At 65.8% G+C, this 95,760-nt stretch carries 90 protein-coding genes and 2 pseudogenes (1 of these 92 cut by a window edge); 35 read left to right on the top strand and 57 right to left on the bottom strand.

Features of this window, described 5'->3' with window-relative positions:
* Positions 1-88: 88 nt before the first annotated feature.
* Positions 89-601 (bottom strand): GNAT family N-acetyltransferase, encoded by a 513-nt coding sequence (locus ACQR0W_RS07125; protein ID WP_315717304.1) that lies wholly within the window; start codon positions 599-601, stop codon positions 89-91.
* A gap of 250 nt (positions 602-851) precedes the next feature.
* Between ACQR0W_RS07125 and ACQR0W_RS07120 the strand changes: the two genes are divergently transcribed.
* The 4 genes from ACQR0W_RS07120 to qhpR all read left to right on the top strand — a co-directional run bounded on the left by ACQR0W_RS07120 (position 852) and on the right by qhpR (position 5,641).
* Entirely contained in the window at positions 852-2,252 is a 1,401-nt protein-coding gene (locus tag ACQR0W_RS07120; RefSeq protein ID WP_316171618.1) for an ethanolamine ammonia-lyase subunit EutB, read from the top strand.
* Positions 2,249-3,031 (top strand): ethanolamine ammonia-lyase subunit EutC, encoded by a 783-nt coding sequence (gene eutC, locus ACQR0W_RS07115; RefSeq protein ID WP_316171617.1) that lies wholly within the window; start codon positions 2,249-2,251, stop codon positions 3,029-3,031. The genes ACQR0W_RS07120 and eutC overlap by 4 nt, the downstream gene beginning before the upstream one ends.
* The gene (gene eat, locus ACQR0W_RS07110) at positions 3,024-4,430 is read left to right on the top strand and encodes an ethanolamine permease (RefSeq protein WP_316171616.1); all 1,407 of its coding nucleotides are present in this window, start codon (positions 3,024-3,026) and stop codon (positions 4,428-4,430) included. Before eutC ends, eat begins: the two co-directional genes overlap by 8 nt.
* 149 nt (positions 4,431-4,579) lie before the next feature.
* Entirely contained in the window at positions 4,580-5,641 is a 1,062-nt protein-coding gene (gene qhpR / locus ACQR0W_RS07105) for an AraC-like transcriptional regulator QhpR (RefSeq protein ID WP_315717308.1), read from the top strand.
* A 16-nt stretch (positions 5,642-5,657) separates the two neighbouring features.
* Here qhpR and ACQR0W_RS07100 read toward each other — a convergent pair whose 3' ends face one another.
* From ACQR0W_RS07100 to ACQR0W_RS07090, 3 genes are all read right to left on the bottom strand, one after another.
* The gene (locus ACQR0W_RS07100) at positions 5,658-6,830 is read right to left on the bottom strand and encodes a M20 aminoacylase family protein (protein WP_315826995.1); all 1,173 of its coding nucleotides are present in this window, start codon (positions 6,828-6,830) and stop codon (positions 5,658-5,660) included.
* A 78-nt stretch (positions 6,831-6,908) separates the two neighbouring features.
* On the bottom strand, positions 6,909-7,841 hold the full coding sequence (locus ACQR0W_RS07095) for a glycosyltransferase family 2 protein (protein WP_315717311.1): 933 nt from the start codon (positions 7,839-7,841) through the stop codon (positions 6,909-6,911).
* A gap of 49 nt (positions 7,842-7,890) precedes the next feature.
* Positions 7,891-8,412 carry an NUDIX domain-containing protein gene (locus ACQR0W_RS07090; RefSeq protein WP_315717312.1) on the bottom strand — a complete coding sequence of 174 codons (522 nt, stop codon included), beginning with the start codon at positions 8,410-8,412 and terminating at the stop codon, positions 7,891-7,893.
* Between the two features lie 127 nt (positions 8,413-8,539).
* Here ACQR0W_RS07090 and ACQR0W_RS07085 point away from each other — a divergent pair, with 127 nt between their 5' ends.
* Positions 8,540-9,424 (top strand): metallophosphoesterase family protein, encoded by an 885-nt coding sequence (locus tag ACQR0W_RS07085; RefSeq protein WP_316171615.1) that lies wholly within the window; start codon positions 8,540-8,542, stop codon positions 9,422-9,424.
* Positions 9,425-9,439: 15 nt separating this feature from the next.
* Here the strand turns inward: ACQR0W_RS07085 and ACQR0W_RS07080 are convergent, their stop codons facing one another.
* Together ACQR0W_RS07080 and ACQR0W_RS07075 are read right to left on the bottom strand one after the other, a co-directional pair.
* Positions 9,440-9,988, bottom strand: a complete 549-nt coding sequence (locus ACQR0W_RS07080; protein WP_316171614.1) for a hypothetical protein — start codon at positions 9,986-9,988, stop codon at positions 9,440-9,442.
* Between the two features lie 233 nt (positions 9,989-10,221).
* Positions 10,222-10,428, bottom strand: coding sequence for a DUF4170 domain-containing protein (locus tag ACQR0W_RS07075; RefSeq protein WP_315717315.1), 207 nt, complete (start codon positions 10,426-10,428; stop codon positions 10,222-10,224).
* Positions 10,429-10,622: 194 nt separating this feature from the next.
* On the opposite strand from ACQR0W_RS07075, the gene ACQR0W_RS07070 reads away from it, so the two are divergent.
* Positions 10,623-12,068: a helix-turn-helix domain-containing protein gene (locus ACQR0W_RS07070; protein ID WP_316171613.1), complete on the top strand. Its 1,446-nt coding sequence runs from the start codon at positions 10,623-10,625 to the stop codon at positions 12,066-12,068.
* Positions 12,069-12,989: 921 nt separating this feature from the next.
* Here ACQR0W_RS07070 and arsA read toward each other — a convergent pair.
* On the bottom strand, positions 12,990-14,759 hold the full coding sequence (arsA, locus tag ACQR0W_RS07065) for an arsenical pump-driving ATPase (protein WP_315717317.1): 1,770 nt from the start codon (positions 14,757-14,759) through the stop codon (positions 12,990-12,992).
* A gap of 588 nt (positions 14,760-15,347) precedes the next feature.
* Here arsA and ACQR0W_RS07060 point away from each other — a divergent pair.
* Both ACQR0W_RS07060 and mdoH read left to right on the top strand, forming a co-directional pair.
* A complete protein-coding gene (locus ACQR0W_RS07060; RefSeq protein ID WP_316167427.1) occupies positions 15,348-16,853 on the top strand; it encodes a glucan biosynthesis protein G in 1,506 nt (501 codons plus the stop codon).
* Positions 16,841-18,970 carry a glucans biosynthesis glucosyltransferase MdoH gene (gene mdoH / locus ACQR0W_RS07055; RefSeq protein WP_315717319.1) on the top strand — a complete coding sequence of 710 codons (2,130 nt, stop codon included), beginning with the start codon at positions 16,841-16,843 and terminating at the stop codon, positions 18,968-18,970. Before ACQR0W_RS07060 ends, mdoH begins: the two co-directional genes overlap by 13 nt.
* Positions 18,971-18,988: 18 nt before the next feature.
* Here mdoH and ACQR0W_RS07050 read toward each other — a convergent pair whose 3' ends face one another.
* A complete protein-coding gene (locus ACQR0W_RS07050) occupies positions 18,989-20,287 on the bottom strand; it encodes a TadE/TadG family type IV pilus assembly protein (protein ID WP_315717320.1) in 1,299 nt (432 codons plus the stop codon).
* A 335-nt stretch (positions 20,288-20,622) separates the two neighbouring features.
* On the opposite strand from ACQR0W_RS07050, the gene ACQR0W_RS07045 reads away from it, so the two are divergent.
* The 3 genes from ACQR0W_RS07045 (at position 20,623) to ACQR0W_RS07035 (ending at position 22,869) form a co-directional block, all read left to right on the top strand.
* Positions 20,623-21,030: a hypothetical protein gene (locus ACQR0W_RS07045; protein WP_315717321.1), complete on the top strand. Its 408-nt coding sequence runs from the start codon at positions 20,623-20,625 to the stop codon at positions 21,028-21,030.
* Between the two features lie 110 nt (positions 21,031-21,140).
* Positions 21,141-22,316 carry a zinc-dependent alcohol dehydrogenase gene (locus ACQR0W_RS07040; RefSeq protein WP_316167422.1) on the top strand — a complete coding sequence of 392 codons (1,176 nt, stop codon included), beginning with the start codon at positions 21,141-21,143 and terminating at the stop codon, positions 22,314-22,316.
* A 13-nt stretch (positions 22,317-22,329) separates the two neighbouring features.
* On the top strand, positions 22,330-22,869 hold the full coding sequence (locus tag ACQR0W_RS07035) for a hypothetical protein (RefSeq protein ID WP_315826999.1): 540 nt from the start codon (positions 22,330-22,332) through the stop codon (positions 22,867-22,869).
* Positions 22,870-22,894: 25 nt separating this feature from the next.
* Here ACQR0W_RS07035 and ACQR0W_RS07030 read toward each other — a convergent pair whose 3' ends face one another.
* A complete protein-coding gene (locus ACQR0W_RS07030; protein ID WP_316171612.1) occupies positions 22,895-23,725 on the bottom strand; it encodes a hypothetical protein in 831 nt (276 codons plus the stop codon).
* A 367-nt stretch (positions 23,726-24,092) separates the two neighbouring features.
* Here ACQR0W_RS07030 and pgm point away from each other — a divergent pair, with 367 nt between their 5' ends.
* The 4 genes from pgm to ACQR0W_RS07010 all read left to right on the top strand — a co-directional run bounded on the left by pgm (position 24,093) and on the right by ACQR0W_RS07010 (position 29,400).
* Entirely contained in the window at positions 24,093-25,733 is a 1,641-nt protein-coding gene (gene pgm / locus ACQR0W_RS07025; RefSeq protein WP_316171611.1) for a phosphoglucomutase (alpha-D-glucose-1,6-bisphosphate-dependent), read from the top strand.
* A 232-nt stretch (positions 25,734-25,965) separates the two neighbouring features.
* Positions 25,966-27,201 carry a lytic murein transglycosylase gene (locus tag ACQR0W_RS07020; RefSeq protein ID WP_315827133.1) on the top strand — a complete coding sequence of 412 codons (1,236 nt, stop codon included), beginning with the start codon at positions 25,966-25,968 and terminating at the stop codon, positions 27,199-27,201.
* Between the two features lie 438 nt (positions 27,202-27,639).
* Positions 27,640-28,143, top strand: a complete 504-nt coding sequence (locus ACQR0W_RS07015) for a DUF1993 domain-containing protein (protein ID WP_315717326.1) — start codon at positions 27,640-27,642, stop codon at positions 28,141-28,143.
* A gap of 159 nt (positions 28,144-28,302) precedes the next feature.
* Positions 28,303-29,400 (top strand): alkene reductase, encoded by a 1,098-nt coding sequence (locus tag ACQR0W_RS07010; RefSeq protein WP_315717327.1) that lies wholly within the window; start codon positions 28,303-28,305, stop codon positions 29,398-29,400.
* Between the two features lie 177 nt (positions 29,401-29,577).
* On the opposite strand, the gene ACQR0W_RS07005 is transcribed toward ACQR0W_RS07010, so the two are convergent.
* Positions 29,578-29,994, bottom strand: a complete 417-nt coding sequence (locus tag ACQR0W_RS07005) for a hypothetical protein (protein ID WP_316171622.1) — start codon at positions 29,992-29,994, stop codon at positions 29,578-29,580.
* 10 nt (positions 29,995-30,004) lie between these two features.
* Between ACQR0W_RS07005 and ACQR0W_RS07000 the strand changes: the two genes are divergently transcribed.
* A complete protein-coding gene (locus ACQR0W_RS07000) occupies positions 30,005-30,211 on the top strand; it encodes a hypothetical protein (protein ID WP_434888668.1) in 207 nt (68 codons plus the stop codon).
* A gap of 299 nt (positions 30,212-30,510) precedes the next feature.
* On the opposite strand, the gene ACQR0W_RS06995 is transcribed toward ACQR0W_RS07000, so the two are convergent.
* Positions 30,511-32,904, bottom strand: coding sequence for a TonB-dependent receptor (locus ACQR0W_RS06995; RefSeq protein WP_316171610.1), 2,394 nt, complete (start codon positions 32,902-32,904; stop codon positions 30,511-30,513).
* Positions 32,905-33,216: 312 nt separating this feature from the next.
* Between ACQR0W_RS06995 and ACQR0W_RS06990 the strand changes: the two genes are divergently transcribed.
* On the top strand, positions 33,217-33,852 hold the full coding sequence (locus ACQR0W_RS06990) for a response regulator transcription factor (RefSeq protein WP_316171609.1): 636 nt from the start codon (positions 33,217-33,219) through the stop codon (positions 33,850-33,852).
* A gap of 127 nt (positions 33,853-33,979) precedes the next feature.
* On the opposite strand, the gene ACQR0W_RS06985 is transcribed toward ACQR0W_RS06990, so the two are convergent.
* Entirely contained in the window at positions 33,980-34,336 is a 357-nt protein-coding gene (locus ACQR0W_RS06985) for an EF-hand domain-containing protein (protein ID WP_316171621.1), read from the bottom strand.
* Positions 34,337-35,293: 957 nt separating this feature from the next.
* Here ACQR0W_RS06985 and ACQR0W_RS06980 point away from each other — a divergent pair.
* Together ACQR0W_RS06980 and ACQR0W_RS06975 are read left to right on the top strand one after the other, a co-directional pair.
* Complete coding sequence (locus ACQR0W_RS06980) at positions 35,294-36,136, top strand: hypothetical protein (protein WP_315717330.1); 843 nt, start codon at positions 35,294-35,296, stop codon at positions 36,134-36,136.
* Positions 36,137-36,185: 49 nt separating this feature from the next.
* A complete protein-coding gene (locus ACQR0W_RS06975; RefSeq protein WP_316167413.1) occupies positions 36,186-36,527 on the top strand; it encodes a hypothetical protein in 342 nt (113 codons plus the stop codon).
* 43 nt (positions 36,528-36,570) lie between these two features.
* Here ACQR0W_RS06975 and ACQR0W_RS06970 read toward each other — a convergent pair whose 3' ends face one another.
* The 3 genes from ACQR0W_RS06970 to exbB are packed head-to-tail and all read right to left on the bottom strand — an operon-like array spanning position 36,571 to position 38,717.
* Positions 36,571-37,515 carry a TonB family protein gene (locus ACQR0W_RS06970; protein ID WP_434840624.1) on the bottom strand — a complete coding sequence of 315 codons (945 nt, stop codon included), beginning with the start codon at positions 37,513-37,515 and terminating at the stop codon, positions 36,571-36,573.
* The gene (gene exbD, locus ACQR0W_RS06965) at positions 37,512-37,937 is read right to left on the bottom strand and encodes a TonB system transport protein ExbD (protein ID WP_434840623.1); all 426 of its coding nucleotides are present in this window, start codon (positions 37,935-37,937) and stop codon (positions 37,512-37,514) included. The genes ACQR0W_RS06970 and exbD overlap by 4 nt, the downstream gene beginning before the upstream one ends.
* Before the next feature lie 3 nt (positions 37,938-37,940).
* Positions 37,941-38,717, bottom strand: a complete 777-nt coding sequence (exbB, locus tag ACQR0W_RS06960) for a tonB-system energizer ExbB (RefSeq protein WP_434840622.1) — start codon at positions 38,715-38,717, stop codon at positions 37,941-37,943.
* 358 nt (positions 38,718-39,075) lie between these two features.
* On the opposite strand from exbB, the gene ACQR0W_RS06955 reads away from it, so the two are divergent.
* Positions 39,076-39,885 carry a tetratricopeptide repeat protein gene (locus tag ACQR0W_RS06955; RefSeq protein ID WP_434840621.1) on the top strand — a complete coding sequence of 270 codons (810 nt, stop codon included), beginning with the start codon at positions 39,076-39,078 and terminating at the stop codon, positions 39,883-39,885.
* Here the strand turns inward: ACQR0W_RS06955 and ACQR0W_RS06950 are convergent.
* The 17 genes from ACQR0W_RS06950 to ACQR0W_RS06870 form a co-directional block, all read right to left on the bottom strand.
* Complete coding sequence (locus tag ACQR0W_RS06950) at positions 39,874-40,584, bottom strand: hypothetical protein (RefSeq protein ID WP_434840620.1); 711 nt, start codon at positions 40,582-40,584, stop codon at positions 39,874-39,876. The genes ACQR0W_RS06955 and ACQR0W_RS06950 overlap by 12 nt on opposite strands.
* A 344-nt stretch (positions 40,585-40,928) precedes the next feature.
* Positions 40,929-42,725 carry an ABC transporter substrate-binding protein gene (locus tag ACQR0W_RS06945; RefSeq protein WP_434840619.1) on the bottom strand — a complete coding sequence of 599 codons (1,797 nt, stop codon included), beginning with the start codon at positions 42,723-42,725 and terminating at the stop codon, positions 40,929-40,931.
* A 69-nt stretch (positions 42,726-42,794) separates the two neighbouring features.
* Positions 42,795-43,124 carry a DUF2160 domain-containing protein gene (locus ACQR0W_RS06940; protein ID WP_315717336.1) on the bottom strand — a complete coding sequence of 110 codons (330 nt, stop codon included), beginning with the start codon at positions 43,122-43,124 and terminating at the stop codon, positions 42,795-42,797.
* A gap of 187 nt (positions 43,125-43,311) precedes the next feature.
* Positions 43,312-44,118, bottom strand: coding sequence for a carbohydrate ABC transporter permease (locus ACQR0W_RS06935; RefSeq protein WP_315717337.1), 807 nt, complete (start codon positions 44,116-44,118; stop codon positions 43,312-43,314).
* Positions 44,118-45,020, bottom strand: coding sequence for a carbohydrate ABC transporter permease (locus ACQR0W_RS06930; protein ID WP_315717338.1), 903 nt, complete (start codon positions 45,018-45,020; stop codon positions 44,118-44,120). Before ACQR0W_RS06930 ends, ACQR0W_RS06935 begins: the two co-directional genes overlap by 1 nt.
* Positions 45,021-45,023: 3 nt before the next feature.
* Positions 45,024-46,106: an ABC transporter ATP-binding protein gene (locus ACQR0W_RS06925; RefSeq protein WP_434840618.1), complete on the bottom strand. Its 1,083-nt coding sequence runs from the start codon at positions 46,104-46,106 to the stop codon at positions 45,024-45,026.
* 12 nt (positions 46,107-46,118) lie between these two features.
* Positions 46,119-47,201 (bottom strand): ABC transporter ATP-binding protein, encoded by a 1,083-nt coding sequence (locus tag ACQR0W_RS06920; protein WP_315717340.1) that lies wholly within the window; start codon positions 47,199-47,201, stop codon positions 46,119-46,121.
* The gene (gene glpD, locus ACQR0W_RS06915) at positions 47,198-48,751 is read right to left on the bottom strand and encodes a glycerol-3-phosphate dehydrogenase (protein ID WP_316187209.1); all 1,554 of its coding nucleotides are present in this window, start codon (positions 48,749-48,751) and stop codon (positions 47,198-47,200) included. Before glpD ends, ACQR0W_RS06920 begins: the two co-directional genes overlap by 4 nt.
* 153 nt (positions 48,752-48,904) lie before the next feature.
* Positions 48,905-49,738 carry a DeoR/GlpR family DNA-binding transcription regulator gene (locus ACQR0W_RS06910; protein WP_315717342.1) on the bottom strand — a complete coding sequence of 278 codons (834 nt, stop codon included), beginning with the start codon at positions 49,736-49,738 and terminating at the stop codon, positions 48,905-48,907.
* A 144-nt stretch (positions 49,739-49,882) separates the two neighbouring features.
* Entirely contained in the window at positions 49,883-50,074 is a 192-nt protein-coding gene (locus tag ACQR0W_RS06905) for a hypothetical protein (RefSeq protein ID WP_315717343.1), read from the bottom strand.
* 159 nt (positions 50,075-50,233) lie between these two features.
* On the bottom strand, positions 50,234-50,476 hold the full coding sequence (locus ACQR0W_RS06900) for a hypothetical protein (protein ID WP_315717344.1): 243 nt from the start codon (positions 50,474-50,476) through the stop codon (positions 50,234-50,236).
* A gap of 403 nt (positions 50,477-50,879) precedes the next feature.
* Positions 50,880-51,308 carry an acyl-CoA thioesterase gene (locus tag ACQR0W_RS06895; protein WP_315717345.1) on the bottom strand — a complete coding sequence of 143 codons (429 nt, stop codon included), beginning with the start codon at positions 51,306-51,308 and terminating at the stop codon, positions 50,880-50,882.
* Positions 51,309-51,354: 46 nt separating this feature from the next.
* Positions 51,355-51,978, bottom strand: coding sequence for a flavin reductase family protein (locus tag ACQR0W_RS06890; protein ID WP_315717346.1), 624 nt, complete (start codon positions 51,976-51,978; stop codon positions 51,355-51,357).
* A 65-nt stretch (positions 51,979-52,043) separates the two neighbouring features.
* Positions 52,044-52,655 (bottom strand): TetR/AcrR family transcriptional regulator, encoded by a 612-nt coding sequence (locus ACQR0W_RS06885; protein WP_315717347.1) that lies wholly within the window; start codon positions 52,653-52,655, stop codon positions 52,044-52,046.
* A gap of 21 nt (positions 52,656-52,676) precedes the next feature.
* Positions 52,677-55,817 carry an efflux RND transporter permease subunit gene (locus tag ACQR0W_RS06880; protein ID WP_315717348.1) on the bottom strand — a complete coding sequence of 1,047 codons (3,141 nt, stop codon included), beginning with the start codon at positions 55,815-55,817 and terminating at the stop codon, positions 52,677-52,679.
* A gap of 266 nt (positions 55,818-56,083) precedes the next feature.
* Positions 56,084-57,190: an efflux RND transporter periplasmic adaptor subunit gene (locus ACQR0W_RS06875; RefSeq protein ID WP_316171602.1), complete on the bottom strand. Its 1,107-nt coding sequence runs from the start codon at positions 57,188-57,190 to the stop codon at positions 56,084-56,086.
* Between the two features lie 227 nt (positions 57,191-57,417).
* Positions 57,418-58,749: an MFS transporter gene (locus ACQR0W_RS06870; protein ID WP_316171601.1), complete on the bottom strand. Its 1,332-nt coding sequence runs from the start codon at positions 58,747-58,749 to the stop codon at positions 57,418-57,420.
* Positions 58,750-58,877: 128 nt separating this feature from the next.
* Between ACQR0W_RS06870 and ACQR0W_RS06865 the strand changes: the two genes are divergently transcribed.
* Positions 58,878-59,312 carry a DUF2809 domain-containing protein gene (locus tag ACQR0W_RS06865; RefSeq protein ID WP_316171600.1) on the top strand — a complete coding sequence of 145 codons (435 nt, stop codon included), beginning with the start codon at positions 58,878-58,880 and terminating at the stop codon, positions 59,310-59,312.
* Between the two features lie 36 nt (positions 59,313-59,348).
* Here ACQR0W_RS06865 and ACQR0W_RS06860 read toward each other — a convergent pair whose 3' ends face one another.
* The 4 genes from ACQR0W_RS06860 to ACQR0W_RS06845 all read right to left on the bottom strand — a co-directional run bounded on the left by ACQR0W_RS06860 (position 59,349) and on the right by ACQR0W_RS06845 (position 62,520).
* Positions 59,349-60,311, bottom strand: coding sequence for an alpha/beta fold hydrolase (locus tag ACQR0W_RS06860; protein WP_316171599.1), 963 nt, complete (start codon positions 60,309-60,311; stop codon positions 59,349-59,351).
* 48 nt (positions 60,312-60,359) lie between these two features.
* Complete coding sequence (locus tag ACQR0W_RS06855; protein ID WP_315827013.1) at positions 60,360-60,917, bottom strand: TetR/AcrR family transcriptional regulator; 558 nt, start codon at positions 60,915-60,917, stop codon at positions 60,360-60,362.
* A gap of 125 nt (positions 60,918-61,042) precedes the next feature.
* On the bottom strand, positions 61,043-62,215 hold the full coding sequence (locus tag ACQR0W_RS06850) for a winged helix-turn-helix domain-containing protein (RefSeq protein WP_316171598.1): 1,173 nt from the start codon (positions 62,213-62,215) through the stop codon (positions 61,043-61,045).
* A gap of 74 nt (positions 62,216-62,289) precedes the next feature.
* The gene (locus tag ACQR0W_RS06845) at positions 62,290-62,520 is read right to left on the bottom strand and encodes a hypothetical protein (RefSeq protein ID WP_315717355.1); all 231 of its coding nucleotides are present in this window, start codon (positions 62,518-62,520) and stop codon (positions 62,290-62,292) included.
* Between the two features lie 388 nt (positions 62,521-62,908).
* Here ACQR0W_RS06845 and ACQR0W_RS06840 point away from each other — a divergent pair, with 388 nt between their 5' ends.
* The gene (locus ACQR0W_RS06840; protein WP_315827014.1) at positions 62,909-63,559 is read left to right on the top strand and encodes an OmpA family protein; all 651 of its coding nucleotides are present in this window, start codon (positions 62,909-62,911) and stop codon (positions 63,557-63,559) included.
* 66 nt (positions 63,560-63,625) lie between these two features.
* On the opposite strand, the gene ACQR0W_RS06835 is transcribed toward ACQR0W_RS06840, so the two are convergent.
* Positions 63,626-64,954 carry a phospholipid carrier-dependent glycosyltransferase gene (locus ACQR0W_RS06835; protein ID WP_315827015.1) on the bottom strand — a complete coding sequence of 443 codons (1,329 nt, stop codon included), beginning with the start codon at positions 64,952-64,954 and terminating at the stop codon, positions 63,626-63,628.
* 139 nt (positions 64,955-65,093) lie between these two features.
* Here ACQR0W_RS06835 and ACQR0W_RS06830 point away from each other — a divergent pair, with 139 nt between their 5' ends.
* From ACQR0W_RS06830 to ACQR0W_RS06815, 4 genes and pseudogenes are all read left to right on the top strand, one after another.
* On the top strand, positions 65,094-65,795 hold the full coding sequence (locus tag ACQR0W_RS06830; RefSeq protein WP_315717360.1) for a FecR family protein: 702 nt from the start codon (positions 65,094-65,096) through the stop codon (positions 65,793-65,795).
* Entirely contained in the window at positions 65,792-66,958 is a 1,167-nt protein-coding gene (locus ACQR0W_RS06825; protein ID WP_316187210.1) for a hypothetical protein, read from the top strand. Before ACQR0W_RS06830 ends, ACQR0W_RS06825 begins: the two co-directional genes overlap by 4 nt.
* A 467-nt stretch (positions 66,959-67,425) precedes the next feature.
* Positions 67,426-68,655 (top strand): TadE/TadG family type IV pilus assembly protein, encoded by a 1,230-nt coding sequence (locus ACQR0W_RS06820; protein ID WP_315717362.1) that lies wholly within the window; start codon positions 67,426-67,428, stop codon positions 68,653-68,655.
* Between the two features lie 334 nt (positions 68,656-68,989).
* Positions 68,990-69,091 (top strand): annotated as a pseudogene (locus ACQR0W_RS06815) (GTP-binding protein); the annotation flags it as partial.
* Positions 69,092-69,264: 173 nt separating this feature from the next.
* On the opposite strand, the gene ACQR0W_RS06810 reads toward ACQR0W_RS06815, so the two are convergent.
* Positions 69,265-69,783: a cupin domain-containing protein gene (locus ACQR0W_RS06810; protein WP_315717363.1), complete on the bottom strand. Its 519-nt coding sequence runs from the start codon at positions 69,781-69,783 to the stop codon at positions 69,265-69,267.
* Between the two features lie 148 nt (positions 69,784-69,931).
* Between ACQR0W_RS06810 and ACQR0W_RS06805 the strand changes: the two genes are divergently transcribed.
* Complete coding sequence (locus ACQR0W_RS06805) at positions 69,932-70,147, top strand: CsbD family protein (RefSeq protein WP_315717364.1); 216 nt, start codon at positions 69,932-69,934, stop codon at positions 70,145-70,147.
* Between the two features lie 263 nt (positions 70,148-70,410).
* Here ACQR0W_RS06805 and ACQR0W_RS06800 read toward each other — a convergent pair whose 3' ends face one another.
* Together ACQR0W_RS06800 and ggt are read right to left on the bottom strand one after the other, a co-directional pair.
* The gene (locus ACQR0W_RS06800; protein WP_315738722.1) at positions 70,411-70,848 is read right to left on the bottom strand and encodes an FKBP-type peptidyl-prolyl cis-trans isomerase; all 438 of its coding nucleotides are present in this window, start codon (positions 70,846-70,848) and stop codon (positions 70,411-70,413) included.
* A gap of 909 nt (positions 70,849-71,757) precedes the next feature.
* Positions 71,758-73,344 (bottom strand): gamma-glutamyltransferase, encoded by a 1,587-nt coding sequence (gene ggt / locus ACQR0W_RS06795; RefSeq protein ID WP_316187211.1) that lies wholly within the window; start codon positions 73,342-73,344, stop codon positions 71,758-71,760.
* A 132-nt stretch (positions 73,345-73,476) separates the two neighbouring features.
* Between ggt and ACQR0W_RS06790 the strand changes: the two are divergent.
* Both ACQR0W_RS06790 and ACQR0W_RS06785 read left to right on the top strand, forming a co-directional pair.
* Positions 73,477-74,257: pseudogene (locus tag ACQR0W_RS06790) on the top strand (rhodanese-related sulfurtransferase).
* Entirely contained in the window at positions 74,244-74,471 is a 228-nt protein-coding gene (locus tag ACQR0W_RS06785) for a SlyX family protein (RefSeq protein WP_315718252.1), read from the top strand. The pseudogene ACQR0W_RS06790 and the gene ACQR0W_RS06785 overlap by 14 nt, the downstream one beginning before the upstream one ends.
* A gap of 13 nt (positions 74,472-74,484) precedes the next feature.
* Here the strand turns inward: ACQR0W_RS06785 and ACQR0W_RS06780 are convergent, their stop codons facing one another.
* Positions 74,485-76,395 (bottom strand): diguanylate cyclase, encoded by a 1,911-nt coding sequence (locus ACQR0W_RS06780; protein WP_315718251.1) that lies wholly within the window; start codon positions 76,393-76,395, stop codon positions 74,485-74,487.
* Positions 76,396-76,565: 170 nt separating this feature from the next.
* The gene (locus tag ACQR0W_RS06775; protein ID WP_316187212.1) at positions 76,566-76,802 is read right to left on the bottom strand and encodes a hypothetical protein; all 237 of its coding nucleotides are present in this window, start codon (positions 76,800-76,802) and stop codon (positions 76,566-76,568) included.
* 197 nt (positions 76,803-76,999) lie between these two features.
* Here ACQR0W_RS06775 and hemE point away from each other — a divergent pair, with 197 nt between their 5' ends.
* Positions 77,000-78,031 carry a uroporphyrinogen decarboxylase gene (gene hemE, locus ACQR0W_RS06770; RefSeq protein WP_409998625.1) on the top strand — a complete coding sequence of 344 codons (1,032 nt, stop codon included), beginning with the start codon at positions 77,000-77,002 and terminating at the stop codon, positions 78,029-78,031.
* Positions 78,032-78,035: 4 nt separating this feature from the next.
* On the opposite strand, the gene hemC is transcribed toward hemE, so the two are convergent.
* From hemC to ACQR0W_RS06755, 3 genes are all read right to left on the bottom strand, one after another.
* A complete protein-coding gene (hemC, locus tag ACQR0W_RS06765; protein WP_315718248.1) occupies positions 78,036-79,013 on the bottom strand; it encodes a hydroxymethylbilane synthase in 978 nt (325 codons plus the stop codon).
* A gap of 15 nt (positions 79,014-79,028) precedes the next feature.
* Positions 79,029-80,654 carry a GMC family oxidoreductase gene (locus tag ACQR0W_RS06760; protein ID WP_316171590.1) on the bottom strand — a complete coding sequence of 542 codons (1,626 nt, stop codon included), beginning with the start codon at positions 80,652-80,654 and terminating at the stop codon, positions 79,029-79,031.
* Between the two features lie 97 nt (positions 80,655-80,751).
* The gene (locus ACQR0W_RS06755; RefSeq protein WP_316171589.1) at positions 80,752-81,930 is read right to left on the bottom strand and encodes an acetate/propionate family kinase; all 1,179 of its coding nucleotides are present in this window, start codon (positions 81,928-81,930) and stop codon (positions 80,752-80,754) included.
* Between the two features lie 172 nt (positions 81,931-82,102).
* Here ACQR0W_RS06755 and ACQR0W_RS06750 point away from each other — a divergent pair, with 172 nt between their 5' ends.
* A complete protein-coding gene (locus ACQR0W_RS06750; RefSeq protein WP_315750450.1) occupies positions 82,103-83,137 on the top strand; it encodes a cobalamin-independent methionine synthase II family protein in 1,035 nt (344 codons plus the stop codon).
* Positions 83,138-83,276: 139 nt separating this feature from the next.
* Positions 83,277-83,924 (top strand): hypothetical protein, encoded by a 648-nt coding sequence (locus ACQR0W_RS06745; protein ID WP_315750352.1) that lies wholly within the window; start codon positions 83,277-83,279, stop codon positions 83,922-83,924.
* A gap of 12 nt (positions 83,925-83,936) precedes the next feature.
* On the opposite strand, the gene ACQR0W_RS06740 is transcribed toward ACQR0W_RS06745, so the two are convergent.
* The 4 genes from ACQR0W_RS06740 to ACQR0W_RS06725 form a co-directional block, all read right to left on the bottom strand.
* Positions 83,937-84,917: a PDR/VanB family oxidoreductase gene (locus ACQR0W_RS06740; protein ID WP_315718243.1), complete on the bottom strand. Its 981-nt coding sequence runs from the start codon at positions 84,915-84,917 to the stop codon at positions 83,937-83,939.
* Between the two features lie 10 nt (positions 84,918-84,927).
* Positions 84,928-85,683 (bottom strand): GntR family transcriptional regulator, encoded by a 756-nt coding sequence (locus ACQR0W_RS06735; protein WP_315718241.1) that lies wholly within the window; start codon positions 85,681-85,683, stop codon positions 84,928-84,930.
* Between the two features lie 6 nt (positions 85,684-85,689).
* Positions 85,690-86,733 (bottom strand): aromatic ring-hydroxylating dioxygenase subunit alpha, encoded by a 1,044-nt coding sequence (locus ACQR0W_RS06730; RefSeq protein WP_315750350.1) that lies wholly within the window; start codon positions 86,731-86,733, stop codon positions 85,690-85,692.
* Between the two features lie 306 nt (positions 86,734-87,039).
* Positions 87,040-87,648, bottom strand: coding sequence for a nuclear transport factor 2 family protein (locus ACQR0W_RS06725; RefSeq protein WP_315750349.1), 609 nt, complete (start codon positions 87,646-87,648; stop codon positions 87,040-87,042).
* Positions 87,649-88,621: 973 nt separating this feature from the next.
* Here ACQR0W_RS06725 and ACQR0W_RS06720 point away from each other — a divergent pair.
* Positions 88,622-89,191, top strand: a complete 570-nt coding sequence (locus ACQR0W_RS06720; RefSeq protein WP_434888667.1) for a hypothetical protein — start codon at positions 88,622-88,624, stop codon at positions 89,189-89,191.
* A 112-nt stretch (positions 89,192-89,303) separates the two neighbouring features.
* On the opposite strand, the gene ACQR0W_RS06715 is transcribed toward ACQR0W_RS06720, so the two are convergent.
* The 8 genes from ACQR0W_RS06715 to ACQR0W_RS06680 all read right to left on the bottom strand — a co-directional run bounded on the left by ACQR0W_RS06715 (position 89,304) and on the right by ACQR0W_RS06680 (position 94,215).
* Positions 89,304-89,972, bottom strand: coding sequence for a DUF1109 domain-containing protein (locus ACQR0W_RS06715; protein ID WP_315718237.1), 669 nt, complete (start codon positions 89,970-89,972; stop codon positions 89,304-89,306).
* Positions 89,969-90,601, bottom strand: coding sequence for a sigma-70 family RNA polymerase sigma factor (locus ACQR0W_RS06710; protein WP_316171587.1), 633 nt, complete (start codon positions 90,599-90,601; stop codon positions 89,969-89,971). The genes ACQR0W_RS06715 and ACQR0W_RS06710 overlap by 4 nt, the downstream gene beginning before the upstream one ends.
* The gene (locus ACQR0W_RS06705; protein ID WP_409977990.1) at positions 90,591-91,097 is read right to left on the bottom strand and encodes a DoxX family protein; all 507 of its coding nucleotides are present in this window, start codon (positions 91,095-91,097) and stop codon (positions 90,591-90,593) included. Before ACQR0W_RS06705 ends, ACQR0W_RS06710 begins: the two co-directional genes overlap by 11 nt.
* Positions 91,094-91,885: an HvfC/BufC N-terminal domain-containing protein gene (locus tag ACQR0W_RS06700; protein ID WP_315718235.1), complete on the bottom strand. Its 792-nt coding sequence runs from the start codon at positions 91,883-91,885 to the stop codon at positions 91,094-91,096. Before ACQR0W_RS06700 ends, ACQR0W_RS06705 begins: the two co-directional genes overlap by 4 nt.
* On the bottom strand, positions 91,866-92,753 hold the full coding sequence (gene bufB, locus ACQR0W_RS06695) for an MNIO family bufferin maturase (protein WP_316171586.1): 888 nt from the start codon (positions 92,751-92,753) through the stop codon (positions 91,866-91,868). Before bufB ends, ACQR0W_RS06700 begins: the two co-directional genes overlap by 20 nt.
* Before the next feature lie 55 nt (positions 92,754-92,808).
* Complete coding sequence (locus ACQR0W_RS06690; protein WP_315718233.1) at positions 92,809-93,156, bottom strand: BufA1 family periplasmic bufferin-type metallophore; 348 nt, start codon at positions 93,154-93,156, stop codon at positions 92,809-92,811.
* 127 nt (positions 93,157-93,283) lie between these two features.
* Complete coding sequence (locus ACQR0W_RS06685) at positions 93,284-93,880, bottom strand: TlpA disulfide reductase family protein (protein WP_315718232.1); 597 nt, start codon at positions 93,878-93,880, stop codon at positions 93,284-93,286.
* Entirely contained in the window at positions 93,877-94,215 is a 339-nt protein-coding gene (locus tag ACQR0W_RS06680) for a hypothetical protein (protein WP_315769939.1), read from the bottom strand. The genes ACQR0W_RS06685 and ACQR0W_RS06680 overlap by 4 nt, the downstream gene beginning before the upstream one ends.
* A gap of 525 nt (positions 94,216-94,740) precedes the next feature.
* Here ACQR0W_RS06680 and ACQR0W_RS06675 point away from each other — a divergent pair.
* Positions 94,741-95,694 (top strand): ABC transporter ATP-binding protein, encoded by a 954-nt coding sequence (locus tag ACQR0W_RS06675; protein ID WP_315718229.1) that lies wholly within the window; start codon positions 94,741-94,743, stop codon positions 95,692-95,694.
* Positions 95,687-95,760 carry the start of a Gldg family protein gene (locus ACQR0W_RS06670; protein ID WP_316171584.1) on the top strand. Its footprint extends 2,851 nt past the window's final position, so the window shows 74 of its 2,925 coding nt (coding positions 1-74); its start codon is at positions 95,687-95,689; the stop codon falls past the right edge of the window. Before ACQR0W_RS06675 ends, ACQR0W_RS06670 begins: the two co-directional genes overlap by 8 nt.

The following is a 95,760-nucleotide window of genomic DNA, read 5'->3' as shown; positions in this document are numbered from 1 at the left end:
ACCCCAAAACTGTCAACTATGTCCCCGAACAGGTGTAAGCTATGTCTCCGGGCTGAACACTGCGCTCGCAATGACGGAGAGACCGAGATTACTTCGCGTAATCCCAATCGGGCCGGATCGCACCCTCGACGCCCTCGAACGCGCCCTCGATCAGTTCGTTCACCAGCAGCCGGTTGTAATCCACCGGTCCCGGCATGATCGCCCTGCCCTTCGGCACCGGCTTGAAGCCGACGCGCGCGTAGTAGGCCGCGTCACCCACCAGCAGTATCAAGCGGTGGCCCTGCGCCCGCGCGTCCACGACCGAGCGCTCCATCAGCATGCGGCCGATGCCGTGCTTGCGGAACGGCGGCTCGACCGTCAGCGGCCCGAGCATCAGCGCCTTGGTGTCGCCGACGCAGATCGGCAGTTGCCGCACCGAGCCGACCAGCAAAGTGCCGATATGGGCGGTGAACGACAGCGCGAGCAGATGATCGACATGCTCGCGCAAGCGGTAGGCGCTCAGCACGAAGCGGCCGGGGCCGAAGGTGCGCTCATGCAGCCGCTCGATCGCCTGCGCGTCGCCCGGCTTTTCGGCGGAGATCGTAATGGACAGGTCACTCATGTGGGGTGGCGAGATAGCATTCTGGAGCGGCGCGGTCCATGGCGGGCCGTCCACGTGTTGACAGCATTCGCCCGCCCCCGGGGGTCACCGATGCCAGTTTTCTGAGCATTCGCGCGGCGTGACCGAAGATTGTGCTAAGATGTCAAGTTTCCGGAGCCGCCCTCGCTTAACCTGCCCCGGCTCATGAGCGTTGTGGTCGCCATCGCGGCCGCTTGGACCGCTCTGACGCAGCACGAGCGGCAGGTCGAAGATGACGGGTGCGTTCCGGTCGCGCCATCGCGGCGAAACTCATGTGTTCGACGATCTCAAGACGCTGCTGGCCTGCGCCTCGCCGCGCCGCTCTGGCGATGAGCTGGCTGGCATAGCAGCCGACAGCGCCGCGCGGCGGGTGGCGGCGCGGATGGCGCTCGCCGACGTGCCGCTGCGGCGTTTCCTCGACGAGCCGCTGATTCCCTACGAGAGCGACGAGGTCACGCGCCTCATCCTCGACAGCCACGATGCCGCCGCATTCGCGCCCGTCGCGTCGCTGACCGTCGGAGAATTGCGCGAATGGCTGATGTCCTGGGAGGCGGATGCCAACCGGCTGGCCGCCCTCGCGCCGGGCCTGACGCCGGAGATGGTGGCCGCGGTCTCCAAGCTCTGCGGCAATGGCGATCTCGTCGCCGTCGCCGCCAAATGCCGGGTCGTGACCCGCTTCCGCTCCACCATCGGCCTGGAGGGGCGGCTGTCGTCGCGGCTGCAGCCGAATGATCCGACCGACGATCCCCAGGCGATCGCCGCAGGCACGCTCGATGGCCTGCTGTTCGGCATGGGCGATGCGGTGATCGGCATCAATCCCGCGACCGACAATGTCGAGGCCTGCATCCGCCTGCTCACGATGCTCGATGATCTCAGGCTCAAATTCGAGGTGCCGACGCAGTCCTGCGTGCTGAGCCACGTCACGACCTCGATCCGGGCGATCGAGAAAGGCGCGCCGCTCGATCTCGTCTTCCAGTCGATCGCCGGCACCGAGGCTGCCAATGCCGGCTTCGGTGTGACCCTGAAGCTGCTCGCCGAGGCGCAGGACGCAGCCTTGTCGCTGAAGCGCGGCACGGTCGGCAACAACGTGATGTATTTCGAGACCGGCCAGGGCGCGGCGCTGTCGGCCGACGCCCATCACGGCCTCGATCAGCAGACCGTCGAGGCCCGCGCCTATGCCGTCGCGCGCGTGTTTTCACCGCTGCTGGTCAACACCGTGGTCGGCTTCATCGGTCCCGAATATCTCTACGACGCGAAGGAGATCATCCGCGCCGGGCTGGAGGATCATTTCTGCGCCAAGCTGCTCGGCGTGCCCATGGGCTGCGATGTCTGCTACACCAACCACGCCGAGGCCGATCAGGACGACATGGACGATCTGGCGCTGCTGCTCGCGGCGGCCAACGTCAACTTCCTGATCGCCGTGCCGGGCGCCGACGACATCATGCTCAACTATCAGAGCCTGTCGCATCACGACGTGATGCGGCTGCGGCATCTGCTCGGCCGCCGCCCGGCGCCGGAGTTCGAGGCCTGGCTGGCGCGGATGGGCCTGCTCGACCAAAGCGGCCGCGTGCCGCCATTGCCGGGCAGCTCGCCTTCCGTAGTCCGGCTGATCGGCCAGGGAGCGCGGGCATGAGGGACGATCCGTTCGACCTGCTGCGCGGGATGACGCGCGCCCGTGTCGCACTCGGCCGCTCCGGCGACGGGCTTCCGACGGCCGCGAAGCTGGAATTCCAGATGGCGCATGCGCTCGCGCGCGATGCCGTATGGGGCAAGGTCGATTTCGACGGCATCGCCGACGCGCTCGCGCCGCGCGAGGTGATCAAGGTCGCGAGTGCAGCGCCGGACCGCGCCAGCTATCTGCGCCGGCCCGACCTCGGGCGCCGCCTCGCCGCGGAGGAAGCCGCCAGGCTGACATCCGGTCCGTACGATCTCGTCTTCATCATTGCCGACGGGCTGTCGGCGGATGCCGTCGAAAACCATGCCGCCGCTGTCGTGATCGCCACCGAGGCGCGTCTGACGGGCCTGTCCATCGGCCCGATCGTGCTGGCTTCGCAGGCGCGTGTGGCGCTGGGTGACGATGTCGGCGCCGCGATGCGCGCACGGCTGGTCGCGGTCCTGATCGGCGAGCGTCCGGGTCTGTCGGCCGCGGACTCCCTCGGAGTGTATCTGACGCTGCACCCGGCCCCGGGCCTGCGCGACAGCGCCCGCAACTGCATTTCCAACATTCACGACCACGGGCTCTCGGCCGAGCGCGCCGCCGACAAGCTGGCCTGGCTGGTGCGCGAGGCGCTGCGGATCGGCGTCACCGGCATCGGCCTCAAGGAGGCGGCGCCGGATGCCGCGATCGAGACGACCACATCGTCATCCCAAATCACCCATCACAAGCAGACAGGAGCGACTGGACATGAGTGACGAGGCCAAACCGACCCTTTCGAAGAGCCTGACCGGACTCCATCTGTGGGGCATCGCGGTCGGGCTGGTGATCTCCGGCGAATATTTCGGCTGGAGCTATGGCTGGGACAAGGCCGGCACGCTCGGCTTCCTCGTCACCACGATCTTCATCGCGGTGATGTATACGACCTTCATCTTCTCCTTCACCGAGCTCACCACCGCGATCCCGCATGCCGGAGGTCCTTTCGCCTATTCCTACCGTGCCTTCGGCCCGCTCGGCGGCTTCGTCGCCGGCTTCGCGACGCTGATCGAGTTCGTGTTCGCTCCGCCTGCCATCGCGCTCGCCATCGGCGCCTATCTCAACGTCCAGTTTCCGGCGCTGTCGCCCAAGACCGCCGCGCTCGGCGCCTATCTGGTGTTCATGGCCCTCAACATCGCCGGCGTATCGATCGCCGCGACGTTCGAGCTGTTCGTCACGGTCCTGGCGATTGCCGAGCTCCTGGTGTTCATGGGCGTCGTGTCGCCCGGTTTCTCCTTCGCCAACTTCGCCGCCAACGGCTGGGCCGGTGAGAATTCGTTCTCGCTGACGAGCATCGGCGGCATCGTCGCGGCGATCCCCTTCGCAATCTGGTTCTTCCTGGCGATCGAAGGTGCGGCCATGGCCGCGGAAGAAACCAAGAATCCGACCAAGACGATTCCGCTCGCCTACATCGCCGGGATTCTGACGCTCGTCGTGCTCGCCTTCGGCACCATGATCATGGCCGGCGGCGTCGGCGACTGGTCGAAGCTCGCCAACATCAACGATCCGCTGCCGCAGGCGATGAAGATCGTGGTCGGCGAAAACTCCGGCTGGCTGCACATGCTGGTGTGGATCGGCCTGTTCGGACTGATCGCCTCGTTCCACGGCATCATCATGGGCTACTCGCGGCAGATCTTCGCGCTGTCGCGCGCCGGCTTCCTGCCGGCCAAGCTCGCCGCGCTGCACCCGACCTGCCGCACGCCGCATTGGGCGATCTTGGCCGGCGGCGTGATCGGCATCGCCGCGATCTACTCCGACGAGCTCATCCAGTTCGCCGGGCAGACGCTGACGGCGAACATCGTCACCATGAGCGTGTTCGGCGCGCTCGTGATGTACATCATGAGCATGGCCGCGCTGTTCCGCCTGCGCGCCACCGAGCCCAATCTCATCAGGCCGTTCAAGGCGCCGCTCTATCCCGTGCTTCCGGCCGTGGCGCTGGTGTGTGCGACGCTCTCGCTGCTCACGATGATTTGGTTCAACCTGCAGGTGTTCGCGGCCTTCGTGGTGCTGTTCGCCGCCGGTCTGCTGCTCTATCGTCTGACGGCCGGCAAGCGCGGCAACGCGGCGAGTGACAACCTGCTCGACATCGCCTTGACCGAGGCCCGCGCCATGGCCGACTGATCCGCGAGGACTCGCGAGATCCAGGATCGAACCAAGCCCTCCGCGTCCCTGCGCGGGGGGCTCTATCGATAGCCCGCTTCGGCAGGCACGTGACTTGCATAACTACGAGGTGTCAACCGACGGCGTACGTCCTCAAAGGCGAGGATTTCATGGCACAGCCTCCCGCAGCCGAACACCAGCATCCGCGCGACCGCAGCCGGAACATTCTGGCCGCTGCTGCGACCGGTGTCGCCGATTTCATCGCCCTGACGGGAGGCCGCCCCGAAGCGGTGTTCGAACGGGTGGGCATCGATGCCGAATGCCTCGGCCAGACCCGCCGCGCGCTCGACCTCGCCGACTACGTCGCGATGATGGAAGATGCCGCGCAGGAGACCGGCAACGACAATTTCGGACTGTGGTTCGGCCAGCGCTACCAGCCGCAGATGCTCGGCCTGATCGGCGAGATCGCACTCGCGGCGCCGACGCTGGGCTCTGCGATCGAGCATCTTGCGCTGTGGTTTCCCTGGCATCAGCAGGCGACCGAAACCCGTCTCACGCGCCATGACGGTTTGCTCCGGCTGGAATATCGCATTCTCGACGGCTCGATCGTCGATCGCCGGCAGGACGCCGAATTGACCATGGGCATGTTCGCGAACGTCTTCCGCGCCTGCCTGCCATCGGGCTGGGCGCCCGACATGGTGCTGTTCGAACATGCCCGGCCGGCTGCCTGGCGCGATCATGAGGCAGCCTTCGATGCCGACGTCGGCTGGTCACAAGGCACGAATGCGCTGGTGTTTCGCGACCGCGGCCTGGACCGCGCCATGCCCCAGGCCAATCTGTCTCGCCTGCAGCGGCTGACGACAGATCTTGCCGGTGTCGCCGGCTCCTGCGGCACGCCCGCGTTCCTCGATCTGGTCCGTGGCGAAATCCGGCGGCGGTTGTCGGCCGGCGCGCTTCATCTCGAGGAGGTCGCCGAGGCGCTGTCGACCACGTCGTGGACGTTGCAGCGCCGGCTTGCCGAGTTCGGCGCCACCTTCTCCGACCTCGTCGAGGTGACGCGGCTCGACCTCGCCCGCCACTATCTGCGCCAAGCGCATCTGCCGCTCGGCGACGTCGCCTTCCTGCTCGGCTATTCCGAGGCGTCCGCATTCTCCCGTGCGTTCTCGCGCTGGAGCGGCTGCAGCCCGCGGCAGTGGCGCCAACGGTCATTGCAGGCGACCGCTCGCAGCTAGCGCCACGCCGCCGGCATCAATCGGCCGGCATCGTCTTCTCGACCAGCCGCACCCAATAGGACGCGCCGTGGCCGAGAATGTTGTCGTTGAAGCGATAGGCCGGGTGGTGGCAATCCTTGCCGTCGCCCATGCCGAGGAAGACGAAGGCGCCGGGACGGGCCTGCAGCATGAAGGCGAAATCCTCGGCCCCCATCAGCGGCGGCGCATTGTCGACCACCCGCTCCGCGCCGACAACGTCGCGAGCGACGTCAGCGGCGACGCCGGTCTCGCGCGCATGGTTCATCGTGATCGGGTAGAGCCGCGTGTATTTCGTCGTCGCCTCACCGCCATAGGTGCGGGCGATGCCGTCGGCGACCTCGGCAATGCGGCGCTCCACCAGGTCCTGCACCTCGGGATCGAGCGTGCGCACGGTGCCCTTCAATTCGACGGTCTCCGGAATGACGTTCATCGCCTTGCCGGCCTCGACGACGCAGATCGAGATGACCGCCGACTTGATCGGATCGACGTTGCGCGACACGATCGACTGCAGCGCCGTGATGATGTGCGCGGCGATCAGCACGCTGTCGACCGCCTTGTGAACGCCGGCGCCGGCATGACCGCCCTTGCCGCGGACGGTGATCTCGAGCTGGTCCGATGACGCCAGCATCGGACCCGGCCGCAGCGCGAACACGCCTTCGGGCACGCCCGGCGCATTGTGCAGACCGTAGATCTCCTGGATGCCCCAGCGGGTCATCAATCCATCGTCCACCATCGCCTTGCCGCCGGCGCCGCCCTCCTCGGCGGGCTGGAAGATCACGATCGCGGTGCCGTCGAAATTGCGCGTGTCGGCGAGATGCTTGGCGGCACCCAGCAGCATCGCGGTATGGCCGTCATGGCCGCAGGCATGCATCAGGCCCGGCGTCTTCGACGCATAGGGCACGCCCGAGGCTTCCTCGATCGGCAGCGCGTCCATGTCGGCGCGCAGGCCGATGGTGCGACCTGAACTGGTCCGACGGCCGCGGATGACACCGACCACGCCGGTGCGCCCGATGCCCGTCACCACCTCGTCACAACCGAATTCGCGCAAGCGCTCGGCGACGATGCCGGCGGTGCGGTGCACCTCGTACATCAACTCCGGATGTTCATGGAAATCATGGCGCCAGGCGGCCATGTCGTCGGCGAGCGCGGCGATGCTGTTGAGGATGGGCATGGAGGCGGTGTTCTCGTTCAGGACGTTGACGCCCGAACCATGACCGGAACGGCGGACGGACACAAGCTTCCGCCTGCATCAGCCCTCGATCGGGGCGTGTGACAGGTAGGCCAGCAGCTTCATCTCGCGGCGGCCGCGGGTGACGGTGTCGAGCACCAGGCCCGACGAGGCCGACAGCAGCGCCATGATCATCAGGCCCATCGACAACACGGCGGTCGGCAGCCTCGGCACCAGTCCAGTCTCGATATAGGTGACGAAGATGGGAATCGCGAAGCCGATCGAGACCAGCGCGAGGAAGATGCCGATCGCGCTGAAGAAGCGCAGCGGCTTTTCCGAACGATAGAGCTTCAGGATCGTGCCGAGGATGCGGAAGCCGTCGCGCCAGGTGTTGAGCTTGGAGACGGACCCTTCGGGCCGCGCGTAGTATGGCGTCGCGAGCTCGGCGACCGGCAGCGCCAGCTCCAGCGCATGCACGGTCAGCTCGGTCTCGATCTCGAAGCCGTCGGAGAGCACCGGGAAGGATTTGACGAAACGGCGCGAGAATACGCGGTAGCCGGACAGGATGTCCTTGAAGGCCTGGCCGAACACCTCGGCGAGGAAGCTCGTCAGCATCCAGTTGCCGGTGCGATGGCCCATGCGGTAGGCGGCCTGCTCCTGGTCGACGCGCAGACCCACCACCATGTCGAGCCGCTCGCTCACGAGACGCGCAACCATGCCGGGCGCGCTCGGCGCGTCATAGGTCGCGTCACCATCGACCAGCACGTAGATGTCAGCATCGACATCGGCGAACATGCGCCGGACGACGTGACCCTTGCCCTGCCGCCGCTCAGAGCGCACCTCGGCGCCGGCCGCGCGCGCGACCTCGATGGTGCGGTCCTTGGAATTGTTGTCGTAGACGTAGACGGTGGCCGTCGGCAGCGCCTGCTTGAAATCGCGGACCACGGTGGCGACCGCGGCCTCCTCATTGTAGCAGGGCACCAGCACGGCGATCCGCATCGAAGGTGATATCATCGACCCCTCTCCCACGGGACGGGAGACTGCCCTCATTCGGTGCAGAAATTCATAATGATCCGGCGGCAACGTGCTGTTCCGGCCGCCAGGTGGGAATGATCTTAACGCCGTCTAGCACCTCGCGCAGGCGGGACAGCGTGCCGAGCGTGGTTCCCTCCGGCAGCGCGTCGCGGGCGAAGAAGCCGGTCTCCACGATCTCGAGGTTCGGCTCCGGCGGCCGGTCCTGCGTGAACCTTTTGATAACGAAGACGGCGACGTGGTCGCGCGGCGAGACGTGGCCGTTGAGGAAGATGCCGTGCAGCTCTGGCTCGCCTTCCAGCGCGATCCGGCCCTCCTCGAACAGCTCCCGCGTCAGCGCCTCGATGAACGTCTCGCCGACCTCGACGCCGCCGCCCGGCAGGTGCCAACCCGAGACATAGCCGTGCCGGACCAGGAACACGCGGTTCTCGGCATCCAGCACCACGCCGCGGACGCCGAGCGTCATGCCGCGGGCGAAGCGCCAATAGAGGTGGAAGCCGCGCCGGAGCGCGGGCTCGAGCCGGATCCGCAGCCGGCTCAGATATGTCGTCATCGCTGTCGTCGTCCTGGTTGTTCTTGCGCTCGCTGGCAGGGCTTGTCATGAGAGCCGGGCACCACGAGGGATAGCACGAGATGACATCTGGGCGCGCTTGCATCCGCCATCGGCACCGAGGGGCATAATGGCTGCCTTCACGCTCGCCCATCTGTCCGACCCGCATCTCGCGCCACAGCACAAGCCGCGCCTGTCGGAGCTCGCCGGCAAGCGCGCGCTCGGCTATCTCAACTGGACGCGCAATCGCTACAAGTACCATCGCCGCGACATCCTCGATCTGCTGATCTCCGACCTGCACACGCAGATGCCGGACCAGATCGCCGTCACCGGCGATCTGGTCAATTTCGCGCTGGAATCCGAATTCCCCATCGCCCAGGCCTGGCTGCGGACCGTGGGGCCGCCGGACAGGGTCACCGCGATTCCCGGCAATCACGACGCCTATGTGCGCTCCACGCGGCTGCGCTTCGCCGAGAGCTTTGCCGACTATTTCGGCGGCGATGCCGAGGGACCGGCCACGTTTCCGTCGCTGCGCCGGCGCGGGCCGCTCGCGCTGATCAGCCTGTCCTCTGCCGTGCCTTCGGCGCCGTTCATGGCGACGGGACGGCTCGGCAGCGCACAGCTCGCTGCGCTGGAGCAGATGCTCGAATCGCTGGCGCACGAGCAGCTGTTCCGCGTGCTGCTGGTGCATCATCCGCTGCGCTCGACCCACCGGATGAAGCGGCTGACCGACGCGAAGAAGCTGATCGCGCTGCTCGCGCGCCACGGCGTCGAGCTGATCCTGCACGGCCACGACCACGTGCATTCGACGCTCTGGATCGACGGCCCGGAGCGCAAGATCCCGGTCGTCGGCGTGCCCTCGGCCTCCTCGATCGCGCATGGCCACTATCCGGCCGCGGCCTACAACATGTTTGCCATCAGCAGCGACGGCAATCACTGGCGCTGCGACATGACCGTGCGCGCGGTCAACGAGGCGCTGCGCGTGCGCGAGATCCGCGAGGTCCGCCTGCTTTGAGTCGCGGCCAGGCCGTCAGATCTGCTGCAGGCTCGCATAGAATGCGACCCCGAACAGCGACAGCGCGCCGAGCACGAAGCCGAGCACGAACGGCCAGATCCCACCACGCCGCCGCGGCGCCTCGGCGATCGTCCTCGCCTGAGCCCGCGCGACGCTGAAGGCGCGCTCGCGCTCGACCATGCGGCGGGCGACGTAGTCGGTGACGGCCTTCACGATTGCGCCGATGTCGTGCGACTCGGCGAGCACGATGCGGCCGTTGCGGGTGTCCTGCACAAAGCGGTACTGCCGCTTGTCGCGTCCCATCACGACATGGGCGACGACGTCGATCCACAGCCGCGGCGTCTCACCCTGGCTGATGCCGCGATCGAACAGATCGAGCTGACTCGGGATCTCCGCGAACAGCGGGTCGAGCGCATCGTTGAGGATCTCCAGCCGCGCCACCTCGGCGTCGCGCAGGTCGACCACCACGCCTGTTCGGTCTGCGGCCTCGATCCGGGCCTGGCGCAGCGCTTCGCGCAGGCGCACGGGGCGGGAGTCTGTGCTGCTATCGGCGGCCTCGGACATCGCTCACGCTTTCACGGTTCGGCCCTGGTTTCGCCAGGTTCCCACCGTGTTAACCTAGCAGTAACCCAGTATTCTGCAATCCCCTTTCATCTTCAATGGGTTATAAGCACGCCGTCGTAACCACGAAACGGACGTGGGCGGCCCCCGCCGATGTGACCCGGCTGAGACCGCCCCGTCCTTGGGCTCTTCCTTGAGCTTATTCAGATACCCGGCAATGCATTCCTTATCGGCGGTCAGGCCGCCGGAGCGCGCTGCGGCTCCTCGACGATCGAGAAGCGGACGCCAGCCTTGTGGCGGTTCTCCTCGGACACCTCGCGCCAGCAGTCCTCGGCTTCCTTGCGCGACTTGAACGGACCCTTCACCTGGGCCGAGCCTTCCACCAGCTTGTGGAAATTCATCGAGCCGAACTCGCCGCCGATCACCCAGAAATTGCTGCTCATGAGACTCTCCTTGAACCGTCACAACTTTGACAGTGCATTGCGAATTGCGTGACAGGAGATAAACGCGAATCCGGCTGTTTCGTATAGAGCCCTTGTTTTCGAATGGTGATGTCATGTAACATCATCACTTGTCATAAATGTCATTTTGTAAAATTTGTCACAATCCAGGGCTGGCTACCCCCAAGGAGATCAAGATGCCCGGCGAATCCGGAAAGAAGCTGTTCGTCGGCCCGCGCTTCCGGCGCATCCGCCAGCAATTGGGGCTGTCGCAGACCCAGCTCGCCGAGGGCCTCGGCATCTCGCCGAGCTATGTCAACCTGATCGAGCGCAACCAGCGCCCGGTCTCTGCCCAGATCCTGCTGCGGCTGGCCGAAACCTACGACCTCGACCTGCGCGACCTCGCCAGCGCCGACGAGGACCGCTTCTTCGCCGAGCTCAACGAGATCTTCTCCGATCCGCTTTTCCGCCAGATCGAGCTGCCCAAGCAGGAGCTGCGCGATCTCGCCGAGCTCTGCCCCGGCGTCACCCACGCGCTGCAGCGGCTGTACGCGGCCTACACCGAGGCGCGCCGCGGCGAGACGCTGGTGGCGGCGCAGATGGCCGACCGCAACGAGGGCGCCCGTTTCGAGGCCAACCCGATCGAGCGGGTGCGCGACCTGATCGAAGCCAACCGCAACTATTTCGCCGAGCTCGAGCAGCAGGCCGAAAGCCTGCGCGACGCGCTCGACGTGCCGGCCGAAGGGCTCTATGCGGCGCTCGCCGCCCGTCTGCGCGAAAAGCATTCGGTGCAGACGCGGGTCATGCCGGTCGACGTCATGCGCGAGACCTTGCGCCGTTACGACCGCCATCGCCGCCAGCTCCTGATCTCCGAACTGGTCGACGGGCCCGGACGCACCTTCCAGCTCGCGGTGCAGCTCGGCATGGCCGAATGCGCAGCCCAGTTCGAGCTCATCATCGGCCGCGCCGGCGCCATCGACGACACCGCGCGCCGGCTCTACCGCATGACGCTCGCGAGCTACTTCGCCGCCGCCGTCATGATGCCCTATGCGCCGTTCCTCACTGCTGCGGAGGCGCTGAGCTACGACATCAACGTGCTGGCGCAGCGCTTCAGCACCGGCTTCGAACAGGTCTGCCACCGCCTCACGACCCTGTCGCGCCCGAACGCCCGCGGCATCCCGTTCTTCATGCTGCGCGTCGACAATGCCGGCAACGTCTCCAAGCGCTTCTCGTCGGGTACCTTCCCGTTCTCCAAGTTCGGCGGCACCTGCCCGCTGTGGAACGTGCATTCGACCTTCGACACACCCGACCGCCTCCTTAAGCAGATCATCGAGCTACCCGATGGTTCTCGCTATTTCTCGATCGCCCAGATGGTCCGCCGCCCGGTCGCGCCGCATCCGCTGCCGCAGCCACGCTTCGCCATTGGCCTCGGCTGCGAGATCAGGCATGCGTCGCGCCTCGTCTACGCCGCCGGCATGGATCTGGAGAAAGCCGAGGGCACTCCGATCGGCGTCAACTGCCGGCTCTGCGAACGCGAAAACTGCGCCCAGCGCGCCGAGCCGCCGATCACGCGGACGCTGATCCTGGATGAGACGACGCGGCGCGTCAGCTCGTTCGCGTTCAGCAATGCAAGGGAGCTGTAGAGCCAACGCTCTCCTCCGCGTCATTCCGGGGCTTGCGCGAGCCGCGCCCCGGAATGACACCGAGTTTGCAGCTCCTCTCTCTGCGTCATTGCGAGCGAAGCGAAGCAATCCAGAGTCGCGCGCTGAGCCCTGGATTGCTTCGGCGCAAGGGCGCCTCGCAATGACGTGGAGAGACATAAGATCACCTTCTCGCGGCGCATCGGCGCCCGAGCTTTGCTGTTCGTTTGCCCCCTTGAATACAGAGGGCGCAGGGAAGACCGGGAGCTCGCCGCCCCCATGGCCCCCGTGCGAAAGAAATGCACGGGGCAGGAACCACAGGTTCGGCTGGGACATCCCGGCCTTCCCTGCGCGATGGCTTTACGGCTTACTCCGTGCTCTCCCCAGGGACCGGCTGTCTTGCCCCTGTCATCAGCGCCATCGTCGGCGCGAACTTGATCTCAGCACCGGGAGATCAGGACCACACGGCTTGATCGTGCGCATCAAACCGTTCGTCGGCACGATCGCTCGCGCTGCGGTTCGATACGCCCATCGCATCCCGCACCCCACGTTCGTGACGACCGCGATACGCCCCTCAGATCGAGGCGGGACGAGCGGAGTGAACATCAAATTCTGAAAAATGGAAACAGGAATATTTTTGCCGATGGGACTGGACACGAGTGATCCAGCTGAACTGGCTGACGAAATCAGTCCATCGGCGCACATGGAATTGACAGCTCGACAGGCCATGAGAGGAGAGCGCGCGCCGCAAATCCAACAAAACTGAGCGGCCGATTTGCCCGACGGGCGGGCGGGGATTTTCGCCGTCGCTGCGTCGCAACGACCGCAACAAACTCGGCCCCTGATCTCGCCATATCCTGCGATCGGGCAATGAAGACGTGATCCCGATAGGGGGAGACCAGATCGCGATCGAGCTGAACGTGATCAAGAACTCGGCATCGATAACGTCTCCAGCTCCTCGATGCCGATGGGAGGCTTGCTTCGCCACGCCATGATGAAAGCGCGCTTGGCCAAGCCGTCCTGAACACGAGCGATCTGCATCCGCTCTCTGGCAATCCGCGCCCGCAGCAGGGGATCGCGAGTTCCGGAGGCGGCGAGGCATTTGTTGATCACCCAACCGAACGGCTCGATGCCGGCGCGCCGCAGGTCCTCCTGGAGAGCGGCGGCCTCCGAAACGGGCGTCGTTTCCGGCAGGGTCACCAGGATGATCTGCGTGTAGGTGGAATCCTGCAACCGCATCAGCGGCGTGATCACCCGGCCGGCACCGCCCGGCTCCAATTGGCTCGTCAACTGGCGATGATAGGCCCCGGTCGCATCGAGTAGGAGCAGGGTATGACCGGTCGGCGCCGTATCGAGCACCACAAAGGCGCTCCGAGCCTCCGCAACCACGTGCGAGAAGGCATGGAAAACGGCGACTTCCTCCGTGCAGGGCGAAGCCAGGTCCTCAAGCAGGAGCGCCTTGCCCTGCTCATCCAGGTCGCGGCCGCGGCTCGCTAGTATTTTCGCGACATAGCGCTCCGTCTCGCGCCGAGGATCGATCCGGTCCACCGTCAGCCCTGGGCTCGCGGCGTCAACGACATCCGTGACGTGGGCCGCTGGATCGGTCGTGCTGAGGTGGACGGCATGCCCGCGCCTCGCGAGGCCGACAGCGATGGCAGCCGCAATCGTCGTCTTCCCGACGCCGCCCTTACCCATGACCATGATGAGGCCGCGATTGCGGTGAGCGATGTCATCGACCAGACGGTCGAGTCCCTGCACGTCAACCGGCACTCCAACTTGTTCGCCAGTCGACGTCTCAAGCCGTGGACCGGACGACGACAACACTGCCCTGAGCGCCGCGAGACCCACAATGTCGAACCCAACCAGTGGGATTTCGTCCCGCGGCAGCTTACGCAGCGAGTCCGGCATCGAGGCGAGAGCCTCATCCTGATCCCGCTCGAGTGAACTTGCGACCGCGTCAGTAGGGTCAGTGGCGTGAAAGCGTCCGTTCACGGCGAGCGTCTGATTGGTGAGATTGAGCCCATCAAGTTCGCTCGACGTTCGCGCCGCCTCCCGGATTGCGCTCCGGTCGGCGCGGGTCACCAGGACCACGGTCGTCCGCCTCGGATCGCTCAGCGCCTGGAGCGCTTGTCGAAAACGATCCTCCTGCATCTTCAAACCGGAATGCGGGCCGAGGCAGGAGGCGCCGCGGCTGTTGTCCTTCAGAAAACCGGTCCAAGCCTTCGGCAGGCTCAGGAGCCGCAGGGTGTGGCCGGTCGGGGCCGTATCGAAGATGATATGGTCGTAACCCGCTCTGTCTCCGTCGAGCAATCCGACGAACTCGTCGAATGCGGCAATCTCGGTGGTGCATGCGCCGGAAAGCTGCTCGCGTATGGTCGATCTCTCCTGATCGGTCACCGTGGGCTCGAGCTGTTCAAGCACGCGAGCTCGGTAGCTCTCGGCTGCGGTCTCAGGGTCGATATTCATCGCGAAGAGCCCTGCCGCGTTCGGCACCGGCACTGGACTGTCAGTTAGTTCAACTTCCAACATCTCGTCGAGGTTCGACGCAGGATCGGTGCTGACCAGAAGGACACGCAACCCACGGTCCGCGAGACTGATGGCGGTCGCACAAGCGAGCGACGTCTTGCCCACACCGCCCTTGCCAGTGAAAAAGAGAAATGGCGTCGGAGCGTTCAGCGCACGCAATCGAAGCATTCAAATCCCTTCCAAGTGATTGTGTGCGACATTGCCGACCCGGGAGCCAATACGATTTTTGTCGCCGACGTTCGTTCGATCCTGTGCATAACCCTGGAATGCCCGACTGACTTTGACGTCCTTTCGGGTGACCAGTCATCCTCCCCGCCTGGATCGGCTGCTGCAGACCAATCGACTGGTAGAGCCTCGGCCGGATTCCTTAATTGCGATAAGTCAACAATCGTGCCGCGGAGCGCAACAGTCGTCGGCATTGCGGCAGCTGCTGTCTGCGATTCCACGACGTGGAAGACCGGCGGCCCGGCCCCGGATGCAGCCCCAAGCCTTCCAGCGTAAGCCACGAGAAGCGAAATTGCCGTGGCTGGCGAGCAGGTCGAATGTTCACGTCTCGGCTCCAAGTTTGTCGCGCAGGTCCGTCGCTCACGTTGCGTTCAGAACGGCGCGCCCATGATCTGCACGCGCCGGCGGGATCGCCGGTGGCGCGTTCAGCAGGACGGGACTCCAAAGCAGCCCCCTCTCGTTGACTTCCGATGGAACCCGACGCCTTCAGAAATGTTGCTCCGCAGTTCCATGCAGCAAAGCGAGAATAAGTTGAATCGCCGTCAGTTCATTCAATCAGCGGCTGCGATCCCGGTCGCCGCATCCTTGACGCGGAGCGCATCAGCCGCGCCGCCTGCGGCGCAGCCGTTCAATGCGGCCTATGTGCGCGACCTCGCGCGCAATCTCGCCGCCAAGCCCTACGCTGCGCCGGATGACAAGCTGCCGGACGCGCTGGCGAAGCTGAACTACGACGCCTACCGCTCGATTCGGTTCTTGCCGGACCATGCGCTGTGGCGCAGTGAGAACCTGCCGTTCCAGGCGCAGTTCTTCCATCGCGGCTCGATCTACAAGGACCGGGTCGAGATCTATGAGGTTGCGGACGGCAAAGCCAGCCCCGTGGCCTATCGACCCGAGGACTTTGCATTCGGTCAGCAAGTCCCGGCCTTCCCGGCGGCCGATCTCGGCTTTGCCGGCTTCCGCGTCCACGCGCCGATGAACCGGCCGGACTACTACGACGAGGTCTGTGTGTTCCTCGGCGCGAGCTATTTTCGCGCCGTCGCCAAGGGCGAGATTTACGGACTGTCGGCGCGCGGGCTCTCGATCGACACCGGCGAGGCCAAGGGCGAGGAGTTTCCGGTGTTCAAGGCGTTCTGGCTGGAGAAGCCGACGCAAGGCGCCACCGCAATGGTGGTGCATGCGCTGCTCGACAGCAAGAGCGCGACGGGCTCCTACCGGTTCACGATCCGCCCTGGCGAGACCACCGTATTCGACGTCGAGGCATCGCTGTATCCGCGCGTCGAGATCGCTCACGCCGGACTGGCGCCGATGACCAGCATGTTCTTCTTCGGACCCAACGACCGCAACGACGTCGACGATTTCCGCCCCGCCGTGCACGATTCCGACGGGCTTGCGATGTTCAACGGCAAGGGCGAGCAGTTGTGGCGCCCCCTCAGCAATCCGCGCGACCTGCAGGTCAGCGTGTTCAACGACCTCAATCCGCGCGGCTTCGGCCTGATGCAGCGGGAACGGACATACACCGCCTATCAGGATCTCGAATCGCATTTCGAACGGCGGCCGAGCCTGTGGATCGAGCCGATCGGCGACTGGGGTGACGGCGCGGTGGTGCTGTTCGAGATCCCCACCAACCAGGAAATCCACGACAACATCGCCGCCTTCTGGCGGCCGAAGACGCCGCTCGCGGCCAAGGGCGAGCACAACATGACCTATCGCCTGCACTGGGGGCCCGATGTGCCGAAGCCGAATACGCTGGCGCGCTTCACGCGCACTGGCGTGGCCACCCGCGGCGAAGGCCGGCTGTTCGTTCTCGAGCTCCAAGGCGACGCCTTGAAGAGCCTCGATCCGAACATCGTCAAGGGCGTGGTCAGCGCGGCGAAATCCGAGGTGACGAACATCGTCGCGCAGCCGAACCCGGAGACGCAAGGTTGGCGGCTCAGCTTCCAATGCGCGGTCGGCGATGCGCCGGTCGAGCTCAGGGCCGAACTGGTTGCCAACGACAAGCCCGTATCCGAAACCTGGGTCTATCGATGGACGCCATGACCGCAGCGCAGCCGCGTCCGACCTATGAGGCTAGCGACGCGAGCTTTCTCCCGGCCGAGGCGCCGCTCGCGATGGTGCCGTCGCCACTCAATCATGCCGCGCCCGGCCGACGTGCCATCACGAGCGGCGGCCGCATCGCATTCCGGCGCGCTCTCATCTTCGCCGGCACCGCGGCGCTGACGCTGGCGGGCTGCTACAAGATGTACGAGGTCGTCGAGGTCGGTGGCGTGACCGTGCTGGAAGGCATGGTACTCGTGCTGTTCTCGATCCTGCTCGCGTGGATCGCCTTTGCCTTCGTTTGTGCGCTGGCCGGCTTCTGCGCCCTGCTGGGGCGGCGGCGCGATACGATCGCGATCGACATCGACGGTCCCCTGCCCTCTTTGTCCGGCCGCACAGCCATGCTGCTGCCGACCTACAATGAGGATCCGGACGCGGTGATGGTGCGGCTGCGCGCCATGATCGAATCGGTCGCCGGGACGGGACAGGCCGAGCGCTTCGACTGGTTTCTGCTCAGCGACACCACCGATCCCGACATCTGGATCGGCGAAGAGGCTGCGTTCGTCGATCTGCGCCAATCCTGCGGCACAGATCGGGTGTTCTACCGCCACCGGGCCGACAATGTCGCCCGCAAGTCCGGCAACATCGCCGACTGGGTGCAGCGCTTCGGCGCGGCCTACGACTATATGATCATTCTTGATGCCGACAGCCTGATGAGCGGCGCGACCGTGGTCCGGCTGGCCCATGCCATGGAGAACGCGCCGCAGGCGGCGCTGATCCAGACCCTGCCCGTGATCGTCAACGGCACCAGCCTGTTCGCGCGGCTGCAGCAGTTCGCGAGCCGGCTGTACGGCCCGATGATCGCGGCCGGCAATGCGTGGTGGTACGGCGCGGAAGGCAATTACTGGGGCCACAATGCGATCATCCGGGTCGCGGCCTTCGCGCAAGACGCGGCGCTGCCCGAGCTCCCCGGGCGCAAGCCGTTCGGCGGACATATCCTGAGCCACGATTTCATCGAGGCCGCCCTGATGCGCCGCGCCGGCTGGGGAATCTACATGACGGTCGATCTCGACGGCAGCTTCGAGGAGGTGCCGCCGTCGCTGATCGATCACGCCGCGCGCGACCGGCGCTGGTGCCAGGGCAATCTGCAGCATCTCGCCGTGCTGCCGGCGCGCGGCCTGCACTGGGTGTCGCGGCTGCATCTGCTGATCGGCATCGGCGCCTATGTCACCGCGCCGTTGTGGTTTGCCTTTCTCGTGCTCGGCATCCTCATCTCGCTGCAGGCCAACTTCGTCAGGCCCGAATATTTCCCCAAGGGCTTTGCGCTGTTTCCGACCTGGCCGGCTCAGGACCCGGTGCTCGCCGCCCAGGTCTTCGCGGCGACGCTCGGCCTGCTCATGGTGCCGAAGCTGCTCGCCTGCCTCGTCACGTTGTTCACGCCGACGCGACGCCGAGGCTTTGGCGGCGGGTTGCGCCTCTGCGTCGCCGTGCTGGCGGAAACGCTGCTCGCGGCCCTGATCGCGCCTTCGATGATGATCTTCCAGTCGATCGCCGTGATCGAAATCCTGATGGGGCGCGACGCCGGCTGGCAGGTGCAGCGCCGCAGCGACGGCGGCGTGAGCCGGCAGGAGATCCTTCGCAAATTCGCGCTGCCGACGGTATGCGGCCTGGTCATGGCGGCGAGCGCCTATGCCGTCTCCGTCCCCCTGCTGGCCTGGATGTCGCCGGTCATCGCCGGCCTCGTGCTGTCGATTCCGATCGGTCTGCTCACGGGCGGCCGCAGCACCGGCGCGCGCCTGTTCACGACGCCCGAGGATCGCGCTCCGCCGCCGGTGCTGGTCCGCGCCAAGCAGCTTGCGGAGAATCTGCGGCCGGATCGCCGGGCGGCGCTGGTCGAACTGCGCCAGAACGCCGGTCTCTGCCGCCAGCACGTTGCGTCCCTGCCGCCGCCTCGGCGTCGCGAGCCGGGCGACATCGACGTCGACCTCGCCACCGCCAAAGCGCGGATCGCGGGGGCCGGCTCGTTCACGCAGGCGATCCGCTTCCTGTCGCGCCGTGAGATCCTGGCCGTGCTCAGGGATGGCGCGACGCTGGAGCAGCTCGTCGCACTTCCCGCATGAGCGCCTGGACGACCTGCCCTATTTGGTCAGATGCGCCGATGCGATCGCCTGCTGGAACAGCGCGGTAAGCGCTGCGCCGATGCTGCCGCTCGAATCGACCTCGTAGTAGTAGCCCGGGCTGGCGCACGATTTCATGATGCCGCTGATCGAATCCCGCCATGGCGCGATATAGGTCGTGTACCAGCTGTTGTTGGTGATCGCGAGATAGGTGGTGTAGAGCACGGCGATCTTGATGCCACGAGCCTTCAACGCATCGCAGGTCGTCGTGTTCAGCGGTTCCTGGCAGCGGCCGCCCGAGAGAACTGTCTTGCTGCAGGTGGTCGGATAGGAATAGTCGGCGACGCCGTCGGAGACGAAGAACAGCCATTTCTGCGGGCTGGTCGACGAGCCATCGCCCTGGGTCGGGATGACGCCGTTCATCGCGGACATCGCACCGTCGAAATCGCTGCACATGTCGTTGTTGTAGCCGCTGTAGGGGATCGTCATCAGGTCGAGCGAACCGACCGACGATTTCACCGAGGACATGCTCGAGGACAGGCTGGCGATGGTCGTCAGGCCGAGCGAGCCGCAGTCGCTGCCCAGGCTGTACACCGCCATGCGGTACTGGTTGCTGACGACCTGGCTGGCGGTCGCCGTGTCCGTGAGCGACTGCGTCGCGCTCCGGACGACGTCGATGCGCATCGTCACGCCCTTCTTCTTGGCGATGGAATAATAGCTGTTGGTCTGCAGCGTCTTCTTCGAGCTGGACGTATAGGTGTCGTGGCAGGCGAAGGCGCACTTGTCGGACGTCGCATTCTGCAGCGTCGTCATGTCGGCCGTGGTCGCGCCGAGACCCTGCGACGGCGAGTTGTCGAGCAGAACGTAAAAGTCCATGTAGGTCGGGAACGAGGCCGAAGCCGACGACGAGGCCGAGACCGTCATGGTCGGGTAGCCGAACATGTGCATGAAGGCCGTCTTGACCACCACGGTGGCGCTGCCGGTCACGGTCCGCGCGGTGACGCTATCGCTGATATCGATGTTCAGCGAGTCCGCCGCCAGATTGTGCGCCGACATCTGGCCGTTGAACATGTTGGTCGCCGCCGTCTTGGCGTCCGACGCGGCGCCGCGCATGGCGGTGTAGCCGGTCGCGGCCAGCATCGCGGCGTCCATCGAAGCCGACAGCTTCGCCTTGGCGCGCACGGCCATCGAATAGTCGATCGCCGAGCCGACGAAGGCGAGGATCGGGAGCAAAGCAAGCGCGAAGATGATCGCGATGTTGCCGCTCTGGTCGCGACGGAACCGCGACAGTAGCCTGAGGTATCTATTTCCGGCCAGCACGGCCACACTCCAACGAACACGGTGATGTTGCCGGGAATGTTGCGGATCAAGCGTTGCATTGGAATTGATGGAATTGCCGAGAATTCGTTACGTTGCGTTTCCGATTGTCGTAAGCGGTGTCGATGCACCGCTCGAAGCGTCATGACCGCCATGCGGAGGGTTTTCGTGGGCCGGCACGACACCGAATGACGGACGGGTCTCGTCCGCCCGCCGCCCCGATCTGCGCGGCACCCCTCCTCTGGTACCCCGATTGCAAAGCGGCGGCACCGATTGCATAGTCCGCGCGGTTTGCAGCGCCGGGGCGCGCTGATTCTCTGGGGGAGTTGGGGACGACGATGGCGGATGCCGATCTTGATGCCGTGATCCGGCAACTGGCCAAGCAGCAGAACAAGGCCATTCTGGCAGCGGCGAAGAAGCGCAAGGACCGCTTCAACGGCATGGCCGTCAAGGCCAAGGACAAGGACGCCAAGGAGCGCTTCAAGCTGCTCGCCCGCGAGGCGGTCGAGCAGGCCAATGCCGCTGCCCGACGGCTCCTGATCTCCGCCGACAACGTCGCCGACAGCTACGCCCGCGCGATGCGCCAGGCCGCCGCCGCGGAGCTGCCCAGGAAGCCGGAGACCAAGCAGCCGGAGAAGAAGGCCGACGGTGCGGCGGCCAAGCCGCAAGGCGGCAAACAGGCTGGCAAGGCTGCCAGGAGGGATCCTGCGAGGCCCGCGCCGAAGAAGGCCGCCCGGAAGGCCTGAGCCGGCCATCGAGCGCGGGACGCCGCGCCACTCCGGAAAATTCCGCGCTCGATAGCAACCATAGCCGCGCCCTTCGACTTGCCTCCGCAACATTCTGTCCGGAGGACCGTATGAAGGCGCTGGTTTGGCATGGCAAAGAGGACATTCGCTGCGACACCGTCAGCGATCCCGAGATCGAGCATGACAGGGATGCCATCATCAAGGTGACGAGCTGCGCGATCTGCGGCTCCGACCTGCATCTGTTCCACAACTACATCCCGGCGATGATGCCCGGCGATATCATGGGCCACGAGACCATGGGCGAGGTCGTCGAGGTCGGTTCCGGCGTCAACGGCAAGCTCAAGAAGGGCGACCGCATCGTCGTTCCCTTCACCATCATCTGCGGCGAATGCGAGCAGTGCCGGCGCGGCAATTTCTCGGTTTGTGAGACCACCAACCGCAACAAGCATCTTGCCGAGAAGGTGTTCGGACACACCACCGCGGGCCTGTTCGGCTACACGCATCTCACCGGCGGCTATCCGGGAGGCCAGGCCGAATACCTGCGCGTGCCGTTCGCCGACGCCACGCACATCAAGGTTCCCGACGGCATGACGGACGAGCAGGCGCTGTTTCTCAGCGACATCTTCCCGACCGGATGGCAGGCGGCCGCGCAATGCGACATCGAACCGGACGATACGGTCGCTGTGTGGGGCTGCGGCCCGGTGGGACAGATGGCGATCCGCAGCGCCATCCTGCTCGGCGCCTCCCAGGTGATTGCGATCGACCGCATTCCGGAGCGGCTGGCGATGGCCGAGGCCGGCGGCGCCATCCCCATCAATTTCGACAAGGAGAGCGTGGTCGGGCGGCTGAACGAGCTGACCGACAACAAGGGCCCGGAGAAGTGCATCGATTGCGTCGGCTTCGAGAGCCACGTCACCCTTGCGCAGCCCGACAGCGTGATCGATCGCGCCAAGCAGATGTTCATGCTCGAGAACGACCGGCCGCACGTGTTGCGCGAGATCATCTATGTCTGCCGTCCCGGCGGCATCGTCTCGATCCCCGGCGTCTACAGCGGGCTGTCCGACATGGTGCCAATGGGCGCGCTGATGAACAAGGGCCTGACGATCCGCACCGGCCAGACCCACGTCAACCGCTGGACGGACGACCTCGTGCAGCGCATCGAGGATGGCCAGATCGACCCGTCCTTCGTCATCACCCACACCGTGCCGCTCGCGCAGGGACCTGAGATGTACCGCGCCTTCCGCGACAAGCAGGACAGCTGCGTCAAGGTCGTGCTGAAGCCATAAGGGATCGCATCGCATGTTTCATTTCTCGAATCTCGTGAGATCCAAGGGCGACCCCAAGATCATCTCGACCGGCCCCAGCTCGCTGACGCCGGCCGATCGTCTGGCCCGCGGGCTCGGCTGGTTCAGCATCGTGCTCGGCACGCTGGAGCTGCTGGCGCCGCACCGCGTCACGCATGCGCTCGGCATGGAGGGCCGCGAGGGACTGGTGCGGGCCTATGGCGTGCGCGAGCTGTTCGCCGGCGTGCTCACGCTGTCAGTGGAGAAGCGGGCCGGTCTGCTGAGTCGCGTCGCCGGCGACGGGCTGGACATGCTGACGCTGGCCGGTGAGCTCAGGCCGAGCAATCCGCGCGCGGGCAGCGTGCTGGCGGCGCTGGTCATGGTCGGAGGCATCACGGCGCTGGACTACATGTGCGCCCAGGACGTCAAGAGGCAGCACGATCCGCGACGCGGCCGCAAGCGCCTCTATAGCGACCGCAGCGGCTTTCCCAGGGGAATCGCGGCCGTGAAGGGCGCGGCGCTGCCGCGGCCGTCGCGCAGCGCCGCCGCGACCTAGCCGGCCTGTGACAAGCGTCCTGAAGCTACGGCTTCAGGACGACAGAGAACAGGCGAAAGCCCGCGACCTTCGGAAACGCCTCCGCGGCCTCCGGCGAGACCAGGGCCACCACGGCCGCGCTCACCTCGCCATTGTTCAACCGGGTGATCGCGGTGGCCTGCCCTTCCAGCAGCAGCACCTCCGTCGCACCGGCCGCATTCATGGCCGCGGTGATCTTCGCGTTGGACTTGGCGTAGCGCTCGTCGATCGCGATCACCTTGCCGCTGAGATCGCCCAATCCGCGCACGGTGGGACGCGCCAGCAGCACCGCGACGAGATGACTGTCGGCGGGCCCCTCTGGGACACGCAGCGCGGTCATCCGCTCGGCCAGCTCGGCCGCCACCGTCACAGCAGCCACCATGACGTCGCTCTGGACCTTGGCCGGATTCGGCATATCCGTCGTGACGGAGGGGGTCTTGATCACCGGCGCGGGCGCGCCGTCAGCCGGCGCGACCGGATCGGGCCGCGGCGTGCGCACCGGTGCCGCGAGCGGCTTTTCGATCGGTTTGTCAATCGCCTTTTCAATCGGCTTTTCAATCGTCTTGGCGGTGACGATTGGCGACTTGACCCGGCGCTTTGCGGCGCGGGCGTGCTTGTGCTGCAGAGCCGCGCGGCGCGCGACCGCGGCTGCAGGCTTGTGGATCGTGTCGGCAGGCTCCAATGATTGCGGCGACTGGTCGGCGACGGGACCGTCCACGCAGGGCCTTCCGCTCAGATCGACGCAAGGCGAGGCCACCTGCGGCGTCACCTGGTGGCTGCAGCCGGCCAGGGCCAAGGTTGAAACGACGGCCAACGCGCCGAGACAAAGCGCTCTCACTTTTCCGCTCCTGACGACTCTCCCGCGCACGAGACGCGCCTCTGCTCCGGCCTGCTATTTCAACGGCCATCCGTTAAACTCAGGCTTAAGCGCCGGTCCCGGCACGCGGACTCAGTGAGGCGTGGTTAATGTCGCGCGCACAAGGCGGCGACATTGGCCGGCCTCGACCGCGAGAACCCGGCATTCCCTCAGCGGATATCAAATAGGCTTCACGCCGCCGCGGGGGGCGTGCACGAATTCCGTTGATCGGATCACCGCGCGCCGCCATGTTGCGGCAGGTTCGTCGCGACGCCCCGCGTTCCCTGCGCCCGCCGCGGCGGAACGAAGCGCCGCCGCAGATGTTTCTCGAACTTGCGAAGGATGCTCCATGGCCAAGACAGACCCCGCAGCCGGCAGGCCGATCGCCAATGCCGCGCTCGCCAACATTCCGCGGCTGATCACGGCCTATTATGCGCTGAAGCCCGACCCGCACGAGCCGACCCAGCGCGTCGCTTTCGGCACGTCGGGGCATCGCGGCTCGTCGTTGAAGACCGGCTTCAACGAGAACCACATTCTCGCCACCAGCCAGGCGCTCTGCGACTACCGCCGCCAGCAGGGCCTCGACGGCCCCCTCTTCGTCGGCATCGACACCCACGCGCTGGCCGAGCCGGCGCTTGCCAGCGCGCTCGAAGTGTTCGGCGCCAATGGCGTCGAGGTGATGGTCGACAAGGACGGCGGCTACACACCGACGCCGGTGATCTCGCACGCCATCATCTCCTACAACAAGGGCCGCACGGCGCATCTCGCCGACGGCGTCGTCATCACGCCGTCGCACAATCCGCCGGAGGATGGCGGCTACAAATACAATCCGTTGCATGGCGGCCCCGCCGACACCGACGCGACGGCCGAGATCGAGCGGCAGGCCAATGTGTATCTGGCCAACGACCTCGATGGCGTATCGCGCATCAGCTACAGCCAGGCCAAGCAGCGCGGCTCGTTGCACGCTTACGACTACATCACGCCCTACGTCGCCGATCTCGCCAACACCGTCGATCTCGACGCCGTCAAGGCGGCCGGGATCAAGATCGGCATCGATCCGCTCGGTGGCGCGGCGATCGCCTACTGGGCGCCGATCATCGAGCGCTACGGTCTCAACGCTGAAATCGTCAACGACGTCGTCGATCCCACCTTCCGCTTCATGACCGCGGACTGGGACGGCAAGATCCGCATGGACTGCTCCTCGCCCTACGCGATGGCGAGCCTGATCGGCATGCGCGAGCGCTTCGACGTCGCGTTTGCCAACGACACCGACGCCGACCGCCATGGCATCGTCACCCGCTCGGGCGGGCTGATGAATCCCAACCACTATCTAGCGACGGCGATCTCCTACCTGTTCGCTCACCGGCCCGGTTGGCGAAGCGATGCCGCGATCGGCAAGACCATCGTGTCGAGCTCGATGATCGACCGCGTCGCGCGCAAGCTCGGCCGCAAGCTCGTCGAAACCCCCGTCGGCTTCAAATGGTTCGTCGAGGGCCTCGGCTCCGGCAGTTTCGGCTTCGCCGGCGAGGAGAGCGCAGGCGCCTCGTTCCTGAAGCGCGACGGCACGGTGTGGACCACCGACAAGGACGGCCTGATCCTCGGGCTGCTCGCGGCCGAGATCATGGCCAGGCGCGGCCGTGACCCGAGCGAGCTCTACAAGGAGCTGACGGCCGAGCTCGGCGCGCCGGTCTATGAGCGCATCGACGTGCCGGCGAGCCCGCCGGCAAAGGCGGCGCTGAAGGCGCTGACGCCGGAAATGCTGAACCTGAAGGAGCTCGCCGGCGATCCCGTTCGCATGGTGCATACGAAGGCTCCGGGCAACGGCCAGTCGTTCGGCGGCATCAAGGTCGAGACCGACTACGGCTGGTTCGCGGCGCGACCCTCCGGCACCGAGGACGTCAACAAGCTCTATGCCGAGAGTTTTCGCGACGCCGAGCATCTCAAGCGGATCCAGAGCGAGGCCCAGGCGGCGCTGGCGAAGGTGGGATGAAAGGGCGAGTAGCGAATAGGGCGTAGCGAATAGGGTTCTTGCCGTTTCCCATTCGCCATTCGCTGTTCGCCCCTGCCCCCTTCCCTCCCGCCCCCCGCATCGGATATCGATGGCTGGACAACGACCTGACAGCCATCGGTGAGACCGGATGCGAAGCTCTTCGACTGCCTTGCGCGTCACCTTCAGCGCGCTCGCAACCTCGTTCATGCTGGTTGTCAGCGCCGCGGCGCAAATGGCGCCGGAGGCGGCCGCACCACGTCCGAAGCCGGCGCCATCGATGCGCGCCGCGGCCTGCCATAACGGCCAGAGCTTCGACCGGTTTCTCGCCGAGCTGAAGCAACGCGCCATTGCCGAAGGCGTGTCGCAGCGCGCGATCGCGGCCGCCTCGCCGTACCTCACCTACAACCAGGGCATCGTCAATCGCGACCGCGGCCAGCGCGTGTTCGGTCAACTGTTCACCGAGTTCGCCGGCCGGATGGCCGCGCCCTACCGGATGCAGAACGGCCAGCAGCACATCCGGATGCATGCGGCAGCGTTCGCGCGCGCTGAGAAGGAGTATGGCGTGCCCCCGGCGGTCATCGCCGCGTTCTGGGGCCTGGAGAGCGATTTCGGCGCCAACATGGGCAATTTGCCGGTGCTGCCGTCGCTGGTGTCGCTGGCCTATGATTGCCGCCGCAGCGAGCGCTTCCAGAATGAGACCATCGCCGCGCTGAAGGTCATCGACCGCGGCGATCTCGCGCCGGAGGAGATGATCGGTTCCTGGGCCGGCGAGCTCGGTCAGACGCAGTTCCTGCCGACCCACTACGTCACCTATGCCGTCGACTATGACGGCGATGGCCGCCGCGACCTCTTGCGCAGCGCGCCCGACGTGATCGGCTCGACCGCGAACTACATCGCGACCGGACTGAAATGGCGCCGCGGCGAGCCGTGGTTGGAGGAGATCCGCGTGCCCCAGGCGTTTCCGTGGGAGCAGGCCGATCTCACCGTCAAGGCGCCGCGCAGCAAATGGGCCGGCCTCGGCGTGACCTATGCCGACGGCCGGCCGCTGCCGAACGATGCGCTCGAAGCCTCGGTGCTGCTGCCGATGGGCCGCAACGGCCCGGCGTTCCTGGCCTATGCCAATTTCGCCGCCTACACCGAGTGGAACAATTCGCTGATCTATTCGACCACCGCGGCCTATCTCGCCACCCGCATCGCCGGCGCGGCGCCGATGCGCAAAGCCAGCGGCCCGGTCGCGCAACTGCCGTTCAACGAGATCAAGGAGCTGCAGCAACTCCTGGTAAAGGCCGGCTTCGACGTCGGCAAGGTCGATGGCGTGCTGGGGCAGCAGAGCCGCATCGCGGTCAAAACGATGCAGGTGCGGCTCGGGCTGCCGGCCGATTCCTGGCCGACGGCGGAACTGCTCGTACGCATGCGCGGCACGCCGCGGGCGCAGGCGGCGCCGGCTTCAGCGACAGCGACACGGTAGGTGAGCCGACATCATCGCGCGGCGCTCCTCGTCTCTCAATTGCAGATGACTTATTGTCCGACTTCATGCGACCGTGTCGTCCGCTCTTCGCTATTCCAATTTATCACCTCGGAATTGGACGGCCAGATGATCGCTCAGGACAAAAGCGCGAGCAGACGGGCAATTGAAGCCCGATTTGGCTTGTAGCGCCGATCTTCATCCTGCCCCTGTTCGGCCACCCAGGCTCGTCGTTCTCCACGACCTCGATCCGGCATTTCGGCCACGGCTTGGGGAAATCCTCCAGGGGACGCGTCCACAATCGCCGTGACCTCAGCGTGAACGACTGGAATGCACGGCAACCGCAAAAACCAGAAAGATGCAGTTGCATTCTCTTGGACGCCGCCCCATCTGCGAGGGCGCGCGCCTTCGTCGCGACGTCTCCTGCCAAAAGAGAGCATCATGTCCTTTTACGATTCGACCGTGCCGGCCTACCTCCAGATCCTCGGCAGCCTGTCCGGCCTGCTCAGCAAGGCCGAGGCCCATTGCGAAGCCAAAAAGATCGCCCCCGAGGTGCTGCTCGGCGCACGGCTGTACCCGGACATGCTGCCGCTCTCCAAACAGATCCAGCTCGCCTGCGACTTCGCCGCCAAGGGCTGCGCGCGGCTTTCCCATAGCGAGGTCCCGAGCACACCCGACACCGAGACGACGTTCGCCGAGCTTCGCCAGCGGCTTGCCAGAACCATCGATTACCTGAAGACGTTCCAGCCGGCGCAGTTCGAAGGGGCCGATAGCCGCGACGTCACCTTTCCAAGCGGGCCCAACACCACGCTGACCCTGAAGGGGCAGGACTTCGTCAACCGCGTCTCGTTTCCGAACTTCTATTTCCACGCCGCGATCGCCCACGGCATCCTCCGCCACAACGGCGTCGAAATCGGCAAGCGGGACTTCCTGGGCGTCGCCTGATCCCTTTCGTCTATTGCAACAGGCTATCCAACGGATGGCCTGTTGCGGCCGCTCCATCGCGCGGCACGTCTGCGCCGGACGGATACCTCGCGGCATTGCGCTGTTCGCGGCAATGCACAACTCACCATGACCCCCCTCCCCTCTCCTGGAAAGATCCCGATGAGTGCATCCAAACTGTTCGCGCCATATCAGCTCGGTCCGGTCACCCTCGCCAATCGCGTCGTGATGGCGCCGTTGACCCGCAACCGCGCGGTGGACGGCCTCGCGCCGGGTCCGCTGACGGCCGAATATTACAGCCAGCGCGCCTCCGCCGGCCTCCTGATCTCCGAGGCCAGCCAGGTCTCGCAGCAGGGCCAGGGCTACCAGGACACGCCTGGCATCTATTCCAAGGAGCAGATCGCCGGCTGGCGCAAGGTGACCGACGCGGTGCATGCCAAGGGCGGGCGCATCTTCATCCAGCTCTGGCATGTCGGCCGTATCTCCCATGTCTCGCTGCAGCCGAATGGCGGTGCGCCGGTCGCGCCCTCGGCGATCGCGGCCAAGACCAAGACCTTCGTCGGCGGCGCGTTCACCGACGTCTCGACGCCACGTGCGCTCGAGCTCGCGGAAATTCCCGGCATCGTCGCGGCGTTCAAGCAGGCCGCGCTGAATGCGATCGAGGCCGGCTTCGACGGCGTCGAGATCCATGGCGCCAACGGCTATCTGCTCGACCAGTTCGCCAAGGACGGCGCCAACAAGCGCACCGACGCCTATGGCGGGTCGATCGAGAACCGCGCAAAGCTGATGCTCGAGGTTGCCAAGGCCGTGTCGGAGGCGATCGGCGCCGACAGGACCGGCATTCGGTTATCTCCGGTGACGCCGGCCAACGACATCTCGGATTCCAATCCGCAGGCGCTGTTCGACTACATCGTCGACCAGCTCGCGGCGCTGAATCTGGTCTACATCCACGTGATCGAGGGGGCGACCGGCGGCCCGCGCGACGTTGCGCCGTTCGACTACGCGTCGCTGCGCAAGCGCTTCAAGGGCACCTACATCGCCAACAACGGCTATGACCTCGCGCTCGCGAACAAACAGCTCGATGCCAACGCGGCCGACCTGATCGCCTTCGGCCGGCCGTTCATCGCCAACCCGGATCTGGTCGAGCGGCTCAAGGTCAGCGCGCCGCTCAACGAGCTCGACCGCGCCACCCTCTATGGCGGCGGCGAGAAGGGCTACACCGACTATCCGACGCTGAAAGCGGCGCAAGCGGCGGAGTAGTCGCCATCATCACGTAGGGTTGGCAAAGCAGCCGCTCGCAGGGCGGCCGCGTGCCCACCATGCCTCCGCGAGAGCGGAGGGAGCGGTGGGCACGGCGCACGAGAGGCCGCGCCTGTCGCAACATCTCGCTTCGCGCCTTTGCCCACCCTGCGCTTCTGCGATCCGGCACATCCCCACCTACATCATGCTGCCGGGCAGGAAGCACCGCACATCGATGCGCAGGCCCGTATTCAGCTCGCGATAATACACGGGCCATACCATCGTCCGGCCGGCGCGATTGGGCTCGGTCACCACGGCCTCTTCCGGAACGACCCACCATTGGCCTTCAATGCGAACACGGTAGCGGCCATCCTTCGTGTCCCAATCCGTGTCCGAGAGCGCGGTGCCATCCGCATCCGAGCAGCACGGCCCCTTGCCCGAACGCAAACTCTCGAACCAGCCCTTGAGCGGAGAATTGGCGTAACGCCCATCGAGATCGCGCGCCGCCGCATCGCCAAGCAGCAGAGAATGCGTCCCCAGACTGCCAGCGAGAAGCACGACAGAGATTGTCGCTCGTATCCAAGGAGGCACGTGGGGCCGGTGAACGGCATCCATCGATGACGTGATGATCGATACAAGGCTTGAAGATCTACGGCTCATGTGCGCCACCTCGCTGCTCGATACGATGCGCAATAGCTGGTCGGGTTCTGTGGCGGAAGTTCGTAGTTGGCGGAAACCGGTAGCAACTAATCGCGATGCTTCGCAAATTCCACAGGCGCGCAGCGATCTCGTTCACGAGGTCAGCGGGATAATTGCCCAAAATCCATCGTGAGCAGACTCATCGACGATTCATACCGGCTGCGTAGGGTGGGCAAAGCAGCCGCACGCAGGGCGGTCACGTGCCCGCCGTGCATCCGCGCAAGCGGAAGGAATGGTGGGCACGGCGCGCGGTGGAGTTGAGCTCGCGGCATGCAGTATCGCACGCGCGCCTTTGCCCACCCTACGGCAGCGGAGGCACGTCACGCTTTTAGTCAAGCAAGAAAAAGGCCGGGATTTCTCCCGGCCTTCCTGCCACGGTGGGGGCTGCCGTGGCGCGGCGCGGATGCGCCTATGGTCGTCAGGATGCGAAGCTCAGAACTTCGCCCGGATGCCGGCATAGGCCGCGAGCGGCATCCCCGGAACCATGCTGCGCGGATCGTTAAGCGCGAACGCGGTTCCGCCACCGGCGGTGTTGAAGCCGGCGGGGTCGAACACGGTACCTGCCGAGTAATAGCGCTGATTGAACAGGTTCTGGATCAGGCCGAACACCTCGACGTTCTTGGTCACCTGATAAGATGTGTTGACGTTCACGACCCAGTAGGCCGGGACCTTCGGGTAGACGTTGGTCTCGTCGTGCAGCAGGTACTGGCTGCCGACATAGTTGACGCTCGCCCCGACCTTCCAGGCGTCGGTCACGGCATATTCTGCGCCGAGCTTCAGGCGGTGCGCCGGAATGCCGGGAATGTGGTTGCCGGAGACGACGCCGACCGGCACCCGCAGGAACGGATCGTTGACGTCGAAGGCGCTGCGGAAGGTGGCGTCGATGAAGGTGTAGTTGGCGTAGGCGGTCCACCGGTTCCAGGCCAGGTCGACCTTGGCCTCGACACCCTGGCGCAGCGTGGTGCCGGCGTTCTTGAAATAGCCGCGCACCGGGTTGGCCGGGTCGACGACTTGGATGATGTCGTCGGAATTCTCGGTACGAAACAGGCTGAGGCCCCAGCGCAGCCGCCAGCCATCATCGACCGCCACCGATTTGATCGGGGCCTTGCGGTAGGCCGGCAGGTCGGCGGCGTAGGCCGAGCGGCCGCCGGAAATCTCGCCGCGCAGGCCGCCTTCGACGGTGCGGGACACCACCTGCTTGAGCGGCGGATCGGCGATCAGGAAGTTGTCGATCAGGCAGGGATTGGCCGGATCGGAGCAGCCGAGCTCGAGCGGCGTCGGCGCGCGGTTGGCTTCTGAATAGCCCGCGTAGGCGGTCATGTCAGGCGTGATCTTGTAGGTCAGGCCGACCACCGGGTTGAAGCGCTGGAAATTGTTGTTGCTGTTCAGCAGCGGCGCGAAGCCGGTCTGGTCGCGCAGGTTGATCTGCGCCCAGTTGAAACGGCCGCCGGCCGTCAGCGCCAGCTGCGAGGTGATGTCGAAGGTGTTGGTCGCATAGATGCCGAGATAGGTGTTCTTGGCATTCAGATTGACGGGAGCAAGGCCCGCGTTGGGCTGGTCGATGTAGACGCCGAGGCCGGTGACGAACAGGTTGTTGTCGATGGTGCCGAGCTCGGATGTGGCCTGGAAGTTGGTATTGCCGTGATCGACGCTGGCGCCGACGACGAAATGGTTGTCATGGCCGAAGAGCTGCGTCGTTGAGGTCGCCTGCAGCGAGCCGCCATAGCTGTCGGTCTTGACGGTATTGCGGTCGATCTGACCGAGCGCCGCATCGCCCGCCAGCGTATTGGCGGTCGGACCGTTGCGGTTCATCTGGAACTCGGTGCCGGCGGCATCGCTGAGACAGAATTCTCCGGGGAACGCGCCCGCGGGGTCGCAGGCCGCAACCTCGGTGCTATTGCCATCGACGCGCGCGGATTTGTAGTTGCGGTAATAGCCGTTGGCCTGGATCGACAGCGTGTCGGTCGGCGTCCACTTTGCGCTGGCCTGCACCATCTGCATCTGCAGATGCAGCGACTGCGGCCAGGTATAGACGCTGGACCAGCGCTGGTTCAGCATCTCGATCGGTGTCGCGGCGACCGAGCCGAGCTTGTTGTCGGCACCGGTGAAGGAGAGATGGAATTCGGTATTGTCGCCGCGCGCGCCGAAATCGGCATACATGCGCCGGATCTGCGAGGCCGACGAGTAGTCGCGCCAGCCGCGGTCATAGGCGCCTTCCGCCGCGATATAGGCCGAGTAGGTGCCGTTGTTCCAGCCGTATTGAGCGCCCGACTGGATCCGGCCGAACGAGCCGCCGAACAACTGCGCTTCCCCGCCCTGGTAGTTGAAGCCGTTCTTCATCTCGATCGACAGCGCACCGCCGGTGGCGTTGAGGCCGAACAGCGGATTGTTCGGCATCAGGGTCATGCGTGCGATCGCCATTTCCGGGATCAGGTCCCAGTTCACGACGTCGCCGAAGGCCTCATTGATGCGGGTGCCGTTCTGGTAGACGGCGATGCCCTGCGGCGTCCCGAGCACCGGCGAGGCAGTCTGACCGCGATAATTCAAGTCGCGCTGGAACGCGTTCCCGGTCTGGTCGCTGAGGGAGACCCCGGGCACCGATTGCAGGATGCTGTCGAGCAGCGTCGGCGCGCGGCTGTGGTCGAGCTCCCGCGCCCCGATGGTTTCGACATTGGAAGGAATCTTGTCCTTCGCGATCTCGCTGCCCTGAACGGGCGAGACGCCGACCACCTCGATGGTCTGCAGGGTTTGCTGCGCGAACGCAGCCGCAGGCAGCAACGCACAGGTCGCGAGAAGCGCGCTCTTCAGCGCCGACAGTCTGGCCAAGACGTCCCCCAGTTTCTTGTCGACCGGTTCCGGCAACAGCCCACGCCCCTGAGCCTTCACCCGCGCCAGAACTGGCCGATTTACCCGTCTACGAACGTTAACATTCGTAAACAGCCCTCCAGTTCGTCGCAACGGGCAATATTCTTCGGCCCCTAGGGACAATCTTCCCGGATCCGGAAAGTGGCGATCGATTCGCCGAGCTATCTCCCAGCCTCGGCCGTACTGTTGCACCCGATCCTGGTTTGCAAGGGAACTCACATGGTAGAGAAAGCATCGGCGCCGTCGGCGCCCTAAGGGCAAGACCTTCATCGGATGTATCGCGTTCTGCTCGTCGATGACCACCCGGTCGTGATCACGGCCTGCCGCTGGCTGCTGAACGAAGCCGGGATCCGCGCGCTGTCCGAGGCACACGATGCCGACAGCGGGTACCAGGCCTATGTCCGTGACCGGCCGGATGTCGCGATCGTCGATCTGCGCCTGCCCGGGCAGGAGCTCGGCGGCATCAGTCTGATCGAACGCATGCGGTCGCATGATCCCCGTGCCCGGATCCTGGTCTTCAGCATGCATGCCGATCCGCGCATCGTCCGCTCGGCGATCGACGCCGGCGCCAGCGGCTATCTGCTGAAGGACGCGCCGCCGCACGAGCTGCCCAAGGCGTTGGAGCAGGTTCGAGCCGGCGGCACCTATCTCGATCCGCAGCTCGCCACCCGCATCGCCCTGCTCCGCGCCGACCCGGACGGCATGGCGGCCCCTGCGCTGACCCCGCGCGAGCGCCAGGCCCTTGCGCTGCTGGCCGAGGCGAAATCCTATCAGGCGATCGCCGACCATCTCGGCATCAGCTACAAGACCGTCATCAACCTGACCTACCGGCTGCGTCAGAAGCTCGGGGCCCGCAGCCTGCCCGACCTGGTTCGTCTCGCAGTGGAAATGTCCCGCCCAAGCATCTGAGGGCCAATCGCCTTCCTGCCGGCGCGCCACGAGCATCTGCCTGAAACACGAAGGGCCTGCGACGGTCTCCCGTCACAGGCCCTCGGGCTCATGTCTATGTCGCGTCGGTCCAGTGCGGACCGATGTCTCACTTCAGCAGCTTGGCCACCGACTTCAGCTCTTTCGAATCGAGCGTGCCGTCACCGTCCGGATCGGCCGCCTTGAAGCGGCCTTCCACCAGCGCGAGATACTCGTCCTTGGTCAGCGTGCCGTCATTGTCGGGATCAGCGGCCTTGAGATCCTTGGCCGAAACGCGGCCGCGCAGCTCCTTGGCGTCGAGCGTGCCGTCGTGGTCGCGATCGAGACGATCGAACAGCGCGCCGGCGGCGGTGCGGACCTCGTTCATGTCGGCGGTGCCGTCCTTGTCGGGGTCGATCGAGATCAGCAGCTTGGAACGGGCCGGTGCACTGACAGCGATCGTCGACGTGCCGACGATCGCGGCGATGCCGACGGCAGCGGCGGTCATCATCAGTTTCCAATTCATCGAATTGATCCTTTGTCTCCGCCGTCCGAGGGGCGGCGATGAAGGGCACGAAAACAACGTATGCGAGCGTCGGCGGTTTCACCGGCAACGCGCCACACATCGCTTTGACCTATGGGAGGCCTTGTCATTTCGCAAGTGCAAGAACGCGACGCCCGGGAAATTCCCGCAAGAGCGTCGGGACTAGAACCTCGGTCCGTGCAGAAAATATCTCCCCGGACGGTCACGACGCGGACCGCTATCGTGGTCGAAGACACCTCCTCCTGCCTCGGCGCGGGCATTGGCGACGTGGCGTCCGCGCTTGGCGACATGCCTTGCGGTTCTGGCACCGCTCCCCGATGACGCCTGTCGGACTTGCCCAACCTGATCTCTCTTGCCGGCCTGGGTTTGATTCCACCAGGCTTCCAGCTGATCCCGCAGCGGCTCCTCCGCGAAGGCGCGTCCATCCGGCAGCAGCGTGGACAGAAGCAGTGTGAGCGCCAGTCCAAGCCGCATCGGCCGAGCGGACAAGCGGCGACGATGACCGGGTGTGTGAAGCACGGGCGTGTCCATTCTCTGGCTGATCCGGCGATCAGCAATGCATGCTGCAACACATGTTTTCCTCGCTCTATGACCTCAATGTGTTAGCAGCACGCCACATTCATCACCGCGTTGAGATTCACTCGCGAAATGGCCGCCATATTGTCCCGGTCAAAATGTCCCGTTCGACTTGCCAAAACATCCCTATTCCTCATCGAAACAGCAAGGGCCGGAGCAATTGCGGCATTCGACGACTGATCGTTTCCCGATCGCGTCATCTTTCAGCCGACAGGCCCGCATGTTTTCGCCCAGCCGACTCGTTAGCTCATTAGTTGAAGGGAGCGCGGGGACATGCAGCCGAACGGCATCGCCAGGAGTACAAAAAGACGATCGCGATTGTACATGGCTGCCGGTGCTCTCGTGCTCGCGCCGTTCGGTGCAGCGGCCGAGGAGATCCAGGGCAATGACCCCGCCTCGCCCGGACATTTTCAGGTCGAACAGCGCTTCGGCTATCTGACAACCTTCAATCCGCAACAGAACGGCGGACGCCGCGTGCCGCAGCGTGCGGTCACCGGCGAGACCGAGATCGGCTACTCGCCAACCGAATGGTACGAGATCGCGTTGACCTCGCCCTACGCCTTTGCCCGCACCAATGTGCCGATGGCGCTGGGCAACGTGATGGACAATGGCGTGCCCGGCTATTCATTCCAGTCCGGCGGCGTCACCATTCGCCAGACCTTCATCCAGGGCGACCGGCTCGAGCGCACCGTCTTCCTCGGCCTGGTGTCACGCACCATCCTGGCGCCGCAGGGCGGCCTGACACCGGACCTGTGGGTCGCCAACAAGGCCGGCGCCGGCCAGCCCGGCGCGCCGCGTTTCGTGCAGGAGGCCACGCCGCGGGTGGCGCAGATGTTCACGCCGATCATCGGCGTCAACCTGCCCAACGACTATCAGCTCATCTTCAACGCCAACATGACCTTCGGCATCGACGGCGCCGGCTCGGCCTTCGAGCCCTCGGTGCGCTTCGTCAAGCGCCTCAGCGATCGCTGGACCGTCGGTATCGAGCATTTCTCCAATCTCGGACCGTTCGGCTACATCCTGCCCTGGAATCAGCAGATGCAGACGCTCTACGCCGTCGCCGACACCCGCTTCAAGGGCTTCGAATTCAGCTTCGGCGTCGGCTACGGCCTGACCAACGCCTCGCGCGGCCTTGCCGTCAAGACCAGCATCGGCAAGGATTTCTGACCCCGCGCGCCCTCATCCCATGACCAATCATAAGAAAAGGACACTCGTCATGCGTCGCCTCGTCACCGCCTGCGCGCTTCTCATGCTGGCCGGCTCCGCCGCGTTCGCCGAGGACGGCCCGCGCTTCCTCAACCGCACCGGCCAGACGATCGTGAAGATGTACCTGGCGGCCGCCGGCACCAAAACCTGGGGCGCCGACCAGTGCAAGAACGACGACGAGGGCGAGGTCGACCACAATGAGCGCATGACGCTGGTCGGCGTGAAGTCCGGCCGCTACGACATCAAGCTGTCCGAAAAGGGCGGCCGCACCTGCGTCGCCAAGAACATCGAACTCAAGGAAGGCGCGCAGTTCGTCGTGCGCGATACGGATCTGACCGAGTGCAGCAAATAAGTGGCACGCGGCGGCCCCGATATCGCCCTGGATGGCGCCGCGCTCAGCGCGGCCTCAGATGGAGGGGGACCGTGCGCGAGACCTGCGCCTGAGCCATCGCCGGCGGAAAGCGCGGGAACGGCGCGGCGCGTTCGATGATGCCCATCGCCGCGCGGTCCAGCGCCGGCGAGCCCGAGCTTCCAGCGAGCCGCCGCGACAGCAGCCGGCCGTTACGATCGATCACGACGTTCAGCATGACGGTGCCGCTCGCGCCATTGCCGTCGGAGGGATAGGCCGCGGCGCGGCGGATCTGCGCCACCACCTCGGCGTTCCAACTGGCCTGGCCCTCGCGCGCCCCGACGCTGTCCTCGCCGGGATTGGGCGCCGACGCGACACGTGAAGGCCGGGCCGCCGGCGCCGCAGCCGGCTTCGGCGGTGCGGGCTTCCTCTCGGCCCTCTCCTTCGTTTCCTTCTTCTCCACCGGCTTGCGCTCGACACGCTCGGGCACGGGAACGGGCTTCGGCTCCGGCGGTTTCGCCTCGATCGGTTTCGGTGGTGGCGGCGGCGGCAAAACGACATCGTCTGCACGCGGCGGCTCGGGCGCGAGGGCGACCTGTGGCGCGGGCTCCGGCGAGCGAACGACATCCGGCACCGGCTCCGGCTGCGCCATGACCTGCGGCTCCGGCTCGGAGGGAGCCGGGACAGGCTCGGCGACGGCCTCGCGCGCGACCGGGTCGTCCTTCACCGGCTCATCCTTTGGCGGCTCCACCGGCGGCGGCTCGGACGCCGGCGCATCCTGCGCCGTCGGCGCCGGCTGGCTCACCACCGCCGGGGTGAACACGACGTCGAAGGCCGGCGCCTGGGCACGCCCCTGCGGCGCGGGACGCAGCAGCAGATAGCCGACGGCGAGCCCGACATGCAGCCCGCCCACCACCAGCGCGGCGATGGTCCACAGCGTCCGCTCCCGGCGCTGCTCGTGTTCGAACGGATCGAGCGTCAGAACGCTCACTGCGCGCCCCGGTCTTCCAGGGCAACGAGCGCGACCTTGGTGTAGCCGGCGCGGCGCAACGTGTTCATCAGCGCCATCACCTCGCCATAGGGCAGCGTCTGATCGGCGCGCAGCAGCACGCGCTGCTCGTGATCGGACTTGGTGGCGGCATCGAGCGAAGCGGCGATGTCGGACTGGGCGACGCTCTGGTCGCCGACGGCGAGCGAGCGGTCGGCCTTGAAGGTCACGAAGACCGGCGTCTCCGCGCGCGGCTGTGGCTCCGCCGATATCGCCGGCAGGTTGACCGGGATGTCGACGGTGGCGAGCGGCGCCGCCACCATGAAGATGATCAGCAGCACCAGCATGACATCGATGAACGGCGTCACGTTGATGTCGTGCGTCTCCTCGAACTCGTCGGTGCGCCGGGCAAGCTTGACGGCCATGGCTCACTCCGCCGGATTGGCGATCGACAGCAGCGGCGCGTCGACCGCGCGGATGGCGCTGCGCCGCACCTCTGTGGGCCCCGCGTGCTGACGATCGAGATCACGGCTGAGCAGCCGCATCACCGCGACCGACGCATCGGCGAAGACGGCGCGATAGCCGCCGGTGGCGCGCGCGAACAGGTTGTAGATCACGACCGCGGGAATCGCGGCTGCGAGGCCGAACGCGGTGGCGAGCAGCGCCTCGGCAATGCCCGGCGCGACCACCGCGAGGTTGGTGGTGTGGGCATGCGAGATGCCGATGAAGCTGTTCATGATGCCCCAGACCGTGCCGAACAGGCCGACGAACGGCCCGACGGCGCCGACGGTGGCGAGAATGCCGATGCCGCGGCCGATCCGCGCCACCGCCGCGGCCTCGATCCGCTCGAACTGCCAGGAGACGCGCTCCTTGATGCCATCGGCGGGGAGGCCACGCGACTTGTCAATTTCGTCATCGGCGACGGCCAGCAGCCGTCCGACCACACCGTCGTCGGCGGAAATGCGTCCCGTCGCATCCGACAGCGCGCGCGCGGCCAGCGCGATGCCGAGCGCGCTGCGCGAGGTGCGCAGTGCCGCGCGGAGCTGGATCGTCTTCACCACCAGAACGGTCCAGGTTGCGACTGAAGCCAGCGCCAGCCCGATCATCACCGACTTCACGACGATGTCGGCCTGCATGAACATGGTCCAGGGCGACAACGCCTCCGGCAGCGTGCTCGCGATATTGGCGATGTGCGCCTGATCCATGGCCGTACTCCCTCGGTGGCCCGAACGTTTGGTGATCGCGATGCCGGCGCCGTCTCGTATCGCGGACCTCACGTTCGGGACGAACGCGCGTGGCCAGCTTCGAGGGTATCGGATCGTGTCGAGGCCTTGTTGTTTCGCGTCCTTGGGGCAAAGTCGCGGCGAAGACGGCGACGATCCCGGTCAAGAATAGAGTGCCGCCTGTCGTCATCGGCTTCAAGGTACTTGGCACATGGAATATGTCCCGTACGCACCGGGAAAACATCCCGAGGCGAACGGGAGCAGCCTCATCTCAGGCGCAGCAGGCTGCATTCGGCACACGCCAATTCCCTCGCGTCGGGGAACGCGATAACGTCGTCACATGACATCCAAAGCCGAGGACATCGTGCGGCGTGCCGCGGCCAGCTTCAATGCCGGCCGCATCGATGAGGCGCGTCGGCTGTGCGAGCGGGAGCTTGCGCACACGCCCGGCGAGCCGATGCTCAGCCACCTGCTGGCTGCTGTGCTGCTTTCGCGCCAAGAGATCGCCGCGGCCCGCCTCCACATCGCGGCGAGCCTGGCGAGGCGCCCCGACAACGCCGCCGCGCAACTGCTCGCCGCGCGCATTTCCCGCGCCGACGGGGACTACGCTGCGGCCCTCGATCATGTCGATCGTGCGCTGGCGTTGGCGCCGCAGCGCGAAGCCTTCGTGGAGAAGGCGCGCATCCTCGACCAGTCCGGCCACCGCGCCCAGGCCCGCAGTGCCTGGCAGGCGATCCTCAAAGTCGTGCCAGATCACGGCGAAGCGGCCGCGCGGCTGGGCCGGCTCGCGTTCGAGGACGGCGATCTCGCTGGCGCCGCGGCCTATCTGGAGCAGGCGACGTCGGGCGACGCCCCCGCTTCCACCTGGTTCGATCTCGGCCTGGTCCGCCAGGATCAGCGCGATCACAGCGGCGCGGCGGCGGCCTACAGGAAGGCACTGACGCTCAAGCCCGATCACGCCGAGGCCGCGCTCAATCTGGGCATCGCGTTGCAGGAAAGCGGCGAACCGGACGCGGCGATGCAGTTCTATGCAGCGGCCTACCGGCTGCGGCCGCAGATGTTCGGCGCGATCGCGATGGCGCTGACCTCCGCCGCGCATGGAAGACTGTGGCTCGACGAAACCGCGTTGCGGCTCGCCCTAACGCGTTAGCCGGCCGCGCCGGGCGCGAAACCGCTTGCGATAGACGTTCGGCGCAGCCAGCACCTCCGCAACCGTCTTCGAATACGCAGCTCCGCGATCCGCGAACGGCTCGAACACGAGATCCAGCGTCTCGCGCGGCACCGGAAAACACTGCGCAACCGGAGTGCCCTTCGGCACCACCCCGCAAAAGTCGGGCGCGATCCAGAGGGCTGGAAAGTTGATGCCGCCATCGTGGAAGCGATCGGCATCGATGAGACCGGTCAAGGTCCGGAACGGCAGATCGTCGCGATTGACCGGATGAGTCGCGAACAACGACCAGCCCTCGGGACATTCGATGGTCCAGAAGCTGTTGAACTTGATCGCCGCCTGCCGGTCGTGCGCGAACGGGGCGCCTTCGAATTGCGCGGCGACATGAAAGCTGAGTGGTGCGCGGGGATGCCCTGCGGTCGCGGGATCCGGAACGTCCCAATCCCATGAGAACGTTCCACGGGTGACCGTGACGTCGCAAGGCAGCAGGATCATCACGCCATGGGCCATCGCATCGACGAATGGCGGACACTGCTTGACGGTCCGAATGTCGCGGCCATGCAGATCGGAATGGGCCGACGCCGGCATCCGGCGCAGCCAGTCGGGCAATGTCGTGCGCGCGGGCACCGGCCGCGGCAGATGCGGCTCCAACGCAGGATCGCAGCGGAATGTCATGCGCATGGAGTCTCCTCCGTGACGGCAAGCGAGATGATCATTGTAGCCGTCATTGCGAGCGAAGGCGACTTGTGCGCCACAACCCGGAGGGCGACGGCGGGAGCAAGCCAGAATCAGCCTCATGACTCTGGACTGCTTCGCCGCGTTGCTCCTCGCAACGACGACAATGAAGCGCAAGAATGCAAAAGGCCGGGATCGCTCCCGGCCTTCGCAATCATTCCGTCGTCTGCCTCGCCGTCATGCCCCGCGCAGGCGGGCATCCAGTAGACGCCGGCGGTCATGCCAAAGCCGAAACGCCGCGGCCTGCTGGATCGCCCGGTCGAGCCGGGCGATAACAGCCGAGCGTCGGCTCACTTCGCCTCGGCGCGCTTCGGCGGGCTGGCCGGCCACGACTTGATCAGCGTGTCGTAGTCGACGGTCTCGCCCTTCGGCTTCTCGTTGGCGAGCTTGCGCTGCGGCGCGATATGGCCCTCCTTCTCGGACTTGGCGAACCAGTACTCCGCGGTCTCCTTCTTGTTCAGCTTCGGACCGCAATCGCCCTGGACCTTGGACTTCTCCAGACGCTCGAGGACGGAGTCCTGAGCGGCCGCGAGCGCGTCCATCGCCTGCTGCGGGGTCTTCGCACCGGACGACGCATCGCCGATGTTCTGCCACCACAGCTGCGCCAGCTTCGGATAGTCGGGCACGTTGTTGCCAGTCGGGGTCCACTGCACGCGGGCAGGCGAGCGGTAGAACTCGATCAGGCCGCCGAGCTTCGGCGCGCGCTCCGTGAACGACTTGTCCCAGATGTCGGATTCACGGATGAAGGTCAGTCCGACATGGCTCTTCTTCAGCGACACCGTCTTGGAGACGATGAACTGCAGATAGAGCCAGGCCGCCTTGCGGCGATCGACCGGGGTCGACTTCAGCAGCGTCGCCGAGCCCACGTCCTGGTAGCCGAGCTTCATGCCCTCCTTCCAGTACGAGCCGTGCGGCGACGGGGCCATGCGCCACTTCGGCGTGCCGTCCGCATTCATCACCGCCAGGCCGGGCTTGACCATGTCGGCGGTGAAGGCGGTGTACCAGAAGATCTGCTGGGCGATGTTGCCCTGCGACGGCACCGGACCGGATTCGGAGAAGGTCATGCCCTGAGCCTGAGGCGGAGCATACTTCTTCATCCAGTCGAGATACTTGACGATCGAATAGACCGCCGCCGGGCCGTTGACGTCGCCGCCGCGCTCGACGGACGAGCCGACCGGGCGGCAGCCCTCCATGCGGATGCCCCATTCGTCGACCGGAAGGCCGTTCGGGAGGCCCTTGTCGCCGTTGCCGGCCATCGACAGCCAGGCGTCGGTGAAGCGCCAGCCGAGCGAGGGATCCTTCTTGCCATAGTCCATGTGGCCATAGACCCTGACGCCGTTGATCTCCTTGACGTCGTTGGTGAAGAACTCGGCGATATCCTCATAGGCCGACCAGTTCACGGGCACGCCGAGCTCATAGCCGTACTTGGCCTTGAACTTCGCCTTGTACTCGGGGTTCGTGAACCAGTCGTACCGGAACCAATAGAGGTTGGCGAACTGCTGGTCGGGCAGCTGATACAGATGGCCGTTCGGCGCGGTCGTGAAGGACTTGCCGATGAAGTCATTGACGTCGAGATAGGGATCGGTGACGTCCTTCGCGTCCTTCGCCATCCAGTCGGTGAGGTCGACCGCCTGGCCGTAGCGGAAGTGGGTGCCGATGAAATCGGAGTCGTTGATCCAGCCGTCATAGACGTTCTTGCCGGACTGCATCTGGGTCTGGATCTTCTCGACGACATCACCTTCCTGGATGATGTCGTGCTTGATCTTGATGCCGGTGATCTCCTCGAACGCCTTCGCCAGCGTCTTCGACTCGTATTCATGCGTCGTCAGCGTCTCCGAGACGACGTTGATCTCCATGCCCTTGAAGGGTTCAGCGGCCTTCATGAACCACTGCATCTCCTTCATCTGATCGTCCTTGGAGAGCGTCGACGGCTGGAATTCGCTGTCGATCCACTTCTTCGCGGCGGCCTCGTCGGCCTGTGCCGGAACGGACAGTGTCATGGTTGCTGCGAACAGCGCCACGGCGCTGGTCATCGCGAGATAGCTGGCCTTGGTGACGTGATGCTTCCTAGGTTTCAAGTGTCGCATGCTTTCCTCCTTGAGCGACAGACGTATCCAGGTCCGGGTTGCCCCCGGATCTGCCCCTTTTCACCTGCGTCAGACGGTGCGGAAGATCGCAACGGCTGATGCAAGCGAAATTGCGGTCGCGAGCCACAGGCTCGAAACCTCAAACCCTTCCTCGCCGATCGGCAAGGTCGCAATCGTGTCGGTGCCGACCAGACCGATCCATACGAGATGAATGACGGCGGCCGAGATCAGCGAGATGAACAGCCGGTCGCCGCGCGTGGTCGGGATGCGCAGTACGCCGACCCGCTCGGCCTCCGGGTAGCGCGCGGCGAGCACGATCATGACGCCGAGCGTGCATGCGAGCGCAGCAAAGAAGATCGCGGTCGGCAAGGTCCATGCCATCCATGCGATGCTGTTCATGGCTATCGGCTCCAGGCGGTAATGGGCCCCCTCCCCCGCTTGCGGGGGAGGGTTGGGGTGGGGGCGCCGCGCGTCGGAGCGCCCGAGAGGAGAGATGCCCCCACCCGTATCGCATCTGACGATGCGATACGGCCTCCCCCGCAAGCGGGGGAGGCGGAACGGAGGCCGTGGCAACAAGCGTGCGTCATCACACCCGTCCCAGCGCGAAGCCGCGCGCGATGTAGTTGCGGACGAACCAGATGACGAGCGCGCCGGGGATGATCGTGAGCACGCCGGCAGCCGCGAGCAGGCCCCAATCCATGCCGGACGCCGAGACGGTGCGCGTCATCACCGCCGAGATCGGCTTGGCGTCGACGGAGGTCAGCGTGCGCGCAAGCAGCAGTTCGACCCAGGAGAACATGAAGCAGAAGAAGGCGGCGACGCCGATGCCGCTCGCGATCAGCGGCACCAGGATCTTCACGAAGAAGCGCGGAAACGAGTAGCCGTCAAGGAACGCCGTCTCGTCGATCTCGCGCGGCACCGACGACACGAAGCCTTCGAGGATCCAGACCGCGAGCGGGATATTGAAGATGCAATGCGCCAGCGCCACCGCCCAGGGCGTATCGAACAGGCCGATCGCCGAATACAGATTGAAGAACGGCAGCGCGTAGACCGCAGCCGGCGCCATGCGGTTCGACAGCAGCCAGAAGAACAGGTGCTTGTCGCCGAGGAAGCGGTACCGCGAGAATGCATAGGCGGCCGGCAGCGCCACGAGGATCGAGATCACCGTGTTGATGATCACGTATTTCAGCGAGTTGATGTAGCCGGAATACCAGCTCTCGTCGGTGAAGATGCGCATGTAGTTGGCCAGCGTCGGCTGATGCGGCCACAAGTTCATCGTGGTGACGATCTCGTTGTTGGTCTTGAAGCTCATGTTGACGAGCCAATAGATCGGCAACAGCAGGAAGACCAGGAATAGCGAGATGATGATCCGACGGCCCGGAATGGTGTTCATCACGCGCCCCCTTTCACCGGCCGCCGCTCGGCGCCGGCATTGGTCATGATGGTGTAGAACACCCAGCAGACGATCAGGATGATCAGATTGTAGACCAGCGACAGGGCAGCCGCCTTGCCGAGATCGAACTGGCCGAGCGCGATCTTGACGAGCTCGATCGAGATGAAGGTCGTCGAATTGCCCGGCCCGCCGCCTGTGACGACGAACGGCTCGGTGTAGATCATGAAGCTGTCCATGAAGCGCAGCAGCACGGCGATCAGCAGCACGCGATGCATCTTGGGCAGCTGGATCGCGGTGAACACCGCCCAGCGCGAGGCGCCGTCGATCTGCGCAGCCTGATAATAGGCGTCGGGGATCGACTTCAGGCCGGCATAGCACAGCAGCGCTACCAGGCTGGTCCAGTGCCAGACGTCCATCAAGATGACCGTGAACCAGGCGTCGGCGTCGTTGGAGACGTAATTGTAGTCCAGGCCGATGGCGTTGAGCGTGTAGCCGAGCAGGCCGATGTCGGAGCGGCCGAAGATCTGCCAGATCGTGCCGACCACGTTCCACGGAATCAGAAGCGGCAGCGCCAGCACGACGAGGCAGAACGCCACGGTCCATCCGCCCCGCGGCATCGACAGCGCCACGACGATTCCGAGCGGAACCTCGATGGCCAGGATCGCGAGCGAGAAGATCAGGTTACGCCCGAGCGAGGCGAGGAAGCGGCCGCCGAGATCGGTCGAGGGATCGAGCAGCTCCTTGAACCAGCCGACGCCATTCCAGAAGAACTGGTTGTTGCCGAACGTGTCCTGCATCGAATAGTTCACCACCGTCATCAGCGGCAGGACAGCGGAGAACGCCACCAGCAGGAACACCGGCAGCACCAGGAACCAGGCCTTGTTGTTGATGGTCTTGTCCATCACTCAGGCTCCCTCGACGAGACGGCTGTCGGCATAGACGTGGACATAGGCTGGATCGAACTTCAGCCCGATCGCCGAGCCCTGCGGCGAGAAGCCCGCCGGCAGGCGCGCGGCGAACTTGACGTCGCCGACGCGGACGCGCGCGAACCGGATGCGGCCGAGATCGTCGACGCGCTCGATATTGGCGTCGAGCAGGCCCGGTCCGGGCTGAGCGACATCGACGAATTCCGGGCGGACGCCGATCTCGATCTTGGCGCCGGCCGGCAGCGCGTCGTAGCTGCGCGACAGCGTCAGGGTGTGGCCGTCGATGCGGGCCTCGCGGCCCTTCACCTCGGCGGAGAGGATGTTCATGCCGGGCGAGCCGATGAAGTAGCCGACGAAGGTGTGCGCGGGCTTGTCGAACAATTCCGCCGGCGTGCCGCTCTGCACCACGCGGCCGTCGTGCATGACGACGACGGTGTCGGCGAAGGTCAGCGCCTCGGTCTGGTCGTGGGTGACGTAGATCATCGTCAGGTCGAGCTCGCGATGCAGCGCCTTCAGCTTCGAGCGGAGCTGCCATTTCAGCTCGGGATCGATCACGGTCAGCGGCTCGTCGAACAACACGGCGGCGACGTCGGAGCGCACCAGGCCGCGGCCGAGCGAGATCTTCTGCTTGGCGTCGGCGGTGAGCCGTGTTGCCTTGCGATGGAGGTCCGGCGTCAGGTCCAAGAGCCGCGCGATCTCGGCGACGCGCTTGTCGATCTCCGCTTTCGGCACGCCGCGGTTCTTGAGCGGAAAGGCGAGGTTCTCGCCGACCGTCATCGTGTCGTAGATCACCGGAAACTGGAACACCTGCGCGATGTTGCGCTCGCGGGTCGAGGCTTTGGTGATGTCGGTGCCGTCGAACAGGATCTTGCCGTGCGAGGGCGTCAGAATGCCGGAGATCAGGTTGAGCAGCGTGGTCTTGCCGCAGCCGGACGGGCCGAGCAGCGCATAGGCGCCGCCCTGGCGCCAGGTCATCGTCACCGGCTTCAGCGCGTAGCTCTCGATATCGCCGCGGTTGCCGTTGTAGGCGTGGGCGAGATCGACGAGGTCAATGCGGGCCATGCGGCATCTCCCTCAGATCGCCGGCGCGGCGACCAGGCGGTCGCCGGCGTCGAACACGAACACATTGGACGGATCGAGCACCGCGTCGAGGATCTCGCCGGGCTCGTATTCATGGACGCCGTGCAGCACGGAGACCCAGTTCATGCCGTCGCGCGTCAGATGCACGAAGCTCTCCGATCCCGTGATCTCGGTGACCGAGACGATCGCAGGAAAGGCATGGCGGCCGTGGCTGCCGTCGCCTTTGCCAAGCCCGAGCTGATGCGGGCGGAAGCCGACGCGGTAGGCGCCATCGGGCAGATCAGCATAGAGGCCTACCGCCGGCGCCTTGACCCCGCCGGCGTACTCCACGCTCTCGCCGCGCTTCTGGATCTCGACCGTATTCATCGGCGGGTCCGAGAACACCTGGCCGACACGCAAGGTGTCGGGTCGGCGATACACGGCCGCGGTATCGCCGGCCTGCAGCGCCTGCCCTTCCCACATGCAGATGGTGCGGCCGCCGAGCAGCAGCGCCTCCGACGGCTCGGTGGTGGCGTAGACGAAGATTGCGCCGGATGCCTCGAAGATGCGCGGCAGCTCGGTGCGCAGCTCCTCGCGCAGCTTGTAGTCGAGATTGGCGAGCGGCTCGTCCAGCAGCACGAGGTCCGCGCCCTTCACCAGGGCGCGCGCGATCGCGGTGCGCTGCTGCTGGCCGCCGGAGAGCTGCAGCGGCGTACGCTTCAGATAGGGCTCGAGCCGGAGCAGCCGGGCGGCTTCCGCCACGCGCTTCTCGATCTCCTGGCGCGACTTGCCTTGCACGCGCAGCGGCGAAGCGATGTTCTCATAGACCGAGAGCGAGGGATAGTTGATGAACTGCTGATAGACCATCGCGACCGAGCGCTGCCGCACGTCGGCGCCGGTGACGTCCTTGCCGTCGACCAGCACCCGCCCCGTGGTCGGCCGGTCGAGGCCGGCGAGCAGCCGCATGATCGAGGTCTTGCCGGACAGCGTCGGCCCGAGCAGCACGCTCAGCGTACCGCGCTGCAACGTCAGCGAGACGTCGCGAATGGTGGTCACGCCGTCGACAATTCGGGAGACGTGATCGAGCGTCACGCTCATGCGCGCCCTCCCGCCTCACGCGCCGGCACGGCGGAGCGCTCGCGATTGGCTGTGATCCACGCATCGAGCGCGGCGATCTCAGCCGCCGACATCCGCAACCCCAGCTTCGATCGCCGCCACACGATGTCCTCGGCCGTCAACGCCCACTCGTTCGTCATCAGGTACCTGACTTCACGCTCCGTCAAGGTGCCACCGAAATCCTGGCCGAGATCGGCCAAAGATGTCGCACCGGCGAGCATGGCCGCAGCCCGCGTGCCATAGGCATGAGCGATCCGCTTCGCATGTGCATCCGACAGGAACGGATAGGTCTTGCGGAGATCCGCAATCAACGGCGCAACGGCCGAAACCTTCATGTCGCCGCCGGGCAGCGACGCCTTGCCGGTCCATCCCTCCTCCGCCTTGCCCCCTTTCACATAGGGCGCGAGACGCTCCAGCGCCTCTTCCGACAGGCGCCGGTAGGTGGTGATCTTGCCGCCATAGATCGACAGCAGCGGCAAGCCGCCGGGCGTATCGAGCTCGAACACGTAGTCGCGGGTCGCCGCCTTGGCCTCGCTGGCGCCGTCGTCATAGAGTGGCCGCACGCCGGAATAGCTCCACACAACGTCGGCCGGCGTCACCGGCTTGGCGAGATATTCCCCGAGCGCGGCGCAGAGATAGGCGATCTCCTCGTCGGTCGCCTTCACCTTGGCCGGATCACCCTGATAGTCGCGATCGGTGGTGCCGATCAGCGTGAAATCCTGCTGATAGGGAATGGCGAAGATGATACGGCCGTCGGCGTTCTGGAAGATGTAGGCGCGATCGTGATCGTAGAGCTTGCGCACCACGATGTGCGAGCCCTGCACCAGCCGCACCTTGGCCTTGGCATTGACGCCGGCGCCGGTCGCCAGCACCTGCTCGACCCAGGGACCGGCGGCATTGACCAGCGCGCGCGCCTTGATGGTCTCGCGCTCGCCGGTCTGCGTGTTATCGGTCGTGACCAGCCAATGGCTGCCATCCTGACGGATCTCGGTCGCACGGGCGCGGGTGCGGATGACGGCGCCGCGATCGGCAGCATCCCGCGCGGTCAGCACGACCAGACGCGCATCGTCGACGAAGCAGTCGGAATATTCGAAGCCCTTGCTGTAGCGCCCGGGGATCAAGGGGCGGCCGACCTCGTCGCTGCGCAGGTTCACCGACCGCGTCGGCGGCAGCAGCTTGCGGCCGCCGAGATGGTCATAGAGGAACAGGCCGAGGCGCAGCAGCCAGGCCGGGCGCAGCCCCGAATGATGCGGCAGCACGAAGCGCAGCGGACGGATGATGTGGGGCGCGATCTGCCACAGGACTTCGCGCTCGATCAGCGCCTCGCGGACCAGCCGGAACTCGTAATATTCGAGATAGCGCAGGCCGCCATGCACGAGCTTGGTCGACCAGGACGAGGTTCCGCTCGCCAGATCATTCATTTCACAAAGGAAAACGGAATTTCCGCGTCCGGCGGCATCGCGCGCGATGCCGCAACCGTTCACGCCGCCTCCGATAATGGCGAGGTCGTAGATCCGCTCCAACAGACGCATCCCCCGGCAATCGCCTTGACTGCGGCGATTTCACTTTCGGTTTCGAGTTAAACACAAACGAAAGTGAAAGCAAATCGAAATTCGCATGTTGGGCCGCGGTTGGGCAAAACCTGCCCAAACCGGGATCAAGGAGCCTGCGAGAGTGGCGGAAAGTCAGGCGCGGCGGAGCACGGCGGACCCCGCCGTTTCGGTTGCCTCTACGGCGTCGTCGGCCTCGTCGGCGGACATCGCCGAGACCACCTCGATGCCGCGGCTATGGCAGAGGCTGGCCAGTCCGTCCGGCAGCGGCCGGTCGGTGACGAAGGTCTGGATCTGGCTGAGATGGGCGATGCGCACCGGCGCGCTGCGGTGGAGCTTGGTGGAATCGGCCACCAGCATCACGCTGCGGGCATTGGCGATGATCGCCTGCGCCACCTGGACCTCGCGATAGTCGAAGTCGAGCAGCGCGCCTTCCTCGTCGATCGCGGATGCGCCGATGATCGCATAGTCGACCTTGAACTGGCCGATCAGCTGCGTCGCGGTCGATCCGATCACGCCGCCGTCTGAGCGCCGCACCGTGCCGCCGGCCACGATCACCTCGATGCGCGGATGCGGATAGAGCAGCATCGCGACGTTGAGATTGTTGGTGATGACGAGCAGGTCCTGGTGCGACGACAGCGCGCTCGCCACCTCCTCCGTCGTGGTGCCGATATTGATGAACAGCGAGGAGCCGTTCGGAATCCGCGCGGCTGCGACCGCACCGATCGCCTTCTTCTCCTCGGCAGCGACGAAGCGCCGCGCCTCGTAGGCGAGATTCTCGACCCCGGAGGCGATGATGGCCCCGCCATGGATGCGCGTCAGCGCGCGCTGCTCGCACAGATCGTTGAGGTCCTTGCGGATGGTCTGGGCCGAGACTTCGAAGCGGCGCGCGAGATCCTCCACCATGACGCGGCCGGAGGCGCGCGCGATGTTGAGGATGTCGGTCTGGCGTTGAGAGAGGACGGCCATGGCAAGCTTTCGGGGACAAGCTGCACCATGGTGATGCTGATCGAGTCAAGCGTCAATCGGCAAGCACTGGGCGCATCGCAGCAATCGCCTGAAACGTCGCGCGCGGTCTGGTCCGGCCGACGTCCACCGCGTGCGCCCGTCTGCTCAGGCGGCTGCGCTCAGCTCGCCGGTCACGAGCCGAATCGCGGCGCGTTCGGCTTCGCGGGCATTGCGAAACACCTGGCCCTCGAGGGCATTGAAGCGATGGGACGCCGCGAAGAAGCGGAAGCCGCCGCGATCACGGACGACGATCCCCGCCGCCTGGGAGCTGACCTCGATGATGTAGGTGTCGGACATTGCGCAATCCCGTCGTTCATTCCGGGGCGTATAACCGAGCTCCATGACGAATGTTCCGTGCAGGGAGCCACCGGCCATTCCGATGTGAATGCCAACAGGAAATTGTGTGGATGTTATGTTGGCTGCGCTGCACGCACTCACGCCGTGACCCATGTCGAATCAGTGCGGATCATCCGGCACGAGCGTCACCTTGCGCAGCGACGCATCGGCTCCGCCGAGACGGTGTTGATGCTGACCGAGCAACTGATAGATCGTACGCAGATCCCTCAACACCTCGACGTGATGTTCACGAAACGCGCTGAGCTGATTCTCGTAGACGCAAATCCTGCGCTCGGCGTGGAGAAGCCGCTGCTGCAGCTTCTTCAGGACCTGCAAGGTCAGTTTCTCGTCAACGTCCGACATGGACTTCCTCCCACCCTGTTCGCGCAACACGCCCCCGCCGTTTCCTCTGTGCCGGCAATTTTTTCCGGCTGGCATTTTTTGCCTTGTGGATCGAAAACGAACTGCCGTCAGCGCTGCTCGTCCGAATGTGTCACTCGAAGCACGCAATACGGCAGAGACGCGGCAACGCGCAGCCAAGCAACCAGAACTTGCAATTATCGTAAAGACGCTCGCCCTGTGGACAAGGCGCATCTCGCGCGAGAGTGATCGCGGCAGACGCCGAGCGCGCATGCTCGGCCTTCGCGTCTCCGTCCCGCCCGACCCAAACAAACGCGTATCGCCGGATCGCGGTTCCTTATGCCGAGCGAGCGACATATGCGGCGGATTAACAGAGGTTACTTGCGCCGACAGACCGCGAATGTGATCAGGCTGTGACGGAGCCGTCGCGCCGGATCGGCTGCGGCCGGCCATCGTCGTCGATCGACACGTAGGTGAAGTTGCCGTCGGTGACGAGGATCGGCTGCTCCTCCTTCCGGCGCAGCACCCAGGCTTCGAGACGCACCGTCATCGAGGTGCGGCCGACGCGGACGAGATGCGCATAGACCGAAACGAGATCGCCGACATACACCGCCTTGCGGAAGTTCATCGCCTCGATCGCGACCGTCACCGTGCGCGACTTCGCGACCTTGGCGGCGTACACGCCGCCGCCGACGTCCATCTGGCTGAGCAGCCAGCCGCCGAAGATGTCGCCATTGGCATTGGTGTCGGCCGGCATCGCCAGGGTGCGTATGCAGAGATCGCCGCGGGGCTCGGTCGGCGCGGACAGCGCGGCATGGACGGTCGCTTCGGTCACGTCGGGTGGTCTCCAATTGCAGCAGCGTTCAAGAGGCGCAAGTCCGTCAGTCCGGCCTCGCCATTTCGAACATCGCCTCCTGCATGATCTCGAAATAGTCGCCGCGACGCCCGGCACGGACGATCGGATGCGCCAGCGCCGTCTGGTAGACGCCATCCTTGATCAGCGTCTTGTCGATATGCACGCCGACCACCTCGCCGAGCGTCAGCCAGGCCTGCGCCTTGGCACCGTCGGCGCCCTGCAGCTGGATGATCTGCGTCACCTTGCACTCGAACGCGACAGGGCTTTCGCCGACGCGCGGCACGTTGACGAACTTGCAAGCTACCGGCGTCACGCCCGCAAGCTTGAACTCGTCGACCTCGCGCGCGACATGCGCGGCGGTCGCATTCATCTGCGTCGCCAGGCCGCGCGTCACCAGGTTCCAGACGAACTCGCCGGTGTCCTGGATGTTGGCGACCGAGTCCTTCCACTGCGTCGAGGAGAAGCCGATGATCGGCGGCGTGTAGTTGAAGGCGTTGAAAAAGCTGTACGGCGCAAGGTTGACGTGACCGTCCGGATCACGCGACGAGATCCAGCCGATCGGACGCGGCGCGACGATGGCGTTGAAGGGATCGTGGCGCAGGCCGTGGCCGTTCTTCGGTTCGTAGAAATGCAGATCCCGTTCGGTCACGCCGTCGTCCCTTCCGTCATTGCGGGGAGCGCAAGCGACGAAGCTTCGCTCGAATGACGGCGAACTTAGCTTGCAGCGCGCCTGGAACCAAGGCCTGACAGCACGAAATCGATCATCTCGTCGATCGTCGGGCCCGGCTTGGTCGCGCATTGCGCGATCATCTGCGGATGGAAGAAGCGCATCATCGCGGTCGTCGCACATTTTGCCGCCAGCGGCAGATCGGTGACCGCGAATTCGCCGGACGCCGCGCCCTGCCCGATCACCCGGCCGATGATCTCGGTGATCAGCAGCATGTGCGCCTCGCAGACGTCCCAGCTCTCCTCCATCGCCACCGCGACCATCTCGTGCAGCTTGCTGTCGCCGACATAGCGCTCGGTGTTCATGCGATGGATCGTGCCGAGCAGCTCGCGCAGCCGCGGCGCCGCCGGGCCGGGCCGCTCCGCGATCATGATGGCGGCCGCCTCGACCTGGGCCATCAGCGTGTGGGCGACCCCCCGGTGGATCGCCTTCTTGGAGTCGAAGAACCGGTAGACATTCGCCGGGCTCATACGGAGCTCCTTGGCGATGTCGGCGACGGTCGTCTTCTGGTAGCCGATCTGTCGAAACAGGCGCTCAGCAACGACGAGAATGCGCTCGTGCGTATCGGATTCGATATGGTCGGAAACCAGGGTCATCATGCCTGCGATCTTGTTGGTCCTTCATTCGGCGGCCTCGGCCAGAGGAAGCGCGGGCCTCGGCACGTCAGTGTGCTGCGCTGCGGAATGATCCGCGTCTTTCGCTCCACGCTCGTCGAGACTCTTGCGGAACCATAGGGCATACAATCCAGGCAAGTACAGCAGCGTCAGGAAGGTTGCAACGAACAACCCGCCCATGATGGTGATCGCCATCGGGCCCCAGAACGCCGAGCGCGACAGCGGGATCATGGCGAGGATCGCGGCGAGCGCGGTCAGCACCACGGGGCGGGCACGGCGCACCGTGGCCTCGATGATCGCCTCCTTGCGGGTCAGGCCATGGGCAACGTCGGTCTCGATCTGATCGACCAGGATCACCGCGTTGCGCATGATCATGCCGGCGAGCGCGATCAGGCCGAGCAGCGCCACGAAGCCGAACGGCGCGTTGGCGACATTGAGCCCGAGCGAGGCGCCGACGATGCCGAGCGGCGCGGTCAGAAACACCAGGATCAGCCGTGAGAAGCTCTGCAGCTGGATCATCAGCAGGGTCAGCATCACGATGACCATCAGCGGAAACAGCACGAAGATCGAGGCATTGCCCTTGGCGGATTCCTCGAACGCGCCGCCTGCCTCGATCCGGTAGGCGGGCGCGAGGTGGTTGCGGATATCCTGCAGCTTCGGCGAGATCTGGTTGGTGACATCCGGCGCCTGGACGCCATCCGCCACGTCGGCGCGCACCGTGATCGCCATGTCGCGGTTGCGACGCCACAGGATCGGCTCCTCGTGGGAATACTCGATCTTGGCGATCTGCTGCAGCGGCACGGCCACGCCGTTCTTCGAGGTGATGGTGAGGTCGCCGACATGGGCGAGATCCAGCCGTTCGGACGGCGCGGCACGCGCGACGACGCCGACCTTCTCGATGCCGTCGCGGATGGTCGTGACCTGCACGCCGGAGATCAGCATCGCCAGCGACTGCGACACGTCCTGCGGGGTCAGGCCGAGCGCGCGGGCACGATCCTGGTCGACGACCAGCTTGAGGTAGGGCGACTGCTCGTTCCAGTCGAGCTGCGGATCCCTGACATTCGGATTCTGGCGCATGACGTCGCGCACCTGATGGGCGATCTCGCGCACCTTCGCCGCATCCGGGCCAATGACGCGGAACTGGACGGGGAAGCCGACCGGCGGACCGAAATTGAAGCGATCGACGCGGACGCGCGCTTCGTTCAGCTCGCCATTCGCAGCCGCGGTCTCGATCTTGGCCTTGATGCGCTCGCGCGCGGCCACGTCCTTGGCGACGATCACGATCTCGGCGAAGGCCTCGTTCGGAAGTTGCGGGTTGAGGCCGAGCCAGAACCGCGGCGAGCCCTGCCCGACATAGGCGGTGTAGGTCTCGATGTCCTTGTCGTCCTTGAGCAGCTTCTCTGCTGATTTGGCAGCCTTCTCGGTGACACCGAATGCGGTGCCCTCCGGCAGCCGCAACTGCAGGAACAGCTCGGGGCGTTCCGACAGCGGGAAGAACTGCTGCTGGACGTGGCCGAAGGCCACGATCGATGCCGCGAACACGCCGACCGTCGCAGCGACTGTGGTGATGCGGTGATCGACGCACCAGCGGATCACGCGGCGCAGGCCGCGATACATGCGCGTATCGTAGATCGCGTGCTCATCATGGTCGTGATGAACCTTGATGTCGGGCAGCAGCTTGACGCCGATATAGGGCGTGAAGATCACCGCGACGAACCACGACGCGACCAGCGCGATGGCGACGATCCAGAAGATGCTGCCGGCATATTCGCCGACCGCCGAATTGGCAAAGCCGATCGGCAGGAAGCCGGCGGCCGTGACCAGGGTGCCGGTCAGCATCGGGAATGCGGTGGATTCCCAGGCAAACGACGCGGCGCGCATCCGGTCCCAGCCCTGCTCCATCTTCACCACCATCATCTCGACCGCGATGATGGCATCGTCGACCAGCAGGCCGAGCGCGATGATGAGGGCGCCGAGCGAGATGCGGTGCAGGTTGAGCCCCATGATGTTCATGACGATGAAGACGAGTCCGAGCACCAGCGGCACCGACAGCGCCACCACGATGCCGGTGCGCCATCCCAGCGCCAGGAACGACACGAACAGCACGATCACCAGCGCCTCGACGAACGAGTGCACGAACTCGCTGACGGCGTGCTCGACCACCTTGGGCTGGTCTGCGATCTGCTCGATCTCGATGCCCTGCGGCACGGCCTTCATGAAATCGTCGGCGGCGGCGTGCACCTCCTTGCCGAGCTCCAGGATGTTGGCCTCCTTGGCCGTGACCACGCCGATGCCGAGCGCGGGCTTGCCCTCCTGCCGCACCTTGAAGCTCGGCGGATCGACGTAGCCGTGGGTGACGGTCGCGATGTCGCCGAGCCGGAACACGCGTCCGTTGCTTTCGACCGGCGTCTCCGCCACCGCCTTGGCGCCGTCGAGCGCGCCGGTGACGCGCAGCGGCACGCGCTGCGACGAGGTCTCGACCGTGCCGGCCGGGGTCACATTGTTCTGCTTGGCCAACGAATCGAACAGGGCCTGCGGTGTGATGCCGAGCGTGGCGAGCTTGGCATGGCTGAACTCGACATAGATGCGCTCGTCCTGGGTGCCGTAGAGATTGACCTTGGTGACGCCGGTGACCTTGAGCAGGCGCTGGCGCAGGCCTTCGGCGGTCTTCTTCAATTGCGCATAATCGGCGCCGTCGCCGGTCATCATGAACAGGATGGAATCGACGTCGGAGAACTCGTCATTGACGAACGGCCCGACGATGCCCGACGGCAGCGACGACTGCACGTCGTCGAGCTTCTTGCGGATCAGGTAGAACAGATGCGGCACCTCTGCCGGCGGCGTCGAATCGCGGAAGGTCACCTGCATCGCGGTGAAGGCCGGCTTCGAATAGGTCTGCACCTTCTCGAAGTAAGGCAGCTCCTGCAGCTTCTTCTCGATGGGGTCGGCGACCTGGCTCTGCATCTCGGCCGCCGTCGCGCCCGGCCACATCACCGAGACGTTGACGACCTTGACGGTGAAGAACGGATCTTCGGCACGGCCGAGCTTCTGATAGGAGAAGAAGCCGGCGACGCCGAGCGCGATGATCAGGAACAGCACCAGCGGCGGATGATTGACCGCCCAGGCCGACAGGTTGAACCGCTTCATGGGTGCTCTCCGATGATCCGATATCGCTATTCCAGGCCATTCTCAGTGATCGTCATTGCGAGCGAAGCGACTTGTCCGCCATAGCCCGAAGGGCGACGGTGGAAGCAATCCAGGAATCCTTCCGTGGAAACAGTCTGGATTGCTTCGTCGCTTCGCTCCTCGCAATGACAACCATTACTTTCGTCATTCCGGGGCGATGCGAAGCATCGAACCCGGAATCTCGAGGTTCCGGGTTCGCACTGCGTGCGCCCGGAACGACAGGAGAACTAGAACGTCAGCGCTGACACGACCCGCACCTTCTGGGCGGGATCGATCTTCTGCACGCCGAGCGCCACGACCTTGTCGCCCTCGTCGACGCCTGACGTGACGAGCACATCCTTGCTGTCATAGGCCTTCACCTTCACCGGCTTCAGCGTCACCTCGCCCTTGTCGTTGACGACATAGAGCGACGGATCGCGGCCCTCGCTGAACAGCGCCGACAGCGGCAGCCGCGCGACGCGCGTGGTGGCGGGATCGGCGAGCGTCAAGGTCGCGGTCATACCGAGCGAGACGGCTTCGCCGGCGTCCGGCAGCGAGAACTTGGCGAGATAGGTGCGCGTCGCGGAATCGGCGGTGGGCGCGATCTCGCGCAGCTTCGCCGCATATTTCTTGTCGGCTTCCGACCACAGCGTGACGTAGGCGCTACCGGTCTTGGCGCGTTCGAGCAGGGTCTCCGGGATCGCGACCACCGCCTCCTTCTCTGCGAAACGCGCGACACGGATCGCCGCCTGGCCGGCGGCAACGACCACGCCTGGCTCGATCATGCTCGCGGTGACGACGCCGCGCGCGTCCGCAACCAGCGTCGCATAGGACAGCGAGTTGCGTGTCAGCTCGACCGAGCGCTCGGCGCGATTGAGCCGCGCCCTCGCCTCGTCGGCCGAGGCCCTGGCCTGGTCCATCTGCGCATCCGTGGTCCAGCCCTTGGCCCGCAGCTCCTTGGCTCGGGTCTCGGCGGCGGACGCCTGCGCAAGCACGCCGGTGGCGGCGCGGAATTCGGCTTCGGCCTGCTCGGCCTGGAGCTTCAGGTCGACCTCGTCGAGCGTGGCGAGCGGCTGGCCGACATCGACGGTCTGGCCGACCTCGACCAGGCGCTTGGCGACCTTGCCGGCGACGCGGAAGCCGATATCGGCCTCGATGCGCGGCCTGATGGTGCCGACGAAGCTGCGTTCAGGCGTCTCGGCCTCGTAATGCACGGGCGCGACCAGGACCGGACGGACCGGTTCGGCCTTCTGGGCGACGGTTTCATTGCACCCGGCCAGGGCGACGGCCATGGTGGCCAGCGCAAGACCAGTCAACAGCTTGGAATAGCTCGCGAAAATCAGGCGGATCAACATGGGGCACCCTCGCTGCAGTTGCGAGGGAGTGTCGAATGTTGAGTGACGATTGTCAATATTCGTCAGTGATCATGACTTCGTGAACATCTGGACATGTTGCCGCAGGTGCTCATTGGCGCGGCAGGCGGGCTCGGAACTCCGCTGTGCGCTCACCCGGCCACCGATTCCGGGGCCGTCCGCCGCCGCGGTCGAGCCCGGCCCCGCAATCAGGGCATGCACCGTGCGCTTCACTCCGCGGGCGCCTGCCCGGCGAATTCGACCTTGCTCTCATGGCCGCCGAAGAACGCGAGCAGCCCGGCGATCAGCGGCAGCACCGACAGCGCGAGCAGGCCGTGGGTGGTGGAGCCGGTCGTGTCCTTGATCCAGCCGACCAGATAGGGGCCGCCGAAGCCGGCGAGATTGCCGATCGAGTTGATCAGCGCGATGGCGCCGGCCGCGGCCGTGCCCGACAGCCACGCCGTGGGCAAGGTCCAGAACACGCCGAAGACGCAGAACACGCCGATCGCGGCGACCGTCAGCGCGACCATGGTGAGCGTGGGATCGCCGATCACGCTCGAGGCGGCCAGCGCGACAGCGATCAGGATCAGCGGCGCGCCGACATGGATCACGCGCTCGCGCGTCGCATCGGAATGCCGCGCCCACAGGATCATCGCGACGGTGCCGAACGCATAGGGGATCGCGGTGACGAAGCCGGTCTGCACATTGGTCAGTCCGAACGCCTTGACGATCTGCGGCAGCCAGAACTGCATGCCGTAGAGCGCGCCGACGAAGCCGAAATAGATCAGGCTGAGCACGATCACCTTGGGCGACGACAGCGCCTCACCGAGCGTCATGTGTCCGGCGGCCTGCTTCGCCGCCGTTTCGGCCTCGAGCCTTGCCGCGAGCCAGGCCTTCTGCTCCGCCGACAGCCAGGTCGCGTGCTCCGGCCGGTCGGTCAAATAGAACCAGGTGACGACGCCGAGGATGATGGACGGAATTCCCTCGATGATGAACAGCCACTGCCAGCCCTGGAGCCCCATCAGGCCGTGCATGCCGAGCAGCAGGCCGGAGACGGGCGCGCCGATCACGGTCGAAATCGGCACGGCAACCGCGAAGGCGGCGAGGAAGCGCGCGCGATACTGCGCGGGATACCAGTAAGTGAGATAGAGGATGATGCCGGGAAAGAATCCGGCCTCGGCGACGCCGAGCAGGAAGCGCAGCGTGTAGAAGCTCCAGGGGCCCGAGACCACGGCCATCAGCGCCGAGATGATCCCCCAGGTCACCATGATGCGCGCGATCCAGCGGCTGGCGCCGAACCTCTCCAGCGCCAGATTGCTCGGCACCTCGAAGATGAAATAGCCGATGAAGAAGATGCCCGCGCCCCAGGCGAACACCAGCGGCGAGAATTTCAGCTCCGCATTCATGGTCAGCGCGGCGAAGCCGAGATTGACGCGATCCAGATAGGAGAAGAAATAGGCCAGCACCAGAAAGGGAATCAGCCGCCAGGAGATGGCGCGGATGGTCGCGGCCTCGATGTCGGAGCGGCCAGGTGCGGCCGGAGTGGTGGCGGACGGACTCATCGATCTCCTCCCGGGAGCTTTCTGGACATTGATAGTTGAAGGCGGTGTTGAGCATCGGTCGTGGCAAGTCAATCGGAAAACCTGACATCCCACAGCCCGTCGGCGCATCGCGGGGGCGCGGCACGCGCATGACGCCCTCGTCGCCCGAGATGCTCACCCGCGCTGACAGGCACCGCCGCGCAGCACGTGCGCTCGCGACGGCGCTGATCGCGATCGCGCTCGGGCTCGGCCTGCGCTTCCATGGTCTCGGCCTCGGCCTTCCCGCCTTCATCGTCAAGTATGGCGGCTCGGTGCTCTGGGCGACGACGGTCTATCTGCTGCTCGTCGCACTGCTCCCGCTGATGTCGTGGCGGCTGATCGGCGGGCTCGCGATCGCAATCGCCGCCATCGTCGAAGCCTCCAGGCTGATCCACACGCCTTGGCTCGACAGCTTCCGCTTGACCTTGGCCGGCGCGCTGCTGCTCGGACGGATCTTCTCGCTGTGGAACATCGCGGCCTATGTCGTCGGCGTCGTCATCGGCATCTGGATCGACCGAAGCGCGATGCGGCCTGCTGCGACATAAGCCTGTCCACGGCAGGCCGCGATATCAACCGACAGCTCAGATCGGCCCCACGCCGGCGCGGCCGAAGAACGCCTTCAGCTCCTCCGCCAGGATGGCAGGCTGCTCTTCCGGAATGTAATGGCCGCACGCGGAGATGGTGATGCCCTCGACGTGATCGGCGACCTCCCTGAGCGGCACGGCCATGTCCACGATCGATCCCTGGTCGGCACCGACGGCCAACACCGGCGGCTTCAGCGTGCCCCTTTGTTTCAGCTCGCGGTTCTGAAGCGCGGACAGTGCGGCGGCACGATAATAAGCGAGCCCGGCGCGCAAGCCGCCGGCCTTGGTCAGCACGCGGGCGTATTCGTCGAGATCGCTTTCGGAGAACGCCTGGGGATTGGCCCCTTTGCGGCGCAGGAACCACGCGAGATAGTCGCGTTCGCGGCCATGGATCAGCATCTCCGGGAGATCCGCGACGGCGTGGAACGCGAAGTGCCAGGTGCGCCACGCGCGGTCGGGCGCGAACGGCAGCGCCTCGGGCAAGGTGACGCCGGGAATTCCGGCATCGAGCAGGGCCAGACTGCGCACCTCGGCTTCGAACAGGGCCGCATAGGGATAGGCCACCCACGCGCCGATATCATGGGCCACCAGATGATAGCTGGTGACGCCGAGCTGCTGCAGCAGGCGATGCACCGCCGTGGCCAGGGCCTGCGTATCGTAGCCTTCGGCTGGCCGGTCCGAGTCTCCCTGCCCGGGGAGATCCGGCGCGATGACCCGATAGCGCGACCCGAGCAGCGGCATGACCTTGCGCCAGGCAAACCAGCTTTCGGGGAAGCCTGCGAGCAGCACCACCACCTCGCCATCCGGCGGGCCACCGCTGACATAGTGCAGCCTGACACCCTGGACGGTCTCGAAGCGGTGGGTGAATCCCGGCAACGAGGGCTCGGCGCGACAGAACGGCCCAGCCGCGACCAGGCGGGACGGGCTTTGGGCAGAGATGGCGTTCATCAACTCGGGCACGATCATTCTCCTTATTATAGAACAAATGTTTCCTAATTTGGCACGATGTCACGCGAACAAGGTCGCGGCTTGATTTGCGACGCTCATCATCTCGCTCTTGGCACGCCCCGTCTTGCCGACCACCCGCAGCCCCTGGATTACACAGAAAAGAGCGCCAGCCACGGCTTCCGCGTCGAGATTCGGCCGGATCGATCCGTCGGATTGTCCGAGCTTGATCAGATCGCACACCAGGCTCTCAACCCGGCGCATCGCCCCGCGGACCTTGGCGGCGGCCTCCGCATCCAAGGTGGCGAGCTCCGCCGCGCTGGTGACGACCATGCAACCGCGCCGGCCCTCGCTGTCACTGGCGGACTCGGCATAGAACTGCAGCAAGGCCCGCAGCTTGTCGCGGCCGCTGTGCTGCGCATCGAGACGTTCGCGCACCTGTCGGTCACGCCGCGCGATGTAGTAATCGAGTGTCGCGAGGAAGATCGCGCGCTTGTCCTGGAACGCCTTGTAGAGACTTCCCGTCGCGAGCTTCATCGCGACGCGTAGCTCGGCCAGCGATGCCGCGTGGTAGCCGCGCTCGCTGAAGACCACCAGCGCCCTGCTCAAGGCGGTATCCATGTCAAACTCGCGCGGCCGGCCAGGCCCACGGCGCTCGACGGCATCCTTCGGAGACTTCATCATGGCCGGATAATAGGAAACAATCATTCCCAATTCAAGCGAAAACGGACCCGTTGCTCCCGGCCTCAATCTCCAAGCTGAAACTTCTGGAACCGGTGCAGCTCATCCTCGATCACCCGCTTCAGCGCCTTGCGCCGCTCGCCACGCGCGGCCTTGCCCTGGCCGACCCAGCTCCATTTCTGCATCAGGAGCTTGCCGTTCTGGCGGTCGGTCTTGAGGTCGAGCGCGGCGACGATCTCGTCGCCGACCAGGACGGGCAGCGCGAAATAGCCGAACAGGCGCTTGTCCTTCGGGACATAGGCCTCGAAGCGATGCTCGTAGTCGAAGATCGCCTGCGTCCGCTTGCGCTGGATGATCAGCGGATCGAACGGCGACAGAATGTGCACGCGCGCCGGATCGATCTCGATCGGCGCTGCCAATGCAGCAGGCGTGATCCAGTGCTCCTGCTTGCCGGCGCCCTCCGCCGTCACCGGCAGCAGCTCGCCGCGCCGGACCCTGGCATCGATGACCCGGCGCACCGCGGCCTTGCTTGGCGCATTGAGATGGCAGAGCGAATCGAGGCTGACGACGCCTTGGGCGCGCAGGCCGCGGTCGAGCAGATAGGTTGCGATCTCGCGATCATTGGCGCCCTTCGGCAGCCGTTCCCAGCCGAAATGCCGGGTGGTGAGGTCGTAGGTCTTGAGCATGCCGTCGCGGCCCGACACCGTCAGCACGCCCTCGTAGAAGCCGAGCTGCAGCGCGCGCTTCGACGGCTTGCGGCTGGCCCAGGCGTGGTCCTTCTCGCGCAGAACGTCGTCGTCGATGTCGCGGATCGTCAGCGCGCCGCCTTGGCGGATCAGCCGCATGACCTTGCGCGTATCCTCAGGCTTCACGGTCGTGAGCCAGCGATGGCCCTCGCGGCGGTGGCGGCGCATCGCCGGGACGAAGTAGCGGAAGTCCTGCACCGGAATATAGGACAGCGCGTGGGCCCAATATTCGAAGACGGTCTTGTCGGTGCTCTGCGCCTGCCTGAGATCGGCGCGGCGATAGGCGGGAATGCGGCTGAACAGGATGTGGTGATGGCAGCGCTCGATGACGTTGATGGTGTCGATCTGCACATAGCCGAGATGGGCTATGGCGGCGGCGACCGCCTCGGGGCCCGCGCCGAACGGCGCCTCGGCATCGAGCCGCTGCGCGCGCAGCCAGATGCGGCGCGCCTGCGGCTTGGGGAGCGGGATGGGCGTGGAAACGGCGGGCATGCCGCGCAATGGTGCGAGATTCGCGCCCGCTCCCGCAACGGCAAATCAGGCCGGCGAGATCCCCTAGCGGAACCTCAAGGCTTGGACTTGTCCGGAATGCTGCCGGTGGCGATCTCGGCCTTGCAGCTGGCGCGGCCGGGATCCGGCGCACGGCACTTGTAGATGCGGCCGGTCAGGCGGTCGACCAGCCAGGCCGTATCCTCGGAGGGACTTTCCAGGCCGACATAGCGGTTGCCGACCGCAGTGATCAGCGTCGACAGCAGGATCGATGCCGCAATGATGCCGGCTCCGATCAGCGTCGACATGGAACCCACTGATCCCGTCTGATCCTGACTGCTTGCCCGATGGGACTGATAGTCGCGCCTGTGCGATGGGTTGAACACGGCTTTGCTTTTCTGTTGGCGTTTCTTTGACTACGAATCCACTCGCCGTTCGCGTCCCTCTGGTTTGCGATTTTTTCCCGGCGAGCGCTATCCGGTAGAACCGCATCTGGCCGATTTGTTGTTCGCGGACCGGCCACCTGCCGATCGCTTTGCGGCAGCGCGCGGCGCGTCCCGCGGACCACTCGCTTCGCCCCTCAAGGGCCGCCGCCCGGTCCGGCAACGTGACGTCGATCACAGTTGATGCTTTGAACCCGTTCTATCGTTCACGCATCCAATGGCCATAGGGCATGACGACCCGAGGATAACGACGATGACCCCATATTTTGGACGCTTTGCAGTTCAGGCGGCGGCGTTCTCCGCCATGCTGGCGATCGGCGCAGGCACCGCGCTCGCCGGCGAGACCGTGTCGGCCGACAAGATCCTCAACGCGCTGAAGCCGAAGGCCGTGACGCGCGGCATTTCGGTCGGACCGCAAGCGACCCCGCAGGCCGACGCGGCAGCGCAGGCGAAGCAAGCGGCCTTCATCGACAGCATGCGCAACCGCAAGACCCGCTCGCTGTCGCTCGGCGAGCGCGAGCAGATTGCCGAGATCGCGGCCACCAAGCCCAAGATCGATCTCGAGATCCAGTTCGACTACAACTCGGCCGAGATCAGCAAGGCCTCGATGCCGGCCGTGCAGGAGCTCGGCAAGGCGCTGTCCGATCCGAACCTGAAGGGCTCGACCTTCGTGGTCGCCGGCCATACCGACGGCATCGGCAGCGACGGCTTCAACCAGGATCTCTCCGAGCGCCGTGCCGACACCATCAAGCGCTATCTGGTCGAGAAGTTCGCCCTCCCCGGCCAGGACCTCGTCACGGTCGGCTATGGCAAGACCAAGCTCAAGGACGCGGCCAACCCGGCCGATCCGCTCAACCGGCGGGTCCAGGTCGTCAACATGGACACCAAAACCGCGGCGAAGTGAGCGCTCCGCCGCGCATCGCCCCGCCTGCCCACGGTCCCTGGCGGGCGGGGCGCTTTTTGTCCGGCTTCAGATCCAGCTCTGGAACAGCATCAACCGGGTGAAGGTCTGCATCGTCGTGCCGATGAAGGCGGCGCTGACCGGCAGCATCGCGACGAAGCCCAGGATCGCGACGGCGACATAGCTCAACAGCACCCAGCGCGGCCAGCGGGTCAGCACATGGACGAGCGCGAGGCTCGCCAGCGTCGCCGACGGCAGGTAGTAGTAGATGAAGCTCAGCGCGCGCGGCAGCAGCGCCCATGGCAGATAGCAGCCGAGATAGAACGCCAGGATCAGGAACGCCGTCGCGCTGCGCGTCGCGATGAAATCCCGGACGCAGATCGCGATCGCCGCAAGCGCCGGCCACAGCACCAGCGGATTGCCGAGCAGCACCACCGCGGCGATGTCGGTGTCGCTCGTCTTGTCGAACAGGAACCAGACCGGACGGACCAGCAGCGGCCAGGTCGGCCACGCGCTCATATAGGTGTGGCCGGCGATCGCCGTGGTGACGCTGTCGTCAAAGATGCGCCGCTGCGCCTCGAAGATGCCCACGACGGACAGGCCGTGCAGCGGGACGAAGGTCGCGAGATAGCAGACGGTGGGCATCGCGACGAGGCACAGCACGATCTGCGGCCAGCTCAGTTGCGGCCATTGCTCGGGCCGATACCAGTCGGTCGGCTCGCCATCACCGAACGAGGTCTGCCAATGCTGCAACAGCTTGATGAGACCGACGATGAGAAGCGCCGTCAGCAGCGGAAACAGCCCGCTCCATTTGCAGGCGATCGCAAGGCCGAACAGCGCGCCCGCCAGCGCGAACACGACCTGCGGCCGGCGCTGCCGGAACGAAAACAGAAAGGCCGCGATCCCGAGCAGGCTGAAGGCGAGCGCGCCGATGTCGAGCATCGCGATGCGCGCCTGCACGAACAGCATCTGGTTGAAGGCCGCGAGCAGCGCCGCCGCAATGGCAGGCCATTGCGCCGCGAACAGCGCCAGGCCGCATAGATAGATCGCGGCCACGGCGAGCCCGCCGAGCACGGTACCGGGATAGCGCCATGCGAAGGCGTTATCGCCGAACGTCCTGATCGACAGCGCAATCAGCTCCTTGGCGAGCGGCGGATGCATCGGGTTGAGCTGCGGCGTCGCCGGCGCCAGTCCCAGCATCTGCCGCGCCGCCGGCACGTAATGCACCTCGTCGAAGACGAATTTCGGCGGCGAGGCGAGCCCGATCATCAGCACGACGTGCGCGATCGCGAAGATCAGCAATGCCGTCATCACACAGCGGCGGACCGACAGAGCGCCATCCTGCGCAACCTCGCCGTCCTCTTCGTCGTCATCGCGGCGAGCAGCAGATACCTTCATGGGCCTCCGCGTTGAACTGATCTCACGGTGGCGGCAACTAACCACCGAACGGTCATCGAGGCAAACTTGTGCCTATTTTACAACAACCCCGCGCGCCGTCTTCGGCTAGATTGGGCAAGGAACAATCTTCGGTGTGGATATGAATCAGCGTCGCCGAGCCTGTGTCGCTGCAATCTCGGCCGCCGCCCTGCTGGGCTTGGCGGGCGGGGCAAGCGCCGACGGCCGCATCGGCGAGGCCGTGCTGGTGCAGAAGGACGTGCTGCGCGTGGCAGGCGCGTCGAGCAGTCCGATCAATGTCGGCGACGGCGTCGTGCGCAACGAGACGGTGCGCACCGGCAATGACAGCGCCGCGCGGCTCGTCATGATCGACAGCACCAATCTCTCGCTCGGCGCCAACGCCACCCTGACGCTCGACCGCACCGTCTTCAACGACGAGACCAGCTATCGCGATATCGCGATCCGGCTCGGCACCGGCGCGTTCCGCTTCGTCACCGGCCATTCCGAGAAAACCGCCTACAAGATCAACACGCCGCTCGCGACCATCGGCGTGCGCGGCACCATCCTCGACATCCGCTCGCAGCGCGGCCAGACCATGGTCGTGCTGCAGGAAGGCGCTTCGCGGGTCTGCACCCTCACCTTCCAATGCCTCGAGCTGACGCAGCCGGGCGACACCGCGATCATCACCGCGACCGGCAACGGCCGAAGCGCGATCAAGAAGACCAGCAATCCGTCCTGGAGTTTTGCCGCGACCTGCGCGTCGACATCCGGCCTTTGCACGGTCACCGATCTCGCCAGCAATGCGCCGCCGCAGGACTTCACCGGCATCCTGTGCGGGCGATGACGATGAGAACGCACCGCGGTCAGCTTGCTCTCCTGATGACCGCCATCGCCGGCGGGCTGCTCGCGCTTGCGCTGCAAGCCGCGCCGGCCGCCGCGCAGAGCAGTTGCGGGGTGGACAATTTCGCGGCGGCGCCGTGCCCCAGCCCGTCGCCGTCGCCGACCTCCTCGCCCACCGCGACGCCGACGCCGTCGGCCACGCCGACATCGACCTCAAGTCCGACACCGACGCCCTCTCCCTCGATCTCGCCGACCCCGTCGCCGTCGCCCACCGGCGCGGGAAACAGCGCGAACGCGATCAACGGCCTCGCCGACCAGCGCTTCAACCAGATGATCACCAACCGCGTGCTCGGGCTGGTGCTGCTCGGCGTCAACGAGCAGGTCAACTGCAACGACTGCATTAGCGCATTCGGCTCGGCCGGCTCGTTCTCGGCCGGCATCCATGGCCGCAAGCAGCTCACAAACAATCTGGCGCTGCTCGCGGGCCTCGCCTACACGCACTACGACGAGAACGGCTACCACGTGACGTCGGCGCCGATCGGCGCCTTCGCACTGCGCTACGACTTCGTCGACTGGGGCTCGTCGCGGCCGTTCTTCGACGTCGGCACGATCCTGACGCCCTATGAGCGCGTGCGCTACGGCCGGAGCTATGCAACGAGCCTCGGCAACGTCACGGTGGACGGCACCACCACGGCATCGAACTACGCGGTCTACGGCCGCGCCGGCTGGATCAGCCGGCTCTCGCCGCGCGACGAGCTCGCGGCGTCGGTCGAGCTGTGGCAGTTGTGGCAGCACGTCGCCGGCTATCGCGATCCCGCGGTGGCCTTCAACCCGTTCGATGCGACGATCGCCGGCGGCACCGACCGCACCAGCCTGGTCAAGGTCGGCGGCCAGTGGACCCACCTGTTCGGCACGAGCATCGAGGCCAACATCAATGGCGGCTACGTCCAGTCGTTCGCGACCAGCTCCGGCATCGTCGCCACCGTCACCGGCAACGGCACGGTGACGCCGACCATGGGCAACCAGGGCTGGTTCGAATATGGCGGTCGGCTCGGCTTCCGCCTGCCGCAGGGCTGGATCGCCGATCTGTTCGTCAACGGCACGCTCGGCCCGCAGCCCGTCGGCAACACCATCCACGGCGGCATCGGCCTGCGCGTCCATTATTAGCGGCTGGCGCTGGCCCCTGGCGGGTGCACCAGGGCCGGCCGTTCGCCGACATCCTGCGAGTCGGGCTGCCGAGCGCGCTCAACGCGGTCATGGTCAATCTCACCGTCATCCTGGTGACCGCGCTCTACGCATTGGTGTGCAGCCGCGTTCTCTCGCCCCGGATCTGGCGTTCGCCTCGTTAGCGCGACATCCACCGGCGGGCGCAATCCGACCGCTTGCAACTCACAAGCCGTCACCGCCAAATACAGGCAATTCGCGCGGCTGCTACCAATGAGTGGTGCGAACGGGCACCTGTCGATGATCCGGCAAACGGGCTGATAACCTTCCGCTTCCGCTACTCCGCTGCCGGTTTCCTTTACGGAACCGGATTCAGCATGCGGTAACGTCTGACCGCCACTTCCTTTGCAGCAGGGGCTCGCATCCGCCGGCATCGAGCCTCGGACAGCCATCAGCAGGAAGCGTCGCACATGACCGCATCGATTTCGTCGAAGACTCTTCGCGATCTGGCATGGAGATTTGGCCGCGCGAAGGACGGCCAGATCAGCATGATCTTCGCCATCACCATCATCCCGATCCTGGTGTCGGTCGGCGCCGCGGTCGATTTCGCCAAGTCGAGCGACACCAGGGCGCAGTTGCAGAAGTCGGTCGACGCCGCGGTCCTCGCCGGCGTGACCCAGGCGAGCGCGCAGCAGGTGTCGACCGCGAGCGCGGTGTTCTCGGGCAGCTTCAAAGGCCGGTTCGGCACCGGCACAACGGCGACCTTCACGCCCAACAGCGACGGCTCGCTGTCGGGCACTGCGACGACCTCGGTGAAGACCTCGTTCCTCAACGTGATGGGCACGACATCGCTCGGCGTGACGGCGTCCGCAACGGCCAAGGCCGGCGCGCAGACCACGTCGCCCGTCTGCATCCTGCTGGTCAGCACCATCAACGCGCAATCATTGCTGGTGAATTCCGGGGCCCAGCTCAATGCGCCGAGCTGCGAGATCCACGTGCTGTCGACGCAGAGCCCGGCCGCGATGTTCAACGCCACGCTCAACGTCAAGCGCATCTGCATCAAGGGCACCAACATCACCAAGAACGGCGGCGTCACTCCGCCGGCCGAGACTGGCTGCGCGGCGATCTCCGACCCATTTGCCGGCAAGCTGCCCGCCGTCACGGTGGGCGCGTGCACCACCAACAACAAAGTCTATGATCCCGGCTCGGTCACCCTCAATCCCGGCGTCTATTGCGGCGCGACCAATTTCAACGGCTCCGGCACGCTGACGCTCAATCCGGGCCTCTACATCATCAAGGGCGGCGCGATGACCTTCAACTCGGGGTGGACGGTCACCGGCAGCGGCGTCACCTTCTACCTCGTCGACCAGAACGCGACGCTCACCTTCAACGGCAACGTCAATGCGACGCTGTCGGCGCCGACCAGCGGCACCTACGCCAATATCCTGATGTACGAGCCGAGCGGCCTGTCGACGACGAACCTGCCGATCAACGGCACCAGCAGCTCGTCCTACACCGGCCTGATGTATCTGCCGAGCCGCAACGTCACCATCAACTCGGTCTCGACCATGAGCAGCAACAGCGTCACGATGGTGTTCAACACGCTGATCCTAAACCAGACCAACTGGGCGATCGCGCCCGGCGCACTGTCGATGTCGGCGGCCAGTGGTCCGGCCGGCACGGCGTTCCTGTCGAGGTAGGTGAAACGGAGCTGCATCCCGCCACCGACACCTGCTTCCCTCTCCGCGTTCTTCACGGCAGAGGGAACGCGGTGTCGCTGGCGGCTGCAGCGTCGTCTCAGCACTGCAAGGGCTTCACCAGCTCACCAGAGCCGCTCGCGCCTTGCGTCTCGGCCGCCGCCTCTGCCGTCTCCCCAAGCCGCCGCGAGCCCGCCCACTCACGCCTTCGTCGCCACGCTCTCCCCTTGACACCCTCGCCCGTTTCAGATGATGTTACGTTATAACATTGCATAAAGAGACCGCATGCCCGCCCGCCGGCACCGACCCTTTCCCCTGAAGAGGCTGTTCGATCGCGATGCGCAAACTCCCCGTCACGGTCTTGTCCGGCTTCCTCGGGGCTGGGAAGACCACTTTGCTCAGCCACATCCTGAACAACCGCCAAGCTCTGAAGCTGGCGCCGCGCCAACGAGGCGGCCCGACCAGCATTCATCCGAACTGCGGCTCGAGTACAACGACCAGCGAGACACACGCGCGACAGTCGCCCCTGCTTCGCGTGTGAGAGGGAAGGCGGTATAGCCGCTCCCTGCCCGGCGGAGCCGTCGCGAGACGGCTCCGCCATTTCCTGGATGGCTACGACTTCGATTCGGCTGGATCGCGGTGCACCGGGTCGATCCACAGCACCGTCTCGGGCTTCTCGACCGGCTCGATGTCGATGTTGATCGCGACCGCCTCGCCGTCGCTGCGCACCAGCACGCATTCAAGCACTTCGTCCGGGCTCGCATTGATCTCCTGGTGCGGCACATAGGGCGGCACGAAGATGAAATCGCCGGGACCGGCCTCCGCGGTGAACTGCAGCCGATCACCCCAGCGCATCCGCGCCTTGCCCTTCACGACGTAGATCACGCTCTCAAGATGACCGTGATGATGCGCCCCGGTCTTGGCGTCAGGCCTGATCGTGACCGTGCCCGCCCACAATTTCTGCGCTCCGACGCGCGCGAAGTTGATCGCCGCCTTGCGGTCCATGCCCGGCGTCGACGGCACGTTGGAATCGAGCTGATTGCCCGGAATGACGCGGACGCCGTCGTGCTTCCAGCGCTCGTCGCCGTGATCGTGGGAATGGCCGTGCGCGTGATCGTGAGAGCCTGACATGATTTCTTCTCGGGATTTCGTCGGTTCGAGGGAACCAACCGTTATTAGCCGAAATGCCGCAGCGAAGCTATTCGCAGTTCCGCGCGAACCTTTCTGCATTGCGTGCGTTGGATCGGTGGAGTTCACACGAATAACGGAGGACGAAATCATGGGTGCCACCACCGACAAGATCAAGGGCGTCGCCAACGAGACCATGGGCAAGGCCAAGCAGGGCATCGGCGAAGCCACTGGCTCCGAGCGCCTGCAGGGCGAGGGTGCCGTGCAGGAAATCAAGGGCAAGGGCCAGAAGGCGCTGGGCGATGCCAAGCAGGCGACCAAGGACGCGGTGAACACTGCCGCCGGCGCCGCCAACAAGAACCTCTGAGCAGGATCGGCGCGACCGCTGAGGTAGCGCGATGAAGCTCAATAGAAACTAAAAGGACCGGCTCCTCGGGGGCCGGTCCTTTCGTTTTATATCGCGTCCGAGAAATAGCTCATGCTTACGTCCGTCATCGCGAGCGAAGCGACGCGATCCAGAGTCCCGACCGGACACTGGATTGCTTCGTCGCCTGCGGCTCCTCGCAATGACGGCGGTGAGAGCCTTCGCATTAACTCGACTCGTGATGAGAGCGGGCGAAGGCAGCGTCTCTACTTCACGCCGAGCAGTTCGACGTCGAACATCAGCGTCGCGTTCGGCGGAATCACGCCGCCGGCGCCGCGGGCGCCGTAGCCCAGCTCGGGCGGAATGATCAGGGTCCGCTTGCCGCCGACCTTCATGGTGGCGACGCCCTCGTCCCAACCGGCGATCACGCGCTTCATGCCGATCGGGAATTCGAACGGCTCGTTGCGATCCACCGACGAGTCGAATTTCTTGCCCTTCTGGCCGTTCTCATAGAGCCAGCCCGTATAATGCATCACGCAGGTCTGACCGCGCGTCGGCGTGGCGCCGGTGCCTTCCTTGGTGTCGATGATCTGCAGTCCGGAGGGAGTGGTCATGGTCTTTCCTGTGGGTTTGGCGGAACTGGTCTGTGCCGAGACCGCGCGGGAGCCCAGCAAGACACCGGCCGCGGCCGATGCCGCCGCCATCATCGCAACTCTTCTGTTCATCGGACGCCGCATGCTCCAGACCGCCTCTGCTCGTTCACGGGAGCCGCGGTTTAGCTCATGCGGGAGCGGCTGACCAGCCCGGCATCTGTTTCCGAAAAAAATAATCCTCTTGCCAATAATCGGAAATCATGATTATCTCCGCGCATCCCGCCTCATTGCGGAGGGGCGTTGCGCGCGATCGTCACGACACGCGAGGCGGGGAGCGATGGCCGCGATCAAGCCGCAGCGCATTTTCGGATGCGCGGACGAACGGCAGCTCGCGGACGTGAAGTCGCAGCGTCCTGATACCCCGATGCTGGTATCACGCGCAGTGCGCGCAAGCGCATTGTCGCAATGGTGGCCAACAAGCCCGGCGCACCAGGGAGACTGCGTATAAGCGTGAAGACCGTCGCGCAGGGAATGCCGGTTGAATCGGCTTTGCCTGTGGTACCTGCCGCCTGCACTTTTTTCGCAGGCGGGCCATGGGTGAGGCCTTCACCCGGCATTCCCTGCGCCCTCTGCCTTTCGAGAGGGACGAACTGATCGCAGACCTCGGGCGTCCGTGCCGCGAGAACGAGACCATGTGTCGATCGTTGTTTGAGCCGTGTATCCGCCCCCGTCCACCGCCGTCGTCCCGGACAAGCCGTGACGCGCGCCGCGTGTCGCGGCGCCGATCCGGACCCATACGCCGCGGCGGACGTGACGTGCGAAGAACTAACGGCTGGCCTGCCTCAAACCACTGCCTGGGGTCATGGGTCCCGGCGCAAGGCCGGGACGACAGTGGTGTGTGTGGATGCAGCTTGCGTAGCCACCATCGTCATTGCGAGGAGCGAAGCGACGAAGCAATCCAGAGTGACAGCCACGGCTCTGGATCGCGTCGCTGCGCTCGCGATGACGAATGGCGCCGCCTCAATACCCCAGCGCGCAGCCGTCCTTGCGCGGTTCGGAGCCGCCGGTGAGCGTGCCCTTGTCCCAGTCGATCCAGATCGCCTGACCGCCGCCGAGCGGCGACACCACCTTGGTGGTCTTGTGGCCGATCTTCTGCAAGCCCTCGACCACCTCGGCCGGCACGCCGTCCTCGAGCTGATAGACGCCCTCGTAATGCAGACCCCTGGCCATATCGATCGCTTCCTGCACGTCGCAGCCGTAGTCGAGGATGTTGGTCAGAACGTGGGTCTGGCCGACCGGCTGATACTGGCCGCCCATGACGCCGAACGACATCTGGGCGCGGCCCGCCTTGGTGGCGAGCGCCGGAATGATCGTGTGCAGCGGACGCTTGCCCGGGCCGATGCAGTTCGGATGGCCCGGCTGGATGCGGAAGCCGCCGGCGCGGTTCTGCAGAAGCACGCCGGTCTCGTTGGAGACGATCGCCGAGCCGAACGAATGCGCGATCGAGTTGATGAAGGAGCAGACGTTGCGGTCGCGGTCGACGACCGTGATGTAGACGGTCTCCGGATTCATCGGCGGCGCGACGTTCGGCAGGTCGAGCAGCTTGTCGAGGCTGATCTGCGAGATGTACTCGTCGGCGAACTCCTTGGCGAGGATGCTCGCGACCTCGGTCGTCATGTGCGCGGGATCGCCGATGTGCTGCTCGCGCATCATGTAGGCGATACGGGCGGCCTCGGCCTCGAGGTGGAAGCGCTCGACGCTGAGCGGATCGATGCGCGTGAGGTCGAAGCGCGAGAGGATGTTGAGCATCACCAGCATGGTGATGCCCGGACCGTTGGGCGGGCACTGCCAGACGTCGTAATCCTTGTAGGTGGTGCCGATCGGCGAGGTCACCTCGGTCTGGTGGTTGGCGAAATCCTCCAAGGTGTGCAGGCCGCCGATGCCGCGCAGGGTCTGCACCATGTCCTCGGCGACGGCACCGGTGTAGAAGCCCTTCGCCCCCTCCTTGGCGATGACGCGCAGGGTCTGCGCCAGCTCCGGCTGGCGGATCACGTCACCGACCGCTGCCGCCTTGCCATGCGGCAGAAAGTAGCGCGCGGTGTTGGTGCCGTTCTTGAGCTTCTCGAACTGGTTGTTCCAGTCGAACGCGACACGCGGCGCCACCACATAGCCGTCCTCCGCGGCGCGGATCGCGGGCTGCAGCAGCCGGTCGAGCCCGAGCCGGCCGTGGTCGCGCAGGATGCGGTCCCAGGCATCGATCGCGCCGGGGACGGACACCGCATGGGCCGAGGTCAGGGGGACCGAATGGATCTTGCGCTCGAGGTACCAGTCCACGGTCGCGGCGGCGGGCGCCCGACCCGAGCCGTTATAGGCCATGATCCGGCTTTCGCCCCTGGGCTGTACCAAGGCGAAGCAGTCGCCGCCGATGCCGGTCGATTGCGGCTCGATCACGCCGAGCAGGGCGCAGGCTGCCACCGCGGCGTCGGCCGCGGTGCCCCCGGCCCGCAGCACCTCGATCCCGGCCAGCGCCGCCTGCGGGTGCGATGTCGCGATCATTCCGTTCTGGGCGTGGACCGTCGACCTGCCTGGGAAGTGGAAGCTTCTCATCGTTGCTCGCTGCGTGATCGTGTGGTGGTTGGAATACCAGTGCTGGCCGGCTACATCGCACATTCCTTCCAGGCTCGGCAATGCCCGGGGATACCAGCTTTTCTATGGTCAGCTCTGCTGGTAAACGGCCGCATGCCCCTCGCCGTCGCCGCCTTCTATCAGTTCGTCACCCTGCCGGATTTTCGCGACCTGCGCGCGCCGCTCCACGCCTTTTGCGCCGAGCGCGGCATCAGGGGCAGCGTCCTGCTGGCCGAGGAGGGCATCAACGGCACCGTGGCGGGGACCGAGCCGGCAATTGCCGCCCTGGTAGGCGCGTTTCGCGACGGAACGCTGTTCGCCGGCCGGCTGGACAATCTGGAGCTGAAATACTCGCGCGCCACGGCCATGCCGTTCCGGCGCCTCAAGGTGCGGCTGAAGCGGGAGATCGTGACGCTCGGCGATCCCGCCGCCGATCCGACCCGGCAGGTCGGGACCTATGTCAATCCCGCCGATTGGAACGCGCTGATCGCCGCGCCGGATACCGTCGTGCTCGACACCCGGAATGCGTTCGAGGTGGGCGATGGGGACGTTCGAAGGCGCGGTCGATCCAGGCCTGCAGAGCTTCGGGCAGTTCAAGGATTTTGCAGAACGCGCACTCGATCCTGCCAAGCACAAGCGGATCGCGATGTTCTGCACCGGCGGCATCCGCTGCGAGAAGGCGAGCGCGCTGCTGCTGGCGCGCGGCTTTTCCGAGGTCTACCACCTCAAGGGGGGCATCCTGAAGTATCTCGAGGAGATCCCGGAATCCGAGAGCCGCTGGCGCGGCGGCTGTTTCGTGTTCGACGACCGGGTGGCGCTCGGTCACGGGCTGCGGGAGCACAGCAAGGCCACCATCAAGGCCGTTCCGGAGGGCGCACGCGATGAGCAGTTCTGAGCCATCCAACGCGGAGCTCGGCGAGCGGATCGACACGCTGGAGATGCGCCTCACCTTCCAGGACGACACGATCGAGACGCTGAACCAGACCATCACTGCGCAGTGGCGCGAGATCGACGCGCTGAAGCGGCGGATCGCCCTGCTGGTCGAGCGGCTTGAGGACGCGCAAGGCAACGCCGAGGGGCCGCGCAATGAGCCTCCGCCGCACTACTGAGCGGGCGGCGATCTCAGGCCGGGACGGTCGCCGGCGCCTTGCCGGCGGGCAGATCGATCACCTCGCCGGCCATGATCAGACGGTCGCGGCCGGCGTCCTTGGCGGCATAGAGCGCGCGGTCGGCCGCCTCGATCAGCGAGGCCGGGCCGGCGGAGCGCTCGAAGCCCGGCCGGCACACCGCGCCGCCGATGCTGGCGGTGACGATGCCCACCGGGTTGTGATCGTGGACGATGCGGGCCTCGTGCAGTGCCCGCCTGATCCGCTCGCCGAGCCTGGCGCAGCCCCCGGCATCGGTGTTCGGCAGCAGGACGGCGAACTCCTCGCCGCCGTAGCGGGCCGCCAGATCCGAGCTGCGCTGCGCCTCGTCGGCCAGAATGCCGGCCACGGTGTGCAGGCATTCGTCGCCGGCCGGGTGGCCATAGGCGTCGTTGAAGGCCTTGAAGTGGTCGATGTCGATCATCAGCAGCGCCAGCGAAGTCTTGTCGCGGTAGGCCCTGCCCCACTCCTCCAGCAGCCGCTCGTCGAACCGGCGGCGGTTGGCGAGCCCGGTGAGGCCGTCCTCGATGGCCAGCGTCTCGAGCCGGCCCTGCAGCGTCTTCTGCTGCGTCACGTCGCGGGTGACGGCGACGAAGCCGTCGAGCGCGCCATCCGGCTGACGGGTGGCGCGGATCGTGGTCTCGACCCAGATCTCAGATTTGTCGCGGCGACGCATGCGATAGGTGGCGCGCGCCTCGTCGACGGCGCCCCTCCTGAGCTGATCGAGGATCTCCTGCAGTTGCGGGCGATCGAGCGGATGCACACCGGACAGCGCGCGCTTGCCCAGGAGCTGCGACGGGTGCCAGCCCAGCACGCGCATGGTCGACGGCGAAACGTAGCCGATGCAGTCGTCCAGCTCGATCCGCGTCACGATGTCGCTGGAGCCTTCGGCGAGCAACCTGAAGTTCTCCTCCTTTGCCGCCAGCGCCGCGGCGAGCTGCTGCCGCTGCAGCAACTGCTTCGCGAGGAAGATGCCGATCGCGATGACCAGCGCAACCAGACAGACCAGCACCGTCAGCCGGACCAGCGCGTCACGCGTCCATTCCGCCAGGACCTCCGCCTCGGTGCGCGTCACGAGAATGAGGAACGGATAGCGCTGCGCGTGCTGATAGAACCCGATGCGTTCGGACGGTTCGCCGAGCCGCCGGAAATGCAACGGCCCCGACGCCGGATGATAGGGTATCGCTTCAGGTATGGGGCGCCCAAGCGTCTGCGGGTCCGGTTCCGCATTGTCGGCGAGGACGGCTCCGTCACGGCTCATCAGGCTGATCGTGCCCTGACGACCGACGGCAAACTGACGGTAGAACTGAGCAAAATAGGCAACGTCGATGGTTGCCAGCACGACGCCGCCGAACCGGCCATCCGCGTGATTCCAGCGCCGCGACAGGGTGATGACCCATTGACCGCCGGCCCTGCTCTGCACCGGACGACCGATCAGCAGCGAGCGATCGGCCGAAATCCTGTGGTGTGCGAAGTAGTCGCGATCGGCATTGTTGTAGTTGGTGAGCGTGACGTCCTCGGTGGTGGCAAGCCAGTCGCCGTTTTCGCCATAGGCGAAGATGCCCCGGATGCGGCCGAGATTGGCCTTCCTCGTCTTCAGAATCGTCTGCAGTCGGGCGATCGCACCGGGCTTGCCGTCATCGGTCTCGAGCGCGGCGACGACGCCGCGCAACAGCGAATCCGCAAGCTCGAAGGTATCCTCGACGTGCTGGGTGAGCGAGTGAGCGAGGTTGCCGAGATCGGTTTCGGCATTGCGCACCTCCGCCTGTCGGGAAGTCCATTCGCCCCAGACGCTGTAAGCGAGAATCGTGACCGACACGAGCGCGAGCACGCCAGCCGCCCACATCGGCAGGCGGCTTCGATCAACTCTGGTCGCACCAATGTCCATTCCGCGGGACTCTCCGGACGCCGCGAGAGTCCCATGGACATCTTATTTAACTCTGAAATGCGATTGGTCCGAAGGCGTCCGCACCGACCCGTAAGACTACGGCCGCTCCCGTACTACTACGGACAAACAACGGCGGCGCCACGCTCGAGGCGGGCATTCAGCCTGTTAGTTCAGCGAACGAACACCGATCGCACCTTTTCCCAAAGCGATGGCGAATGGTCCAGGTCAATGTCATCGCCCTTCACGCGGGTCGTCGAGGGCTGCTGTAGGCTCACCGGATCCGATGCCGGAAACGTGTCCATCAGTCCCTTGTCGAGCTGCGTTGCAGTCGCACGGTCGAGACGCGCAGCTTCGCGCGGATCGACCGCGTGCTTGTCGTGCGGCGCGGGATTGAATTTCTCAGCCATGATGAATCTCCCTGTGGAACGACAACGCAGGGGCGGCGGACGTGTTCCCCTCGATGTGACGTCCCGCAACTGTGGGGACGATCGCATCTCCGGCGATTCCCGAGCCGATATGACCTTGGCCGGAACCGCGTGGGCATGTATCACGGACGGTAAACTGTTCCCGAAGGTTGCGGAGCCCGAGCGTGAGTGAGACTGCCGTGAACAAGCCTTTCATCGACGTGCTGGCCGGTCGGCGCCAGAGCGTGCCTCCGGTCTGGATGATGCGGCAGGCCGGCCGCTATTTGCCGGAGTACCGCGAGGTCCGCGCCAAGGCCGGCGGCTTTCTCGACCTCTGCTTCAATCCTGAGCTCGCAGCCGAAGTCACGCTGCAGCCGATCCGGCGCTTCGGCTTCGATGCGGCAATCATCTTTTCCGACATTCTGGTGATCCCGCATGCGCTCGGCCGCAGCGTCCGCTTCGAGGTCGGCGAGGGCCCGCGGCTCGACCCGCTCGATACGCCGGAGAAGATCGCGACGCTGTCGGCGAAGGCAGATTTGTCGAAGCTGCAAGCGGTGTTCGAGGCGCTGCGCCGGGTGCGGGCCGAGCTGCCACCGAGCACTGCCCTGATCGGCTTTTGCGGCGCCCCGTGGACGGTCGCGACCTACATGGTCGCGGGCCAAGGCACGCCCGACCAGGCACCGGCGCGGCTGCTGGCCTATCGCCATCCCGAGGCGTTCGGCGCGATCATCGACGCGCTGGTCGACAGCTCGATCGGCTATCTCTTGAAGCAGCTGGAGGCCGGAGCCGACGCGCTGCAGATCTTCGACACCTGGGCCGGGGTGCTGTCGCCGCGCGAGTTCGCGCGCTGGTCCGTCGCGCCGACGCGACGCATCGTCGAGGGCGTGCGCAAGGCGCGGCCGGATGCGAAGATCATCGGCTTTCCGCGCGGCGCCGGTGCATTGCTGCCGGGCTACGTCGCCGAGACCGGAATCGATGCCGTCAGCATCGACTGGACGGCGGAGCCGGGCCTCGTGCGCGAGCGGGTGCAGAGCAAGGTCGCGGTGCAGGGCAATCTCGATCCGCTGGCGCTGCTCACTGGGGGCGCGGCGCTCGACCAGGCGGTCGATGACGTGCTGGCGAGCTATTCCGGTGGACGGCACATCTTCAACCTCGGCCACGGCATCCTGCCGGAGACGCCGATCGCCCATGTGGAGCAGATGCTGGCGCGGGTGCGCGCCTACAAGGGATGACTTGCTAGCGCGGCCGGCTGCGCTCGATCAGCTCGGCCGCGCCGTTGGCGAGCAGCTCGAGCCCGACCGCCCGGCCGAGCTCGCGCGGGCGATCCGCCGGCGCCGAGCGCTGTGCTTCAATGAAGCGGCCGCCGTCCTCGTCGAGCACCGAGGCGGTCAGCGTCAGCTGTCCGCCGTCGATGGTCGAAAATCCTGCGATCGGCGAGTTGCAGTGGCCGTTGAGCACCCACAGCACCTCGCGCTCGGCGTCGGCGCAGGTCCGCGCCGCTGCATCGTCGATCGTCGCCAGGATGCGCCGCGTCTCCCAATCGGAGGCAGGGCACTCGACGGCGACGATGCCCTGCCCGACCGCCGGCAGCATGTCGGCGACCGGGAAGTCGTACGAGGCGCGATCAGAAAGACCGACCCGCTCCAGCCCGGAGCGCGCCATGATCAGCGCATCGGCCGGTCCCACGGCGCCGCCATCCGGCAGCCGCTGCAGCTCGCCATTGTCGAGCTTGCGGATGCGGGTGTCGGCCGCGCCGCGGAAATGGATCAGCTCGGCGTGCGGAAACAGCCGCCGCGCATAGGCGGCCCGGCGCACGGCATTGGTGCCGATCTTGAAGCCCCGGCCGCCATCGTTGCGGAATTGGTCCAGCGACAGCCCGCGCCGCAGCACCAGCACGTCGCCCGGCGGATCGCGCGACAGCAGCGCGGCAACCACCAGACCGGGCGTCTCCTCATTGCCCGGCATGTCCTTCAGCGAGTGCATCGCTGCATGCAGCCGGCCGTCCAGCATGGCACGGCGGATCTCGGCCACGAACGCGCCACCCTTGCCGCCGTGGGTGAGCAGCTTGCTGGTCTGGTCGGAATCGCCCGTCGTCTCGAACTTGACGATCTCGATGTCGAGCGACGGAATCGCCGCCTGCAGCCGACGGGCGATCTCCTCCGTCTGCGCCAAGGCCATCGTGCTCTTGCGGGTGCCGATCCGGAAACGTGTCACGAACTCATTCCTGCGTCAGCGCGCGTCCTGCAAGATCATGTCGGAGGCCTTCTCCGCGATCATGATGACCGGCGCGTTGGTGTTGCCCGAAACCAGATCCGGCATGATCGAGGCATCGACCACGCGCAGGCCATCGACGCCGCGCACCCGCAGGCGTTGATCGACCACGGCGGCAGCATCGGTCCCCATCCGGCAGGTCGAGGTCGGATGGTAGATCGTGCTGCCGGTCTGCCGGCAATAGGCCAGGATGTCGTCATCGCTCACGATCTTGGACCCGGGATAGGCTTCATCCGAGACATACGGCTTCAGCGCCGGTGCCGCCAGGATTTTCCGCAGGATCCGGAGGCCCTCGATGTTGGCCCGCCGGTCGGTTTCACTGGCGAGATAATTGATGCGGATTTCCGGCGGCACCGTTGGATCCGCGCTCCTGATCCGCAGCGAACCGCGGCTTTCGGGCCTGAGCTGGCAGACCGAGGCGGTGAAGCCGGAGAAGGTGTGCAGCTTTTCGCCCATCTTGTCGGTCGAGAACGGGATGAAGTGGATCTGGATGTCAGGGCTCGCAAGCCGCGGATCGGTCTTGAAGAACGCGCCGGCCGTACCCGCAGCGATCGTCAGCGGACCGTTGCGGAAGGCCGCATAGCGTACGCCAGCCAGCACCTTGCGCACCGGATTGTTGACGATGTCGTTCAGTGTGATGCGCTGGCTGCAGCGCATCACGATGCGCACCTGCAGATGGTCCTGCAGGTCACTTCCGACACCGGGCGCATCGAGGACCACGTCGAGGCCGTGCTGCTTCAACAGCTCGGCCGGACCGACCCCGGACAGCTGCAGCAGTTGCGGCGAGTTGTAGGCGCCGCTCGACACCAGAATCTCCTTGCGAGCGCGGGCCGTCCGCATTCGGCCGCGCTGGCTGAACGTGACGCCGCGGGCCCGGCGCCCCTCGAACAAAATCCGCTGGGCTAGCGCGTCGGTCTCGACGTGGAGGTTGCTGCGGCCGAGCGCCGGCCGCAGGTAGGAGGCCGCGCTGCTGGCGCGGCGGCCGCGACGGGTCGTCGTCTGGAAGAACCCCGCCCCCTCCTGGCTCGCACCATTGAAGTCACCATTGAAGGGCAACCCGGCCTCGACCGCCGCTTTCACGAAGGCTTCAGACAACGGGTCCTCGTGCCGCCAGTCGGACACCGGCAGCGGGCCGTCGACGCCGTGGTAGACGTCGGCGCCGCGGGACTGATTTTCCGCCCGCTTGAAATAGGGCAGCACGTCGTCATAGCCCCAGCCGACATTGCCGCGCTGGCGCCAGCGGTCGTAATCCTCGTGCTGGCCGCGCACGTAGAGCAGGCCGTTGATCGAGCTGGAGCCACCGAGCACCTTGCCGCGCGGCTGGAACACGGAGCGGCCGTCGAGTCCGGGCTCCGGCTCGGTCTGGTACATCCAGTTGACGGTCTTTTCCTTGAACAGCTTGCCGTAGCCGAGCGGGACGTGGATCCAGATGTTGGTGTCCTTTGGACCCGCCTCGAGCAGCAGCACCGTGTGCTTGCCGTCGCTGCTGAGCCTGTTGGCGAGAACGCAGCCGGCCGAGCCGGCACCGACCACGACGTAGTCGAACTCACTGTCCGCCTCACGCAACACCACGCTGCCTTCCATCGCTTCCCCACCGGCCTTGTTGTTCTTTCATCCTCGATGATACCAAAAAGCAAGGACATGCAAGCGGCAAATCAGCAGGTCTGGTCGGCCATCTCAGTCATTGCGGCCTCAGCAGGCGCGCGGCGTGCCGCGCGATCATCATTTCCTCATTGGTGTGGACCACGCGCACGCGCACCCGCGATCGATCCGAAGATATCAAGGAATGGTTCGCACGATTGCGGTCCTCGTCCAGCGCGATCCCGAGCCATTCGAAGCCTTGGCAGACGCGCTGGCGAATGTGCCATGCGTGCTCGCCGATACCGCCGCAGAACACGACCGCGTCGATGCCCGAGAGGACCGCGGTCATGGCGCCGAGCTCGCGCCTGATGCGGTCGACGAAGTAGTCGATCGCCTGCCGCGCCTCCGGCGTGCCGGCGGCCTCCAATTCGCGCATGTCCTGCGACAATCCCGACAATCCCTTCAGGCCCGAATGATTGTAGAGGAGATCGGTGACCGCTTCAGCCGTCATGCGCTTCTCCTGAAGCAGATAGAGAACGACGCCAGGGTCGAGCTGACCGCAGCGCGTGCCCATCGGCAGGCCGTCGAGTGCCGTGAAGCCCATCGACGAACCGATGCTCTGCCCATCCCGGATCGCACACATCGAGGCACCGTTGCCGAGATGCATCACGACCACCCGGCCCTTCTCGTCGAGCGGAGCGATCTCCTTCAATCGCGAAACGACGTATTCATAGGATAGGCCGTGAAAGCCGTAGCGGCGGATGCCTTGGTCGTAGAACTCACGCGGCAAGGCATAGGTATCATTGACCCAGGGGTGCGAACGATGGAACGCCGTGTCGAAACATGCGACCTGCACGGCGCTAGGAAAGGCGCGATGGGCGGCGCGGATACCGGAGAGATTGTGAGGCTGGTGCAACGGCGCCCGCGGAATGAGCTTCTGCAGATCATTCAGAACATCGTCATTGACGACGATCGGCTGCGTGAAAGCGAGCCCGCCATGGACGACGCGATGACCGACGGCGTCGACTTCGGTGCGCCCGATGGCGCGCTGCAGTACCTCGAGCACGACGCCGAGAGCTGCCTCGTGATCGGTGGCGCTCGCTGCATCGAGGCGTTCATCGGCCAGCGGAGCGCCCCTCAGCTTCGCTTCGAGATGCGGCGCGGCACTGCCAAGCCCTTCGATCTGGCCATACACGGTCTCCAGAAGGTCGGCATCTTCCTCGAACAAGGCGAACTTGATCGAGGATGAGCCGGAGTTGAGGATCAGGATGTGTTGCATCGGTGATGCCGCCTCGTGACGAAGGATGAACTGATAAACTGCAGAAAATACGAACTATTTCCATGACGATCCGAAGACGAACAAAACGCTAGGTTGTATTCTGGCGCCGAGATGACCGTCTGCCGTCATATCAGGGGTTGAGTCGGACCCGCGGGAGGGCCACTGCGTGAATATGCCTCGACATCTCCTGCCGACCACCGTGGTCGGAAGCTACCCGCAGCCGGATTGGCTGGTTGATCGCGCAATGCTCTCGAAGTCCGTTCCCCGCATTCGCATGCAGGGCATGTGGCGCATTCCCCGGCCGCTGCTCGACGACGCTCAGGACGATGCGACCATCGTCGCGATCCACGACATGGAACAGGCGGGGATCGACATCGTATCGGACGGCGAGATCCGGCGCGAAAGCTACTCCAACCGGTTCGCGACCGCGCTCGACGGCGTCGATGCCGACAATCCCGCCATCATCATCTCGCCGTCCGGGATCAAGACGCCAGTGCCGCGCGTCGCCGGTCCGATCACGCGGACGCACCCGGTCGAGCTGCGCGACATGGAGTTCCTCCGCCATAACACCAAGCGTGCCGCCAAGATCACGCTGCCCGGGCCGTTCACATTGAGCCAGCAGGCCCAGGACGATTTCTACGGCGACGACGAGGCACTCGCCATGGCTTTCGCCGAGGTCGTCAATGCCGAGGCCCGCGACCTGCAACGCGCCGGCGCCGACGTCATCCAGCTCGACGAGCCCTGGGTCCGCAACAATCCGCAGGCGGCGCGGCGCTATGCCGTCAAAGCGATCAACCGGGCTCTGGATCATATTACGGTGCCCACCATCGTTCACGTCTGCTTCGGTTATGCCGCCATCGTGCCGGGCTCCAGCAAACCGAGCGGATATGCGTTCCTGGCCGAGCTTGCCGATTGCCACGCCGCGCAGATCGCTATCGAGGCGGCGCAGCCGCGGCTCGACCTCGGCGTTCTCAGGGATCTCTCGACCAAGACCATCGTGCTAGGCGTCCTCGATCTCGGCAATCCCGAGGTCGAGCCGGTCGCGGTCGTCGCCGAGCGCATCCGCAACGGCCTCAAAGTGGTGGCGCCGGAGCGGCTGGTCGTGGCGCCGGACTGTGGCATGAAATATCTGCCGCGTGCGACCGCTTTCGGGAAATTGAAGGCGATGTGCGCGGCGGCGGCGCGGGTGCGCGAGGAGCTCGCCTGAAAGCCCAATGTGGCAGATGCGGCGCATGTCAGGCGCGACCGCTCCACGATGGCGCCACCCTGCAAACCCATTTCCGGAATAAGGCAGGCGGTGAGCGCCGGGGGTCGGCTGGCCCGATTTCGTCGCGAGGGAGGCTCCGATGGCCGTCTGCATCACGTCGAGGAACGTCGCCGCCGCGATCGGCATGCTTGCTGGCGCAGCGGCGAGCGGGACCGCGATGGCCGACCCGCTCGACGACATCATGGGCGGCCTGATGCGCGACGCGCGCAGCTCGTTTGCGCGGATGGTGCCGATCGGGCTCGTACCGACCATGCCATCGCTCCAGCCGCCTCCCATCCAGCAGCCAACGGCACTGCCACCATCCTCTCGGCCCGCGCTCCCGCCCCAGGCTCAGGCCGTCAAGCCGCAGGCGGTAGCGAAACCATTGCGCCCCCGACCGCCGCTCAGTCCCGCCGCGGCGACGTTGGCGGCTGCCGATGCTGCCGAGACGGTCGCCGACGCCAATCTCGATGCGGCGCTGGCGGCCAACGAGAAGGCCATTTCCGACCGCGACGTGGCGGAGGCGCTGGCGAAGGCCAATCCCACCGCAGCCAACATCGCGGCGGCCAAGGCCGCGGCCGAGGCGGCGTACACCGCCGAAGCGAACCTCACCGACGCGCTGTTGGCCGACAAGGAGACCGATGCACGTCTGAAGGCCGCACGCGCCGCCGTCGCAGCGCAGCAGAGCGGCCGGAAGTCCTCAGGCAAGCCGCCGTCGGCGACGCCGGTCAGCCTCGCCGACAAGTAGCCGGCAGCGCACTCACAGCGCGTCGGCCCGTTCCAGCGTGTCGATCGTGACCACGCCGTGGGCGCGGGAAACGCAGGCGCAGAGCTTGCGGCTGTCGTGCTTCTGCTCGGCGCTGAAGAACACGTCGCGATGATCGATCTCGCCCTCGACTTCGACCACGTCGACCGCGCAGACGCCGCACTCGCCGCGCCGGCAATCCGCCATGACCTCGTGGCCGGCGGCATTCAGCACGTCGAGCATCGAGCGGTCGCGCGGCACAACGATCTCCTCGCCGCTGTCGCGCAGCCGGACCTTGAACGGCTCGGTCGACAGCCGGCCGCTCGATCCGAACGTTTCATAGCTGAGATCGGCCGGCACGCGGCCGCACGCCGCCCACGCGCTGCGCGCGGCATCCAGCATCCGCATCGGTCCGCAGAACAGCACGGCTGCTCCGGACGGCAGACTCGAAAAAAGATCGGACAGGTCAAGCCGCTGCGACTGGTCCGCGGCATACACCGTGAGACGGTCGCCGAGCAGCGCCGCGAGCTCATCGACATAGGCCGCATCACCGCGCGATCGCACCGCATAGTGCAGCGAGACGTTCGGCGTCTTGCGCAGCAGCGCGTGCGCTGCTCCGACCAGCGGCGTGATGCCGATGCCGCCGGCGACCAGACAATAATGCGGACGCTGCCAATCGACCTGCAGCAGCGAGGTCGGGCTCGCCACATCCAGCCGGGCGCCGGGCTGCAGCGACCACAGATAGCGCGACCCGCCGCGGGAATCCTCGGCGAAGCGCACGGCGATCCGGTAGCCACGCGGGTCCGCCTCGCCGACCAGCGAATAGGAGCGGACATCGGGCTGGCCGGCGGCGAGGACGCCGACCTTGATGTGGCTGCCGACCGGATAGGGCGCGCAGACGTAGCCGTCGGGCCGCAGGATGAATTCGCGGATGCCCGGCGCAAGGTCGCGTGTCGAGACCAGGGTCGCAGGCGACCAATTGTCCTGGAAACGCATGATCGCCTCCTCAGCCGTTGATCTGCGTCTTGATCAGCACCGCCGCGGGCACCAGGTCCATCGGACCACGCGCCTTCACGGCGAGCCGCAGGTTGCGGGCCGCCAGCCGGGCATGCTCGCGCATGATGCTCTCGGCGCGGGCGCCCTCGCGGTTCTCGATCGCATCGATGACGATGCGGTGATGCTCCTGCGCGACCACCAGGATGTGACGCGCCTCCGGCAGCGCCGATTGCGCCATCACGAAGCCGCTCGGCGAGGCGAACGGCAGCGCGCTGGCGCGGTCGACCTGGCGGATCACCGGCGGGCTGCGCGACAGTTCGGCCAGCAGGGCATGAAAGCGCGCGTTCAGCGCCACATAGGCCGAGAACGCGTCGAACGAGAGCTCGGCCGGCGCGATCAGCTCGTCGATCTGGGCGAGGCACTCGCGCATCGGCTCGGTGTCGCGCACGGACACGCCGCGCTCGGCGGCGAGCCGCGCCGCCAGTCCTTCCATCGTGCCGCGCACCTCGATGGAGTCGAGCACGTCGCGCTCGGAGAACGATTTCACCATGAAGCCGCCGGACGGAATGGCCTCCAGCAGCCCCTCCTCCTCGAGCCGCACCAACGCCATGCGCACCGGCGTGCGCGAGACGCCGGCGGCCTCCACCGCCTGCAGCTCGGAGATGCGCTCGCCGGGGCGCAAGCCGCCGGTGAGGATCAGGTCGCGCAAGGTGAGCTGCGCACGTACGGTCTGCGAGATCGAACGCTCGCTGTCACGCTCGGCCATTCCATTCTACTCCGCGGCTTCACGCAGCGGCGTTTCGCGCGCGATCATCCGATCGATGATCCGCCGTGCCCACATTGCGCCTGCATCGATGTTGAGGTTGTAGAACACGCGTCCCGGATTCTCGTCCATCGCGCGCTGCTGCGCTTCCAGGATCAGCTCGTCTTCGCGGAAGATGCCCGACACGCCCTCGCGGATCTCCGTCGTCAGCCGCTGCTCGGGGAGCTGGTAGTTGCGGGCGAACGCCCAGAAATAGTGGCAGGTCTTGTCGGTCTCCGGCGTGATGGTGTTGAGCACCATGCCGTTGACGCCCTGCGAGCGGTCGCCCTCCGGCGCGCCCGTGCCGGCCGGTGCGACGCCGACGTCGATCGTCACCGTGCACGGCGCTTCGAAGCGGATGATCTGCCAGCGGTCCACCAGACCGGGCTTGCCGAGCTGCTTCGCCCAGAACGGCGGCGGCTCGATGCCGCGCATCCAGCGCGTCACGGTCGCGGTGCGCTCGCCATGGGTGACGTCGAACGGCGCTTCCGCCACCGCGTCGTTGCCGATCGACGAGCCGTGCACGAAGGTCTCGTGCGTGAGGTCCATCAGATTGTCGACCACCAGCCGGTAGTCGCATTTGACGTGGATGGTCTTGCCATCGCCGGCCCAGGCCGGATCGTGATTCCAGTGCATGTCGGGAATGGCAGCCGGATCGGCCAGCGCCGGATCGCCCATCCACAGCCAGATGAACCGATGCCGCTCGACCGCCGGATAGGCACGTACGCAGGCCGAGGGGTTGATGGTCTCCTGCGACGGCATGAACGTGCAGCGGCCCTGCGGGCTGAATTTCAAGCCGTGATAGCCGCAAACGACGGTGTCGCCTTCCAGCCGGCCCTTGGACAGCGGCACCAGCCGGTGCCAGCAGGCATCTTCGAGCGCGGCGATGGTGCCGTCGGCCTTGCGGAACATCACGACGTGCTTGCCGCAGATCGTCCGCGGCAGCAGGGCCTGCTTGACCTCGGCGTCCCAGGCCGCGGCGTACCAGGCATTCATCGGAAAAGAAGCGGCCATGGCGTGTCCTCGTGGCGGTATACTTCTAGCTGGTCATTGTATACAGCAAACGAGGGAGGAGGCGCAAGTTCCGCCTTCTCCCGGCGGAAAACTGCCAATCCTGTATACAATAGCCGCACGACGGTTCCGCTCCAAGGAACAAGGCTGACAGACAATCCCTTCTGATTCAAGCACTTGCGCTGATTCCGCTAGGCACTCCGAAAAGACTCACCCGCTCGGTAACGGCCCCAGAGATTCCCCGGATCAGCCCCCTCGGCGAGAGCTGTTCCGTTCGGAGCGCGGCACCGGCGAGGCAGGGGCCGATGATCACAGCCCCTCGCCCCGCAGCCACGCGGCGCCGCGCGCATAGAGCGCTTCGACCTCCGGCCCCTTCAGCCCGGGCATGTCGCGCTTCACCGTGTAGCCGATGCGCGTCTGCAGATAGGCGAGATGCCGATACCCCACGGGAAATTGCTCCAGCAGCGCGCGATCCAGCGCCGGCACCGCGCCCGGCGTCACCGGGTCCATGCGATCCTTCTCGTAGATCGGCTGGCGCAGCACGATGCCCCATTTGCCCGCGCGCTTCTCGAGGAAGTCGTAGAAGCGGCCGGTGCAGAGCACGTCGCACACGACGCCTTCGACCTCGGCCCGCTGTGAGATCGTCATCTTGGTCTGGGAGATCGCGCGATGGCCGGCGAGATCGACCGAGATGCCGCCGAGAAAGTGCAGGATGTTGACACCCTTGGCCCAGGCCGCCTTGCTGATCTCGATGAACTCGTCACCGGTGCCCTGCGTCCACGTCGCCATCATCCGCCCATCCGGATGCCACACCGTGCGGAAACGCTCCCAATCACCGGCATCGCGCCAGATCGCCCAGTTCTGCAACAGTTCGCGGATCTGACGGTCGTCCTCGATCTCGGTGGCGGTCTTGGTCATGTGCATTTCCTCCGTGTTGCGCGGCTGCTGAATACATGGATCGGAGCAGCGCTGCAAAACTCACATTGCTGGTGATGAAGTCCAAAACGCGCCAAGCATTCGATGTCGTCCCGGGCAAGTCCGACAACGCGGAGCGTTGGCGGACGCCGACCCGGGATCCATACGCCGCGGCGGATGTGGCTGGGCGAGAATGGTCGACCATCGTGCCTCGCACATCTCCCTGGGGTTATGGATCCCGGATCGGCGCGCGCGTTGCGCGCTTGTCCGGGACGACAGTTGAGTAGATGTCGACACCTTCGACCTCATCACGGAGGCGAACTGATAAGCATCTTTCATCCCGCAGCACGTCGTGCCCGGGTGATGCAGCATTCGTGTCCCTCTGAACAACGAGAGGGCGCGAGGAAGGCCGGACCTCGGCTGAGGCCCGTGGCCCGCCTGCTCAAAAGAATGCAGGCGGCAGGTACCACAGGTACAGCCGGACAGACCCGGCCTTCCCCGCGCGATCGGTTTTAACGGTGTCCTTCGTGCTCTCCCTGGGGATCGGCTCTCTTGCCCCCATCGCCCGCGCGTGCCGTCAAGCAACGACCGCGAGCTTGACCTCAGCGCCGAGAGGCCAGGACCACACGACTTCGCCGTACGTAACGCCTGCGCTCGTCGGCACAGCCGTCACGTCCATCGCAGCCCGCCTCCACGTTCGTGACGACGCGTACGTCCCTCTGCTCGAGGCGGGATACCGGATATAAGCATGATTTCTGAAAAACAGCAACCACTATTTTTGCCGCCGATCTCGTCCGGTGATGGCCTCGTGCCGTCGATGCGACAAAAAAGGTCCGGCCGGGCATGACGGAGCGTAAGCCACTGACCGCGAGCTGCGAGTCCTGGGTCGAGGTGCAGATCCGCATCTGCCCAGGACCATGGCGCATTCGACAATCTGCCGGCGCCGGCAAGCCGTTGGCGGATCTCGATCAGGCACATGACCCGCTTCTGGTGGGTGAAGCAGCTCGTCAGGCGCGAGCAGATCTCGATACTGCCGCCGTCGCTCGAACTGCTGCGCAACGTCGAGAAGGTATTGGCGACCATCGAGACGCTGCCGGACGAAGCGGCGGTCCGTCGCTGTGATAGACCAGCAGCACGGCGTTGTCATGGTCAGCGGCTGTGGCGCGACGATCGTCAGCTTCGCTTTGCCGTTCGCTCCGGCCACAAAATCATTCGTCGTTCCGGCTCGCCCTTCGCGTTGGCGACAACGGCGGTCTTCGCATCCTGTTCGATCAAGGCCGGCCGGACCCCCGCGACGTGGGAAATGTTCTGCGGACCGACAGCGGCCGGCGCCGCGGCGTCGGCGACGAAGGCATGGGGATCGAGCGGCTTCGGCTGCTTCGTCTCCGCCGAGAAGAACGCCGCGTGCGTGACGAACGAAAGATGGGTCGCATCGGCGGCCCGGCTGGCGCCGGACGGCGCGAGCGCCGCCAGCATCAGCGCCGCACTTGTCCACCCGGCTAGGGGGTTCGATCGTTGCATGGTCTCATTCTCCTCGCGTCCGTGAACATCGACGCGCGATGCGCGTCGCGACAGGGCTATCTGCGCCCGAGCCCGCGGACTGTTCGCTCCAGGCACGACGAAGGTTACCGGTCCGCGTCGGTCGACGAACGGCGAGCTCAGTCGTGCGCGAAGACGCGCGGCGCGACCCAGCCGAACATGCGACGGCCGAACAGGCCGCCCGCACCGATCAGCAGGACAGCCGTTCCGACGTTCCACATCAGGATCATCACCGAGGCGTCGATCGTATGAAACAGAGCGAGCGCCGTCGACGTGATCGCAGATACGGCGACGCCGCCGGTCAAGGCGACGATGGTCGGCCGCAGCCGCGCCGCGTAGCGCAGCATCACCAGCAGGGCCAGCGACAACGGCAGGCTCGTCACGGCGAGCGTCGTGAAGCAGCGGGCCGCCTCGCCGGGGCTCATGCCGTCTGGACCGACCGCAACCCAGTCGGTGAGGCACTGATAGCCGATGTTGGACAGCCATAGCGCCAGCGCCGGCAGCGGCAGCAGCATCCACCACCGCGAGCGGTCGGGAAGGCTGACCAGGAATGCCGCAATCGCGGCCAGCACGCCGGTCAGGATCGAGCCGACGAGGCTGGTCACGAATGGCGCATCGTGCAGACGCTGCACCAGATCTGGACGGATCCCCTGGTTGACGGCGAGCAGCGCCACCACGGCACCGGCCCCGATCAGCCAAGTGCAGGCGCGCAACAGCGGGGGCCGCAGCCGCTTCACGGGCCGCATGTCAGTCGCAAGAGAGTTGATCAGATCGTCGGTCTTGATCATGGCTCGTTCCGCGGAATGAGCAGCTTCTGAAGGCTCTTCAGAGCGCGGTGCATGTTCACCTTCAATGAGGTCGTGGACATTCCGGTTGCCGCCGAGGCCTCCTTGAGCGACAGCTCCCTGAGCTTCAACAGCCGCACGGCCTGCTGCTGCGCTGGCGGGAGATTGTCGATCGCCAGCTCCAATTCGCGGCGGTCGGGCGCCGCCTCCACGCCGGTCTCGGGCTCGGCTGCGATCTCGTGCTCGGGAGACAGCACAGTCTCGCGCCGCCATTGGCGCGACTGCCGCCGTACTCGGTCGATCAGGCGACGGTTGGTGATGGTCACCAGCCACGGCGCGAACGGGCGCGTCGGATCATAGGTGTGGCGGATCGAGTGGATGGTCAACAGCACGTCCTGCACCGCATCCTCGATGTCGCTGCGCTGCCTGCAGTGCCGCGCCGCGAGAGAGCGAAGGTAGGGCGTGATCTCCTCCAGCAGCCGCTGATAGGCGACACGATCGCCCTCCTGGGCATGCGCCATCAGAATCGCCCAATCGAGCGCGCGGCGTCCCGGCTTGACGTCCGCCCCGCTCTGCGCGTCCACCGCGACGAGCCTCAGCCGCGGCGCAGGAGCGCTCTGGTCACTGCCCATCGGCGCTCTCCAGTTTTCGACCGAGCGGCACGACGAGTTGATCGACGCTGAAGGGCCCGTGCCCGAGCGCGATGATCGCAACCGCCATCGCAGCCCAGGGCAGATGAAAATTGGCCCAGCCATCCGGGACGACGAGCTGGATGAAGGCGGTCATGACCAACAGCCCGAGCGCGCTGACCCTGGTCGCCAGCCCGACCACCAGGAGCACCGGCAGCACGATCTCGGCCACGCCATCGAGATGAGCGAAGGCTGCGGGCCAGGGAAAGTCATAGGTCTGTCCGAACAGGTGAAGCTTGAATTCGTCCTCGAACAGATACACCGCGGACGGCGACAGCGACAGCAAGCCATCCCATTTGGTGAGTCCGGATTTGAAGAACGGCACCGCGAGCGCGATGCGCAGCATCGGCGGCGCCACGATGAGAGCCAGTCGCGCGAGCCGATCGATCGCATCCGACATGGCCAAGGTGAGCGCCCGGCGGCCCGCGATCGTGCTCATGACGCCTCCCCCATCGTCGCGCGGTCGAAGCCGATCACCGCTCCGCCATGGATCAGATCGTGGAGGGTGCCGGCGAGGTCGAAGCCAGCGTCCTCGCGCAGCGCATCTTCGACTGCCCTCAGCATCGACCGCCCGGCCGACAAGGCCTGAACGAACGCGAAACTGCCCGACGGGATCGCGCGAACCACGACGTCGGCCTCGGGACGGACGATCAGAACCGCCTCGCCGCCCGCGTCGAGATCGACCGGGCCGGGAATTCCCTCCGCGACATTCATCTGCCAGACCGTGAGCACGGGAAACGCCGAGCGGACCAGCCGCAGGGATGGATGCAGGCGCAGGCGGAGAGCCGGCAGATCGGCCGGCGCTAGGGCGGCGAAAGCCGCAGGTGTGACCGGCTGGGCTTCCGCCGCATGATAGGCCTCCGCCCAGGCGCGCTCGATCGCCGCGAGATCGGCCAGATAAGGCAGTGCCGATGCCGGTGCGAAGCCGCGAATGAACGCCGCGAAGCCGCTGCCATAGTCGAGCAGGATCGGCGAGCACGGCAGTTCGGACAGCAGATGGCGGCGCGCCATGGCCTGGAAGAACTCCTCCCCGACGATGCGATGAACCGCCGGATAGGCGTCCTTCAGCGTCGCCGTCAAGCCGGCCACGACATTGTTGCGATAGACGCCGAACCGGCGCCCGCTCGGCGTCCCATCCGGTCCAACCAGGCCGGGAGGCACCGGCTGCGCGGGATCGAGCAGTGCGCGCGCAAAGCCGCCAAGACGTTCAGCAAGCGGCGGCGTCACAGGCCACCTCCATCGTCGGCGAGAGCATGATGGCCTCGGCCCGGCGCGCCTCCGCCGCGAGCACCGGCCATGGCGGCACCTCGGCGTCCCACTCGATCAATGTCGGCACCGGGCCGGTCGCGCGGATCGCATGCGCACACAGCGACCAGACGACGTCGTCGACCGGCCGGTCGTGGGTGTCGATCAACAGCGGCCTGCCGTGCTCGTCGGCTTCGCGGGCGTGGCCGGCGAGATGGATCTCGACCACCTGCGCGAGCGGAAAGGCGGCAAGATAGCCATGCGGATCCCACTGCTGATTGGTCGCAGCGACATGGACGTTGCTGACGTCGAGCAGGAGACCGCAGCCGGTGCGACGCGCGATCTCGGCGATGAAGTCGGGCTCGGACCAGTTGCTCTCGGCGAACGCGACATAGGTCGATGGATTCTCCAGCAGCATCCGCCGGCCGAGCACGCTCTGCACCTCGTCGATGTGATCGCAGACGCGGATCAGGGTCTCGCCCGTATAGGGAACGGGAAGCAGATCGTTGAGGAAACCGGTATCGTGCGTCGACCACGCCAGGTGCTCCGAGAACAGCCCCGGCTCGTAGCGGTCGACCAGATGCTTGAGACGGCCGAGATGGGCCTGGTCGAGCGGGCGGTCGGCACCGATCGACAATCCGACTCCATGCAGCGACAGCGGATAGCGCTCGCGAATAGCCGTGAGATAGCGGTGCGGTGGCCCGCCCGCGCCCATGTAGTTCTCGGCGTGAACCTCGAAGAAGCCGATATCGGGCCACGTTTCGACGATGCCGCGATAGTGCTCGGCCTTGAGGCCGACGCCGCCCCGCGCGGGGATCCGTCCGGCCGTCGAGAATTGTGCGCGTGCCACCCGAAGACTCCGATCGAGAGAAATGGCGGGCTGCAAGCAGCCCGCCGGCAATGTCTCAGGCCTTCGGCGTCAGGCTACCCGGCCCCTTGGGGGTCTGCATCGTCGTGCAGGTGCCCTTCGGCTCGAGCTTGAACGCATTGCCCTGATAGTCGGTCATGCTGGTGCCCGCGCAGGTCGTGCCGGCGCCGGCGAAGCAGTCGTTCTGGCCCTTCAGCGCGACGCCGAAGCACTTCTCCATCTTGCCGTCCTTCATGGCCTTCATGGTCTCGGCCTGCTTGGCCTTCATCATCTTTTCCATGTCGCCCTTGGCCATCGTCTCCGCCGAGGCGGATGTGACGGCGAGCGCGCCGGCAGCGACCGCAAATGCACCGACGATCATTGCGGACAGCGTGCGATTGGACATGCGTGTTCCTCCATTCTCCGGGTTCAGCCTGCGGACATTGCAGGTGTCTGGCGGCCATCGGCGCGCCTGTACGATGGTTCGCTCCAGTGCGTTGGAAGGTTACGTCGTCTGCTTCGCGATTCATCATTCAGTTGCGCCCGAGATAGTCGAGCAGATCGGCCGCCGCCGACGACGACCAGTCGGCCGCACCCGGGAGGTATCCGACGATCAGTCCTGAAGCCGAGATCAGATAGGTGATCGGCATGCCATACAGCGTGAACGGCGCAGGCCTGCCGCGACCGTCACCGGATTGCGCCACGTACCCGTTCGGATCGAGGCAGATTGGCAGCGACGTCAGCCGCAGCGAGCGCACGAAACGACCGACACTGTCGCAATCGCTGCGGTCTTCGGACACCGCAACGACGTGCAGGCGCTCGCGCCCGACGCTGCGCGCGAGCCGATCGAGCTCCGGCAGCTCGATGCGGCAGGCCGTACACCACGAGGCCCAGAAGTTCAGCACGATTGGCGCGCCGCGCAGCGCGGCCAGATCGAGCGTACCGCCGTCGAGGCGAAACAGCCGCAGCGCCGGCAGGCTCTGCTGCGGCCGCAGCAGCGTGAGCTGATGACGGCCGGCTGCGAAGGCCGGGACCTCGTCGTCAGCAGACCCTGCCGAAGCGGGGCCGGCGCCTGCCATGAGCGCCGTCAACACACCGCCGATCACCTCGCGCCGTGTCGCAACAATCATCCCGCCCGTTCCTCGACGGCGAGGGCGGGCGAGGACTGCGGAACGGCCGGCCGGAACGCGATGAAGAAAAACAGCGGATTGGGCAGCCAGTACAGCCATCCGATCGACGGCTCGCGCCGGCCGTCCGGAAGCTTCAGGTCGAGCCACACGTACAGGAACTTGTAGATGCAGAGTCCGGGGATCCAGTTCGGACGCAGATGGCACGTTCTCAGGCAGCGCCGCCGGATGTAGAAGTTGCCCTCGAACGGCGTGATGTCCCAGAGACCGACCGGCCCCTCGGCGATCACCTCGCCGCTCGGACGATGGGTAATGCGCACGATGCGCGGGCGCCTCACATGCAATTGGATACCTCCCGCCGGCGTGTCCTGATACTGCCATTCGACGGTACGATGGCGGACCAAGAAAGGTTACCAGGCCACGCGCAGCCGCGGCGAAGTCATGAGCACCGGCGCGGATCGCGGTCAGCGCAGCGCGTGCGTTCGAGTTGCCCGCTCACATCCAATTGACCGGTCGTGATCGATCCAGAGCGGCGGCCCCCGCTTGATTCATTCGATCGCGTCCGATTAGTTAGCCGCAACCAACAGAACGGCGGAAACACAGTTTCACGACCTCCCAAGGTTTGCACAAGGCTTCGTCGTACGATGTGCTCTTCCGGATGACGACTCTCCCCATCGCACAGGCCGGGCCGCTCTGAACCGCCGCGCTCAGCGCACCCGACCACCTCAGCTTTCCCCGCTGACGACCGCCGGTTCGGTCGGCCAGATCCTTTCAGCTGCATCCGACGCGTGCCGCCGGTGATCGATCCTGCGTGTCGATCAGGACCTGGCGCTGCGACGGCCAACTCAGGAGCGACGCCCCGCATGATCTCCGCCGAACACCTGACCCGCCAATACGGGTCATTCACCGCCGTCGACGACGTCTCCTTTGAGGTCGGCGACGGCGAGATCGTCGGCCTGCTCGGGCACAACGGCGCCGGCAAGACCACCATCATGAAGATGCTGACGGGCTATCTCGAGCCGACCGCCGGCACGGCGACCATTCATGGCCATGACATCGGCACGCAGCGCCGTCAGGCGCAGGCGCTGATCGGCTACCTGCCGGAGAATTGCCCGCTGTATCCGGAGATGACGGTGGTCGAATTCCTCGACTACGCCGCGGAGCTGAGGGGAATCCCGCCGGGCGCCCGGGCGCAGGCGCTGCGCGACGCCATCGCCGCCACCGGCCTTGGGGAAAAAGCCACCGCGCCGATCGCGAGCCTGTCGCGCGGCTACCGGCAGCGGACCGGCGTCGCGCAGGCGATCCTGCACAAGCCGAAGATCGTGATCCTCGACGAGCCGACCAACGGGCTCGATCCGTCGCAGATCGCCCAGATGCGTGGACTGATCAGGGATCTCGCGAAGACCGCCACGGTGATCCTGTCGACCCACATCCTGCAGGAGGTGCGCGCCGTGTGCGAGCGCGTGCTGGTGATCAACCGCGGCCGGCTGGCGCTCGACACCCGGATGAGCGATCTCGGCGGCCCTGGCCGGTTGCGTCTCGTCACCAGCGGGCCGCCAGAACTGGTCGAGCGGCTGGTCACGGGGCTCGGCCTGGTGAAGAGCGTGGAGCGGCTGACGGCCGCCGAGCCCGGCCATGCCTATGCACTCAATCTCAATGGCCACGCGGCCAGCACCGTGGCGCCGGCCGTCGCCCGCGTGATCACCGACAACAAGCTGGATCTGTTCGCCCTGCATCCCGAACAGCGCGATCTCGAAACCCTGTTCGCCGACATCACCGGCGCCGGCGCGCCGACCCGTGAGGCCCTGCATGCATAACGTTCTTCGTATCGCCCGCAAGGAGCTGGCCGTCTTCTTCGCCTCGCCCGCGGCCTTCATCTTCAT

The sequence above is a fragment of the Bradyrhizobium sp. HKCCYLRH1034 genome (assembly GCF_051168375.1).
GTDB lineage: Bacteria > Pseudomonadota > Alphaproteobacteria > Rhizobiales > Xanthobacteraceae > Bradyrhizobium.
The sequence above is the reverse complement of the archived record's forward strand: the minus strand, read 5'-3'. Positions and strand labels throughout refer to the sequence as shown.

Coding starts and splice junctions, on each gene's coding strand:
- ACQR0W_RS07020 (WP_315827133.1), top strand. CDS start 25,966: ATGGCGCCGGAGGCGGCCGCACCACGTCCGAAGCCGGCGCCATCGATG.
- ACQR0W_RS06940 (WP_315717336.1), bottom strand. CDS start 43,124: ATGAACAGCATCGCATGGATGGCATGGACCTTGCCGACCGCGATCTTC.
- ACQR0W_RS06935 (WP_315717337.1), bottom strand. CDS start 44,118: ATGAACACCATTCCGGGCCGTCGGATCATCATCTCGCTATTCCTGGTC.
- ACQR0W_RS06975 (WP_316167413.1), top strand. CDS start 36,186: ATGCGTCGCCTCGTCACCGCCTGCGCGCTTCTCATGCTGGCCGGCTCC.
- ACQR0W_RS07075 (WP_315717315.1), bottom strand. CDS start 10,428: ATGAGCAGCAATTTCTGGGTGATCGGCGGCGAGTTCGGCTCGATGAAT.
- ACQR0W_RS06800 (WP_315738722.1), bottom strand. CDS start 70,848: ATGGCGGCGGCATCGGCCGCGGCCGGTGTCTTGCTGGGCTCCCGCGCG.
- ACQR0W_RS06710 (WP_316171587.1), bottom strand. CDS start 90,601: ATGGGCAGTGACCAGAGCGCTCCTGCGCCGCGGCTGAGGCTCGTCGCG.
- ACQR0W_RS06875 (WP_316171602.1), bottom strand. CDS start 57,190: ATGTTGATCCGCCTGATTTTCGCGAGCTATTCCAAGCTGTTGACTGGT.
- arsA (WP_315717317.1), bottom strand. CDS start 14,759: ATGCTTCGATTGCGTGCGCTGAACGCTCCGACGCCATTTCTCTTTTTC.
- ACQR0W_RS06720 (WP_434888667.1), top strand. CDS start 88,622: ATGACCCGCTTCTGGTGGGTGAAGCAGCTCGTCAGGCGCGAGCAGATC.
- ACQR0W_RS07045 (WP_315717321.1), top strand. CDS start 20,623: ATGGCGGATGCCGATCTTGATGCCGTGATCCGGCAACTGGCCAAGCAG.
- exbD (WP_434840623.1), bottom strand. CDS start 37,937: ATGGCCGTCAAGCTTGCCCGGCGCACCGACGAGTTCGAGGAGACGCAC.
- ACQR0W_RS06990 (WP_316171609.1), top strand. CDS start 33,217: ATGTATCGCGTTCTGCTCGTCGATGACCACCCGGTCGTGATCACGGCC.
- ACQR0W_RS07035 (WP_315826999.1), top strand. CDS start 22,330: ATGTTTCATTTCTCGAATCTCGTGAGATCCAAGGGCGACCCCAAGATC.
- ACQR0W_RS06715 (WP_315718237.1), bottom strand. CDS start 89,972: ATGATCAAGACCGACGATCTGATCAACTCTCTTGCGACTGACATGCGG.
- ACQR0W_RS07120 (WP_316171618.1), top strand. CDS start 852: ATGACGGGTGCGTTCCGGTCGCGCCATCGCGGCGAAACTCATGTGTTC.
- ACQR0W_RS06820 (WP_315717362.1), top strand. CDS start 67,426: ATGACCGCATCGATTTCGTCGAAGACTCTTCGCGATCTGGCATGGAGA.
- ACQR0W_RS06810 (WP_315717363.1), bottom strand. CDS start 69,783: ATGTCAGGCTCTCACGATCACGCGCACGGCCATTCCCACGATCACGGC.
- ACQR0W_RS06775 (WP_316187212.1), bottom strand. CDS start 76,802: ATGGCTGAGAAATTCAATCCCGCGCCGCACGACAAGCACGCGGTCGAT.
- ACQR0W_RS06845 (WP_315717355.1), bottom strand. CDS start 62,520: ATGTCGACGCTGATCGGAGCCGGCATCATTGCGGCATCGATCCTGCTG.
- ACQR0W_RS07095 (WP_315717311.1), bottom strand. CDS start 7,841: ATGATATCACCTTCGATGCGGATCGCCGTGCTGGTGCCCTGCTACAAT.
- ACQR0W_RS07125 (WP_315717304.1), bottom strand. CDS start 601: ATGAGTGACCTGTCCATTACGATCTCCGCCGAAAAGCCGGGCGACGCG.
- ACQR0W_RS06855 (WP_315827013.1), bottom strand. CDS start 60,917: ATGGATACCGCCTTGAGCAGGGCGCTGGTGGTCTTCAGCGAGCGCGGC.
- ACQR0W_RS06980 (WP_315717330.1), top strand. CDS start 35,294: ATGGCTGCCGGTGCTCTCGTGCTCGCGCCGTTCGGTGCAGCGGCCGAG.
- ACQR0W_RS07080 (WP_316171614.1), bottom strand. CDS start 9,988: ATGTCCGAGGCCGCCGATAGCAGCACAGACTCCCGCCCCGTGCGCCTG.
- ACQR0W_RS06920 (WP_315717340.1), bottom strand. CDS start 47,201: ATGAGCGTGACGCTCGATCACGTCTCCCGAATTGTCGACGGCGTGACC.
- ACQR0W_RS06830 (WP_315717360.1), top strand. CDS start 65,094: ATGAATCAGCGTCGCCGAGCCTGTGTCGCTGCAATCTCGGCCGCCGCC.
- ACQR0W_RS06755 (WP_316171589.1), bottom strand. CDS start 81,930: ATGCAACACATCCTGATCCTCAACTCCGGCTCATCCTCGATCAAGTTC.
- ACQR0W_RS06880 (WP_315717348.1), bottom strand. CDS start 55,817: ATGAAGCGGTTCAACCTGTCGGCCTGGGCGGTCAATCATCCGCCGCTG.
- ACQR0W_RS06835 (WP_315827015.1), bottom strand. CDS start 64,954: ATGAAGGTATCTGCTGCTCGCCGCGATGACGACGAAGAGGACGGCGAG.
- exbB (WP_434840622.1), bottom strand. CDS start 38,717: ATGGATCAGGCGCACATCGCCAATATCGCGAGCACGCTGCCGGAGGCG.
- ACQR0W_RS06925 (WP_434840618.1), bottom strand. CDS start 46,106: ATGGCCCGCATTGACCTCGTCGATCTCGCCCACGCCTACAACGGCAAC.
- ACQR0W_RS06885 (WP_315717347.1), bottom strand. CDS start 52,655: ATGATGACCCTGGTTTCCGACCATATCGAATCCGATACGCACGAGCGC.
- ACQR0W_RS06955 (WP_434840621.1), top strand. CDS start 39,076: ATGACATCCAAAGCCGAGGACATCGTGCGGCGTGCCGCGGCCAGCTTC.
- ACQR0W_RS06740 (WP_315718243.1), bottom strand. CDS start 84,917: ATGCGTTTCCAGGACAATTGGTCGCCTGCGACCCTGGTCTCGACACGC.
- mdoH (WP_315717319.1), top strand. CDS start 16,841: ATGGACGCCATGACCGCAGCGCAGCCGCGTCCGACCTATGAGGCTAGC.
- ACQR0W_RS06685 (WP_315718232.1), bottom strand. CDS start 93,880: ATGATTGTTGCGACACGGCGCGAGGTGATCGGCGGTGTGTTGACGGCG.
- ACQR0W_RS06910 (WP_315717342.1), bottom strand. CDS start 49,738: ATGGCCGTCCTCTCTCAACGCCAGACCGACATCCTCAACATCGCGCGC.
- ACQR0W_RS06675 (WP_315718229.1), top strand. CDS start 94,741: ATGATCTCCGCCGAACACCTGACCCGCCAATACGGGTCATTCACCGCC.
- ACQR0W_RS06870 (WP_316171601.1), bottom strand. CDS start 58,749: ATGAGTCCGTCCGCCACCACTCCGGCCGCACCTGGCCGCTCCGACATC.
- pgm (WP_316171611.1), top strand. CDS start 24,093: ATGGCCAAGACAGACCCCGCAGCCGGCAGGCCGATCGCCAATGCCGCG.
- ACQR0W_RS06900 (WP_315717344.1), bottom strand. CDS start 50,476: ATGTCGGACGTTGACGAGAAACTGACCTTGCAGGTCCTGAAGAAGCTG.
- ACQR0W_RS06930 (WP_315717338.1), bottom strand. CDS start 45,020: ATGGACAAGACCATCAACAACAAGGCCTGGTTCCTGGTGCTGCCGGTG.
- ACQR0W_RS07040 (WP_316167422.1), top strand. CDS start 21,141: ATGAAGGCGCTGGTTTGGCATGGCAAAGAGGACATTCGCTGCGACACC.
- ACQR0W_RS06780 (WP_315718251.1), bottom strand. CDS start 76,395: ATGGACATTGGTGCGACCAGAGTTGATCGAAGCCGCCTGCCGATGTGG.
- ACQR0W_RS06745 (WP_315750352.1), top strand. CDS start 83,277: ATGGCCGTCTGCATCACGTCGAGGAACGTCGCCGCCGCGATCGGCATG.
- glpD (WP_316187209.1), bottom strand. CDS start 48,751: ATGCGTCTGTTGGAGCGGATCTACGACCTCGCCATTATCGGAGGCGGC.
- eutC (WP_316171617.1), top strand. CDS start 2,249: ATGAGGGACGATCCGTTCGACCTGCTGCGCGGGATGACGCGCGCCCGT.
- ACQR0W_RS06785 (WP_315718252.1), top strand. CDS start 74,244: ATGAGCAGTTCTGAGCCATCCAACGCGGAGCTCGGCGAGCGGATCGAC.
- ACQR0W_RS07005 (WP_316171622.1), bottom strand. CDS start 29,994: ATGGATGCCGTTCACCGGCCCCACGTGCCTCCTTGGATACGAGCGACA.
- ACQR0W_RS06850 (WP_316171598.1), bottom strand. CDS start 62,215: ATGCCCGCCGTTTCCACGCCCATCCCGCTCCCCAAGCCGCAGGCGCGC.
- ACQR0W_RS06825 (WP_316187210.1), top strand. CDS start 65,792: ATGACGATGAGAACGCACCGCGGTCAGCTTGCTCTCCTGATGACCGCC.
- ACQR0W_RS06705 (WP_409977990.1), bottom strand. CDS start 91,097: ATGAGCACGATCGCGGGCCGCCGGGCGCTCACCTTGGCCATGTCGGAT.
- ACQR0W_RS07100 (WP_315826995.1), bottom strand. CDS start 6,830: ATGCCCATCCTCAACAGCATCGCCGCGCTCGCCGACGACATGGCCGCC.
- ACQR0W_RS06865 (WP_316171600.1), top strand. CDS start 58,878: ATGACGCCCTCGTCGCCCGAGATGCTCACCCGCGCTGACAGGCACCGC.
- ACQR0W_RS06950 (WP_434840620.1), bottom strand. CDS start 40,584: ATGCGCATGACATTCCGCTGCGATCCTGCGTTGGAGCCGCATCTGCCG.
- ACQR0W_RS06750 (WP_315750450.1), top strand. CDS start 82,103: ATGCCTCGACATCTCCTGCCGACCACCGTGGTCGGAAGCTACCCGCAG.
- eat (WP_316171616.1), top strand. CDS start 3,024: ATGAGTGACGAGGCCAAACCGACCCTTTCGAAGAGCCTGACCGGACTC.
- ACQR0W_RS07090 (WP_315717312.1), bottom strand. CDS start 8,412: ATGACGACATATCTGAGCCGGCTGCGGATCCGGCTCGAGCCCGCGCTC.
- ACQR0W_RS07085 (WP_316171615.1), top strand. CDS start 8,540: ATGGCTGCCTTCACGCTCGCCCATCTGTCCGACCCGCATCTCGCGCCA.
- ACQR0W_RS06905 (WP_315717343.1), bottom strand. CDS start 50,074: ATGTCCGACACCTACATCATCGAGGTCAGCTCCCAGGCGGCGGGGATC.
- ACQR0W_RS06690 (WP_315718233.1), bottom strand. CDS start 93,156: ATGTCCAATCGCACGCTGTCCGCAATGATCGTCGGTGCATTTGCGGTC.
- ACQR0W_RS07070 (WP_316171613.1), top strand. CDS start 10,623: ATGCCCGGCGAATCCGGAAAGAAGCTGTTCGTCGGCCCGCGCTTCCGG.
- ACQR0W_RS06945 (WP_434840619.1), bottom strand. CDS start 42,725: ATGCGACACTTGAAACCTAGGAAGCATCACGTCACCAAGGCCAGCTAT.
- ACQR0W_RS06730 (WP_315750350.1), bottom strand. CDS start 86,733: ATGGCCGCTTCTTTTCCGATGAATGCCTGGTACGCCGCGGCCTGGGAC.
- ACQR0W_RS07015 (WP_315717326.1), top strand. CDS start 27,640: ATGTCCTTTTACGATTCGACCGTGCCGGCCTACCTCCAGATCCTCGGC.
- ACQR0W_RS06735 (WP_315718241.1), bottom strand. CDS start 85,683: ATGGCCGAGCGTGACAGCGAGCGTTCGATCTCGCAGACCGTACGTGCG.
- ggt (WP_316187211.1), bottom strand. CDS start 73,344: ATGAGAAGCTTCCACTTCCCAGGCAGGTCGACGGTCCACGCCCAGAAC.
- ACQR0W_RS06725 (WP_315750349.1), bottom strand. CDS start 87,648: ATGACCAAGACCGCCACCGAGATCGAGGACGACCGTCAGATCCGCGAA.
- ACQR0W_RS07010 (WP_315717327.1), top strand. CDS start 28,303: ATGAGTGCATCCAAACTGTTCGCGCCATATCAGCTCGGTCCGGTCACC.
- ACQR0W_RS07000 (WP_434888668.1), top strand. CDS start 30,005: ATGATCGATACAAGGCTTGAAGATCTACGGCTCATGTGCGCCACCTCG.
- ACQR0W_RS06840 (WP_315827014.1), top strand. CDS start 62,909: ATGACCCCATATTTTGGACGCTTTGCAGTTCAGGCGGCGGCGTTCTCC.
- ACQR0W_RS06805 (WP_315717364.1), top strand. CDS start 69,932: ATGGGTGCCACCACCGACAAGATCAAGGGCGTCGCCAACGAGACCATG.
- ACQR0W_RS06760 (WP_316171590.1), bottom strand. CDS start 80,654: ATGGAAGGCAGCGTGGTGTTGCGTGAGGCGGACAGTGAGTTCGACTAC.
- qhpR (WP_315717308.1), top strand. CDS start 4,580: ATGGCACAGCCTCCCGCAGCCGAACACCAGCATCCGCGCGACCGCAGC.